The following is a 113,258-nucleotide window of genomic DNA, read 5'->3' on the forward strand; positions in this document are numbered from 1 at the left end:
CAGACCGTGGGAGATTTCGCCCCTCCTCCTTTCACCCAAGCGCCGATAAAGAATGCATCTGGCTATGACCGACGATAGGAACAAGCCTGCGCCTCTGGGTGAGCCCTTCAAGTGCTCAAAACCTTAGCCCGGAGGAAGCCCCATGGCAATGCCAGTTTCTGTCTCAAAGCCAATCGTAGGCGTCGATGTCGCTAAGAATGAACTGGTGATTTATCACGCTGAAGTCGATTTGTTAGAAACAATCCCAAACACCAAAGCCGCTATCAAAAAATGGCTGAAGGCCTTGTCCTGCAAAGTGGCCATCGCAATTGAAGCCACCAATATCTACCACTTGGAGTTTGCTGATCTAGCTCATGAAGCTGGTTGCGTGGTTTACATGGTTGGAGGTTATGAGCTCAAGCATTACCGCGAAAGCGTGAAGATCCGGGCCAAGACCGATGCTTTGGATGCCAAGTTGCTCGTCCGCTATTTGAGAAAGGAGGCAGACGAACTGCGTCCCTGGACACCTCCATCACCGCTGTATCGCCATCTTCTAAGCCTGTTTCGTCGGCGCGCAGCCTTGGTTCAGGCGCGCGTCAGCCTGACGCAAAGCTGGGCGAACGAGCCGCTTCTTAAGGCCTCGTTTGCCGAGCAGGTGAAGTCGATGCAGAGACTGGAAGGGTTAATCGAAAAAATGATCAGTGACTGCCTGAAAGAAGCAGGTTTACTGGGTCAGTTGAAGCGTTGCTTGAAAGTCGAAGGCATCGGTTTTTTGACTGGCGCGCGTTTGATTGCCACCTTCCAACGGGGAGAGTTCAGGAATTCGGACGCGTTTATCGCCTTTCTTGGTATGGATTTGCGCGTCAACAAGTCAGGACAGAAGGATGGTCGTCGTAGTTTAAGTAAGCGCGGCGACTCAGAAGCTCGGCGCCTGCTGCATAACGCAGCGATGGCGGCTAGCCGAACAGAGACATGGAAAGCGTTTTATCAAGCACAGAGGGCGCGAGGCTATAGCACCACACAGGCGCTGGTAATACTGGCCCGCAAGCTTGCTAGGGTGGTGTTCGCTCTGCTGAAAGGGCAAAGCGAATATCAGCCAAAAGTTGGTTGAGGGTTGCCCCTCAACCATAGAATCTCCCACAGTAGGATTGTGGGGTGTCAGGTAGATAGGTGTTGCTTGTCATGCCGTCTTCGCAGGCAAGCCAGCTCCCACATTGGTCATGCATTGCCCACAAAATCAGCGTCCGGCACAGATCCCCTGTGGGAGCGGGCTTGCCCGCGAAGGCGGTGTGTCACTCACTGAATATTCAACTGAACCACCGCTATAGCAGGCAAACCAGCTCCCACATTTTTCCGGTTATTGGCCTAGAACCCGGGAACACCTTGTACGCGCAACTCAGGGGTCAGTTCGTCCACTGGCTCGGTCAGCGGCCGGTCGCTCCCACCCGGTAGCAGGATCACCTTGCGGCATTCCTCTTCGGCTTTATCAAACAGCTCATACCCCCGCGCCGCCTGCTCCAGGGGCAGCCGGTGAGTGATGATCGCCTCCGGGTGCAGATGCCCCAGCTCGATGTGCTCCAACAACTCCGGTAAGAACCGCTGCACATGGGTCTGGCCCATCTTGAAGGTCAGCCCCTTGTCGAAGGCATCGCCGAACATGAAGCCATGGATAAACCCGGCATACACCCCGGCGACGCTGACCACGCCGCCACGGCGTACGGCGGCGATGCACTGGCGCAGAGCCTTGCCGCTGCTGCCTTCGACCTTGAGGGCAGTGAGCAGGGTTTCCGTGGTGCTGCCCTTGGCCTCGAACCCCACCGCGTCCACCACGCCATCGACGCCGCGCATGCCGGCGGTCTGGCGGATGATGGTGTCAGCCGGGTCCTCGTCTTCTTCGAAGTTGATCGGGATCACACCGTACATTTTCTGCGCATAGGCCAAACGATACGGATGGTCGTCGACCATGAAGATCTGCTCGGCGCCCAACATTTGTGCGCAAGCCGCACTGAGCAGGCCCACCGGCCCGGCGCCATAAATCGCCACACTAGAGCCTTTGCCAATGCCGGCATTGGTCACTGCCTGCCAGGCGGTGGGCAGGATATCGGAGAGGAACAGCACCTTCTCATCCGCCAGGGTGCCGGGCACCTTGAACGGCCCGGTGTTGGCCTTGGGCACCCGCACCCACTCCGCCTGGCCGCCGGGAATGCCGCCATACAAACGGCTGTAGCCGAACAGCGCGGCACCCGGCGGGATGGCTTTTTTATTCAGGATCGCACCGCGCCCATCGTTGGTGGTTTCGCAAGCGGCGAATTGCTGGAGCTGGCAGAAAAAGCAATCGCCACAGGCAATCACGAACGGAATCACCACGCGGTCGCCGGGTTGCACGGCGGTGACGGCCGGGCCGGTTTCTTCGACGATACCCATGAACTCATGGCCGAAGATATCGCCGTGCTCCACGGTCGGGATCTTGCCCCGGTACAGATGCAGGTCCGAGCCACAGATCGCGGTGGCGGTGACCCGCAGAATGATGTCGTCGGGTTGTTCAATCATCGGATCGGGCACGGTATCCACCTGCACCTTGTGTGCGCCCTGGTAAGTCATCGCTCGCATGCTCTGCGCTCCTGCCGTTGAGGGGTTATTCATTAAGGGCAGAGCAGCCCCCTCAGTGTTCCATCAACCTCGATCAAGACCCGATCAATGGTCGCCGCGAGTCTGGGCCAACAGCAGGTCGACCACCTGGCGCAAGCTGGCAAGCGCATCGGCGCCGCTGGCCTGGGCCTGGGCCTGCCAGCGCAACTGCTCGGCCGCGCTGTTGCCGCGTCGCAGCAGCGCCTGCAGGGTATCGAACAGCAGCGGCTCGCCCATGACCTCAGCGGTGGCGGCAAAGGTCTGCCTGGCGCCTTGCAGCCATTGCTCAGCGCTGCCCAGGGTGCCTGCGTCGTCCAAAGCGAAGGTGCCAGCGGCCCCATAACGCTTGGCCTGCCAGCGATTCTCCTTGAGCAGCCAGCGCGCCTCGGCACTGAACCTGGCTCCAGGGCGCTGCATCGCGCAGGCATGGGTAACCATCACCCGAAACAGCGTGGCGAGGGCCAAGGCGTCCGCCAGCCGTGGGCAGGCGTCGGTCATGCGCAGTTCCAGGGTGGGGTAACGCGCCGCCGGGCGAATGCCCCACCAGCCATTGCCATCGGCCTTGATCGCGCCGATGCGCTGCAAAAGGGCCAGGTAGCGCAGGTACTCGGCCCAGTCGCTAAAGTGCTCCGGCACGCCCATGCGGGGCCACTCGTCGCACGCGGCCTGGCGGTAGCTCATAAAGCCGCTGGGCGCGCCGTCCCAGAAAGGCGATGAGCAACTGAGCAGCAGCAACAACGGCAGCCACGGCGACACCTGGTTCATCACCGCGATACGGTCCAGCGTTTGCGGCACCTGCACATGCACATGCAGCCCGCACAACACACTGCGCCGCGCTACATATTGAATATCGTCGAACAGTTGCCGGAAATGCGCCTGATCGGTCGGCTGTTGCCCACGCCAATCGGCCAGGGGGTGGCTGCCGGCGCACACCACACCGAGGCCGAACTCAGCCAGGGATTGCGCCAGGTTGCGGCGTACTGCTCGGAAGTAGTCCGCCGCTTCGGCGCTGGAGGTGAACACCGGAGAGGCCGCCTCGATCTGGCCCTGGAACATCTCAAACGAGAAGCCTGCGCCAATCGCTTCGCGGCAGGCTGCCAGCACCGCCGCCGAGGGCTCGCCGACCATCTGGCGGCTGTGCAGGTCGGTGATGAAGTATTCCTCTTCAATGCCAAAGGTGAGCATCGGGTATTCAGCGCAATCGGGTGACAGTCAGTGCGACCACGGCGATGCGCTCCACCTGCTCATAGCCGGGCTTTTCCAGTTCTTCACCGAAAACGTCCGGGTCCAGTTCGCGGTAGGTCCAGCCGTAGGCGTCGCTGCCTAGCAGTGGCTTGACCGCCTCCAGGAAAGGGTCGCTGCCGGCCACCATCGCCACCCCGGTATACAGCAGCAGGCTACCGCCCAGGGCCAGGCGCCCGATGGACTCACTGACGATGCGCAGCGACAACTGCTCCCCCAAGGCGCCGCCGCCATGGCGATAGGCGCGCTGGCGGTCATCTTTCATGTACGGCGGGTTGGCGACGATCAGGTCGAATTCGCCCTCCACACTGGCCAGCACGTCACTGTGGTACACGCTGACGTTATTCAGCGCGGCCAGCTCGGCATTCACCGCGGTCATGCGCAGGGCACGGGGGTTGATATCCACCGCCAGCACCTGGGCGTCATGCCGGGCTTTAGCAATCACCAGCGCGCCGACGCCGGCGCCACAGCCGATGTCCACGGCGCGCTTGAGCGGCTCGAAACGTTGTTGCAGGTAAGCTTCGATTACCTGGGCAAAGCGATAGCTATCGGGGCCGAAAAACACCGCGTCCGCCTGGTCGGTGGGATAAGGCGAATGGGCGAACAGCAGCTCGTCGAGGCTCGACCATCGCACTGCGCTGCGCCATAGCGCGCCGTGCTTTTCGATCACATCCGCTTGCTGCAATTCTCCACGCAGGGCCTCGGGCAACAGGCCTTGATCGAACGGCATCGACCAACCGAACACATCGCGCAGCGTCATTGCCAGGGGCGTCGCCAGCCGCCGATAGACACGCTCATGGGTCAAGGGCGTTGGCGTGATAAAGCGATAACCACCCTCCTTCAACCCGCGGCCCAATTTCAACAAGGCACGATCAGCCAGTTGTTGCGCAGACATAGGCACATTCCTTAGCGCAGGCGCGCACGCAGTTGGATAAAGCGGCGAGTGGCATACAGCCCGGCAGGCGTGCAGTGACGGCGGGCCGACAGCCACGGGATCAGCGCATTGAGCTGTTGCTCATCGGGCAAGTTGCACAATGACTCCGCCAGGGCCTGGGTATCAGGATCCGCGGGACGATGCTGCTCGCGGGAAAACCGGCTGCCGCGTCCCGGCCGCACGGGCGGCACGCGTTCGCTGGCAACCCATTCACCCGCAATCCAGTCATGGATCAGTTGTTTTTCATAACCGCTGAACACCCCGAACATCGCGGCGCCAGCGCCCTCGATCAATTGCCAGAAGCGACTGTTGGTGGGGTCCTGGTTGTGCTTGATCCAGCCTTTGTCTTCGAGGGCCTTGAGGAAAGCGCCGATCTGCCCAGGCCGGGCCAGCCATTGGTTGACGGTCTGCCCTTCAAAGCGGCAATAGTCCGAATGCATGTGCTGGCCGAAGGCGCGCTTGCGCTCAAGCATCGCCACCACCTCGTCCTGCAAGTTGAATTGTTTGATGATAGACGTGGTACCCAGGCCCAAATCATTCAGACGGTAGCCTGCCGCCACACGGCGATAGAAGTCTGCCCTGCCCTCGCCCAGCGGCAACAGGTTCAGCACCGATTGTGCAGCTTTGCACGCGTGGCCACTGCTGGCGTTGTCGATGGTGACATGCAGCGTGAAGTAATAAGGGTCGATGCCTAGCTCACTGAGTTCATAGGCGGTGATCAACAGGTGCAGCGGCAGTTGCTCGTAACCCAGGTTGAAGCCAATGACCTCCGGCAGGAACTCGTCGGCGCAAACGCCCAGCGCCAGTTGCAGCGCGCCTTGCAGGTAATGGTCATCCTCAAGGCCGGCGTCGCTGTCGGCATCGTGCTCGCTGAGCAACTTGCGGTAGATCACCACATGGTTCTGCGCAGCTTCACCGTCGCCCAATTCTTCCAGGTAAGTGGTGAGCAGGCCGTCGAAGCGCTGGTCTTGCCAATAGCGCAGCAAGCCGTATAGCCAGGCGCCGTCGACCTGTTTGGTCGGCGCCACACACTGCAGGAAATACAACGCATGGGCCTTGTTCTGGAAATACCGCCGTGGCCCACCGTTTCGACGCTGTTCCAGATAGTCGGCATAGGCCTGGGCCACCTCGGCGCAGCGCTGCTCGACCCAGGCCAGCAGCTGTTCGGGGGCCTCTGGCAAGTCGCAGTCGGTGGCCTCTACCAGGGCCAATTGATCGGCCAGGTATTCACGCGCCAGTTCGGTGGCGTCTTGGGTTTCGCCATGCAGCTGTTGGTAGACCCGTTGATGGCGGCCCTGGGCCGAGTCGGTGAGAGAGGCCGGCTGGCCAGACAGCGCTGTAAGGAGTGTCATGATGGCAGTTTCCGCAAAGTCCGTTACAACGGGCCTCCCACAAGGTGGCCCCGCAAGAGCGCTCAACATCACGCGCTTCTAAAATGCAGAGCCTCGGGGCGTGCGGAAAATTCAAATGAGGTTGGGTTGGGAGGGATAAGCGGTCGTTTGTCAGGGCTCACAAAACCAAAAAATGCCTGTAGGAGCGAGCTTGCTCGCGAAAAACGTCAACGATAACGCGTGCTTCCTGAATAAACGCGGCGTCGGTGAGTTCTTCGCGAGCAAGCTCGCTCCTACAGGGGTTGAGATGGCGCTGTTACTTACGCGCCGCCTCCCACTGCTTGAGCAGGTCGTTGTAGTTCACGGTTTCGCCCTTGGGCTTCTCGTTGGCCAGTTTCGGCTTCGGCGCGCCCGGCTGGTCAAACCAGTATTGCGCGTCACGCTCGGGGTTCATTTTCGGGCCGCACACCGGTTGCACCTTGGAGCGTTCCAGGCGCGTCATGATCGCATCCTGCTCCTTGGCCAGGTTGTCCAGCGCCTGTTGCGGGGTTTTCTCGCCGCTGGCCGCTGCGGCGATGTTGCTCCACCACAGTTGCGCCAGGCGCGGGTAGTCCGGCACGTTGGTGCCCGTCGGGGACCACTCGGTGCGGGCCGGGCTGCGGTAGAACTCCACCAGGCCACCGAGTTTGGGCGCCATGTCGGTCATGGCCTGGGAGTTGATATCGGACTCACGAATCGGCGTCAGGCCAACGATGGTTTTCTTCAGCGACACGGTTTTTGAGGTCACGAATTGCGCGTAGAGCCAGGCCGCGAGTTTCTGCTTTTCGGGCGTGGACTTGAGGAAGGTCCAGGAACCTACGTCCTGATAGCCCTTCTTCATGCCCTTTTCCCAATACGGCCCGACTGGGGACGGTGCCATGCGCCATTTCGGCGTACCATCGGCATTCACCACCGGCAGGCCCGGTTTGACCATGTCGGCGGTAAACGCGGTGTACCAGAAGATCTGCTGGGCGATGTTGCCCTGGGACGGCACCGGGCCGGATTCGGAGAAGGTCATGCCCGCCGCTTCCGGTGGCGCGTAGGCTTTCATCCAGTCCACGTATTTCTGCGTGGCGAATACCGCCGCCGGGCCGTTGGTGTCGCCGCCGCGGGTGACGCTGGAGCCCACCGGGTGGCAATCCTCTACACGGATGCCCCACTCGTCCACCGGCAAGCCGTTGGGCAAGCCTTTGTCGCCGCCGCCGGCCATGGAGAACCAGGCATCGGTGAAACGCCATCCCAGGGACGGGTCTTTCTTGCCGTAGTCCATGTGCCCATAAATGCGCTTGCCGTCGATTTCCTTGACGTCTTCGCTGAAGAACTTGGCGATGTCTTCATAAGCCGACCAGTTCACCGGCACGCCCAGGTCGTAGCCGTATTTCTCCTTGAACTTGGCCTTCAGCTCCGGCCGCTCGAACCAGTCGGCGCGGAACCAGTAGAGGTTGGCGAACTGCTGGTCGGGCAACTGGTAGATCTTGCCGTCCGGCGCGGTGGTGAAAGACAGGCCGATAAAGTCCTTGAGGTCCAGAGTGGGCGAGGTGAAATCCTTACCTTCGTTGGCCATCAGGTCGGTGATGGACTCGGTCTTGCCGTAGCGAAAGTGCGTACCGATCAAGTCGGAATCGTTGACCCAGCCGTCATAGATATTCTTGTCGGATTGCATCTGGGTTTGCAGCTTCTCCACCACGTCGCCTTCCTGCAGCAGGTCGTGGGTCAGCTTGATGCCGGTGATTTCACTGAAGGCCTTGGCCAGCACCTTGGATTCGTACTCGTGGGTGGTGAGGGTTTCCGACACCACGTTGATCTTCATCCCACGGAACGGCTCCGACGCCTTGATAAACCACTTCAACTCCTCCAACTGCTGGGCTTCGGTAAGGGTCGAGGGTTTGAACTCGCTGCCGATCCATTTTTTCGCGGCATCTTCATACGCATCAGCCCAGGCCGAAGCGCTCAAACCACTGAGGGCCAGTACGGCGGCCAATGAAATGCTATGTCGCAGCTTATTGTTTTTATTCAACATAGAGACCTCCAGGTTAGTTTCAAACGGGGCTTGCAGGAGCGAGCTTGCTAGCCCCAACGCATCACACTCAACAGCCAAACAAGGGAGAGCGCGGACGCCACCCAGATACTCCAGTCGGTAACGCCAATGACCAGCAAATGCAGGTAGGCACTACCGAGAAGACCGATAAACAAGCGATCCCCACGGGTGGTGCTGATCGGCAGCAAACCGCGCCGCGGGATACTCGGCGAACGTAATTCCCAAGTGGTCATGCCCGCCAGAATCAGGGCAATGCCGCCAAAGAACAGCGCAGTGGGGGTGGTCCAGGCCATCCATTCCATCATCGACTCCTCTAGACCCGGCCCAGGGCAAAGCCCTTGGCCACGTGGTTGCGTACAAACCAGATCACCAGCATGCCCGGCAGGATGGTCAACACCCCCGCCGCTGCCAGCACGCCCCAATCAATGCCGGACGCCGACACCGTGCGGGTCATCACCGCTGCGATGGGCTTGGCGTTGACCGAGGTGAGCGTGCGCGCCAGCAGCAGTTCGACCCAGGAAAACATGAAACAGAAAAACGCCGTGACGCCGATACCGGAGCCAATCAGCGGGATAAAAATCTTCACGAAGAACTTGGGAAAACTATAGCCATCGATGTAGGCGGTTTCGTCGATTTCCTTGGGTACGCCGGACATGAAGCCTTCCAGGATCCATACCGCCAACGGCACGTTGAACAGGCAATGGGCCAGGGCCACGGCGATGTGCGTGTCGAACAGGCCAATGGATGAATACAGCTGGAAGAACGGCAGCAGGAACACTGCCGGCGGCGCCATGCGGTTGGTCAGCAGCCAGAAGAACAGGTGCTTGTCACCCAGGAAGCGATAGCGCGAGAACGCATACGCCGCTGGTAACGCCACGCTCAGGGAGATCACGGTGTTCAGGCTCACGTAGTACAGCGAGTTGAGGTAGCCGGTGTACCAGCTTGGGTCGGTGAAAATCACCTTGTAGTTGGCCAGGGTGAAATCCTGCGGAAACAGGGTCAGGCCGCCGAGGATTTCGGTGTTGCTCTTAAAGGACATGTTCAGCAGCCAGTAGATCGGCACCAGCAGGAACAGGATGTAAACGAGTAGTGGAATCAGCTTGCGCTTGCTCATGTTGGCGGCCTCAGCGGTTGGCGTCGGAATGGGTCATGGCGGTGTAGAACAGCCAGGACACCAACAGGATGATCAGGAAGTACACCAGGGAAAACGCCGCCGCCGGGCCCAGGTCGAATTGGCCGACGGCCATCTGGGTAAGCGTCTGGCTCAGGAAAGTGGTGGCATTACCCGGCCCGCCGCCGGTGAGCACGAAGGGTTCGGTGTAGATCATGAAGCTGTCCATGAAGCGCAGCATCACCGCGATCAGCAGCACGCTTTTCATCTTCGGCAACTGGATATGTCGGAACACCGCCCAGGCCGATGCACGATCAATCCGCGCAGCCTGGTAGTACACGTCCGGAATGGCCCTTAAACCTGAGTAGCACAGCAGCGCTACCAGCGAGGTCCAATGCCACACATCCATCACCAGTACGGTGACCCAGGCGTCCATGGTGTTGGCAGCGTAGTTGTAGCTGATGCCCAGGGCGTTGAGGGTCGAGCCCAGCAGGCCGATGTCGGCACGGCCAAAAATCTGCCAGATAGTGCCGACCACGTTCCACGGAATCAGCAAGGGAATGGCGAGGATGATCAGCACCAGCGAGGACCAGCGGCCCTTGGTGGGCATGGTCAGGGCGATGGCGATGCCCAGTGGGATCTCGATCAACAGCACGCAGGCCGAGTAGATGAACTGGCGCAGCAGCGAGTCGTGCAGGCGCGGGTCGAGTAGCACCTGCTTGTACCAGTCGGCTCCGACGAAATAGCGGCTGGATTGGTCGAAAATGTCCTGCACCGAATAGTTGACCACGGTCATCATCGGGATCACCGCACTGAACGCCACCAGCAGGAACACCGGCAACACCAGCCACCAGGCCTTGTTGTTCTGCACTTTGTTCATGGCGCCACCTCCAGCAGGTAATCGTCGGCGTAGAGCATCAGCCATTGCGTCGGGAAGCTGATGGAAGCCTTGCCTTCCGGCACCGGCTTGTCCTCGGCCAGGCGCACCTTGAGGGTGGCGCCGTCGAGGTTGAGGGTCATGATCTTGTAGGTGCCCAGGTCTTCCACATGTACGACGTCGGCTTGCAGGGCGTCAGGGTTGTACTCGTCCCATACGTGGATAAATTCCGGACGAATGCCGACCTGGAGCTTTTTGTAGTCGGTGGTGTTGAGACGTTGCTGCATCGCTTCGGACAGCGGCAACAGGGTATTGGCGAACCCTACACCGCCAGCCTTGGCCTGCACCTCGATCAGATTCATCCCAGGGCTACCGATGAAATAACCGACGAAGGTGTGGCTGGGCCGCTCGAACAATTCACGCGGCGTACCGAACTGCACGATTTGCCCGCCGTACATCACCGCGATCTTGTCGGCGAACGTGGAGGCTTCCAGTTGATCGTGGGTAACGTAGACCATGGTGATATTGAACTGCTCGTGAATCTGCTTGAGCTTGCGCCGCAGTTTCCACTTCAGGTGCGGGTCGATCACCGTCAGCGGCTCGTCGAACAGGATCGCCGACACGTCATCGCGCACCAGGCCACGGCCCATGGAGACTTTCTGTTTTTCGTCGGCGGTGAGGTTGCGGGCTTTTTTGCTCAGCAGGTTTTGCAGGTCGAGGACTTCGGCGATTTCCTGCACCTTGCTGTGAATTTTCGCTTCGGCCATGCCCTGGTTGCGCAGCGGGAACGCCAGGTTGTCGAACACCGTCATGGTGTCGTACACCACCGGGAACTGGAACACCTGGGCGATATTGCGTTTCTCTGGAGTGAGATCGTTGACCACTTGGGTATCGAACAGCACCTGGCCTTCGGACGGGCTGAGCAGGCCGGAAATGATATTGAGCAGCGTGGACTTGCCGCAGCCCGACGGCCCGAGCAAGGCGTAGGCACCGCCCTGCTCCCACACATGATTCATTTCCCGAATGGCGTAGTCTTCTGGCCCTGTGGGTGTAGGACTATAGCTATGGGCCAGGTTACGCAAATGGATCTCGGCCATCAGGCAACCCTCGCGACACGGCGTCCGGGGGCCTGGACCAAGCGGCCCTGACCATCGAACACAAACAGTTTATGGGTGGGGATATACACACGGATCGGCGCGTCGACATCGTATTCATGCACCCCCGGCAGGTGCAGCACCAGCAGGAAGTGCTCACTGCGCACATGCAGGAAGGTTTCCGAGCCGCTGATCTCGGCGACTTCCACGGTCACCGCCAGCTCCAGGTCATCATCATTACTGGGTACCAGGCTGATATGGCTGGGGCGCACGCCAAAGCGGAATTCGCCTTCGCCGATAGGACGCAGGTCAACATTGAGTGGGAAATGCACGAAGTTGGCGAAACTCACTTCGTTGCCGCTGATGCGCCCTGGCATCAGGTTGATCGGCGGCTCGGAGAACAGCTCAGCGGCGAGGACGGTTTGCGGCTGGTGGTAGACCTCGGCGGCCTTGCCGCTTTGGATCACCCGCCCCTCATGAAGAATGGTGGTGGTGCCACCCAAGGCCAGGGCCTCGTTGGGCTCGGTGGTGGCATATATCGCGATGGTGTGGCGCGCCTTGAACAGTTCGCGCATTTCCTGACGCAGCTCTTCGCGCAGTTTGTAGTCCAGGTTGACCAGCGGCTCATCGAACAGAATCAGTTCAGCGTCTTTCACCAGGGCGCGGGCCATGGCGGTGCGTTGCTGCTGGCCACCGGACAATTCCAGGGGGTGACGCTGCAGGAATTTCTCGATGCGCAGCATCTTGGCGGTTTCCAGCACCTTGCTCTGGATCACCTCCTGGGACACACCGGCCTGGCGCAACGGCGAGGCGATGTTCTCGAACACGGTCATGGTCGGGTAGTTGATGAACTGCTGGTAGACCATCGACACATTGCGCAGGCGCACCGGCTTTTGCGTGACATCCACGCCGTTCATCAGGATGCAGCCGCTGTCGGGCTTGTCCAGGCCGGCCATCAGGCGCATCAGGCTGGTCTTGCCGGATAGGGTGCGACCGAGCAGGACGTTGAAAGAACCGGCTTCGAACCGCAGGTTGGCGTCGTCGATCCAGGTTTGGCCGTCGACAACGCGGGAGACATGTTCCAGGGTCAATGACATGACACGACCTTTTTATTATTGGAATGAATCTGGTCCGTTGTCAGAGCGAGTTTCGTGCCAATACCGCAAGCGCTTGATGTGTAAGGAGATGGGTGAATCATGATGTTCAGGAGTGAACAATCCGGCTGAACAACTGAACACTGCCGGGGTTGACAATGAACAGTTGTGAACAACACTTTATGCGCGACGAAGATCAAATGTGGGAGCGGGCTTGCCCGCGATGGCGGCGCATCAGTTTGTAGAGGCTGTGCCTGACCCATTGCCATCGCGGGCAAGCCCGCTCCCACATTGTTCGATGTCTGACGTTAGATGGCGCAAGACCCGACAACAATAATAAAGAAGGTCGCACGATGGCCGAACCCTTGACCCACGACACCCTTATCCAGGAATCCTGGCGCCGTTGCCGCGCCTACGGCCTGGACCACCAGAGCGCCCCCAGCTTTGACCAACTGCCCGCCGAAGGCATACGCCAACTCCTGGAAAGCCAGCATTCCCTGGTGCAGACCACCCACCAGGAAGTGTTGCCCTACTACGAGAACATCCTCAGCAATTCCAATTGCCTGATCATGCTGGCCGACAACCAGGGCCAGGTGCTGACCTCGTGGGGTACCCAGCGGTTTATCGAACCCACGCTGGCCCGTGGCTTCAGCCCCGGCGCCAGTTGGATGGAACGCGCCAGTGGCACCAATGCCATCGGCACCGCACTGGCCTGCGCCCAGGCCGTGCATATTGAACACGATGAACACTTCCTGAAGGCCAACCGCTTCATGACCGGCTCCGCGGCGCCGATTTTCGATGCCCAGCGCGAAATCATCGCCGTGCTGGATGTGTCCAGCGACAGTTACCTGCCGCCCTCCCACACCCTGGGCATGGTCAAGATGATGAGCCAGACCGTGGAGAATCGGCTGATCCTCAACCTGTTTCGCGGCGAACACTTCCAACTGACCTTCAACACCGGCTTGAGCAACCTCGACAGCCAATGGGCCGGCCTGCTGATCTTTGATGAAAGCGGCCAGGTGCTGTCGGCCAATCGGCGCGCAGATAATCTGCTGGGCATCAGCCTGTCGCGGGTGATGATCGACAGCCTGTTCAAGGTCTCGCTGCTGGAGTTGCTCAACCAACCGGAAGGGCTGCCCTTCGCCTTGCAGGCGGCGGGACGCAATCGGTTCCAGTGCCTGTTGAAGCGGCCCAAACAGATGCCGGTGCAGGCCCGGCTGTTCAGCCAACCGCCGCCAGCACCGACGTCGATCAACCTTCAGACCCTACATTTTGGCGATGTGCGCGTGGAAAAAGCCGTGCGCCAGGCCGAGCGCCTGTTGGAGAAGGACATTCCGCTGTTGATCCATGGCGAGACCGGCGTAGGCAAAGAGGTGTTCGTCAAAGCCCTGCACCAGGCCAGTTCCCGCAGCCGACAGGCGTTGATCGCGGTGAACTGTGCAGCGATCCCCGCAGAGCTGGTGGAATCGGAACTGTTCGGCTACGAAAAAGGCGCCTTCACCGGCGCCAACCAGAAAGGCAGCATCGGCCTGATCCGCAAGGCGGACAAGGGCACGCTGTTTCTCGACGAGATTGGCGATATGCCGCTGCCCACCCAGGCCCGCCTGTTACGAGTATTGCAGGAGCGCTGTGTGCAACCGGTGGGCAGCAGCGAGGTGTTCCCGGTGGACTTGCGCATCATCTCGGCGACCAACCGCGCTCTGCGCGAACTGGTACAGGCCGGACGCTTTCGCGAGGACTTGTACTACCGCATCGGCGGCCTGACCCTGGAATTGCCGCCGTTGCGCGAGCGTACCGACAAGCAGGCGCTGTTCCAGCAACTGTGGCAGCAACACCGCGAGCCGAACCAGTGGGCCGGGCTGAGTGCCGAGGTGCTGAGGTTATTTGAGCAGCATCCGTGGCCGGGCAATTTGCGTCAGGTGAGCAGCGTGTTGCAGGTGGCGCTGGCAATGGCCGAGGAGCAGCCGATCCGCGCAGAACATTTGCCCGATGATTTTTTTACCGATTTGAAGCAAGCGGCGCCGCCGCCCACCCGCGAGCGCCTGGATGAAAACCTTGACCTCAAACAACGCCTGCAAGCCATGGGTGGGAATATTTCCCACCTGGCGCGGGAGTTGGGCGTAAGCCGCAACACCCTGTACAAGCGCCTGCGCGAACACGAGGGTTGATTTAGCGCCAGCTCCACGACACGCCGGTGTAAATTCCACGGCCATCGGCAGGGGTTGAACGTGCTACGTCCATGCCTTTGTCGTCGTAAGCCGGCGTAACGGTGTTGGCATAACGGCGGTTGGTCAGGTTGCGCAGGTCGACCCAGGCTTGCCAGTCTCGCTGGGGTGCGTCATAGCCGAACGTGGCACCGAGGGTGGTGTAAGCCGCGGCGTAGTAGGAATTGGCGTAGTCCACCGCTACCCGCGAGGCGTGCTCGGTGTTGAGGCTGGTGTAGAAACCCGTCGGGTGGCTGTAGCGCACCTGGGCCTGATAGTAATGCTTGGGGATGCCGGGCAAGGTGTTGTCGCCGAAACGGTCATCGTCGCGGTAGTGGAAGTCGCTGTAGGTATAGGCTTGGCGCAGGTCGAGCCTGCCGTTGCGGCCACCGTCCCATAGCGGGCTGAGCAGGCTCAGCTCCACGCCCTGGTGCACGGTGGGGCTGGCGTTGGATTCGGCAATAATCGCGCTACTGTTGGCGGTTTGGGCCTGGGTTTCGACGGAGAGCAATTCGTGGCGTACTTCGGAGCGGTAGAGGGCCAGGTCCCATTGGCCGAGCCAGGCTTCACCGCGACCGCCGACTTCCAGAGTGGTGGCGGTCTGGTTCTTCAGGCTGACACCTTCGCGTGCCAACCCATTGGCAGGGCCGGCGTCGAAATATTTGTTGGAACCCCAGATCATCGACCAGGCGTGCGGCGGCTCTACCGACCGGCTCAAGTTGGCGTATACCTGCAATTGCGGGGTGAAGTCGTAACGCAGGCCGATGCGCGGTGCGTAGTCCCAGTCATGCTGACTGAGCGGCGCCTGGCCGTCGGGGTAAGTCACCTGGGTTTCGCGGCGGGTGTAGATCGCGGCGAGGCCAGTGGTCAGCCACAGATCCTCCAGCAGTTCCAACTCGTTGCCGACATGCAGCACGGTGTCGGAGCCCAGGTAGCTGTAATCGCGGGTTTTGGTGCCGGGGGCGTAGATTGCGGTCTTGCCCGCCGGGATGCGCACATATTCCGAAGCGCCATTATTGGGCATCGCCTGGGTGGTGCGCAGACCGACGGTGGTTTTGCTGGCATGGCCGAACAGGTTGTCCTGACGGATGTAGTTCAGGGTGCCGCTGATATCGGTGTAGGCGACCTTGAGGCGGTTGGTGCCCTCGCGCAGATCCATCGGGTAATCGTGATAGGCCAGCCCGACTTCGATTCTTGATGCGTCATCGAGTTGCAAGGTGGTCTTGTTGGCGATCCAGGAGGAGCCCGGTTGCAGGCGTTTTGAGTCGCGGGCGGCATTGAGGCTGCTGGCGGCACGCGGATCATGGCTGATCTGGTCACGCGTGAGCCTGCCGGGAGAATCGTTGGTGGTTTCGCGATAACGCAAGTAGAAGCGCGTTTCCAGGTCCGGGTTAAAGCGATAGCCAAAGTTGGCGGCGATGCCCTTGCCGGTACCAGCGCTCTGGTGCTGATAACCGTCGGACTCCGAATCGGTGAGGCTGATGTAATAGTCGGCGTCCCCCAGCACCTGCCCGGAACTGACTTCGCGTTGGGCATAGCCGCGACTGCCGACCTCATAGCGCACTTGCAGCTTGGGCGCGTCCAAGCCGGTGCGGGTAACGTAGTTGACCGCACCGCCCAAGGCCAATGCACCCTGATCGAACCCGTTGGCGCCACGCAGCACCTCTACCCGGCTTTGCCACAGCGGGTCCTTGAGCTCATAGGGCGTGCCGCCTGGGCCGGTAAGCGGCAGGCCGTCGAACATTTCATACAGGCCGGAGGCATGGGCACCGGGGGCGCGGTTCAGGCCCGAGCCACGAATGGACACCTTCACCCCTTCGTTATTGGCCGCCTTGGCGTAAACACCAGCCTGGTACTTGAAGACATCCTCGTTGGTGCTGACCCGTCCCTGTTGCACGCTGTCCATATCGATGTAATTGGTGCCGCCGGGCACGCTTTTGAGCTGCGCCTGGGCGATTTCTGCGGCACTGGCCTCAGCCGTAGTGACTTCAACCGGCGCCAATTGCAGGCCTTCGGCCTGTACCAGCGAACTGAGGGTCAAGGCGGCAAAAATAAACGGGGGGTGGCGCAGCAGCATTGGGAGCAGGTCCTTGGAATCCGGGAACGTGCCGGGCCGAGCCCACCACGCGAACAGTGATGGGAAGGCAGGTACGCCCCTCAAGTCACTCCTTAATGACGGACAGGGGCGTATCAAAAACAGGGGTGAATCAGTTTAACCATCGGCAGTTGCCAATGTCCGCATCAGATCATCTGCATCCGACCCCGGCGGAAAGCGAAAGCCATACATTTCGTCAGTGGCGAGAATCGCCCCCAAGGTGTCGCGCAACTGGTCTTCCGTGGGCGAGTCACGCAATAACTTATGCGCCGGCAGCAATAACTCGGCAGACACGCCCTGGGCGGTCGCGGCGTCAATTACCGCATAGAGGATAAACCGCAAGCGTATTTCGCGATCCGTGGGCCAAACCGTTTTTCGTTTACCCAAGGGAGGGCCTCGTGTTTAAGAAAAATCCGAGGCTATTGCCCGCAGGCCAGCCTTTCAAGCCGCCGGAGACAAGATAGGCCGCTTCCTACAGCGGAAAGGGAAACACCGCACCGATTGGTCGATGCGATGGGCCTTACTGCACCGGCAGGAAATTCATCAGCAACAGGCTTTGTGCGTAATTGAGGCCAATGCGCCGGTAGCGCTCATCGAGGATTTGGGTCAGCAGGTCCAACCGCGCGACGATCTTGCCGAACTCAACGGCAAAACTGAGGTTACTGCCCTCCTCCGATATTTCATTGGAAAACAACAGCAACACGCCATTGGCATCCTGACGCTGGCTGAGCAGCCAGGTGGCCTTTTCGATATTGCGCGCGGCATTGCTGACAAACTGCGGGTTGATCGAGTCGGTCACATAGAACTGCGTGCGCCCGCCGTGAGCGGTCACGAGCATGCTGCCAATCGCATAGATGAACGCGCCGACGCGGTCGCCGCGAAAGTCGGGGCTCAAGGAATAGCTCAGGGCAGCCAGGTCACGCCGGTCACCCAGTGCGGGCAAGGGTTGGCGATTTTCGATGGCCTGGCGGATTTTCCGGGCGGCGGTCACCGCATCCGGATACCCCGATTGACGCCACTGGTTGGGGTTGCGCAGGTAGAGCTTGCTCATCAGCAGGTAGAGGCTTTGCAGGTTGTCACGCATCCCCAGGGTGGCCATGCGGTCGACGCTGGTCTGGAAGAACTCATCGGGCTTGCCGTCGCTGAACTGCCTGGCGATATCGCGGCCCTGTTGTTGGCTGCAACCCACTGCACACAGCGCGAACATCGCAGCCAGCAACAGCGGCCATCGGGTGGTAAAAATCGTAAACGTTCGATCCATCGGCACCGGGTCTGATTCTGTGGGCCGCACGCGGGAGTCGGGTGGCCGGGACAGAGGTAGATCAGCAAAATGGAAAAAAGTGCAGCGGTGCGGGTCGGATCAGCATCGGCTTACAGCCACAAGGAGGTGAACGAGACCAAGGGGACCAGCAGACGAAGCCCGGCACAGGGCCGGGCTCTTTGGCCTGAACGCCTTCAGGTCTTGGGATGCTCAGTAGCTACTGAATCGGCCGCATCTACATCCGACATATCTTCTTCAAGAGGCGCCTCGTCCTCCGGCGGCAGCGGGATATTGTCCTCGTCACGCCGCGGGTCATGGCCGGTCTCGTTATCGGTGCCCCGGGTAACCGCTTGCTGGGAAATGTTGCCTGGGGCTTTCTCGTTGATTTCCATGCTGGCACTCCGTTTATAGGCTCGGGATATCCGCGCTTAGGATTGAGAGGCTGCATCGGGAGTGAGAGTGCCGGGCGTTAGACGAATGGCGTTTAGTAGGCAGTCGGGGTGAAAGAAAAACTGCTGCCGTGCTGAGAAATTCTGCGGCGAACAAGGTCTCCCGGCTTCATATCAATTTCTGATTCGATGATTCTTGAGGTGCCGAAAAGCATGTATTTCGAGACACCAAGAATATGCTTGCCAGGGGCCAGCCCAAACCTGGCAACCTCCCCAGGGTGAAACTCGGCAGCCGGTTTTCCATCAATATGCAAAATAAAACGGACTTCAGCTCCGTAGATGCCCGAGTCTCTAGTCACCACCAACTGAGCCGCGTTCTTTTCCGTAAAGGCATACATTCTTGTGGATGGCACAGGGTCTGCGATGTCGGCAGATATAGGCGATGTGGAGCACCCACCAAGAGCAGCAAGCAGTAATGCTCCGATTAAGCCTCGCATATCGTTCCCTCAAAAAATTTGTGCGACTTTAACATCCACGATAACCATAACAAGCGGTCTGTTCGCTATGTCTTATCTGATGGTCGTTCTCCCCACCCACCGTTTGCCGCAGCAGAGCGACACCGGTCATCAATCTTCGGGATTGTTGTCAGCAAACGACTTATTCAGTAGGCCCTGAACGACACTGTCGGGATCACCCAGCAATTGCTTACTGAATGCCTCTCCCTCGGCTGGACGCGTCGCGAGTAGCCCCCAGGACTTTGTTCCATCTGCGTTAAAGACCACGATTAGCTGATTGTCTGCACAATCATGTGGCTTGCACATGTGGCCTACCGTAAAGCGCTTACCATCCGCCGAAACCGTCTCGACTGGCGACGCTGTGCCCTGAGCTTTACTGACCCAGTCCGGATAACTGAGCATCTCTGCGTAGGCTTTTTTGTAAGGCGCTTTGCTGGCAATCTCGGGCAGATATTGCTCAGCCCAAACGCCTTCAGAGACTAGCATCATGGAGGCACCCGCCAGCATCGAAAGGCTCAGTATTTTCATTCGAATGACTCCATCTCGCTGACTTTTCAGCCGCTTTCGCAGGTTGCACTTAAACATCGGTATGAAAGCTGGGACAGGGCACTGTTTTAGAAGTTTCGACGTTCACCTAACAAACAAGCTTGAAATCATGGGGCAGGCCATGGCTGCCGTGGAGAGAAGTAAATCAGTCAAGCTAAAAGCTCCGTACTGTGCTTAGTAATGAATACGCAGTGCGAGGGCACGTGCACGATGACAGCTCCATACGGATCCAGTAAGACAGCATAGTCTTGTAGAAAACGTGCTGTGATGACGGCGGTCATTTGCTTCGTGTACTTTCGACCCTCGACTTCACTTACGGATGAGTATCATGAATGACGATTTGAAGCAGTCAGGCTCTACGACTACATCACAAGCCACCACCTCTCTAGAGCAGGTCAAAACCGGCAGGGTCCTGGATTTTACCTGGGCGCCAAACGCCAACACCACGACCACCATCGTCTCGGCAGACTTTGTCGACTACAAGGTCGATACTGCCCAGGGCAGCCCCACTGGCGACAGCCATTCCATTGCACGATTTACCTATGTCCAGGGCAAAGGCGGTGGCCAGATCAGCCAGCTCTTTCTGGAAGAAATGCGTGCCGGTGTACGTGCCAATACCCAGATCGGGTTGATGGTAGGACGCAAATGGGTTCTGGACCCCAATGGGGAAGTTTCCGGCAGCATTGGTACATACGTGGTTGAGCAATTCGACGACATGCGCGCCAGTGTGAATTATGTCGGCTCCTTCGCCCGGGTCTTCGCGGATCCGAGAATGGTCAGTTACCACGCTGGCGGACATGTGCACACCAATGTTTCTATCACCGGCAGCAGGCCCTTGACCATGTCGGATTCAGGCAAGTCGATACTGGTCATCAGCGATACAGATGTCACGCTGACAATCGGTGATGATGTGATTGAAGGGTTCAAGGTGAATCTAATCCAGGCGGCCGCCGGCAAGATCAACATTGCCGTATCCAGCAGCCACGTGATCTACAGCAACGCTGGAAGCCGCACGCACACGCTCAATCCACTGGATGAGCTGGAAGTCAGTACCTTCCCATTCGGGCCGGTGTTCCTGGCCTTTCGAGTTAGACCAACTGCCTAAATAGCCCGGTATAACCAAACCCCAGAAACGCAAAAGCCCCGCTTTCGCGAGGCTTTCGTGTAAATCTTGGCGGGAAACCAGGGATTCGAACCCTGGAGACGCTATTAACGTCCGCCGGTTTTCAAGACCGGTGCATTCAACCACTCTGCCAATTTCCCTTGTGCATCACGGGATTATAGTAGTCCATCCCGTGTCAGCGGGCGCCATAATACCCGAATGAAACACACTGTCAAACTCTCTGCATCGCTTGTTACAAGGCGTCTGTTATGATCTTTGCGACTGAACGTTTCAAAACTGAAGGAGTGTCGCCATGCGCGAACAGAATTACGCAGTGAATGGCAACGCGCAGGCTGAGCAGCTTGAAGTCAGCCGCGTGTTGCGCAACACCTACGGCTTGCTCGCCCTTACCCTCGCATTCAGCGGCGTGATGGCTTACGTGGCCCAGCAGATGCGCGTCGGCTACCCGAATATCTTTGTCGTGTTGATCGGCTTCTACGGTCTGTTCTTCCTGACCAACAAGCTGCGTGACTCGGCCTGGGGCCTGGTGTCGGCGTTTGCCTTGACCGGTTTCATGGGTTTCATCCTCGGCCCGATCCTCAACCGTTACCTGGGCATGGCCGGCGGTGCTGAAGTGGTCAGTTCGGCGTTTGCCATGACCGCCCTGGTGTTTGGTGGTCTGTCGGCCTACGTGCTGATCAGCCGTAAGGACATGAGCTTCCTGGGTGGTTTCATCACCGCAGGCTTCTTCGTGCTGCTGGCGGCGGTGGTGGCCAGCATGTTCTTCCAGATCAGCGGCCTGCAATTGGCGATCAGCGCGGGTTTTGTGCTGTTTTCCTCGGTGTGCATCCTGTTCCAGACCAGCGCCATCATCCACGGCGGTGAGCGTAACTACATCATGGCGACCATCAGCCTGTATGTGTCGATCTACAACCTGTTCATCAGCCTGTTGCAGATCTTCGGCATCATGAGCCGCGACGACTGATCAGCCAACGCAATAAAAAATGCCCCGTATCGCGAGATACGGGGCATTTTCATTTTCAGGCCCGATAGCTCAGTACTGATTGGGTTCCATTTCCAGCTCGACCTTGAAGCGCTTGAAGATATCTTGCTGGATGCGTAGCGCCAGCTGGGCAATCTCCTGCCCGGTGGCGGTGCCGTAGTTGACCAGTACCAACGCTTGCAGCTTGTGCACGCCCGCATCGCCCTCCCGGAACCCCTTCCAACCGGCTTTGTCGATCAGCCAGCCGGCGGCGAGCTTCATTTGGCCGTCGGCCTGAGGGTAGGCCACCAGGTCCGGATACTGGCGTTGCAGCTCAACAGCCAAGGCTTGGGGTACCAGCGGATTCTTGAAGAAGCTGCCCGCATTGCCCAGCTCTGCCGGGTCTGGCAGTTTCTCGCGGCGAATGCTGCAGATCGCGCGGCTCACATCGCTTGGCGTGGCGTGGATGATGCCCTGCGCGGTCAGGCGCTGTTGCACCGGGCCGTAGTCGAGTGTCAGGTGACTGGCGCGGCTAAGGGCAAAGCGTACCCGCAGGATCAGCCAGCGCCCGACTTCGTGCTTGAACAGGCTGTCACGGTAGGCAAAGTTGCATTCGTCCAGGCTGAAGTCCCGCAGTTCGCCCGTCTGGCGATCCAGGGCGGTGAGGCCGGCAAACACATCCTTGATCTCTACGCCATAGGCACCGATGTTCTGCATCGGCGCGGCGCCGACAGTGCCCGGGATCAGGCTGAGGTTTTCCAGGCCGCAGAAGCCGTGCTCAAGCGTCCACAGCACAAACGGATGCCAGGCTTCGCCCGCTTCGGCTTCGACCACCACGCGCGTGCCATCGTCGCTCAGCACGCGAATGCCTTGTGTCGCCATACGCAACACCAGCGCCGGAACATCCTGGGTCAACAGCAAATTGCTGCCGCCTCCAATCACCAGCAACGGCACCGCCTGTGCGGCGGCATAGGCGATGGCCGCGCGCACGTCAGCATCACTGTGGGCCTCGGCAAATAATTGCGCGCTCACATCGATGCCAAAGCTGTTGAATGGCTTGAGCGATACCTGCGCACGCACTTGCAAGGTCATAACCGCCCCTTCAATTCGATCACCAATAAGTCACAGGCGCGTTCGATCAGGTCCAGGACCCGTTCGAAACCTTGCTCACCTTCATAGTAAGGGTCTGGCACCTCGTCCACTTCGCCATCAAAGCGACGCAGGAACAAATCCAGCTCCGCCTTGCCCTGCCCCGGCTGCATGGCCTTGAGGTTGCGCAGGTTGCTGCTGTCCATGGCCAGGATCAGGTCATAGCGGGCAAAGTCCGCGCGGGAAACCTGCTGGGCACGCTGGCTCGACAGGTCATAGCCGCGCGCCAGCGCCGCCCGTTGGCTGCGCTGGTCCGGCGGGTTGCCGACATGCCATTCCCCGGTGCCAGCAGACGCCACCTCAATCTGGCCAGCCAAGCCTGCTTCACGCAACTTATGGCGCAAGATGCCCTCAGCGGTTGGCGAGCGGCAGATATTGCCCAGGCATACAAACAGAACTTCCATCAGGCGCCCAGCAGGCGACGGACGCGTTCGAGGTCTTCCTGGGTGTCGACACCGGCTGGCGGTGCTTCCAACGCATCGCCCACGTGGATACGCACGCCGTGCCAGAGGGCACGCAGTTGCTCCAGGGACTCGGTGTTTTCCAGCCAGCACGGGCCCCAGCTGACGAAGTCGTGCAGGAAACCGGCGCGGTAGGCATAGATGCCGATATGGCGGCGATATGGCACGCCCTCCGGCAACACGTCGCGATTCTTGGCAAAGGCATCCCGCGCCCACGGCAAGGTGGAGCGACTGAACGTCAGTGCCAGGCCGTTGATGTCGCTGACCACTTTCACCACATTCGGGTTGAACAGCGTCTCGATGTCTTCGATCGGTTCGGCCAGGGTCGCCATACGCGCCTCGCCATGGGCCGCGAGGTTGGCAGCGACCTGATCGATGACACTCGGCGGTATCAATGGCTCGTCACCCTGCACATTCACTACGATCGCGTCGGGTGCCAGACTCAGCTGAGTGGCGACTTCGGCCAGGCGATCAGTACCGGAGTTATGGTCTTCGCGGGTCAGGACCGCTTCGGCACCAAAACCTTTGCACGCCTCGATGATGCGCGGGTCGTCGGTGGCCACCACCACCCGTTCGGCGCTGCTCTTGCACGCTTGTTCCCACACCAGCTGGATCATCGGCTTGGTGCCGATCATTTGCAGCGGCTTGCCCGGCAGGCGCGTCGAGGCATAGCGCGAGGGAATGACAACGGTAAAGGCGGTGGTCATTTATCCAGGCGCTCATCGGTGGTCAGAGTACGGGCTTCGCTTTCGAGCATGACCGGGATGCCGTCACGGATAGGGTAAGCCAGGCCGGCACCTTTGCTGATCAGCTCGGTTTTGTCGGCGCTGAGCTTGAGCGGGCCTTTGCAGATCGGGCAAGCGAGGATATCGAGCAGTTTGGTGTCCATGAGTGTTTCCTGGAAAGAAGCGTTTTAAGGCAAGAGACGGTTGGGCAGCAGACGCATCAGCTGCATGTCGAACCAGGCGACGAACGCCGGCGACGGTACCGCATCCACCGCAAGGTACCACCAGTCGGGCTGGGCAAAGGCGCGGCACTTCACCGCGTCCTTTTCGGTCATGACCAGCGGCAATGACGGGGTAAAATTCAAGACCTCGGCGCTGTAGGGCGCGTGGTCGGCAAAAGCATGGGGTAGCGGCTGCCAGTGTAGCGTTTCAAGGGTATTGAAGAAACGTTGCGGGTTACCTATGCCGGCCACCGCATGCACCTGCTGGCCCTGCGCAAAGTAGGTGACCGGCTGGCGCTCGCCGCTGTGCAGGTTGACCAGCGCTGTGGGCAGCAGGCGAAAGGCAAAGCCATCTTCACGGTCCGAAACGGCACCGTTATAAAGTACCCCGTCCACACTCTTCAGGCGATCCACCGGTTCACGCAACGGCCCGGCTGGTAGGCACCGGCGGTTGCCGAGGCCGCGAGCGGCATCGATCAGCACCAGTTCAAGATCGCGAGCCAGGCGGTAATGCTGCAGGCCGTCATCGGAGAGAATCAGGTCCAGGGGCTCACTGGCCAGCAGTGCCTTTACCGCACGACTGCGATCAGGATCGATCATCAGCGGTACACCGCTGCGCTGCACGATCAGCAAGGGTTCATCACCGGCCACCTCGGCACTGTGGCCGGCCTCCACACGCCACGGCAGCTGCGGCGGCCTGGCACCGTAGCCTCGACTGACCACTCCTACGCGCAAACCGCTGCGGCGGCAGTGCTCGATCAACCACAAGATCAACGGCGTCTTGCCGGTGCCCCCCACCGTAATATTGCCCACCACGATCACTGGCACAGACGACTGATAAATCTCGCCCTCGCCCGCCACGAAGCGCGCACGCTTACGTTGAACCACACGGCGATACAACGATTCCAGCGGTCGCAGCAACATTAGTGCTGGATGACCTTCGTACCATGCCTTGAGTAAACGGTCGGAGATGGCCATCAGGGCGGGCTCGCCGCCTCGACAGTGGTCATGCGCAAATGGCTGAAACCGAGCTTGCCGGCAGCGTCCATGGCGGTGATCACGGCCTGGTGTGGGGTTTTGCCATCGGCGCTGATGGACAGCGGCAACTGGGTGTCGCCACCAGACTCCTTCTGCAACGCCTCCATCAGGCTGGCAAGGTCATTTTTCTCCAGCAACTGGTTATTCACCGAAAACACCCCTTCGGCGCTGATAGCGATGTCCAGCTGCTTGACTTGCTGGTCTTCGGCAGGCGAGCCACTCACCGCTTCAGGCAGGTCGACACGCAACTGGGTTTCCCGGGTGAAGGTGGTGGTCACGACAAAGAACAGCAGCAGGATAAACACCACGTCGATCAACGACGCGAGATTGATATCAACATTTTCCCGTTGCTTACGGCGAAATTTCACGCTTTGCCCTCGACCAGGTCTACATCACGGTCGCCCTGCACCACTTCTACCAGCTTGATGGCTTCCTGTTCCATACCGACCACCAGCTCATCAATGCGCCGCTGCAGGAAACGGTGGAAAAACACCGAAGGGATACCCACCATCAAGCCCGCAGCAGTGGTGATCAGGGCCTTGGAAATGCCCCCGGCCAATACCGACGCGTTGGTGGTCATGCCCGAGCCCGTGAACGCGCTGAAGATATCGATCATGCCCAGGACCGTGCCGAGCAAACCGAGCAACGGCGCCATGGCGGCGATAGTGCCGAGGGCGTTGATGTAGCGCTCCAGTTCATGAATAACCCGGGCGGCCGCCTCTTCGATGCACTCCTTCATGATCTCGCGACCATGCTTGGAATTGGCCAGGCCGGCGGCGAGGATTTCACCCAGTGGCGAATTGGCACGCAGCTCTTTGAGCTTTTGCTTGTCGAGCTGCTTGTTCTTGATCCAGCCCCAGACCTGCCCCAGCAAGTGCTCGGGGGTGACGCGACTGGCGCGCAGGGTCCACAGGCGTTCGGCGACGATGCCGAGTGCGACGATGGAGCTCAGAATGATCGGCAACATCATCCAGCCGCCGGATTTGACCAATTCCCACACAGTGAATGTCCCCTCGAAAAAGTGCGCCACTTTACCATATAGGGTCAACAGAAGGGTTCACCGGCTACAGGTCCGTCTGTCGCGGTTCGAGACCTTGGCAACGCCTGATTACGGTAACGGTTCGCGCCAGAAACGACGTTCGCTGCGCGCAACCGTCGCAGGCACAAACGCCCCCAGGCGCAGGCGCACAGCGCCCTGTTCGGCGCTGTCATACACCCGGCTGCCCAGTGCTTGGTAGCGGTCGAGGACCTGCGGATGAGGATGGCCAAACGTATTGCTGCGACCGCGGGAAATCAGCACAGAGGTGGGCGCCAACCGTTGTACGAAAGGCCAGGACGAAGAACTTCGGCTGCCATGGTGCGGGGCCTGCAGCCAGTCGGTCGGAACCGCCAGCGGGGATGCCAGAAACGCCTGTTCGGCAGCGCGATCAATGTCGCCGGTGAGCAGCAGGCGTTCGCCATTGGCCTGGACGTGCAGCACGCACGACCTCGGATTGCCCTCAAGCCCACCCGCCCACTGCCACAGTTCAAACGACACACCATCCCATTCCCATCGTTCGCCGCTGGTACAGGGCTGGGTGGCGAGAAAGGCTGGCAAGCCCTCGGTTTCGCCGCCCACCACGCGTTTGACGGGCAGCCCCCGAGCCACTGCTGCCGCACCACCGGCGTGATCGGCGTCGGCATGGCTGAGCAGCATCATGTCCAACTGCCCTACCCCGAGTTTTTTCAACGACGGCAACACGACGCGCGCGCCGAGGTCGACAGGCCCCGAGCGCGGCCCGGCATCGTAGAGCAAGGTGTGATGGCGGGTGCGCAGGATCAGTGCCTGCCCCTGGCCGACATCCAGTTGCACCACATCGACCTGTCCGTGGGGCACCCACTCCCGGGGCGGGAAAACGGCCATCAACAACAGGGGCCAGCCCAACACCCGGAACGGCACCCCTTTGGGCAGCAGTAACACCACTGCGCCCATCAGGCTGACCAGCCAATACGCCAGCGGCACCTCGGGCGGCACCCGGGCCGGCAATTGCCCGGCCAGCAGCGCCAGGCCCTTGAACAATCCGTCCAGCGCGCCGCCGGCCAGCCACAGCACAGCTTCCCCCGCCAGCGGCACCCACAACAACGCCGTGCCCAGCAGCGCCAGGGGCAGCACCACCAGGCTGATCCACGGCACGGCAAACAGATTGGCCACCGGTGCGCTGAGGCTGATGGGCAAACCCAACACCAGCAACACCGGAAACAAGCCAATGGCAATCAACCACTGAGGCCGGGTCCACGCCTGCCAGACGCTCCACGGCCCCAAGCGCCCGCCGAACGCCAGCAACAATACCGCGACCGCCGCAAACGATAACCAGAACCCTACCTGCAGGCTGGCCAAGGGCTCCAGCACCAGCACGCCGTTCAGCGCCAGCAGCAACGGCCACCACAGCCCCAAATGGCGGAAACGCAGACGCCACAGCAACACCAGGCCGACCATCATACAAGCCCGCTGCACCGGCACGCCAAACCCCGCCAGCAGGCCATAACCCAACGCTGCGCCAAAAGCCAGGCCGCACGCCCACGGCAGCCACGGCCAGGTTCGTGGCCAGCAACCATAGCGCGCCAATACCGCGACAAAGCCGTAGATCAAGCCCGCCAACAAGCCGATATGCTGCCCGGAAATCACCAGCAGATGCACCGTGCCCGTGTCCTGCAACACCTGCCAATCCTCAGGCGCCAAGCCGGAACCGTCGCCCAATACCAACGCCGCCAAGCCCGCCTCGCGGCCTTGGGCATCCACCGCCATCACGCGCTGGCGAACAGCATCGCGCCAGGCATTGCGGGCCGGTGCGAGGCGTTCACCATCTTTTACCGTTGCAGTGGCACCGATACGCTGGGCCAGCAGCCAGGCTTCGTGGTCAACTCCATGAAAATTGAGCAGGCCCGCAGGCCGCTTGAGTGTCAGCGCCAGGCGCCAGCGTTCGCCGCTGTTCACCACTGGCCCGCCGTGCCAGGACACGCGGATACGTTTGGGCAGCCGCCCCTTGCGCAACCGGCCGTCGGCCAGTTCAAAGCGCACGCCCGTAACCGTCTGCTGGGGCAAGCCGACCACGCGCCCCTCCACCCAACGAGTCTGCCCATCCAGGGCCGGCTGCAGTCGATCATCCAACGCCCGCTGCGCGCTGAAGCAAGCCCAGCTCAAGCCCACCAGAAAAAAGGCCAAGGGATAGGACCGAAAAGGCAACAGCATCAAGGCCAACACCAGCATGCCCAATAACGCGGCGCCGGGCGGCAGGGCCGGCAACCAACGCAACATCAGCAACCCCAGCGCCAACGCCAACATCCCTGTCTTCATGGATCATCCTTTTCCCGTGATCCACTCAGTCTTAGTCGGCTGAACGACAGCGCCTATGATGTTTTGTCACAAAGTCTGAATTTTCTGTTTATAGAATCCGGGCATACTTGCCCCTCGAATTGACCTGGACCCCTTATGCCCCGGCGCTTATTCAAACGGTACATGCCAGACCCCAGCAGTATCAGGGAACACAAGTCATTACAGTTTCTTGGCACGCTGCTGCATGACCCCAACCTCTGGCACCTGAACCGGCACTCCGTGGCGCGCGCCATGGCGGTGGGTTTATTTGCGGCGTTTATCCCGATTCCGTTGCAGATGTTGCTCGCCGCAGTGCTCGCGATCTCGGTGCGCGGCAATATGCCCATCGCCATCAGCCTGGTGTGGTTGACCAACCCCATCACCATGCCGGTGGTGTTCATCTGCACCTATATGACCGGCGCCTGGCTGATGAATGTGCCGCCACGCAGCTTGCCCGACAACCTGACGTGGGAATGGATCAGCGGCCAGTTGAGCACACTCTGGCAGCCGTTCCTGCTGGGTTCGGTGGTATTGGGGGTAGTATTGGGCGCCCTGGCCTATTGCCTGACCATGGCGTACTGGCGCTGGTGGGTGGCGCACCAGTGGAAAAAACGCAAACTGCGTAGGCGCTGAGCGCTAACGGGCCAGCAAGTGCAAATGCACCCGCAGGCCCTGCCCGGTATTTTCCGCCCATAAGCGACCGCCCTGGCGCTGCACGGCGTTGCGGGCAATGCTCAGGCCCAGGCCGAAACCACCATCGCCGGGCCGCGAGCCGTCCAGGCGGGTAAAGGGCGCGAAGATGCGCTCCAGATCATCCTCAGCAATCCCAGCGCCCTGATCCTGCAGCCAGATATGCCAATAGTCCCCCTCCCGACAGCCGTCGAGTTGCACCCAGCCGCCCTGGGGCGAGTGGCGTACGGCGTTGCGCAGGATATTTTCCAAGGCCTGGGCCAGTGCATTGAGGTTGCCACGCACCCAACTGTCCGCGGGTAACAGGCACGGCAAGCGCGATGCGGGCCAACCGCTTTCAAAACACGCGTTCTCGCGCAAGATGTCCCATAACGCCTGGAGCTGAATGTCTTCCTGGGGCAGCGGCGTTGTTTCGCTGTCGAGCCACGCCAGTTGCAGGCTGTCTTCCACCAGGCGCTGCATGGCGTCGATTTCCCGGCCCAGGCGCTCGCGCAGCTTGGCCGGGTCTTGCTCGCTGTCGCAGGCCACCCGCAGGCGGCTCAAGGGTGTGCGCAGTTCATGGGACATATCGCGCAGCAACTGCTGCTGCAAACGCACGGTGCCCTGCAAGCGTTCGGACATATGGTCAAAGGCGCGGCCCAACTCGCCCAGTTCATCCTGGCGGCTGGTGGCATCGCGAGACATCCGCGTATTGAGTTGGTCCGCACGCCAGGCATTGGCCTGCTCGCGCAATTGATTGAGGGGCATGATCAACAGCCGGTAGAGGCCGATGCACAGCAACAGGGTAAACAGGCCGGGAATCACACCATTGGTGACCACCCGCCAGAACAGTTGATAGCGCCCTGGCATAAAACGCTGCGGCAGCTCGATCACCAGCGACCCCGCGCCAGGGTCGACCGGAAACGGCACCTTCATCCAGGGCAGGCCAATGACATGCCGGCTGACCGGCCAATCCAATCCGCGCAAAAACGTCAGGCGCTGGCTTTCCTTGTCACTCAAGGGCGTGCTGCCCAGGGACTGTAGGTCGTTACCGATCACCCCCACCCAAGTGCTTTCGCGCTCGGCCATCCGCCGCAGCCAGGCGTCCACGCCGGCGCTGCCTTGAGTGCTCCACGCCAGCTCGGCACCCGCGGCATAGCCAGTGAGAATCTCCCGCGACTTGTCCGACAGGTAAGCGCTCTGCTGCTCCATGTAGCGGCCCCAGGACCAACTGAGCCAGATCATCAGCAAACAGAAGGCGATCAACAGACAGGCCAGCTTCCAGAACAACGAGTGCCTGCCGGGCAATCGCTCAAAGCCCTTCATCGTGACCGCTCAGCACGTAGCCCTTGCCCCATACGGTGCGTACTTCACGCTCGATGTAACCGATGGCCTTGAGCTTGCGGCGGATCTGGCTGACATGCATGTCGAGGCTGCGGTCATGGGGCGCATACCCGCGCTGCAACACCTGCTGATACAGGAAGGCTTTGCTGAGGACTTCTTCGGCATTGCGGTGCAGGGTTTCCAGCAGGCGGTATTCGCTGCGCGTGAGCCCGGCCCACTGGTCCTGGCAGGACACATCGCAGCGTTCATCATCAAAGTGCAGCACCCGGGCATGTTCAGGGACCGAGGCGCGCGGCGGCTCGGGCCGGCGATCCAGGGCAACGCGGCGCAGGATCGCTTCAATTCGCACGCACAGTTCAACCATGCTGAACGGCTTGGGCAAATAGTCGTCCGCGCCCAGGCGAAAACCGCTGATACGGTCGGCTTCAGCGCCCAGGGCCGACATCAGGATCACGGGCATGGCGTGGCTCTGGCGCAAATGGGTGAGGATCGACAAACCGTCCAGCCCCGGCAGCAGAATGTCCATCAGCACCAGGTCGAAGGCCTGGGCGCGGGCCAGTTGCAGGCCCTGCTGGCCGTTCTGGCACCAGGTCACCTGGAAGCCGCTGCGGCCAAGCTGCTCGTGCACGTAGGCGCCCAACACCGGGTCGTCTTCGATGGTCAGGATACTGGGTAGGCCAACTGCTGCGGGAGTCATTAGCGTCTGCAAGTCATTCTCAATCACTGATTATTCAAGATTAAACGTTCACAGGCAATCGCCACCCGGCGCCGAATGGCCCGAAGATTGCCGCATGTCATTAATTTGCAAGATTCCAGACCGTGCAAATGGCTACACTGCGCAGGTGGCGCGGGCCGGATGCCGGCGTGGATCATTGATAACAACGTGGTAGCAGGAGAGTGGCGTGCTTAGAAGAATGGGGATAAAAGGCCGCGTACTGTTGCTGACCTTATTACCGACCAGCCTGATGGCGCTGTTGTTGGGCGGCTATTTCACCTGGATGCAACTCTCGGAGTTGCAGACCCAACTGCTGCAACGCGGCGAAATGATCGCCGAGCAATTGGCACCCTTGGTGGCACCCGCGCTGGGCCATAAGAACACCGACCTGCTGGAGCGCATCGCGACCCAGTCCCTGGAGCAGCCGGATGTGCGCGCCGTGTCGTTCCTGGCGCCCGACCGTTCGTCCCTGGCCCATGCCGGTCCGACCATGCTCAACCAGCCGCCCACCGGCAACAGTTCGCACCTGTTGCAGCGCACCGGCAATGACGCCACTCGCTATCTACTGCCGGTGTTTGGCCGCCATCGCAACCTGGCGGGCGAGTTGATTCCCGATGAGGCCGACCGTCTACTGGGTTGGGTCGAAGTGGAGCTGTCCCACAATGGCATGTTGCTGCGCGGCTATCGCAGCCTGTTCGCCAGCCTGCTGCTGATCGCCATCGGCCTGATGTGCACCGCCGCCCTCGCCCTGCGTATCAGCCGCACCATCAATTCGCCGATTGGCCAGATCAAGCAAGCCGTGACCCAGCTCAAGGACGGCAACCTGGAGACACGCCTGCCACCCTTGGGCAGCCAGGAACTGGACCAACTCGCGTCGGGCATCAACCGCATGGCCGAAACCCTGCAAAATGCCCAGGAAGAGCTGCAACACAGCATCGACCAGGCCACCGAAGACGTGCGCCAGAACCTGGAAACCATCGAGATCCAAAACATCGAGCTGGACCTGGCGCGCAAGGAAGCCCTGGAGGCCAGCCGTATCAAGTCGGAGTTCCTGGCCAACATGAGCCATGAAATCCGCACGCCGCTCAACGGCATCCTCGGCTTTACTCACCTGTTGCAAAAAAGCGAGCTGTCGCCGCGCCAGTTGGACTACCTGGGCACTATCGAAAAGTCTGCGGATAACTTGCTGGGCATCATTAACGAGATCCTCGATTTCTCGAAGATTGAAGCCGGCAAGCTGGTGCTCGACAGCGTGCCTTTCAACCTGCGCGACTTGCTGCAAGACACCTTGACCATCCTCGCTCCCGCCGCCCATGCCAAGCAGCTCGAATTGGTGAGCCTGGTGTACCGCGACACGCCCCTGGCGTTGGTGGGCGACCCGCTGCGGCTCAAGCAGATCCTGACCAACCTGATCAGTAATGCGATCAAGTTCACCCGCGAAGGCACCATTGTGGCCCGGGCCATGATCGAGGACGAGCAGGAAGACAGCGTGCAATTGCGCATCAGTGTGCAAGACACCGGCATTGGCCTGTCGAACCAGGATGTGCGCGCCCTGTTCCAGGCATTCAGCCAGGCCGACAACTCGCTGTCGCGCCAGCCCGGCGGCACCGGTTTGGGCCTGGTGATTTCCAAGCGGTTGATCGAGCAGATGGGCGGCGAAATCGGCGTCGACAGCACGCCGGGTGAAGGTTCGGAATTCTGGATCAGCCTGAACCTGCCCAAGACCCGTGACGACGTCGAAGACCTGCCCGCCGCGCCGCTATTGGGGCGTCGTGTGGCCGTGCTGGAAAACCACGAACTGGCGCGCCAGGCCCTGCAACATCAGTTGGAAGACTGCGGCCTGGAAGTCACGCCGTTCAATACCCTGGAAAGCCTGACCAACGGCATCACCAGTGCGCACCAGACCGAACAGGCCATCAGCCTGGCGGTGCTCGGCGTCACGGCCAACGACATTCCGCCCGAGCGCCTCAACCAACACCTGTGGGACCTTGAACACCTGGGCTGCAAGGTGCTGGTGCTGTGCCCGACCACCGAGCAGATGCTGTTCAACCAATCGGTGCCCAACCCCAACAGCCAATTGCAGGCCAAGCCCGCCTGTACGCGCAAGTTGCGCCGTTCCCTGGCCGACCTGATCAGCCCGCGCCCTTCGCGCAGCGAACCCGGTGAGCCGTTGTCCAGCCGTGCGCCACGGGTGCTGTGCGTGGACGACAACCCGGCCAACCTGTTGCTGGTGCAAACCCTGTTGGAAGACATGGGCGCCAAGGTGCAGGCGGTGGAAAGCGGTTACGCGGCGGTCGACGCCGTGAAGCAGGAAACGTTCGATTTGGTGCTGATGGACGTGCAAATGCCCGGCATGGATGGCCGCCAGAGCACCGAGGCGATCCGCCAGTGGGAAAGCGAGCGCCACGGCACGCCGCTGCCGGTGGTGGCCCTCACGGCCCACGCCATGGCCAACGAAAAACGCGCCCTGCTGCAAAGCGGTATGGACGACTACCTGACCAAACCCATCAGCGAGCGGCAATTGGCCCAGGTGGTATTGAAATGGACCGGCCTGGCGCTGCGTAACCAAGGCCCGGAGCGCACCCATGAAGGTGCGGCCCAGGGCGTGCAGCTCTTGGTACTCGACCACGAAGAAGGCCTGCGCCTGGCCGCCAACAAGGCCGACCTGGCCGCCGATATGCTCGCCATGCTGCTGGCCTCCCTGGAGGCTGATCGCCTGGCAATTACCCACGCCCGCGAAGCCAATGACAACCATGCCTTGATCGAGCGCGTGCACCGTTTGCACGGCGCCACCCGCTACTGTGGCGTGCCGCAATTACGAGCAGCCTGCCAACGCGCCGAAACCCTGCTCAAGCAGGATGACGCCAAGGCCATGGCCGCGCTGGACGAACTGGACATGGCGATTGCGCGGCTGGCCAGTGAAGCCAGAGTCAGCGCCTGACCCTGTTTTCATGGGCAACGAATCAACAATGTGTAAATTGCAGGGAGCCTTCTCAATGCGCGTCATTCTCTTCAGCAGCCAAACCTACGACCGCGAGAGTTTCCTCGGCGAACCGCTGCCGGCTGGCCTGGAACTGCAATTCCAACCCGCCCGGCTCAACCTCGATACCGTGGCCCTGGCCGAACACCACGAGGTGGTCTGTGCCTTTATCAACGACGACCTCAGCGCCCCGGTGCTGGAGCACTTGGCCAAGGGCGGCACACGCCTGATTGCCCTGCGCTCGGCGGGCTACAACCACGTCGACCTCCCCGCCGCCCAGCGCCTGGGCTTGACCATCGTGCGCGTGCCCGCCTATTCGCCCCACGCAGTGGCCGAGCATGCCGTCGCCCTGATCCTGGCCCTCAACCGTCGCCTGCACCGTGCCTACAACCGTACCCGCGACGGTGATTTCAGCCTGCACGGGCTGACCGGTTTTGATCTGGTCGGCAAAACGGTCGGCGTGGTCGGCACCGGTCAGATCGGCGCGACCTTCGCCAAGATCATGGCCGGCTTCGGCTGCCAGTTGCTGGCCTACGATCCCTTCCCCAACCCACAGGTACAGGACCTCGGGGCCCGCTACGTGAGCCTGTCTGAACTGTTGGCCGAGGCGCAAATCATCAGCCTGCACTGCCCGCTGACCGCCGACAGCAAACACCTGATCAATGCCCGCTCACTCGCGCAGATGCAAACCGGTGCGATGCTGATCAACACCGGGCGCGGTGGCCTGGTCGACACGCCAGCACTGATCGAAGCGCTCAAGCTTGGCCAGTTGGGCTACCTGGGGCTGGACGTCTACGAAGAAGAAGCCCAATTGTTTTTCGAGGACCGCTCGGACCTGCCCCTGCAGGATGACGTGCTTGCCCGCCTGCTGACCTTCCCCAACGTCATCATCACCGCGCACCAGGCCTTCCTCACCCGTGAGGCCCTGGCGGCGATTGCCGGTACCACATTGGCCAACATTGCCGCGTGGGCCGATGGCCGGGCGCAGAACCTGGTCAAGGGATGATCAGCGGTCACATACCAGGCTCATGATAGGCCGGCACCCGTGATAGGATGCCGCGCCTATTTGGAGGATCCATGGCCGAACACGATTTCCGCTTCAGCTTGCTGAGCCCGCAACATACCCTGATCGAATGCCGTGCCCTGGTGCCGGGCCGTTACCAGGTCACCGGCAACGGTGGTTCGATCAAACATGGCGACGTCCTGATCGTCAGCCTGCGCGGCAGTAAAACCCTGTCGATGCGACTGACCGTCGAAGGTGACGCACGCTACTCCATCCGCCCAGCGGGCCAGTGGGTCGCCATGGCCCAAGGGCCGAAGTTCGGCGAACTGGAGATTCACACCTGGAAGGTCAATTGCGACAGCTGCGACGCCGTGCTGGAGTTTGAATTCGCGGTAGAAACCAAACTGACCAAGGCACCGCTGCAACCGGCCGCCAACGCGCGTATCAAAGAACTGGGCTGGGCCAGCGAAGGCGATAAGCACCGCTGCCCGAAATGCCAGCAGGCCGCGCAATGAAAGGCCCGCTGCTGCTCGCCGCCATCGGCATGGGCCTGGCAGGCTGCGCTGCCGATGGCGCCAAGCTCGAGCGCGACCACAGCTACGTAGTGGAATGGATCGGTGAGCGGCCGTTGATGGACTACGCGCACCTCACCGTCACCCTGGGCGCCGATGGCCGCGCCTATGGCAATGGCGGCTGTAACCACTGGTTTGCGCCGTACACGGTCGAAGGCGACAAGCTCAGCTTCGGCCCAGTCGGCAGCACCCGAAAAATGTGCGCCGAGGCCCTGATGGAGCAAGAACATCGCTTCTTCCAGGCCCTGCAAGGCGTGCAGCGTTGGGACATCTCGCCTATAGAGCAGACACGGTTCTGGCCGGCCGAAGGCAAGCCGATCCGCTTGTGGCTCGAAGAAGGCTGATCTAGGCGCACTCTCCTGTATTAACGCGGTGTCCTCTGGTTCTGTGGGAGCTGGCTTGCCTGCGATGCGGACGACGCGGTGTATCAGGTACACCGCAGCGATGCCATCGCAGGCAAGCCAGCCCCCACAGTTTTATCCTTTCAGCGCCTTGAGCTTGGCCAACACCCCTTCCGCTGTCTGCTCACCCATCAACTGCTCACGCACCTTGCCCTTGTCGTCGATGATGTAGGTCACCGGCAATGCCTCGCTGCGCGGAATCTCGAAGATCCCGTCCGGGTTCTGGGCCAGTACCGTGAACTTGATCCCCAGCTTGTCGCTGGCGGCCTTCAGTTCTTCACCCTGCACATTGTCGAAGTTGACGCCGAACACCCCGACATTCTGGCCTTTCAACTGTTCTGCCAGGGCATTGAGCTCGGGGATTTCCGTGCGGCACGGCCCACACCATTCGGCCCAGTAGTTGACCACCAGCCACTGTTTGTCCAGGCGTTCGGCCGCCACTTTCTGGCCATATTGGTCAACGCCGTAATCGTTACCGCAGCCGCTGAGCAGCAGGGTTGTGATGATCGCCAATGCACCGATCAGTCGCCTTGTCATGGGGTATTCCTTCGCAAAAATGAACGTTGGCTGCGGCCTATCGCCTCTTACGGTTTAAGGACAGGCGCCAGCGCAGGTAGAATACCCGCCACCTTACGCAAGATGCGACCCGCACATGACCGATCTGACGCTTTATCACAACCCGCGCTGCTCGAAATCCCGCGGTGCGCTGGAACTGCTGGAAGCCCGCGGCCTCACCCCGACCGTCGTGCGCTACCTGGACACCCCGCTGGATGCCGCGCAAATCGAGGCCCTGCTGAAAAAACTGGGGATCAGCGCACGCCAACTGCTGCGCACCGGCGAAGACGAATACAAAACCCTGAACCTGGCAGACGCCAGCCTCAGCGACACCCAACTGATCGCCGCCATCGCAGCCCATCCCAAGCTGATGGAACGCCCGATCCTGGCAACCGCCGACAAAGCCATCATTGGCCGCCCACCCGAGAACGTGCTGGAGATCCTGCCGTGACTACGCCCTATGTGCTGGTGTTGTATTACAGCCGCAACGGCTCGGTGAGCGAGATGGCCCGGCAGATTGCCCGCGGTATCGAGCAAGGCGGCATGGAAGCGCGGTTGCGCACCGTGCCGGCGATCTCCACCGAGTGCGAAGCGGTGGCGCCGAGCATTCCCGACGAAGGCGCGCTGTATGCCAGCCTGGACGACCTGAAGCACTGCTCGGGCCTGGCCCTGGGCAGCCCGACCCGGTTCGGCAACATGGCCGCGCCGCTCAAGTACTTCCTCGATGGCACCAGCAACCTGTGGCTTACCGGCGCTTTGGTCGGCAAGCCGGCCGGCGTGTTCACCTCCACCGCCAGCCTGCATGGCGGACAGGAGACCACGCTGATGTCGATGCTGCTACCGCTGCTGCACCATGGCATGTTGATCACCGGCCTGCCCTACAGCGAGCAGGCACTGCTCGACACCCAGGGCGGCGGCACGCCGTATGGCGCCAGCCACCATTCCGGGCCAGACGGTAAGCGCATGCTCGATCAACATGAAATCACCCTGTGCCGGGCCTTGGGCCTGCGCCTGGCCAAGACCGCCACGCTGTTGGAGAACGGCCGTGGCCAGGAAGCCTAAGGTCCTGCCAACACGGGAATGGCTGGCGCCGCGGGTCAAGGTGGCACGCGCGCTGAGCCTGCTGGCGTTTTTAGGCCTGGTGGGCTTGTTGTGCGCGTACTACCTGTTGGTCGCCGACCTGCATGGGGCGCGCCCGTGGGTCATCCTGCTGATCGAGTTGGTGCCGCTGCTGATACTTGCGCCAGGCATGCTGATGGGCAGCGCACGCGGGCATTCGTGGATGTGCTTTGTGGTGAACCTGTATTTCATCAAGGGCGCGCTGGCGGCGTATGACCCGAACCGCCAGTGGTTCGGTGTGCTGGAAATGCTGGCGAGCCTGGCGGTGTTTTGCACGGCGTTGCTGTATGTGCGTTGGCGGCATCAGCTGAACCGGCGACTGGCCGATTGACTGATCATTCCCACGCTCCGCGTGGGAATGCTGCCCAGGACGCTCTGCGTCCCGGGCCTAGTGCAAGGGTGACGCGGAGCGTCACAGGATGCATTCCCACGCGGAGCGTGGGAACGATCAGGTGATCAATGATTCACCGTGTAAGCCAACATCATCGACAACTGACACATCGGCCGCCCACTCTCGGCGTGCCACTGGTTGAAGGCGCCCTGCACCGTCGCCAGGTCGCGCAGGCTGGTCGGGGCCTTGTCGACAATCTTCTGCGCATTCAGCGCCGCCACCACGTCATCGCTCGGCACAAAGGTGTCCTTGCCGACCATGCGCAGAAAGCGCGGCGCCGACAGCCCGCCCAGTTGATGGCCATGCTTGCTCAGGTACTTCCAGAGCCCAATGATGTCAGTCACCGGCCAATCGGCGATAAACGCACCGAAGCTGCCTTTTTCCTGCTCGATATCCAGGATCATCTGCGCATTGCGCGGCACACTCTTGAGCTTGCCCAGGTGGCGGATGATGCGGGCGTCCTGCATCAACCGTTCCAGGTGCTCGGCGCCCATCAGCACAACTTTTTCCGGGTCGAAACCGAAGAACACCTGCTCGAACGCCGGCCATTTGGCATCAACCACGCTGTGCTTCAAACCGGCGCGGAACACCCGCAGCGCCAAGGTCGACAGGTAACGGTCATCGGTGATCTTGCGCAATTGCGCCGGGGTCTTGGGCACCGGCAGATGGGCTTCCAACTTGGCCGCCGAACCGAAGCGGTTCAGACAATATTCGTGCAGCCACTTGTAATCGCGCATGCCCTCTCCTGTCAGTCGAATTGAAAACGGCGCCCGCAAGCGCCGTGTACTAGAGCCTCGGGAAGACTCAGAGGTTCACTACATTGACGAAACGCGATGCGGCGGTCTCATCGATTTTCAAGCTGGTGAAGTCAAACAGGTTGCGGTCGGCCAATTGCGACGGGATCACGTTTTGCAGGCTGCGGAAGATACTTTCGGTACGCCCCGGGGTCTTGCGCTCCCAGTCCACCAGCATCTCCTTGACCACCTGGCGCTGCAGGTTTTCCTGGGAGCCGCACAGGTTGCACGGGATGATCGGGAATTGCTTGAAGTCGGAATAAGCCTGGATGTCCTTCTCGTTGCAATACGCCAGCGGGCGGATCACCACGTTGCGCCCATCATCGGCACGCAGCTTGGGCGGCATGGCCTTGAGCGAGCCGTTGAAGAACATATTGAGGAAGAAGGTTTCGACGATGTCATCGCGGTGATGACCCAAGGCCATCTTGGTCGCGCCGATCTCATCGGCAAAGGTATAGAGCGTGCCACGGCGCAGGCGCGAGCACAGCGAGCAGGTGGTCTTGCCTTCCGGGATCAATTCCTTGACCACCGAGTAGGTGTCTTTCTCGACGATGTGGTACTCGACGCCCAGTTCTTTCAAATAGGCCGGCAGCACATGCTCAGGGAAACCGGGTTGTTTCTGGTCCATGTTGACCGCCACGATCTCGAACTTGATCGGCGCGACCTTTTGCAGGTGCAGCAACACGTCGAGCATGGTGTAGCTGTCTTTGCCGCCGGAGAGGCAGACCATGACCTTGTCGCCGTCCTCGATCATATTGAAATCGGCGACCGCTTCACCGGCCAGGCGACGCAGGCGTTTTTGCAGTTTGTTCTGGTTGACTGTAAGAGTGCCCATGGCGCTTGGATCCGCAAAGGTGTGTGACGAAAAGCGCAGCATTTTACCGGTAAGACTCGCCGAGTTCCAATGTGGGAGCTGGCTTGCCTGCGATAGCGGTGTGCCAGTCAACATCTCTGGTCCGGACAGGCCGCCATCGCAGGCAAGCCAGCTCCCACACTGGATCCCATGAATCCTGACAGACCGCACCGCGATTAGCGTGAGTGTTTACAGCGCAATTTGCTCTAAAGGCCCTACAGTTATTCCGGTCATCCCTTTCTATACTGCGACTTGAGGTCGCACATCTATCCAGACCTTTCAGGCCATTTGGCCCGTGGGCGCTCCGATGGGGGGCGATGGTAATAACGACAGGAGTGACTGGCATGATCCATCACGTCGTGGGGCTGTTTACCCATCCCGACCAGGAATGGCGGGAAATCCGTGGCGATAAAGAAGAAAGCATCAGCCACATGTACCTCACTCATACCCTGATTCTCGCGGCGATCCCCGCCATTTCCGCCTTTATTGGCACCACTCAGGTCGGCTGGGTCATCGGCAACCGCGCCCCGGTGATGCTGACCCAGGAAAGCGCGCTGTGGATGACCCTTATGTCCTACGCGGCCATGCTGTGCGGCGTGGCGGTGATGGGTGCATTCATTCACTGGATGGCCCGCACCTACGACGCCAGCCCAAGCATGGCCCGCTGCGTGGCGTTTGCCACTTATACCGCCACACCCTTGTTTATCGGCGGGCTGGCGGCGCTCTACCCGCATATGTGGCTGGGCATGGTCGTGGGCACAGCGGCGATCTGCTACACGGTGTACCTGCTGTATGTGGGGCTGCCGACCTTCATGAGTATCGACCCGGATGAAGGCTTCCTGTTTTCCAGCTCGGTATTGGCCGTCGGCCTGGTGGTGCTGGTGGCGATCATGGCCTTTACCGTGATCGTCTGGGGCCTGGGCGTCGGGCCGATCTACACCAGTTGAACGAAAAACCCCGCAGGCACGGCCACCGCAAGGTGGCTTTGTGCGTTATGCATGACCATTCGGCGCCTGACAGATTCGGAAACACCCAGCTTTGCGGCATACTGGGTGTCTCTGGAGATATGTACAGCATGCCCGAGCAACTCAATACCCGCGTCGAAGATTGTTTCCTGCAAGCCGAATCCTTTTTCAAACGAAGCTTCAAACGCCCCCAGGTCAGCCTCAAGCTGCGGGGCCAGAAGGCCGGTGTCGCGCATTTGCACGAGAACCTGCTGCGCTTCAACCCTCAGTTGTACCGTGAAAACAGCCAACACTTTCTCAAGCAAACCGTGGCCCATGAAGTGGCGCACCTGATTGCCCACCAATTGTTTGGCGAGCGTATCCAGCCCCATGGCGAGGAATGGCAGTTGATCATGCGCGGGGTTTACGAGCTGCCGCCCGACCGTTGCCACACCTACGAGGTCAAGCGTCGGCAAGTGACTCGCTATATTTACCGCTGCCCGTGTGCGGACAGTGATTTTCCGTTTTCACCGCAGCGCCATGGGCTGGTGAACCAGGGGCGGCGGTATTTGTGTCGGCGGTGTCGGCAGACTCTGGTGTTCACTGGAGAAACTCGGGTGGAATGAGGGCCTCTTCGCAGGCAAGCCAGCTCCCACATTTTGATTGCGTTCACAGATCCAGATGTGGGAGCTGGCTTGCCTGCGAAAGCGCCCGCTCAGTCAACCTACAACCTTGGCCTGCCGCAATTGCTCTATCCGCTCAATACCGAACCCCAACTCCGCCAGCACCTCATCACTGTGCGCCCCCACCGCCACCCCAATATGCCTAGGCGCCGGCAACCCCTCGGAGAATTTCAGCGGGCAGGCCAATTGCGCTTGTGTCGAGCCGTCACCCCGGGGCACCTGGCTGACTAGCTCCCGCGCCTTCAACTGGGGATGCTCCGCCGCTTCGCTCAAACTCAACACTGGCTCAACACAGGCATCCACCCCAGCAAACAACTCACACAACTGGTCAAAACTGCGCTTCTCGAACTCCACCTGCAACGCCTGTTTGAGCACGGCCTGGCGTTCGGGCGTCACGCTGTGTGCCGCCAGTTCCGGGCGCCCCAAGGCCGCGCACAGCTGCTGCATAAACCCCGGTTCCAAACTGCCCACCGACATCCAGCGCCCATCGCGTGTGCGGTAGTAGTCATAGAAACTCCCGCCATTGAGCACATGGTTCTCCCACCCAGGCTCGACCCCGCAAGCCAGGTAACCGGCCCCCGCCATGGCGTTAAGGCTGAACGAGCAGTCGGTCATGCTCACATCCAGGTATTGCCCCACCCCGCTTTGCTGCCTGGCAATCACCGCCGCCAGCAAGCCCACCACGGCATGCAGTGAACCGCCCGCCACATCCGCCAGCTGTACGCCCAGGGGCAACGGGCCGGTGTCCTGGCGCCCGGTATGGCTGGCCACGCCGGCCAACGCCAGGTAGTTGATATCGTGCCCGGCGCGGTCCTTATAGGGGCCGGTCTGGCCGTAACCGGTGATCGACACATAGATCAGCCGCGGGTTGATCGCCTTCAGCGCCTCATAGCCCAGGCCCAGGCGCTCCATGACACCGGGGCGGAACTGCTCGAGCAGGATGTCATGGCCCTTGACCAACTCACGCACAATCTCCAGCGCCTCGGCCTGCTTGAGGTCCAGGGCCAGGCTGCGCTTGTTGCGATTGAGGTAGGCGTGGCTGGCCGAGGTACCACGATCATGGGGCGGCAATACACGCAACAGGTCCATCCGTGTGGGCGATTCGATACGCAGCACCTCGGCGCCCATGTCCGCCAGCATCAGGGAGGCAAACGGGCCGGGCAGCAAGGTGGAAAAATCCAACACTTTAAGGGACGCCAAGGGACCTGACATGGGGACTCCAGTTGGGTTGCGAATACTCACAGACTAGGCAGCCGGGCAGCTGCCGGCAATCGTCAGAACGATCAACCACAGTGACCGTTTTGATCACGGCGGGCTTTTTCGCGGCGGCGGCTTTATCATTGGCCGACGTTTGTTGGCAGAGTCTTCCATGAAGTTCGCGATTGCACTGTATAGCGCCGCCCACGCGCCCTCCTCGCGCCGCGCCCTGTTGTTCGCCCAGGCGGCGCTGGCCGGCGGGCATGAGATCGTGCGGCTGTTTTTCTACCAGGACGGCGTGTACAGCGCGTCCAATAACATCGTCGCGCCCCAGGATGAGCAAGACATTGCGCGCCAATGGCGCGAGTTTGTCAGCCAGCACCAACTCGACGGCGTGGTGTGCATCGCCGCAGCCCTGCGCCGGGGTGTGCTTAATGCCGAGGAAGCTGCGCGTTACCAACGCAGCGCGGTCAACCTGGAAGCACCCTGGGCGTTGTCGGGCCTGGGGCAATTGCATGACGCTATCCAGGACGCCGACCGCCTGATCTGTTTTGGAGGGCCGTGACATGTCCAGATCCTTATTGGTGATCAGCCGCCAGGCCCCGTGGTCCGGGCCGAGTGCGCGGGAAGCACTGGATATCGTGCTGGCCGGCGGCGCGTTCGATCTGCCCATTGGCCTGCTGTTCCTGGATGACGGTGTGTTCCAACTGGCGCCGAACCAAGCGGCCAAGGCCGTGCAACAGAAAGACCTGAGTGCCAACCTGCAGGCCCTGGGCCTGTTCGGCATTGATGACGTGTTCGCGTGCAGCCATAGCCTGACCGCACGCGGGTTGCCGCCGCCTGCCCACGCGCAGGCGCTCGACAGCCAAGCCATTTCCCAGCTGATTGACCGTTACGACCAGGTGATTACCCTCTGATGTCGACTCTACATGTGGTGTCTCATTCCCCGTTTACCGACAGCCGCCTCGACAGCTGCCTGCGCATCTGTGGCACCGAGGACGCTATCCTCCTATGTGGTGACGGAGCCTACGGCCTGCACACGCCCGCCCTGCATACCAAAGGCGTAAAGGTGTTTGTGCTGGCCGAAGACATGCAGGCGCGCAACCTGCCGCTGCCCGACTGGGCTGACAGCGTCGATTACCCAGGCTTCGTGCAACTGTCGATCGACTACGACAAGGTCAACACCTGGCTATGAACACCCTGACCGTCGGCGCACGCACCCTGGAACTGGATAAGGACGGCTACCTCGTCGACCTCAACGACTGGTCCGATGAAGTGGCGAATGCCCTGGCCGCTGCCGAAGCCTTGGAGCTGACGCCGGCACACTGGGAAATCCTCACCCTGCTGCGCCAGTTCTACACCGAATTCCAGCTATCCCCCGCCACGCGCCCGCTGATCAAGTACACCGCCTTGAAGCTGGGCCCGGAAAAGGGCAACAGCCTGCACCTCAACAAACTGTTCAACGGCACTCCCGCCAAACTCGCCGCCAAGCTGGCGGGCCTGCCCAGGCCGACGAATTGCTTATGACCGACTTTGCCCCCCTGACTCTCGTAACGCCCCAAGAGCATCCCTTTGCGCAGTTCGTGCGCATCCTCGGCAAAGGCAAGCGTGGCGCGCGCAACCTCACCCGCGAGGAAGCGCGGGAAGCCATGGGCATGCTGCTCGACGAAAAGGTCGAGGACACCCAGCTCGGCGCCTTCCTGATGCTGCTGCGCCACAAGGAAGAAAGCCCGGAAGAACTCGCCGGTTTCACCGAAGCCGTACGTGAGCGCCTGCACGCGCCAGCGCTGAACGTCGATATCGACTGGCCGACCTACGCCGGTAAAAAGCGCCACCTGCCGTGGTTCCTGCTGGCAGCCAAATGCCTGGCGCAGAACGGCGTGCGCATCCTGATGCACGGCGGCGGCGCCCACACTGCGGGGCGCTTGTACACCGAGCAATTGCTGGACGGCTTGCAGATCCCGCTGTGCCGCGACTGGCAACAGGTCCAGAGCACCTTCGCCCACGGCAACCTGGCATTTATCCCGCTGGGTGATTGGGCCCCACAGCTGCAACGCATGATCGACCTGCGCAACACCCTGGGCCTGCGCTCGCCTATCCACTCTCTGGCGCGCCTGCTCAACCCGCTGAATGCGCGTTGTGGCCTGCAAAGCATTTTCCACCCCGGTTACCAGGGCGTGCATCGCGATGCCAGTGGCTTGCTGGGTGACAACGTGATTGTGGTCAAGGGCGACGGCGGCGAGATCGAGATCAACCCCGACACCCTCAGTCACCTGTACGGCACCACCGGCGGCCAGAGCTGGGACGAAGAGTGGCCCGCCCTCTCAGACCAGCGCCACGTCAAGCCAGCAACGCTTGAGCCCGAGCACCTCAAAGCGCTGTGGCGCGGCGATGTTGAAGACAGCTACCCGCAACTGGCGTTGATCGCCACCATGGCGTTGGCCCTGCGCGGCCTTGGCCACCCACGGCAACAGGCGTTCGAGTTGGCCCAGCAGTACTGGGACGCACGGGATAAATCGATTTAATCGATCATTCACGCCGGTTCTTTGCGCTTTTAGTTCGAACTCATCCCTTTAGACTGGGCTCCAACGCTTATCAGCCAAGGAGCCAGTCATGGGTTTATTGATCGACGGACAGTGGAAAGACCAGTGGTACGAAAGTAGCGCCGATGGCGCTTTCCAACGGGAGCAGGCACAACGCCGCAACTGGGTGACCGCCGATGGCGCGCCAGGCCCGAGTGGTGAAGGCGGCTTCAAGGCCGAGGCCGGTCGCTATCACCTCTATGTATCCCTCGCCTGCCCGTGGGCGCACCGCACCTTGATTCTGCGCAAGCTCAAGGGCCTGGAAAGCCTGATCGACGTCTCGGTGGTCAGTTGGCTGATGCTGGAAAACGGCTGGACCTTCGACAAGGCCCACGGCTCCAGCGGCGACAACCTCGACGGTTTCAACTTCATGCACCAACGCTACACCGCCGATACCGCCGACTATACCGGGCGCGTGACCGTGCCGGTGCTGTGGGACAAAAAGCTCAAGCGCATCGTCAGCAATGAATCGGCGGAGATCATCCGCATGTTCAACAGTGCGTTCAATGCGCTGACCGGCAATACCCTGGATTTCTACCCCCAAGCCCTGCATTCGACCATCGACAGCCTCAACGAACGCATCTACCCCGCCGTGAACAACGGTGTGTACCGCGCAGGTTTCGCCACCTCACAACAGGCGTATGAAAGTGCGTTTGATGATGTGTTTGCCGAGCTGGATCATTTGGAACAGCACCTGGGCAGCCATCGTTATCTGGCCGGCGAGTACCTGACCGAAGCCGATGTACGGCTGTTCACTACGCTGATTCGTTTTGATGCGGTGTACTACAGCCACTTCAAATGCAACCTGCGGCGAATTGCCGACTATGGGAATTTGTCGAACTGGCTGCGGGAGATGTATCAGTGGCCGGGGGTGGCCGAGACGGTGGATTTCGAGCATATCAAGGGGCATTACTATGCCAGCCATCGCACGATCAACCCGACGGGGATTGTGCCGAAGGGGCCGTTGCAGAGGTTTGATACGGAGCATGATCGGGTGCGGCTGCCGGGTAAAGGTGTCTTTGGCTGATCCGGATCATCGGTTGTAATGAGATGGCCTCATCGGGGGCAAGCCCCCTCCCACACTTGGAATGCATTCCAATGTGGGAGGGGGCTTGCCCCCGATGCTTTTGAGGTCAGACTTGGGACTGGGCGCCCTCGAACCACTTGAGCTTTTCACGCAGTACCACCACCTCACCCACGATCACCAGTGTCGGCGCATGCACTTCATGCTCCGCCACCATGCGCGGCAGGTCGGCCAGGGTGCCGGTGAACACGCGCTGGTTGGACGTGGTGCCCTGCTGGATCAGCGCCGCTGGGGTATCTGCGGAGCGCCCGTGCTTGATCAACTGCTCGCAAATGATCGGCAAGCCAATCAAGCCCATGTAGAACACCAGGGTCTGTGAGGGGCCGACCAGGTCTTGCCAAGGCAAGTCCGAGGTACCGTTCTTCAAGTGCCCGGTAATAAACCGTACCGACTGGGCATAATCGCGGTGAGTCAGCGGAATCCCGGCATAAGCCGCACAACCACTGGCTGCCGTGATACCCGGCACCACCTGGAAGGGGATGCCATGGGCCGCCAATTCCTCGATCTCTTCGCCACCACGACCAAAGATGAACGGGTCACCCCCTTTAAGGCGCAGCACGCGCTTGCCTTGCTTGGCCAGGTCGACCAGTTGCTGGTTGATCTGGTCCTGAGGCACCGCGTGATCGGCACGACGCTTGCCGACGTACACGCGCTCGGCATCACGACGGCACAGTTCCAAAATCGCCGGCGCAACCAAACGGTCGTACAGCACCACGTCGGCTTGCTGCATCAGGCGCAATGCGCGGAAGGTCAGCAAATCCGGGTCACCTGGGCCCGCACCCACCAGGTACACCTCACCGGGCGCGTAAGGCGGCGCGCCATTGACCTTTTCGATCAACAGGCGCTCGGCCTCCTCGCCCTGCCCGGCCAACTGGCGGTCGGCAATCGGGCCCTGGAACACTTCTTCCCAGAACGCCCGGCGTTGCTGCACATCCGGGTACAAACCTTTGACCTGAGCCCGAAAACGCGCGGCCAGCCCAGCCAATTGCCCGTAGGTGGAGGGAATCCAGGTTTCCAGCTTGGCGCGGATCAGCCGTGCCAATACCGGCGCGTCACCGCCGCTGGAGACGGCAATCACCAAGGGTGAACGGTCGACAATCGCCGGGAATATCACACTGCACAACGCTGGCGCGTCCACCACATTGACCGGCACGCAGCGACGCTTGGCATCACTGGACACTTGCGCATTCAGTGGCTCATCGTCGGTAGCCGCGATAATCAGGGTGCAACCGTCCAGGTCGGCCTCCTGATAACCGCGCAACATCAGTTCCCCGCCACTGCCCAGCACCAGCTCACGCAGCTGGCTTTCGATCTGGGGAGCAACCACCCGCAACACCGCGCCGGCATCGGCCAGCAGCCGGGATTTGCGCAAGGCAATCTCCCCACCACCGACGACCAACACACGACTGCCGCGCAGGTTATGAAACAGCGGCAGAAATTCCATTTAGCGGATGACCTCAACGCCCGCCATGTAAGGCTTGAGCACCTCAGGTACACGGATCGAACCGTCCGCCTGCTGGTAGTTTTCCAGCACGGCCACCAGGGTACGGCCTACGGCCAGGCCCGAACCGTTGAGGGTATGCACCAGTTCCGGCTTGCCGGTTTCCGGGTTGCGGAAACGCGCCTGCATGCGACGGGCCTGGAAGTCACCGCAGTTGGAGCACGACGAAATCTCGCGGTATTTGTCCTGGCTCGGCACCCACACTTCCAGGTCGTAGGTTTTCACGGCGCTGAAGCCCATGTCGCCCGTGCACAGGGCCAGTACGCGGTACGGCAGCTCCAGCAGCTGCAACACGCGCTCGGCGTTGGCAGTCAGGCCTTCCAGGGCTTGCATGGAGGTCGACGGTTCTACTACCTGGACCATTTCAACCTTGTCGAACTGATGCTGGCGGATCATGCCGCGGGTATCGCGACCCGATGCGCCGGCTTCGCTACGGAAGCACGGGCTGTGGGCAACCAGCTTCAACGGCAGTTGCTTGGCGTCGAGGATTTCGCCGGCGACGATATTGGTCAGCGACACTTCGGCCGTCGGGATCAGATACAGGTCGGCTTCGCCGTCGCGGCTGATCTTGAACAGGTCTTCTTCGAATTTCGGCAGTTGGCTGGTGCCCATCAACGCCGGCGCCTGAACCAGGTACGGGGTGTAGGCCTCTTCGTAACCGTGTTCGCCGGTGTGCAGGTTGATCATGAACTGCGCCAGTGCACGGTGCATGCGCGCAATCGGGCCGCGCAGCAAGGCAAAGCGTGCGCCGGACATTTTTGCCGCGGTTTCAAAATCCAGGCCACCGGTCAATTCGCCCAGGGCGACGTGGTCCTTGATCTCGAAATCGAAGGCTTTCGGCGTGCCCCAGCGGCGCACTTCGACGTTGCCGTCTTCATCTTCGCCGACCGGTACGGATTCGTGGGGCAGGTTCGGAATGCCCAGCAGGATCGAATCCAACTGGGTCTGAATGCCTTCCAGCTCGATTTTGCCGTCGGACAGCTCAGTGCCCATGCGCTCGACATCCGCCATCAACGGCGCGATATCTTCGCCGCGCTGCTTGGCCTGGCCGATGGACTTGGAGCGCGCATTACGTTCAGCCTGCAGTGCTTCGGTGCGGGTCTGGACGGTCTTGCGCTGTTCTTCCAGCGCTTCGATGCGCGCAACATCCAAGGCAAAGCCACGGGATGCCAGGCGGTCCGCTACGTCCTGAAGGTTGCTACGTAACAGTTTGGAATCGAGCATGTCGGTCTCTCGTTATCAAAGTTTGGTCAAGGACAGGCCAGCCCAGGTGGCGAGCAGCCCGCCGAATACGCTGATGGCCGCATAGCCAATCGCCAGCGGCACTTGCCCGCTTTCCAGCAGGCGCACGGTATCCAGTGAAAAGGATGAAAAAGTCGTCAGGCCGCCAAGAAAGCCAACCATCAGGCCGGCACGTACCTCGACAGGCACTTCCGGGCGTAACAAAAACAGGCCGTATAACACGCCGATCAACAGGCAGCCCACGATATTAACGGCGAGCGTCGCCGTATAGAAGTGTTTCGGCCAATTGGCGTTGATCCAATTGCCGGTGGCGAAGCGCAACAGCGTCCCGGCAATCCCCCCCACCGAGACGGCGACCACCAAAGGAATCATGATTTTCTCCGCTGCCGGGGGCTCAGACGGTCGAGGGTGGCCAGGTGATTGAGCTTCTCACCGATCTTCAGCTCCAGGCCACGGGGCACGGGCTGGTAGAACGGCTGCGGCTCCAGCTCATCGGGGAAGTAGTCTTCGCCGGCCGCATAGGCGTCCGGCTCATCGTGGGCATAACGGTATTCGTCGCCATACCCCAGTTGCTTCATCAGCTTGGTCGGTGCGTTGCGCAGGTGCAGCGGCACTTCGAGGGAGCCGTGCTCGGCGGCCGCACGCAGGGCCGACTTGAAGCCCATATACACCGCGTTGCTTTTCGGCGCGCAGGCCAGGTAGGTGATGGCCTGGGCCACCGCCAGCTCGCCTTCCGGGCTGCCGAGGCGCTCCTGCACCTCCCAGGCGGCCAGGCACAGGCTCAGGGCCCGCGGGTCGGCGTTGCCGATGTCTTCGCTGGCCATGCGCACTACGCGGCGCGCCAGGTACAGCGGGTCGCAACCGCCATCGATCATGCGCGCAAACCAATACAGCGCGCCGTCAGGGTTGGAACCGCGTACGGATTTGTGCAGCGCGGAAATCTGGTCGTAGAAGGCTTCGCCGCCCTTGTCGAAACGTCGGCGCGTGTCACCCAGCAGGCTTTGCAACAGATCAACGCCAATCTCGCCGCCGTCTTCGGCCAGGTCGGAAGCATTCTCCAGCAGGTTGAGAAAGCGACGCCCGTCACCATCGGCGGCGGTCAGCAAAATCTTGAAGCCTTCATCGCTGAGGCTCAGCTGACGCTTGCCCAGGCCCTTGTCTTCGCTCAAGGCACGGTGCAGCAGCTTTTGCATCGCCGCTTCATCCAGGCTCTTGAGCACATAGACCCGCGCCCGTGACAACAAGGCGTTGTTCAATTCAAAGGAAGGGTTTTCGGTGGTGGCGCCGATAAAGATCAGCGTACCGTCCTCGACATAAGGCAGGAACGCATCCTGCTGCGACTTGTTGAAGCGATGCACTTCGTCGACGAACAGGATAGTGCGCTTGCCGTATTGCCCGGCCTGCTGCTTGGCCACTTCCACCGCCTGGCGGATCTCCTTCACCCCGGCGAGCACCGCCGAGACCGTTTCAAAGTGCGCGTCCGAGACTTTCGCCAACAACCGCGCCAGGGTGGTCTTGCCCACGCCCGGCGGCCCCCAGAAAATCATCGAATGCAGCGCACCCTGCTCCAAGGCTTCGCGCAAGGGTTTGCCGCGAGCGAGCAGGTGTTCCTGACCGACGTACTCATCCAGGTTGGTCGAACGCAAGCGCGCGGCCAGTGGCTGGGCAATCGGGTCACTTCGAAACAGATCCATGGGCAGCGTTTGAAACCTCTAGATTATTCCTGGATCACGTCGGCACCCTTGGGGATGTCGAACTTGAACTTGGACGCGGGCACCGGCTGGTTGGCCTTGACTCCGGAGAACAGGATATCGGTGCGCTGGCCGACGCTGTCGACCAGGCGCATGTTGTTGATCACGCCGTTGCCGAACGACAAGGACAGCGTGTCAAACAGCGTGTCCTTGGATTTTGGCTTGAGGGTGAATTCGATGACGTTGCTGGTCTGCTTGGAGGTGATGTCGAAGCTGTCGTTGATTTTCGACACATCACCCGACAGCAGCAGTGCCGGGGTCTGGTTCAGGCGTGGATCGAGCTTCTTGATGGTGGCTTGTTCCAGGTCCGGGTCCCACAGCGTGACTTTCTGGCCGTCGGAAACGATGGTCTGCTCCGCCTTGCCTTCGGTATGCCAGTAGAACAGCCCTGGGCGCTGCACGGCCATTTCACCGGCTGTTTCCTGCAACTGGGTGCCGCCGGCATCCAGGGTCAGCTGGGAGAAGCGCGCGGTGAGGGTCTGGGATTTGTCCAACAGGTTCTTCAGGCTGGCGACGGAAGCCGGGTCAGCGTGAGCCGAAACAGCGGTCAAGGCCAGGGCCGGCAACAACAGCATGCGGATAAAGCGCATGGGAGTCCTCATTGAGTAGTCAGGGCACGCCGCGTGTTGCCACGCGGCGCGGAATCAGTCGCGCATCTGCCCAGGGGCGATGACTTCACGCGAGCCATTGGTGTTCATTGCGGTCACGACGCCGGCCATTTCCATGGCTTCGATCATGCGGGCGGCGCGGTTGTAGCCGATTTTAAGCTTGCGCTGCACCGCCGAAATCGAGGCACGGCGGCTTTCCAGTACGAAGGCCACGGCCTCGTCGTAGAGCGCGTCGGTTTCAGCATCATCGTCGCCACCGCTGCTGCCACCGTCGAAGCCGCTGCCGGCCTCTTCCACGCCAGCGAGAATGTCGTCGTTATATTCCGGCGCGCCGCGCAGTTTCCAGGCTTCGACCACACGGTGGACTTCGTCATCGGAAACAAAGGCGCCGTGAACGCGAATCGGCAGGCTGGTCCCGGGCGGCATGTACAGCATGTCACCGTGGCCCAGCAGTTGCTCGGCGCCACCCTGGTCGATGATGGTACGCGAGTCGATCTTGCTGGAGACCTGGAACGCCATGCGCGTCGGAATGTTGGCCTTGATCAGGCCGGTGATCACGTCCACCGACGGCCGCTGGGTCGCGAGAATCAAGTGGATGCCCGCCGCCCGCGCCTTCTGGGCGATACGGGCGATCAGCTCTTCAACCTTCTTGCCGACGATCATCATCATGTCGGCAAATTCATCGACCACCACCACGATGGTCGGCAACTTGGTCAGCAGTGGTGCTTCATCGTGAATGCTTTCGCGCTTGTACAGCGGGTCGGTCAGCGGTGTGCCGGCGTCCTGGGCTTCTTTGACCTTGGCATTGAAGCCCGACAGGTTACGCACGCCCATCTTCGCCATCAGCTTGTAGCGGCGCTCCATCTCGGCAACGCTCCAACGCAGGGCGTTGGCGGCGTCCTTCATGTCGGTAACCACCGGGCACAGCAGGTGCGGGATGCCTTCATAGATCGACAGTTCCAGCATCTTCGGGTCGATCATGATCAGCTTGGCGTCATCCGGCCCGGACTTGAACAGGATCGACAGGATCATGGCGTTCACACCCACCGACTTACCGGAACCGGTGGTACCGGCTACCAGCAGGTGCGGCATTTTCGCCAGGTCGGTAATCACCGGCTTACCGCCGATGTCATGGCCCAGCGCCAGGGTGACCGGCGATTTGAAGTTGTCGTATTCCGGGGTCGACAGCACTTCGGAGAAGCGCACGATCTGCCGGTCTTCGTTGGGGATCTCGATACCCACGGTGGTCTTGCCCGGGATCACTTCCACCACGCGCACGCTGGTGACGGCCAGGGAACGTGCCAAATCTTTGGCCAGGTTGGAAATACGGCTGACTTTTACCCCGGCGGCCGGTTGGATTTCGTAACGGGTGATCACCGGGCCCGGATGGATCGAGTCCACCGACACTTCGACGCCGAATTCCTTGAGCTTGATTTCCAGCAGGTGGCCGACGGCCGCCAGGGATTCGGGGGAATAGTTGAGTTGTTTCTTTTCGGCCGGGTCCAGAATCGAGATCGGCGGCAAGGTGCCTTCGACAGCGCTGTCGATAAACAACGGTGCCTGCTTCTCTTTTTGCACGCGATGGCTGGGCTCCGGCGCCTTGGGCGGTGCCGGGGCGATCACGGGCGGCACCTGCTTTTCACGGTCCGACATGTGCTTGCTCAGGGCCTGCTCGCGCTCGATCAAGCGCTCCTTGACCTTGGCTTGCTCGCGTCGATCCGGCGTGCTTGGAGCCACCACCTCGTTGACACGGGTGTCAACCTCACGCAGCTGCGCCACCATTTGCTTGCGCTCGACACGGGCGGCCCACCAGCGGTTGGCGGCGCCTTGGAACAATTCGAACAGGTCGAGGGTGATCTTGCCGGTCACGTCCATCACCTTGAACCATGACAGGTCGGTGAATACCGTCAGGCCGAACAGGAACAGCGCGATGAACATCAGGGTGCTGCCCTGGATATTCAGGGTACGGCGTGCCAGGTCGCCAAGGCTTTCGCCCAGAGCCCCGCCCGCGCCCGCCGGCAAGCCGGTCGGTGCATGGAAGTGGATATGCGCCAGCGCAGCGCCCGACAGCACCAGGAACACCAGGCCGATCAGGCGCCAGGAGAACAGCCAGCCGCTCCACTGCCACGGTTCGTGACGCTGGCGGAAGATCTGCCAGGTCTTGATCGCCAGCAACAGCGGGAAAATGTAGGCGAAGTAACCCAGGATCATGAAGAGGATATCGGCGCTGTAAGAACCTACAGGGCCGCCGAAATTCTGCACGTCATCGATCTTGCTGTTATGACTCCAGCCCGGATCGTCCTTGCCATAGGTGAGCAAGGCCATCATCAGGAACAGACACAGCGCACCGATGGCAATCAGTGCGCCTTCCTTGAGTCGGTAATGCAGGTGCTGGCGCCAGGCCGGTACGACTGCTGCTTTAGGTGCTGCGGCGGATTTCTTCAAAACGGGTCTATTCCTGCGCCTTTAGCGCGTCCATCTGTTAAATGACTACACGACTGCTCTATCCGGAGCAGCTGAAAAATGAACGAATGTTGCTGAATCTACTTTTAACATCCGGTGACGGATAGGTGAAATGGCGATAACGCCACAATGGCCGCATTGTACGGGTTTGCGTGCGCGATGCCACGCACTTGCCCTTCACCTGACTGCACGGACAATTTGAGCATGCATTGCCTTTGCTGACAAAGGCTTATGAGCTGTATTTAGCAATCCAGGCAAGCTTGGCAAATGGCCGGCATGCGCCAGACCCGATTACGACCACACCCTGTGTGCAGAGTTGCAGAAACACCCGCTCATGCTAATCCTCGTTAATAGCCTATTCGGGCTGGCCCCGTGGCGCCGGGTCGTCAATAATCAACACTTGCGGTGCAGGTGCATGACCTGCCACTCCCCTCCCCTTCCGTAAGCCTGGATGCCATGCTGACCTGGTTACAACGCGACACCCTGACGTTCCCACCTTTGGCCAAGGCCATGCGCGAACCCAACGGCCTGCTCGCCGCCGGTGGCGACCTGTCGGCCGAACGACTGATCCAGGCCTACCGTCATGGCTGTTTTCCCTGGTTCTCCGAAGGCCAGCCTATCCTCTGGTGGTCACCCGACCCTCGCACAGTGATATTCCCCGACGAGCTGCATGTTTCCCGCAGCCTGGGCAAATTATTGCGCCAGCAGCGCTATACCGTGACCTTCGACCAGGATTTCGCCGCCGTCATACACGCCTGCGCCGCGCCCCGTGCCTATGCCGATGGCACTTGGATCACCGAAAGCATCCAGCAGGCCTATCTGGAGCTGCACCAGCGTGGCTACGCGCATTCCGTCGAGGTCTGGGACCAGGGCGAACTGGTGGGCGGCCTGTACGGTCTGGCGATGGGCCAGTTGTTTTTTGGCGAGTCCATGTTCAGCCGCGCCGACAACGCCTCCAAATTCGGTTTCGCCACATTGACCCGGCAACTGCAAGCCTGGGGATTTGTGCTGATCGATTGCCAGATGCCCAATGATCACCTGCACAGCCTGGGTGCCCGCGGCATACCGCGCAGCGTCTTCGCTGACTTCCTGGACAAACATCTGGACCAACCCAACGCCGGGCCGTGGGTTTCCTAGGCGACTTTCGCGCACGTGGCTTACACTTATTTCAAAGCTTATCCCGAGGGTTGATCATGACCGAGCTGGCGCGCTTGAAGTTCTATGCCACTCAAGCCCACTCATGCAGCTATCTGCCCGACGAGCAGGCCACCACGCTGTTCCTCGATCCCAGCCAGCCCATGGACGTGCATGTGTATGCCGACCTGTCCGAGATGGGCTTCCGGCGCAGCGGCGATCACCTGTATCGCCCCCATTGCCAGAACTGTAATGCCTGCGTGCCCGCACGCATCCCGGTTGTGCAGTTTTCGCCCGACCGTAACCAGAAACGCATTCTCAAGCGCAACGCCGACCTGACCGTACACGCCACCAAACCCCAATACAGCGAAGAATATTTCGATCTCTACCAACGCTATATCGAGCAGCGTCATGCCGACGGCGATATGTATCCGCCCAGCCGCGACCAGTTTTCCACATTCCTGGTGCGTGACCTGCCCTTTTCGCGGTTCTACGAATTCCGCCTCGACGGCCGCCTGTTGGCCGTGGCGGTCACCGACCTACTGCCCAACGGCCTCTCGGCGGTGTACACCTTCTATGAACCGACCGAAGAACGCCGCAGCCTCGGGCGCTTCGCCATCCTGTGGCAGATAGGCGAAGCGCTGCGCCTGGAACTGGAAGCGGTGTACCTCGGATACTGGATCAAGAACTGCAAAAAGATGAACTACAAGACCCAATATCGGCCCATTGAGCTGCTGATTAATCAAAGATGGGTCACGCTTAACTAGAACCCCTTGGCTTGAACACCCTTTTTCGGGCACAATGCACGCCGCTTTTGCCTGGCGCAGTTGCACCGGGCCATTCACTGGATACCGAGGGCTTTACTGCATGTCGAAAGAAGACAGCTTCGAAATGGAAGGCACTGTCGTCGACACCCTGCCCAACACCATGTTTCGTGTGGAGTTGGAAAATGGGCACGTCGTAACCGCGCATATCTCCGGCAAGATGCGCAAGAACTACATTCGTATTCTTACCGGTGACAAAGTGCGCGTCGAGCTGACGCCCTATGACTTGAGCAAAGGGCGCATCACTTACCGCGCTCGCTAAGCAAGTCAATACAAAACGCCCGGTTATGCCGGGCGTTTTTGTGTGCGCAGGATTTAACAGTCGCCACTCGACCCTGTGGGAGCTGGCTTGCCTGCGATAGCGGTGGGCCAGTTAACGATGTGCGACCGAAGGACCGCCATCGCAGGCAACCCAGCTCCCACAGTTGATGGTCACAGTCTCGTAAATCGTATTTCAGGCAGCAAAAAGGCGCCTTTCGGCGCCTTTTGCAATGTTGCAGCTAACGATCAGGCCATTTCCGCCGTGGTCTCGAACTCGAAGGTCAGCTCGCCGTCCTTCAGGTCGATGTGCACCACGCCACCATGGTCGGAGAGTTCGCCGAACAGGATCTCTTCGGCCAGTGGCCGCTTGATCTTGTCCTGGATCAGACGCGCCATCGGGCGTGCGCCCATTGCCGCATCGTAGCCGCCCTCTGCGATCCAACTGCGGGCCGCTTCCGTCACATCCAGCTGCACGCGCTTGTCTTCCAACTGCGCTTGAAGCTCGGTGAGGAACTTGTCCACCACGCTTTTGATGACCTCATGGCTGAGGCGACCAAACTGGATAATGGTGTCCAGGCGGTTGCGGAACTCCGGCGTGAAGCTCTTCTTGATCACTTCCATGGCATCGGAGGAGTGATCCTGATGCGTAAAGCCGATCGAAGCCCGCGCCGCGGTTTCGGCACCGGCGTTGGTGGTCATGATCACGATCACATTGCGGAAGTCCGCCTTGCGCCCGTTATTATCGGTCAGGGTCCCGTGGTCCATGACCTGCAACAACAGGTTGAAGACTTCCGGGTGAGCCTTTTCGATTTCATCGAGCAGCAATACGCAATGTGGCTGCTTGGTGATCGCCTCGGTCAACAGGCCGCCCTGGTCGAAGCCGACATAGCCCGGAGGCGCACCGATCAAGCGCGACACAGTGTGGCGCTCCATGTACTCGGACATGTCGAAACGGACCAGCTCGATGCCCATGGCCTTGGCCAACTGGCGAGCCGCCTCGGTCTTGCCGACACCGGTCGGGCCTGCGAACAGGAACGAACCGACTGGCTTGTCCGGCGACTTGAGGCCCGCACGGGACAACTTGATCGCCGTGGACAGCGAGTCGATGGCCGCATCCTGGCCAAACACAGTGAGCTTGAGGTCGCGCTCCAGGTTACGCAGCAGCTCCTTGTCGGAACTGGTGACGTGTTTTGGCGGAATCCGCGCGATCTTGGCCACGATGTCCTCGACCTGAGGCACGTCGATGCGCTTCACGCGCTTCTCGACCGGCTGCAGGCGCTGGTAGGCACCCGCTTCGTCGATCACATCGATGGCCTTGTCAGGCATATGCCGGTCATTGATGTAGCGCGACGCCAGCTCAGCCGCCGCACGCAAGGCCTCATCGGTGTACTCGATGCCATGGTGCGCTTCAAAACGCCCCTTGAGCCCACGCAGGATGCCGATGGTATCTTCAACCGACGGCTCGGACACGTCGACTTTCTGGAAGCGACGCGCCAGGGCACGGTCTTTTTCGAAGATGCCGCGAAATTCCTGGAACGTGGTCGAACCAATGCAGCGGATATCACCGGAGGACAGCAGCGGCTTGAGCAGGTTGGAAGCGTCCATCACCCCACCGGAAGCCGCACCGGCGCCAATGATGGTATGGATCTCGTCGATAAACAGGATGGCCTGCGGGCGTTTTTTCAGCTCGCCGAGCAACGCCTTGAAGCGTTTCTCGAAATCGCCACGGTACTTGGTCCCGGCGAGCAACGCGCCCAGGTCAAGGGAATAGACGACACTGCTGGCCAGCAGGTCTGGCACCTGGTTATCGACAATGCGCTTGGCCAGGCCTTCGGCAATTGCGGTTTTACCCACGCCCGCCTCACCCACCAGCAACGGGTTGTTCTTGCGACGACGCGCAAGTATCTGCGCTACACGCTCTACCTCGTGCTCACGCCCCACCAGCGGATCGATCCGCCCTTGGCGCGCCATTTCATTGAGGTTGCTGGCATAGGCATCCAGCGGGTTGCTGGAAGAAGAAGATTCACCGCCCTCCTCGTCCTGCATATCCTGCTCGCCCTCGGAATGATCGCCGTGCCCAGGCACCTTGGAGATACCGTGGGCGATGTAATTGACTACATCAATACGGGCAACGCTCTGCTGCTTGAGCAGGAACACGGCCTGGCTTTCCTGTTCGCTGAAAATTGCCACCAGCACATTCGCGCCCGTGACTTCACGCTTACCGGAGCTCTGTACGTGGAACACAGCACGCTGCAATACCCGCTGGAACCCCAGGGTTGGCTGGGTTTCGCGGTCCTCGTCATGCACGGGGATCAGTGGCGTGGTGGAGTCGATAAACTCCTGCAGGTCATGCTTGAGCTTGTCGAGGTTGGCGCCGCACGCACGTAGAACGGTGGCGGCAGCTTCGTTATCCAAAAGTGCCAGCAAAAGGTGTTCGACGGTCATGAATTCATGACGCTTCGAACGAGCCTCTTTGAAGGCAAGATTGAGGGTGACTTCGAGCTCGCGGTTTAACATAGCTTCACCTCATACCCAAGTGGTCGGCGTTAACCGTCCTTCTCGATTTCACAGAGTAGCGGATGCTGGCTTTCCCTGGCGTACTGGTTGACCTGCATGGCCTTTGTCTCGGCGATGTCGCGGGTAAACACTCCACATACTGCCCGTCCTTCTGTGTGAACGGCCAGCATTACCTTGGTCGCCAACTCGCGGTTCAGGTTGAAAAACACCTCGAGCACTTCGACGACGAAATCCATCGGTGTGTAGTCATCATTAAACAAAACCACCTTGTACATCGGCGGCGCCTGTAAAGCAGGCTTGGCCTCCTGAACAGCAATGCCTGCAGAACCGTCGTCGTCATGTTCCTGATCCGGGCGATCCTGATTGAATGTTAGTCGAATCTGGCTGTTTGCATGCATGGGAAAGAAAGGTTCGTCAGTGGTTCAATTACAGTGGTGGGGGCGGCCTGTCAGAATTTCAACTCTGACCCTTTGGTCACCTTGACTATCGGCGAAACGGTGTTACAACGAATAGAGCCCACAGTGGGTAAAAAAGGTCCGCGCAGTCAACCTTATTTATTCGGGTTAGGACGGATAGACAGGATGATACTCCAGTGATGGAGTCTGGTGCAGAGGGATAAGGGAATGGCTAGTGGTAAGGTCAAGTGGTTCAACAATGTCAAGGGTTACGGCTTCGTCATTGAAGACGGCAAGACCGAGGACCTTTTTGCGCATTTCTCAGCGATCCAGATGGAAGGTTACAAAACGCTGAAAGCGGGTCAGCGTGTCAACTTTGAAATCATTCAAGGGCCAAAAGGCATGCATGCCGTAAATATTGTTGATGCGCCTGCCACTGCAGGCGTGAAAGAAACAAAGGTAGAAAAATCAGAGAAGCAGCGGGCCTGACCAGCCACTGAAATCAAGCACTCAAAGCAAACCGGCCGCCCCGACTCATCAGGGCGGCCGGTTTTCTCTGCCTGTTTACATATGCTTGATCAACGCATCACCAAACCCCGACGACGACACCAACGTAGCGCCATCCATCAGACGCTCGAAGTCATAGGTCACGGTCTTGGCCGAAATCGCGCCGTTGGTGCCCTTGATGATCAGATCCGCCGCCTCGACCCAGCCCATATGCCGCAGCATCATTTCCGCCGACAGGATCAATGAACCAGGGTTGACCTGATCCTTGCCCGCATATTTAGGCGCAGTACCGTGGGTGGCTTCAAACATTGCCACGGTGTCCGACAGGTTGGCCCCCGGCGCAATACCAATGCCGCCCACTTCCGCCGCCAGGGCGTCGGACAGGTAATCACCATTGAGGTTGAGGGTCGCGATCACGTCATATTCAGCCGGACGCAGCAGGATCTGCTGGAGCATGGCGTCGGCAATAGCATCTTTGACCACTACATTCTTGCCGGTCTTGGGGTTCTTGAACTGCATCCACGGCCCGCCATCGAGCAAGGTCGCACCGAACTCTTCAGCCGCCACTTCGTAGGCCCATTCCTTGAAGGCCCCTTCGGTGAATTTCATGATGTTGCCTTTGTGCACGATGGTCAGCGAGTCGCGGTCGTTATCCACCACATACTGCAAGGCCTTGCGCGCCAGGCGCTTGGTACCCTCTTTGGAGACCGGCTTGACGCCAATTCCGCAATCCTGGTCGAAACGGATCTTGGTAACACCCATTTCTTCCTTGAGGAACTTGATCACTTTGATCGCTTCCGGCGAACCGGCCTTCCACTCGATGCCCGCGTAAATATCCTCGGAGTTCTCACGGAAAATAGTCATGTCCACGTCGCCAGGCTTTTTCACCGGGCTGGGCACGCCTTCGAACCAGCGCACCGGGCGCAGGCACACGTACAGGTCAAGTTGCTGGCGAAGCGCTACGTTCAGCGAGCGGATACCGCCACCCACCGGCGTTGTCAGCGGGCCCTTGATGGACACCACGTAATCCTTGACCGCGTCCAGGGTTTCCTGGGGCAGCCAGGTGTCCTGGTCGTAGACTTGAGTGGCTTTTTCGCCAGCGTACACCTCCATCCAGGAGATTTTGCGCTTGCCGCCGTAAGCCTTTTCAACAGCGGCGTCGACCACCTTGATCATCACCGGGCTGATGTCGACGCCAATACCGTCACCTTCGATGTAGGGGATGATCGGTTGGTCAGGAACATTGAGAGAATGGTCTGCATTGACGGTGATTTTGTCGCCGACTGCCGGAACCTGAATCTTCTTGTATCCCATGCTGAACTCCATCTATGGATTGAACATCTGGCTGCGTTCGAGCCTACTCCAGATAAATGGCGACTGAAACCTCACGCCATGCTCATTTGCATCGAAAACAGCATATTTGGTGGCCTACAAGCCTGAAAGCAAAGGGAAAAGCGCCAATCTTGAGCACATCCCACTACCCCACGCACCTGCGACCTTTAGACCAATGGACGAGCCCCCTTTTGTATGAAGGCTCAGCGTAAGCATAGCGACCTATGTATAATGCCGCCGCTGACCAAAGAGTCACGACGGCGGACCGCTCTAGAACGTAGCCTTTCGCCAGAAAGCCGGACTATTACCATAGCCCACCCGCTTGACGCTCGACTGATGCAAACCAACATCACCGCGAAGAAACCTCGACATTTCGCTCATGGATGACTTTGAACGAACGCGCTCTACCCGGCGCATCTCGAGTTTCTGCGCACGCTTTCAGCAAAGAAGAGAGTTAATCCGAATATGCCCACCCGCTCGAAGATCATCTACACCTTCACCGACGAAGCCCCAGCCCTCGCCACCTATTCACTGCTGCCTATCGTAGAGGCCTTCACCGCTTCCGCTGATATTGCCGTGGAAACCCGCGACATTTCCCTCGCCGGGCGCATCCTCGCAAGCTTCCCCGAGCAACTGGGCACCAAGGCCATCCCGGACCACCTCGCCGAACTGGGCGACCTGGCCGTTACGCCTGAAGCCAACATCATCAAGCTTCCCAACATCAGCGCCTCGACCCCGCAGCTGCAAGCCGCGATCAAGGAACTGCAGGCCCAGGGCTACGCCCTGCCGGACTACCCTGAAACCGTAACCACCGACGCGGAAAAAGAAACCCGTGCACGTTACGACAAGGTCAAGGGCAGCGCCGTGAACCCGGTACTGCGCGAAGGCAACTCCGACCGTCGCGCACCGCTGTCGGTCAAGAACTACGCACGCAAGCACCCGCACAAGATGGGCGCCTGGGCTGCCGACTCCAAGTCGCACATTGCCCACATGAACAACGGCGACTTCTACGGCAGCGAAAAAGCCGTGCAGATCGAAACCGCTGACGCGGTCAAAATTGCGCTGGTTGCGAAGGACGGCACCACCACCGTCCTGAAGGAAAAGACCAGCGTTCAGGCCGGCGAAATCATCGACACCGCCGTGCTGAGCAAGAAAGCCCTGCGCAGCTTCATCGCCGCTGAAATCGAAGACGCCAAGAAGCAAGGCGTGCTGCTGTCGGTTCACTTGAAAGCCACCATGATGAAGGTCTCCGACCCGATCATGTTCGGCCAGATCGTTGCCGAGTTCTATAAAGACGCCCTGGCCAAGCACGCGACCGTGCTGGAACAGATCGGCTTCAACCTGAACAACGGCATCGGCGACCTGTACGCCCGCATCAAGGCCCTGCCGGCCGACCAGCAGGCGCAGATCGAAGCCGATATCCAGGCGGTCTACGCCGTTCGCCCTGCCCTGGCGATGGTCAACTCCGACAAAGGCATCACCAACCTGCACGTGCCGAGCGACGTCATCGTCGACGCCTCGATGCCAGCGATGATCCGTGACTCCGGCAAGATGTGGGGCACCGACGGCCAGTTGCACGACACCAAGGCTGTGATCCCGGATCGCTGCTACGCCACCATCTACCAGGCGGTCATCGAAGACTGCAAGGCCAATGGCGCCTTCGACCCCACCACCATGGGCAGCGTGCCAAACGTTGGCCTGATGGCGAAGAAAGCCGAAGAGTACGGCTCCCACGACAAGACCTTCCAGATCAAGGCTGACGGCGTTGTCCGCGTCACCGACAGCCAGGGCAACCTGCTGATGGAACAGAACGTCGAAGCTGGCGACATCTTCCGCATGTGCCAGACCAAAGACGCGCCGATCCAGGACTGGGTCAAGCTCGCCGTCAACCGTGCCCGCGCCAGCAACACCCCGGCCATTTTCTGGCTGGACCCTAAGCGCGCGCACGATGGCGTGGTGGTCGAGAAAGTTCAGACCTACCTGAAAGATCACAACACCGAAGGCCTGGACATCCGCATCATGGCCCCGGTCGATGCGATGAAGTTCACCCTGGAGCGCACCCGCAAGGGCCTGGACACCATCTCGGTGACCGGCAACGTACTGCGCGACTACCTGACCGACCTGTTCCCGATCATGGAACTGGGCACCAGCGCCAAGATGCTGTCGATCGTGCCGCTGATGAATGGCGGTGGCCTGTTCGAAACCGGTGCTGGCGGTTCGGCTCCAAAGCACGTGCAGCAACTGCTGGAAGAAAACTTCCTGCGCTGGGATTCCCTGGGCGAGTTCCTGGCCCTGGCCGCGTCCCTCGAGCATTTGGGTGTGACGTACAACAACCCGAAAGCGCTGGTACTGTCCAAGACCCTGGACCAGGCCACCGGCCAGTTCCTGGACAATAACAAGTCGCCATCGCGCAAGGTCGGCAACATCGACAACCGCGGCAGCCACTTCTACCTGGCGCTGTACTGGGCACAAGCCCTGGCCGCCCAGACCGACGACACTGCACTGCAAGCGCAATTTGGCGAACTGGCCAAAACCCTGGCCGAGAACGAAGCAACCATCGTTGCCGAACTCAACGCCGTACAGGGCAAGCCAGTGGACATCGGCGGCTACTACGCGCCGAACCCAGAGCTGACCAGCAAAGCGATGCGCCCGAGCAACACCCTCAATGCGGCGATTGCCAAGTTGAAGTAAGGTTGTAAGGATGCGAAGAAGCCCCGGCCCAGTGCCGGGGTTTCTGCTTGTAGGGACTTCATTGAAGAAACCCAATCCAATGTGGGAGCTGGCTTGCCTGCGATTGCAGTCTGTCAGTTCATACAGGCGTAGCTGACCCACCGCCATCGCAGGCAAGCCAGCTCCCACATTGAGCATGCCACCTTCCAGATACCGAGGTTCGCAATGACCTGGCTCCCCCACATCACCGTCGCCACCATCGTCGAAGACAACGGCCGCTTCCTGATGGTCGAAGAACTCAAGGGCGGCCGCGCCGTGCTCAACCAGCCCGCCGGCCATCTGGACCCGAACGAAACCCTGACCGAAGCTGCCGTGCGCGAAACGCTGGAAGAAACCGGCTGGGACGTGGAAGCTACCGGCATCGTCGGCATCTACCTGTACACCGCACCCAGCAATGGCGTCACCTATCAACGGGTCTGCTTTATCGCCAAGGCCCTGAGACACCGCCCGGACTATCAACTCGACGAAGGCATCCTGCGCGCCCGCTGGCTGACCCGTGACGAACTGATGGCCGTGCGCGACGACTGGCGCAGCGAGCTGATTATCCGCTGCATCGATGATTATCTGGCCGGCCAATGCCACAGTCTCGAATTGATCCGCCCTTCTCTTTAGCCTTGCGGGCCCAGGCCTGCTAGAATCGCGTCCTTTTTCAAGACACCCGTTGAAACCCTATGCGTGATTCAGCCCCTTCTGACACACAAAAGAAGCGCGTCATCGTCGGCATGTCCGGCGGCGTGGACTCTTCCGTTTCCGCCGTTCTGCTCATGGAGCAGGGTTATGAGGTGGAAGGCCTGTTCATGAAGAACTGGGAAGAAGACGATGGAACCGAATACTGCACCGCCATGGACGACCTCGCCGACGCCCAGGCCGTATGCGACAAGATCGGCATCAAGCTGCACACCGCCAACTTCGCCGCCGAGTACTGGGACAACGTGTTCGAGCACTTCCTGGCCGAATACAAGGCCGGCCGCACGCCGAACCCGGACATCCTGTGTAACCGCGAAATCAAGTTCAAGGCCTTCCTCGACTACGCCATGATGCTCGGCGCCGACCTGATAGCTACCGGCCACTACGTGCGCCGTCGCGATATCGATGGCCGCACCGAATTGCTCAAGGGCCTGGACCCGAACAAGGACCAGAGCTACTTCCTGCACGCCGTCGGTGGTGAGCAGATCGCCAAGACCCTGTTTCCGGTCGGCGAGCTGGAAAAGCCCGAAGTGCGCAAAATTGCCGAGAAACACGGCCTGGCCACCGCCAAGAAGAAAGATTCCACCGGTATCTGCTTTATCGGCGAGCGGCGCTTCAGTGATTTCCTCAAGCAATACCTGCCGGCGCAACCGGGCGAGATCAAGACCACCGAGGGTGAAGTGATCGGCCGCCACCACGGCCTGATGTACCACACCATCGGCCAGCGCCAGGGCCTGGGTATTGGCGGTTTGAAGGACGCCGGTGAAGAGCCGTGGTACGTGCTGGTCAAAGACCTGGAAAACAACGTGCTGGTGGTCGGCCAAGGCAACGAGCACCCGCTGCTGTTCTCCGGCGCCCTGCTCGCTTCCGAGATCTATTGGGTCAACCCTATCGACTTGAGCACCCCGCGCCGCCTGACCGCCAAAGTGCGTTATCGCCAGAGCGACCAGCCCTGCACCCTGGAAAAGACCGCCACCGGCTACCGTGCCACCTTCGATGACCCGCAGCGCGCGGTCACCCCTGGCCAGTCCGTGGTGTTCTATGACGGCGAAATCTGCCTGGGCGGCGGCGTGATTGAAGTCGCGCAAGCCTGGAGCAACCCGGCATGAGCCCGACCAAGGAGCAATTGACGGCCCTTGGCGGTGTCTTTCTCGCTGCGGTACTGGTGGACAAGATCGCCAAGACCGGCCAGGTCACTGAGGCCGGCCTGACCTGCATGCTCGGCAGCCTGCTGATCCGCGATCCCAAGGACACCCTTGAGGTTTACGGCGGTGACGACCTGGCCCTGCGTGAAGGCTATCGCGCCCTGATCGGCGCCCTGGAGCGCGACCCCAGCACTCTGCAGCGCGAACCGTTGCGCTATGCCCTGTCGATGCTCGGCCTTGAGCGCCAACTAGCCAAGCGTGACGACCTGCTGGACACCATCGGCAAGCGCCTGCCGCAGATCCAGTCCCAGGTAGAACACTTCGGCCCGGCCCACGAAAACGTGATCGCAGCCGTAGGTGCGCTGTACCAGGACACCTTGAGCACCCTGCGCCAGCGCATCCAGGTGCACGGCGACATGCGCAACCTGCAGCAACCCAACAACGCGTCGAAAATCCGCGCCCTGCTCCTGGCCGGTATTCGTTCGGCACGCTTGTGGCGCCAACTGGGCGGTCATCGCTGGCAGTTGGTGATCAGCCGACGCAAATTGCTCAAAGAGCTTTACCCGTTGATGCGCAACGAATAAGTCGCACCAGCAGGCTGTTTTCAAGCCATTACGCGTAATACGCCGGTCAGTTGGCGACGGACCGGCGGATTTTTTCATGTATGATACGCGCCCCATTTCGTTGCCCGACTGTCCGAGAACACCCCATGCAGCTCTCTTCGCTCACTGCGGTTTCCCCTGTTGACGGCCGCTACGCCGGCAAAACCCAGGCCCTGCGCCCTATTTTCAGCGAGTACGGCCTGATCCGTGCCCGTGTCCTGGTTGAAGTGCGCTGGCTCCAGCGCCTGGCCGCTCACCCCGCCATCAGCGAAGTGCCGGCGTTTTCCGCCGAAGCCAACGCTGTATTGAACACCCTGGCGGAAAACTTCTCCCTGGAGCACGCCGAGCGTGTCAAAGAGATCGAGCGCACCACCAACCACGACGTCAAAGCCATCGAATACCTGCTCAAAGAGCAAGCGGCCCAACTGCCGGAACTGGCCCAGGTCAGCGAGTTCATCCACTTTGCCTGCACCAGCGAGGACATCAACAACCTGTCCCACGCCCTGATGCTGCGCGAAGGCCGTGATGACGTGATGCTGCCGCTGATGCGCCAGACCGCCGAAGCCATCCGCGAGCTGGCGATCCGTTTCGCTGCCGTGCCGATGCTGTCGCGCACCCACGGCCAGCCGGCCTCGCCGACCACCCTGGGCAAAGAATTGGCCAACGTGGTGTACCGCCTGGAGCGCCAGATCGCCCAAGTCGCCGCCGTGCCATTGCTGGGCAAGATCAACGGCGCCGTAGGCAACTACAACGCCCACCTGTCGGCCTACCCTGAGATCGACTGGGAAGCCAACGCCCGCGCCTTCATCGAAGACGAATTGGGCCTGGGCTTCAACCCCTACACCACGCAGATCGAGCCCCACGACTACATCGCCGAGCTGTTCGACGCGATTGCACGCTTCAACACCATCCTGATCGATTTCGATCGCGATATCTGGGGCTACATCTCCCTGGGCTACTTCAAGCAGCGCACTATTGCAGGCGAAATCGGTTCGTCGACCATGCCGCACAAGGTCAACCCGATCGACTTCGAAAACTCCGAAGGCAACCTGGGTATCGCCAACGCCCTGTTCCAGCACCTGGCCAGCAAGTTGCCGATCTCCCGCTGGCAGCGCGACCTGACCGACTCCACCGTACTGCGCAACCTCGGTGTCGGCTTTGCCCACAGCGTGATCGCATACGAAGCCAGCCTCAAAGGCATCAGCAAGCTGGAGCTCAACGAGCAGAAAATTGCCGCTGACCTGGACGCGTGCTGGGAAGTATTGGCCGAGCCGATCCAGACCGTAATGCGCCGCTACAACATCGAAAACCCCTACGAGAAGCTGAAAGAATTGACGCGCGGCAAGGGCATCAGCCCCGAAGCACTGCAAACTTTCATCGACGGCCTGGACATGCCAGCCGCGGCCAAGGCCGAGCTGAAGCTGCTCACCCCGGCCAACTACATCGGCAACGCTGTAGAGCAAGCCAAGCGCATCTGATCCAAGCAAGCTTCTTTGAGACGCCCGGCCGCGCCGGGCGTTTTTATTCCTGTCTTAAAAGTGCTTTTTTTCAATAGGTTACACATGAATCCTGATATCCCTCTTCAACTTCTGGGCGGCATCACGGCACGGGAATTCCTGCGCGACTACTGGCAGAAAAAACCGCTGCTGATCCGCCAGGCCATCCCTGACTTCGAAAGCCCGATCGACGCCGACGAACTGGCAGGCCTGGCCCTGGAAGAAGAAGTCGAGTCGCGCCTGGTGATCGAACACGGCGAGCGCCCGTGGGAACTGCGTCGCGGCCCGTTCGCCGAAGACGCTTTCAGCACCCTGCCCGAGCGCGAGTGGACCCTGCTGGTGCAGGCGGTCGACCAGTTCGTGCCGGAAGTGGCTGAGCTGCTGGAGCACTTCCGCTTCCTGCCGAGCTGGCGTATCGATGATGTGATGATCAGCTTCGCCGCGCCGGGTGGCAGCGTCGGTCCGCATTTCGATAACTACGATGTGTTCCTGCTGCAAGCCCAGGGCAAGCGCAACTGGAAGATCGGCCAGATGTGCAATTCCGAAAGCCCGTTGCTGCAACACGCCGACCTGCGCATCCTCGCAGAATTCGAAGAAAGCGCCGAATGGGTGCTGGAACCGGGCGACATGCTCTACCTGCCGCCGCGCCTGGCCCATTTCGGTATTGCTGAAGACGACTGCATGACCTATTCCGTGGGTTTCCGTGCACCGAGCGCCGCTGAAGTGCTGACCCACTTCACCGACTTCCTCAGCCAGTACCTGACCGACGAAGAGCGCTACACCGACGCAGACGCCCAGCCGGTCAGCGACCCGCACCAGATCCAGGGCGACGCACTGGACCGCCTCAAGGGCTTGCTCGCCGAGCACATGAGCGATGAGCGCATGCTGCTGACCTGGTTCGGCCAGTTCATGACCGAGCCACGCTACCCGGAACTGGTGGCCGGCGAAGAGTTGGGCGAAGAAGACTTCATCAACAGCCTGCAAGACGGCGCGATCCTGGTACGCAACCCGAGCGCACGCCTGGCCTGGTCCGAAGTGGACGACGACGTACTGCTGTTCGCCAGCGGCCAGAGCCGTTACCTGCCGGGCAAACTGCGTGAACTGTTGAAGCTGGTGTGCTCGGCCGATGCACTGCACAGCGAAAACCTGGGCGAGTGGCTGGCCGACGAAGACGGTCGCGACCTGCTGTGCGAACTGGTCAAGCAAGGCAGCCTGGGGTTCGCGGATGAATAGAATTCACGTAAGTGTCGCGGACTGGCGAAAGGATATCGACGAGATTCGGCGCATTCGTGAAGCGGTATTCATCGCTGAACAATCGGTCCCGCCTGAATTGGAGTGGGACGCGGACGATGCCGGCGCCATGCATTTTCTTGCATACGAAGGTGATTTCCCGATTGGCACCGCTCGATTGCTGCCCAGCGGCGAGATCGGTCGGGTATCAGTGCTCAAGGACTGGCGTGGGCTGAAAGTCGGCGACAAGCTGATGGAAGCGGTGATCGGCGAGGCGGTGAAACGCGGCCAGACCCGGCAATTCCTGAGTGCGCAGGTGTATGCGGCGCCGTTCTATGAGCGGCTGGGCTTCAAGATCGTCAGCGATGAGTTTCTTGAGGTCGGGATTCCGCATGTGGATATGGTGCGCGGGGACTGACCCGAGTCCGCGTCGCCTGCATCGCAGGCAAGCCAGCTCCCACACTGACCGCATTCCAAAGGTTGTACTCGGTCAAGTGTGGGAGCTGGCTTGCCTGCGATAGCGATTTCAGCAACACCACAAATGCCCTGCCTGCCAGGGCATTTTGCCGTCTACGATTCAACTTGCGCCCTGCCAGGCCGACAAACTGGCACTATCAAGCAAATGACTCGCAGAGATAACGGACATGTCCCTACGCACCCTGCTCACCGCCCTCGTGATGACCGTCAGCGCTTGCGCCATGGCCGCCACTGAAGTCGTCAACCTGAACAACCGCACCAGCGCCGACCTGCTGCCCGTGGCGCAGAACTTCATTGGCAAGGACGGCACCGTCAGCGCCTACGGCAACCAGCTTATCGTTAACGCTGAGCCCGCCAGGATCGAGGGCTTGCGCGCACTGCTCGGCCAATTGGATACACCGGCCAAACGTCTGCTGATCACCGTCGATACCAACGAGAACAACCAACAGAACAGTGGTGACAGCCAGACCCGCATCATCAGCTACGGCACTGCCAGCCGCGACGGTGGCGTGCAGCAGATCCAGGCCAGCGAAGGCGTGCCTGCGCTGATCCAGGTCGGCCAGAGCGTACCGCTGACCACCACGCAACAGGACAGCTACGGCCGTCTGCAAAACCAGACCCAGTATCGCAACGTCACCCAGGGCTTTTACGTGACCGCCAGCGTCACCGGCGAGACCGTACACCTGGCCATCAGTACCAACCGTGACCGCATGAGCCAGGAACGTCCCGATGTAGTGAACGTGCAAAGCACCGACACAACTGTCAGCGGCCGCCTGGGCGAATGGATTCCCCTGGCCGGCATCAATCGTGAAACCCAGGCGGACAAATCCTCTACAACCCGCAGCTACTCTACTCAGGGCCGCGATGACCTGACTTTACGGGTCAAGGTCGACACCCTGAACTGAAGCACCGAAAACTGACTGGCAAGTCGCATTAGACTAAAGATGTAGTGCCATAAAAAAAGCACTACAAAACATTTGACGAGCCAAAAAAGCATGGGCATGATGGCCTCGCTCCCGCTAATCAGGGGCCCTGGCAAGGGCCTTCGGATCGCCGCTCTAAGCTACCCACCTGAGCCGATTCGTGTCTGTACCGCCCACAAGGTGTGTTTGACGTTGGTTGCGACTGGAACGAAGTTGTCCCGAGGGACGGAAGCTAACCAGGTAACCCGGCTACACACTGATGGATCGTACAAAGGCCCACGACGCCCGAAGACCGTTCGCAGTTTGCCCTTACCTGCTCAACTCCCCCTTGAGCCCCATCGTTCATCCCGTCGCCTACCTCCGTCAGATTTGACTTGAACACCAAAGCTTCTGGTCAGCGAGCAATCCTACCCAGGCAACGAATGCCGGGCTGGCAAACGGATACTTCAAACAAGACGCGACGAGGTTTTTCCCCATGGCACTGACACGCGAACAGCAAATTGCAGCCCTTGAAAAAGACTGGGCTGAAAACCCACGCTGGAAAGGCGTGACCCGCGCTTATTCCGCTGCTGACGTCGTCCGCCTGCGTGGCTCGGTCCAACCTGAGCACACCTTTGCAAAACTCGGCGCCGAGAAGCTGTGGAACCTGGTCACTCAGGGTGCCAAGCCTTCTTTCCGTCCCGACAAAGATTTCGTCAACTGCATGGGCGCCCTCACTGGCGGCCAGGCAGTCCAGCAGGTAAAAGCCGGTATCCAGGCGATCTACCTGTCCGGTTGGCAAGTGGCAGCGGACAACAACTCCGCTGAATCCATGTACCCCGACCAATCGCTGTACCCGGTGGACTCGGTGCCAACCGTGGTCAAGCGCATCAACAACTCGTTCCGTCGTGCCGACCAGATCCAGTGGAAAGCCGGCAAGAACCCAGGCGATGAAGGCTACATCGACTACTTCGCGCCAATCGTGGCAGACGCCGAAGCCGGTTTCGGTGGCGTACTCAACGCCTACGAGCTGATGAAGAGCATGATCGAGGCAGGCGCTGCCGGCGTGCACTTCGAAGACCAGCTGGCTTCGGTGAAAAAATGCGGCCACATGGGTGGCAAGGTACTGGTACCGACACAGGAAGCTGTACAGAAGCTGACCGCCGCTCGCCTGGCCGCTGACGTTGCCGGTACACCGACCATCATCCTGGCCCGTACCGACGCCAACGCGGCAGACTTGCTGACCTCGGACTGCGACCCGTACGACCAACCATTCGTTACCGGCGAGCGCACCCAGGAAGGCTTCTATAAAGTGCGCGCCGGCCTCGACCAGGCAATCGCCCGTGGCCTGGCCTACGCGCCGTACGCCGATCTGATCTGGTGCGAAACCGCCAAGCCAGACCTGGACGAAGCACGCCGCTTTGCCGAAGCGATCAAGAAGGAATACCCGGACCAACTGCTGTCCTACAACTGCTCGCCTTCCTTCAACTGGAAGAAGAACCTGGACGACGCGACCATCGCCAAGTTCCAGCGTGAGCTGTCGGCCATGGGCTACAAGCACCAGTTCATCACCCTGGCCGGTATCCACAACATGTGGCACAGCATGTTCAACCTGGCGCACGACTACGCCCGCAACGACATGACCGCCTACGTGAAGCTGCAGGAGCAGGAATTCGCAGACGCCGCCAAAGGCTACACCTTCGTGGCGCACCAGCAGGAAGTGGGCACCGGCTACTTCGACGACATGACCACCGTGATCCAGGGCGGCACCTCGTCCGTGACCGCGCTGACCGGTTCGACCGAAGAAGAGCAGTTCCACTAAGTACCGCGTACACGGCCACTGCGGCCCCACGGAAGACCTAACCGCAGTGCCGCGCAACAATCACGCCCCGACTGGTTCGGGGCGTTTTTTTGCCTAGGAATCACCGAAAATCAAGGGTGGGAGCTGGCTTGCCTGCGATGGCGGTGGGTCAGAGGCAGGTGTTTCAGCTGATCCGCCGCCACCGCAGGCAAGCCAGCTCCTACATTGACCGCGCCCTATCCATAGTTTTTTGCTAAAAACATTGATCCAGAGCGGTATCCGCGCACATCCGATCGGTTAAAAGAACCGTTGCGACAACTAAGCGACACTCAAGCAAGTAACGGTAACTTCCCGCGCCACATGAGAAACACTCGCTTACACCCCGCGCAAACAATATTCATTATCATTTAGCGCCTGAAAACTTCGTTACCGCTTAAACAAAACATAATTGATGAAAAGCCCGCTAATGCCCACGCCACAAGGGCTACAGCCCCAAGAAGGTGCACTATGTGCTTATTCCACCGAATAATTTCGCCCTGGGAATTTTACTTGCCCGGTGTTTAGCCATAAAATCACCGCGATTGATTGCAGTGCGACATATCGTCACTGCATCGTTACTTTTTCGAGCTCAGAGACCTTTGCTCTCTGTTAAGGATTTCCAGCATGACCGACGCGACAGGACTCATGGCCCACAACTGGGGCTTTGCCATTTTCCTTCTCGGTGTTGTAGGCCTCTGCGCCTTCATGCTTGGCGTCTCCAGCCTCCTCGGGTCAAAAGCCTGGGGCCGCAGCAAAAACGAACCGTTCGAATCCGGCATGCTACCTACAGGTGGCGCCCGCTTGCGGCTCTCCGCCAAATTCTATCTGGTCGCGATGCTCTTCGTGATCTTCGATATCGAAGCCCTCTTTCTCTTTGCATGGTCTGTGTCCGTCCGCGAAAGCGGCTGGACCGGATTCGTCGAAGCTCTCGTTTTCATAGCAATTCTGTTGGCAGGTCTTGTCTACCTGTTCCGAGTGGGCGCCCTTGACTGGGCTCCGGAAGCTCGTCGCAAGCGGCAAGCGAAGCTGAAACAATGAGGCTTTGGCAATGCAATACAATCTCACCAGGATCGACCCGGATGCTCCTAACGAGCAGTACCCCATCGGCGAACGGGAAACCGTCTCCGACCCGTTAGAAGACCAAGTCCACAAAAACATCTACATGGGCAAGCTGGAAGACGTGCTGAGTGGCGCGGTCAACTGGGGGCGTAAAAACTCCCTGTGGCCGTACAACTTCGGTCTTTCGTGCTGCTACGTGGAAATGACCACCGCCTTCACGGCGCCCCACGACATCGCGCGCTTTGGCGCCGAAGTGATCCGGGCCTCGCCGCGCCAGGCGGATTTCATGGTTATCGCCGGTACCTGCTTCATCAAGATGGCGCCGATCATCCAGCGCCTCTATGAGCAAATGCTCGAACCAAAGTGGGTTATCTCCATGGGTTCGTGCGCCAACTCCGGTGGCATGTACGACATCTACTCCGTCGTTCAAGGGGTGGACAAGTTCCTGCCCGTGGACGTCTACGTGCCTGGCTGCCCGCCCCGTCCCGAAGCGTTCCTGCAAGGCTTGATGCTGTTGCAGGAATCGATTGGCAAGGAGCGTCGCCCACTGTCCTGGGTGGTCGGTGATCAAGGCGTTTATCGCGCCGAGATGCCGTCTCAAAAGGAACAGCGCCGCGAACAGCGAATCGCAGTCACCAACCTGCGCAGCCCCGACGAAGTCTGATCCAGCCCGCTTCTTTTATAGAACGAAAACCTGGCTTCATTCTTTACGTTGACCGAAAGCGATAAAAAACCATGACTACAGGCAGTGCTCTGTACATCCCGCCTTATAAGGCAGACGACCAGGATGTGGTTGTCGAACTCAATAACCGTTTCGGCCCTGACGCCTTCACCGCCCAGGCCACACGCACCGGTATGCCGGTGCTGTGGGTGGCGCGTGCCAGGCTCGTCGAAGTCCTGACCTTCCTGCGCAACCTGCCCAAGCCGTACGTCATGCTCTATGACCTGCATGGTGTGGACGAGCGTCTGCGCACCAAGCGCCAGGGCCTGCCGAGCGGCGCCGATTTCACCGTGTTCTACCACCTGATGTCGCTGGAACGTAACAGCGACGTGATGATCAAGGTCGCCCTGAGCGAGAGCGACCTGAGCATCCCGACCGTGACCGGTATCTGGCCGAACGCCAGCTGGTACGAGCGTGAAGTCTGGGACATGTTCGGCATCGACTTCCCTGGCCACCCGCACCTGACGCGCATCATGATGCCGCCGACCTGGGAAGGTCACCCGCTGCGCAAGGACTTCCCTGCCCGCGCCACCGAATTCGACCCGTACAGCCTCAACCTCGCCAAGCAACAGCTTGAAGAAGAGGCGGCGCGCTTCCGCCCCGAAGACTGGGGCATGAAGCGCTCCGGCACCAACGAGGACTACATGTTCCTCAACCTGGGCCCGAACCACCCTTCGGCCCACGGTGCCTTCCGTATCATCCTGCAACTGGACGGCGAAGAAATCGTCGACTGCGTCCCGGACATCGGCTACCACCACCGTGGCGCCGAGAAGATGGCCGAGCGTCAGTCCTGGCACAGCTTCATCCCGTACACCGACCGTATCGACTACCTCGGCGGCGTGATGAACAACCTGCCGTACGTGCTCTCGGTCGAGAAGCTGGCCGGTATCAAGGTACCGGACCGCGTCGACACCATCCGCATCATGATGGCCGAGTTCTTCCGCATCACCAGCCACCTGCTGTTCCTGGGTACCTATATCCAGGACGTCGGCGCCATGACGCCGGTGTTCTTCACCTTCACCGACCGTCAGCGTGCCTACAAGGTCATCGAAGCCATCACCGGTTTCCGTCTGCACCCGGCCTGGTACCGCATCGGCGGAGTGGCCCACGACCTGCCGAACGGCTGGGAACGCCTGGTCAAGGAATTCATCGACTGGATGCCCAAGCGCCTGGACGAGTACCAGAAAGCCGCGCTGGACAACAGCATCCTCAAGGGCCGCACCATCGGCGTCGCGCAGTACAACACCAAAGAGGCCCTGGAATGGGGCGTCACCGGTGCCGGCCTGCGTTCCACCGGTTGCGACTTCGACCTGCGTAAAGCACGCCCGTACTCCGGCTACGAGAACTTCGAGTTCGAAGTACCGCTGGCGGCCAATGGCGATGCCTACGACCGTTGCATCGTGCGCGTCGAAGAAATGCGCCAGAGCCTGAAGATCATCGAGCAGTGCATGCGCAACATGCCGGCCGGCCCGTACAAGGCGGATCACCCGCTGACCACGCCGCCGCCCAAAGAGCGCACGCTGCAGCACATCGAAACCCTGATCACGCACTTCCTGCAGGTTTCGTGGGGCCCGGTGATGCCGGCCAACGAATCCTTCCAGATGATCGAAGCGACCAAGGGTATCAACAGTTATTATCTGACGAGCGATGGCGGCACCATGAGCTACCGCACCCGGATTCGTACCCCAAGTTTTGCCCACTTGCAGCAGATCCCTTCGGTGATCAAAGGCGAGATGGTCGCGGACTTGATTGCGTACCTGGGTAGTATCGATTTCGTTATGGCCGACGTGGACCGCTAAGCATGAACAGCACGCTTATCCAGACAGACCGTTTCACCTTGAGTGAAACCGAGCGCTCGGCCATCGAGCACGAGCTGCATCACTACGAAGACCCGCGCGCGGCGTCGATCGAAGCCTTGAAGATCGTCCAGAAGGAACGTGGCTGGGTGCCCGACGGCGCCCTCTACGCCATCGGCGAGATCCTCGGCATCCCCGCCAGCGACGTTGAAGGCGTGGCGACGTTCTACAGCCAGATCTTCCGCCAACCGGTGGGCCGCCACATCATTCGTGTGTGCGACAGCATGGTCTGCTACATCGGTGGCCATGAGTCCGTGGTCAGCGAAATCCAGGCCAAGCTGGGCATCGGCCTCGGCCAGACCACCGCCGACGGCCGCTTCACGCTGCTGCCGGTGTGCTGCCTGGGCAACTGCGACAAGGCGCCGGCGTTGATGATCGACGACGACACATTCGGTGACGTACAGCCTGCTGGCGTGACCCAATTGCTCGAGGGCTACCCATGACCCTGACCTCTTTCGGCCCGGCCAACCTGATCAAGCGTTCGGCCGAGACCCACCCGCTGACCTGGCGCTTGCGTGACGACGGCGAGCCGGTATGGCTCGACGAATACCAGGCCAAGAACGGCTACGCCGCTGCGCGCAAAGCTTTCGCCGACATGGCCCAGGACGATATCGTCCAGACCGTGAAAGACGCCGGTCTCAAGGGCCGCGGCGGCGCAGGCTTCCCCACTGGCGTGAAGTGGGGCCTGATGCCCAAGGACGAATCCATCAACATCCGCTACCTGCTGTGCAACGCGGATGAAATGGAGCCCAACACCTGGAAAGACCGCATGCTGATGGAGCAACTGCCCCATCTGCTGATCGAAGGCATGTTGATCAGTGCCCGTGCGCTCAAGACCTACCGTGGCTATATCTTCCTGCGTGGCGAGTACACCACCGCCGCCAAGCACCTCAACCGTGCAGTGGCAGAAGCCAAGGCCGCTGGCCTGTTGGGCAAGAATATCCTCGGTTCCGGTTTTGACTTCGAACTGTTCGTGCACACCGGCGCCGGGCGTTATATCTGCGGTGAAGAAACCGCACTGATCAACTCCCTCGAAGGCCGCCGCGCCAACCCGCGTTCCAAGCCGCCCTTCCCCGCCGCCGTGGGCGTGTGGGGCAAGCCGACGTGCGTGAACAACGTCGAGACCCTGTGCAACGTGCCGGCGATCATCGCCGACGGCGTGGACTGGTACAAATCCCTGGCCCGCGAAGGCAGCGAAGACATGGGCACCAAGCTCATGGGCTTCTCCGGCAAGGTCAAGAACCCTGGCCTGTGGGAACTGCCATTCGGCGTGACCGCACGCGAGCTGTTCGAGGACTACGCCGGCGGTATGCGCGACGGCTACACCTTGAAAGCCTGGCAGCCAGGCGGCGCCGGCACCGGTTTCCTGCTGCCCGAGCACCTCGATGCACAGATGTATGCCGGCGGTATCGGCAAGGTGGGCACCCGGATGGGTACCGGCCTGGCGATGGCGGTCGACAACACCGTGAACATGGTCTCGTTGCTGCGCAACATGGAGCAGTTTTTTGCCCGCGAATCCTGCGGCTTCTGCACCCCATGCCGCGACGGCCTGCCTTGGAGCGTCAAGCTGCTGATGGCCCTGGAAAATGGCGAAGGCCGCGAGGGCGACATCGAAACCCTGCTGGGTCTGGTCGGTTTCCTCGGCCCAGGCAAGACTTTCTGTGCTCACGCACCGGGTGCCGTGGAGCCATTGGGCAGCGCAATCAAATACTTCCGCTCGGAGTTCGAAGCCGGCATCGCGCCCACCAGCGCCGCCGTCCCGCCTCTGGCGAAGCCGATCGTAGTCGGCGCGTAACGCTTAAACAGGCGAAGGGTCCGTGCCCTTCGCCTGCTCATGTGCTGACGCCGTAAAGGCTGTGTAGATGCACATGAATAACAAGATTCCATTAGCCACGCCCGCTGACAACGGGCCAACGAAGAACTTTGAACCATGGCCACTATCCACGTAGACGGCAAAGCGCTCGAAGTCGATGGGGCGGACAACCTGTTACAGGCGTGTCTGTCACTCGGCCTCGACATCCCGTATTTCTGCTGGCACCCCGCGCTTGGTAGCGTCGGTGCCTGTCGCCAGTGTGCGGTCAAGCAATACACCGACGAGAACGACACCCGTGGTCGTATCGTCATGTCCTGCATGACCCCAGCCACCGACAACACCTGGATCTCCATCGACGATGAAGAATCCAAGGCGTTCCGCGCCAGCGTTGTCGAATGGCTGATGACCAACCACCCCCCACGACTGCCCGGTCTGTGAGGAAGGCGGTCACTGCCACCTGCAAGACATGACGGTGATGACCGGCCACAACGAGCGCCGTTATCGCTTCACCAAGCGTACCCACCAGAACCAGGACCTCGGCCCGTTCATTTCCCACGAAATGAACCGCTGCATCGCCTGCTACCGCTGCGTGCGCTTCTATAAAGACTACGCCGGCGGCACCGACCTCGGCGTGTTCGGCGCCCACGACAACGTGTACTTCGGTCGCGTTGAAGACGGCGTGCTGGAGAGCGAGTTCTCCGGCAACCTCACCGAGGTCTGCCCGACCGGTGTGTTCACCGACAAGACCCACTCCGAGCGCTACAACCGTAAGTGGGACATGCAATTTGCGCCGAGCATCTGCCATGGCTGCTCCAGCGGTTGCAACATCTCCCCGGGCGAGCGCTACGGTGAGCTGCGTCGTATCGAAAACCGCTTCAACGGTTCGGTCAACCAGTACTTCCTGTGCGACCGTGGCCGTTTCGGCTATGGCTACGTCAACCGCGAAGACCGCCCACGCCAGCCCCTGCTGGCCGATGGCGCCAAGCTGAGCCTGGACGCAGCGCTGGATAAGGCTGCCGACCTGTTGCGCGGGCGCAATATCGTGGGTATCGGTTCGCCACGCGCCAGCCTCGAAAGCAACTTCGCGTTGCGCGAGCTGGTAGGTGCCGAACACTTCTACTGCGGTATCGAAGCCGACGAGCTGGAGCGCATCCGCCTGGTCCTGCAAGTGCTGAACGACAGCCCGCTGCCGGTTCCGAACATGCGCGACATCGAAGACCACGATGCGATCTTCGTACTCGGTGAAGACCTGACCCAGACCGCTGCACGCATCGCGCTGTCGCTGCGTCAGTCGGTCAAAGGCAAGGCCGAAGAAATGGCCGACGCCATGCGCGTACAGCCTTGGCTCGACGCCGCCGTGAAGAACATCGGCCAGCACGCGCTGAACCCGCTGTTTATCGCCTCCCTGGCTGAAACCAAGCTCGACGACATCGCCGAAGAGTGCGTGCACGCCGCGCCGGACGACCTGGCCCGCCTCGGTTTCGCCGTGGCCCACGCCCTCGACGCCAGCGCACCCGCCGTTGAAGGCCTGGACGCTGAAGCTGCCGAGTTGGCCCAGCGCATTGCCGACGCCCTGCTGGCGGCCAAGCGTCCGCTGATCATTGCCGGTACCTCGTTGGGTTCCAAAGCGCTGATCGAAGCCGCCGCCAACATCGCCAAGGCCCTGAAGCTGCGCGACAAAAATGGCTCCATCAGCCTGGTGGTGCCGGAAGCCAACAGCCTGGGCCTGGCCATGCTCGGTGGCGAGTCCGTGGACACAGCGCTGCAAGCCGTGACCGACGGCCGTGCCGACGCCATCGTGGTGCTGGAAAACGACCTGTACACCCGCACCGCTGCGGCCAAGGTTGACGCGGCACTGGATGCGGCCAAGGTGCTGATCGTCGCCGACCACCAGAAGACCGCCACCAGCGACCGCGCCGATCTGGTGCTGCCAGCCGCCACCTTCGCCGAAGGCGACGGTACCCTGGTCAGCCAGGAAGGCCGCGCCCAGCGCTTCTTCCAGGTGTTCGATCCGAAGTACATGGACGCCAGCATCCTGGTGCACGAAGGCTGGCGCTGGCTGCATGCCCTGCGCGCCACCCTGCTGAACCAGCCGATCGACTGGACTCAGCTCGACCACGTGACCGCTGCCACCGCCGCCAGCGCGCCGCAGCTTGCTCGTATCGTCGATGCCGCGCCGTCCGCCGCGTTCCGCATCAAGGGCCTGAAACTGGCACGTGAGCCGCTGCGCTACTCCGGCCGCACCGCCATGCGTGCTGACATCAGCGTGCACGAGCCGCGTACCCCGCAAGACAACGACACCGCGTTTGCCTTCTCCATGGAAGGTTACTCGGGTTCGGCCGAACCGCGTCAGCAGGTGCCATTTGCCTGGTCGCCGGGCTGGAACTCGCCGCAGGCCTGGAACAAGTTCCAGGACGAAGTCGGTGGTCATATCCGCGCTGGCGACCCAGGCACTCGCCTGATCGAAAGCAGCGGTGACTCGCTGAACTGGTTCGCTGCGGTACCGCGTCCGTTCAACCCGGCGCCGGGCACCTGGCAGGTCGTGCCGTTCTTCCACCTGTTCGGCAGCGAAGAGACCTCTTCCAAGGCCGCGCCGGTTCAAGAGCGCATTCCTGCCGCCTATGTGTCCGTGGCCAAGTCCGAAGCCGACCGCCTGGGCGTCAACGACGGTGCCCTGCTCAGCCTCAACGTGGCCGGCCAGACCCTGCGTCTGCCGCTGCGTATCAATGACGAGCTGGGTGCCGGCCTGGTTGCACTGCCTAAAGGCATCGCCGGTATTCCGCCTGCCATTTTCGGCAAAACCGTTGACGGTCTGCAGGAGGCAGCGCAATGACTTGGTTCACGCCGGAAGTAATTGACGTGATCATCTCGGTGGTCAAGGCCATCGTGATCCTGTTGGCCGTGGTCGTCGCGGGCGCCCTGCTCAGCTTCGTCGAACGTCGCCTGCTGGGCTGGTGGCAGGACCGTTACGGTCCGAACCGCGTTGGCCCGTTCGGCATGTTCCAGATCGCTGCCGACATGCTGAAAATGTTCTTCAAGGAAGACTGGACCCCGCCGTTTGCCGACAAGGTGATCTTCACCCTGGCACCGGTGGTCGCCATGAGCGCCTTGCTGATTGCGTTTGCGATCATCCCGATCACCCCGACCTGGGGCGTGGCGGACCTGAACATCGGCTTGCTGTTCTTCTTCGCCATGGCCGGTTTGTCGGTATACGCGGTGCTGTTCGCCGGTTGGTCGAGCAACAACAAGTTCGCCCTGCTGGGCAGCTTGCGTGCCTCGGCGCAAACCGTATCCTATGAAGTGTTCATGGGGTTGGCACTGATGGGCATCGTGGTGCAGGTTGGCTCGTTCAACATGCGCGACATCGTCGAGTACCAGGCACAGAACCTGTGGTTCATCATTCCGCAGTTCTTCGGCTTCTGCACCTTCTTCATCGCTGGCGTGGCCGTGACTCACCGTCACCCGTTCGACCAGCCGGAAGCGGAACAGGAACTGGCCGACGGTTACCACATTGAATATGCCGGCATGAAGTGGGGCATGTTCTTCGTCGGTGAGTACATCGGCATCATCTTGATCTCGGCCCTGCTGGTCACGCTGTTCTTCGGCGGCTGGCACGGTCCGTTTGGCATCCTGCCGCAGTTGGCCTTCTTCTGGTTCTTCCTGAAGACCGCGTTCTTCATCATGCTGTTCATCCTGCTGCGCGCCTCGATTCCGCGCCCGCGTTATGACCAGGTGATGGATTTCAGCTGGAGATTCTGCCTGCCGCTGACCCTGATCAATTTGCTGGTGACGGCTGCCGTCGTGTTGTTGAACACGCCCGCTGCCGCGGTTCAGTGAGGATTTGACCCATGTTCAAATATATTGGCGACATCGTTAAGGGTACCGGTACCCAGTTGCGAAGCCTGGTGATGGTGTTCGGTCACGGCTTTCGCAAACGCGACACCCTGCAATACCCCGAAGAAGCGGTGTACCTGCCGCCGCGCTATCGCGGCCGCATCGTACTGACCCGCGACCCCGACGGCGAAGAGCGTTGCGTAGCCTGCAACCTGTGCGCCGTGGCGTGCCCGGTGGGTTGCATCTCCCTGCAGAAAGCTGAAACCGAAGACGGTCGCTGGTACCCGGACTTCTTCCGCATCAACTTCTCGCGCTGCATTTTCTGCGGCCTCTGCGAGGAAGCTTGCCCGACCACCGCGATCCAGCTCACACCGGATTTCGAGATGGCCGAGTTCAAACGTCAGGACCTGGTGTACGAGAAAGAAGATCTTTTGATCGCAGGTACCGGTAAAAACCCTGATTACAACTTCTATCGTGTTGCAGGTATGGCCGTTGCCGGTAAGCCAAAAGGCGCCGCACAAAACGAAGCCGAGCCGATCAACGTGAAGAGCTTGCTGCCTTAAGGAAGAAAGATGGAATTCGCTTTCTATTTCGCATCGGGTATTGCAGTGGTGTCCACGCTTCGCGTGATCACCAACACTAACCCCGTGCACGCCCTGCTCTACCTGATCATTTCACTGATCGCCGTGGCCATGACCTTTTTCAGCCTCGGCGCACCGTTCGCCGGTGTGCTGGAAGTGATCGCCTACGCCGGCGCCATCATGGTGCTGTTCGTGTTTGTGGTGATGATGCTCAACCTGGGGCCGGCTTCGGTCGCCCAGGAGCGCGTCTGGCTCAAGCCCGGCATCTGGCTCGGCCCGGTTGTCCTCGCCGCCTTGCTGCTGGGTGAACTGCTGTATGTGCTGTTCGCTCACCAGAGCGGCCAGGCCATCGGCCACACCACCGTAGACGCGAAAGCCGTGGGCATCAGCCTGTTCGGCCCGTACCTGCTGGTGGTCGAACTGGCTTCGATGCTGCTGCTCGCCGCAGCCATCACTGCCTTCCACTTGGGCCGCAACGAAGCCAAGGAGCAATGACGATGCCTGCTATCCCTTTGGAGCATGGTCTGGCGGTCGCCGGCATCCTGTTCTGCCTTGGCCTGGTCGGCCTGATGGTTCGCCGTAACATTCTGTTCGTGTTGATGAGCCTGGAAATCATGATGAACGCCGCGGCACTGGCGTTCATTGTGGCAGGCGCACGTTGGGGCCAGCCGGATGGGCAAGTGATGTTCATCCTGGTGATCAGTCTGGCAGCCGCCGAAGCCAGTATTGGCCTGGCGATCCTGCTGCAGCTGTATCGTCGCTTCCACACGCTTGATATCGACGCTGCCAGTGAGATGCGCGGATGAACATGATCTTTCTGACTTTCGTATTCCCCCTGATCGGTTTCCTGCTGCTGTCGTTCTCTCGCGGGCGCTGGTCGGAAAACCTCTCGGCCCTGATCGGCGTGGGCTCCATCGGCCTGTCGGCCATCGTGGCCGCCTACGTCATCTGGCAATTCAACGTGGCACCGCCTGAAGGCGGTCACTACACCCTGGTGCTGTGGCAGTGGATGGCGGTCGAGGGCTTCAAGCCCAACTTCGCCCTCTACATCGACGGCCTGTCGATCACCATGCTCGGCGTGGTGGTGGGTGTGGGCTTCCTGATCCACCTGTTCGCATCCTGGTACATGCGCGGTGAAGCGGGTTACTCGCGCTTCTTCTCGTACACCAACCTGTTTATCGCCAGCATGCTGTTCCTGGTGCTGGGCGATAACCTGTTGTTCCTGTACTTCGGCTGGGAAGGCGTGGGCCTGTGCTCGTACCTGTTGATCGGTTTCTACTACAGCAACCGCAACAACGGTAACGCGGCACTCAAGGCGTTTATCGTCACCCGCATCGGCGACGTGTTCATGGCCATCGGCCTGTTCATCCTGTTCCAACAGGTGGGCACGCTGAACATCCAGGAACTGCTGGTGCTGGCACCGCAGAAATTCCAGGTCGGCGACTTCTGGATCACCCTGGCTACCCTGATGCTGCTGGGTGGCGCCGTGGGTAAATCTGCGCAACTGCCGCTGCAAACCTGGCTGGCGGATGCAATGGCCGGTCCCACCCCGGTATCGGCACTGATCCACGCCGCCACCATGGTGACCGCCGGTGTCTACCTGATCGCCCGTACCCACGGCCTGTTCACCCTGGCGCCGGACATCCTGCACCTGGTGGGCATCGTGGGCGGCGTGACCCTGGTACTGGCCGGCTTCGCCGCGCTGGTGCAGACCGACATCAAACGTATCCTCGCCTACTCGACCATGAGCCAGATCGGCTACATGTTCCTGGCCCTGGGCGTTGGCGCCTGGGACGCGGCGATCTTCCACCTGATGACCCACGCGTTCTTCAAGGCCCTGCTGTTCCTCGCCTCCGGCGCCGTGATCGTGGCCTGCCACCACGAGCAGAACATCTTCAAGATGGGCGGCCTGTGGAAGAAACTGCCACTGGCGTACGCCAGCTTCATCGTCGGTGGTGCCGCCCTGGCCGCCCTGCCGTTGGTGACCGCCGGTTTCTACTCCAAGGACGAGATCCTCTGGGAAGCCTTTGCCAGCGGTAACCAGAACCTGCTGTACGCAGGCCTGGTGGGTGCGTTCATGACCTCGCTGTACACCTTCCGCCTGATCTTCATCACCTTCCACGGTGAAGCCAAGACCGAAGCGCACGCAGGCCACGGCATCTCCCACTGGTTGCCACTGTCGGTGCTGATCATCCTGTCGACCTTCGTCGGTGCGATGATCACCCCGCCACTGCACGGTGTATTGCCACAAAGCGTCGGCCATGCCGGCGGCGAAGCCCAGCACAGCCTGGAAATCGCCTCGGGCGCCATCGCCATCGCCGGTATCCTGCTGGCGGCCCTGCTGTTCCTCGGCAAGCGTCGCTTCGTGACTGCCGTGGCCAACAGTGGCATTGGTCGCTTCCTGTCGGCCTGGTGGTTCGCCGCCTGGGGCTTCGACTGGATCTACGACAAACTGTTCGTCAAACCTTACCTTGCGATCAGCCACGTGCTGCGCAAAGACCCGCTCGACCAGACCATCGGTTTGATCCCGCGTGCCGCTAAGGCCGGTCACACCGCCCTGAGCCGCAGCGAGACCGGCCAATTGCGTTGGTATGCAGCGTCCATGGCGGCCGGTGCCGTGCTGGTGATCGGCGCCATCGTCGTGGTAGCGGTCTGACTATGTTTAAGTGCACTGCGTACTTTGCAAACTTGCGAAAGGAAACGAGCCCGTCATGATTCTGCCCTGGCTAATCCTGATCCCCTTTATCGGCGGCCTGCTCTGCTGGATGGGTGAACGCTTCGGCGCCACCCTCCCCCGCTGGATTGCGTTGCTGACCATGTCCCTGGAACTCGCGCTCGGCCTCTGGCTGTGGGCCCACGGTGACTATTCATTCGCTCCGGCACCGGGTGTCGATCCCACCTTCGCGCTTGAATTCAAGCACGTGTGGATCCAGCGCTTCGGCATCAACGTGCACCTGGCCCTCGACGGCCTGTCGCTGTTGATGATCCTGCTGACCGGCCTGCTGGGTATCCTCTCGGTACTCTGCTCCTGGAAAGAGATCCAGCGTCACGTGGGCTTCTTCCACCTGAACCTGATGTGGATCCTGGGCGGCGTTGTCGGCGTGTTCCTCGCCCTCGACCTGTTCATGTTCTTCTTCTTCTGGGAAATGATGCTGGTGCCGATGTACTTCCTCATCGCGCTCTGGGGTCACAGTTCTTCGGACGGCAAGAAAACCCGGATCTACGCAGCGACCAAGTTCTTCATCTTTACCCAGGCTTCCGGCCTGATCATGTTGGTGGCGATCCTGGGTCTGGTCCTGGTCAACTTCAACAACACCGGCGTGATTACCTTCAACTACGCCGACCTGTTGAAAACCAAGATGTCGCTGACCACCGAGTACGTGCTGATGCTGGGCTTCTTCATCGCCTTCGCGGTGAAGCTGCCGGTGGTGCCGTTCCACTCCTGGTTGCCTGACGCCCACGCCCAGGCGCCGACTGCCGGTTCCGTGGACCTGGCCGGTATCCTGTTGAAGACCGCTGCCTACGGCCTGCTGCGTTTCGCCCTGCCGCTGTTCCCGAATGCCTCGGCCGAGTTCGCGCCGATTGCCATGACCCTGGGTCTGATCGGGATCTTCTACGGTGCGTTCCTGGCCTTCGCCCAAACCGACATCAAGCGCCTGATTGCCTTCTCGTCCGTTTCCCACATGGGTTTCGTACTGATCGGCATCTACTCCGGCAGCCAGCTGGCGTTGCAAGGCGCAGTGATCCAGATGTTGGCCCACGGTGTTTCGGCCGCTGCCCTCTTTATCCTCAGTGGCCAGCTGTACGAACGCCTGCACACCCGTGACATGCGTGAGATGGGTGGCGTGTGGTCGCGCATCGCATACCTGCCGGCGATCAGCCTGTTCTTCGCCGCCGCATCCCTCGGCTTGCCGGGTACCGGTAACTTCATCGGCGAGTTCCTGATCCTGATGGGTGCCTTTGTGCAGACGCCGTGGATCAGTGCCATTGCTACCTCCGGCCTGGTGTTCGGTTCGGTCTACTCGCTGATCATGATCCACCGCGCCTACTTCGGCCCGGCCAAGTCCGACACCGTCCTGCAAGGCATGGACGCGCGCGAACTGATCATGGTGCTCGGCCTTGCGGTACTGCTGATCTTCATCGGCGTGTACCCGCAACCGTTCCTGGACACTTCTGCCGCAACGATGCATGGCGTGCAGCAGTGGTTCGGCACCGCCTTCTCCCAACTCGCTTCGGCCCGGTAAGAGCGCTATGGAATTCACGATCCAACACTTTATCGCGCTTGCGCCGCTGCTGATTACCAGCCTCACCATCGTGGTGGTGATGCTGGCAATCGCCTGGCGCCGCAATCACTCGCAAACGTTCCTGCTGTCCTGCGCCGGGTTGAACCTGGCCCTGCTGTCGATCATCCCGGCCCTCAAGGTCGCGCCACTGGCAGTCACGCCATTGATGATGGTCGATGACTTCGCGCTGCTGTACATCGCCCTGATCCTGGTGGCGACCCTGGCCTGCGTCACCCTCGCCCACGCCTACCTCGGCGAAGGCGGCACCGGCTACCCGGGGAACCGCGAAGAGCTGTACCTGCTGATCCTGCTGGCTGCGGCCGGCGGTATCGTGCTGGTCAGCGCGCAGCACCTGGCTGGCTTGTTCATCGGCCTGGAACTGCTGTCGATCCCGACCTACGGCCTGGTGGCCTATGCCTTCTTCAACAAACGCTCCCTGGAAGCCGGCATCAAGTACATGGTGCTGTCGGCCGCCGGTTCCGCGTTCCTGTTGTTCGGTATGGCCCTGCTCTACGCCGAAGCCGGCAGCCTGAGCTTCACCGGTATCGGCCACGCGCTGGCCGCCACCAACAGCCCGGCGCCGATTGCCCAGCTGGGCCTGGCGATGATGCTGATCGGCCTGGCGTTCAAGCTGTCGCTGGTGCCGTTCCACCTGTGGACCCCGGACGTGTACGAAGGCGCCCCGGCGCCGGTGGCGGCGTTCCTGGCCACTGCGTCGAAAGTGGCGGTGTTTGCGGTGATGGTGCGTCTGTTCCAGATCTCCCCCGCCGCCAACACCGGCGTGCTGAGCAACGTGCTGACGGTGATCGCCATCGCGTCGATCCTGTTCGGTAACCTGCTGGCGCTGACCCAGAACAACCTCAAGCGTCTGCTGGGTTATTCGTCCATCGCCCACTTCGGCTACCTGCTGATCGCCCTGGTGGCAAGCAAAGGCCTGGCTGTAGAAGCCATCGGCGTGTACCTGGTCACCTACGTGATCACCAGCCTCGGTGCGTTCGGCGTCATCACCTTGATGTCGTCGCCGTACAAAGGCCGTGACGCCGACGCCCTGTACGAATACCGCGGCCTGTTCTGGCGCCGTCCGTACCTGACCGCCGTGCTCACCGTGATGATGCTGTCGTTGGCCGGTATTCCGCTGACGGCGGGCTTTATCGGCAAGTTCTACATTGTCGCGACCGGTGTCGAAGCCCACGAATGGTGGCTGGTTGCCTCGCTGGTACTGGGCAGCGCCATCGGCGTGTTCTACTACCTGCGCGTGATGGTCACCCTGTACCTGATCGAGCCAAACCTGCGCCGTGTGGATGCCGAGCTGCATTGGGAACAGAAGGCGGGTGGCGTCATGCTGCTGGCTATCGCCCTGCTCGCGTTCTTCCTGGGCGTGTACCCACAACCGTTGCTCACCCTGGTGCAGCACGCGGTGCTGGGCGTTTGATCGCTTAGATTGATGCAGTAAACAGAACGGCGCCTTTGGGCGCCGTTTTGCATTTCCCAGAAACTTGCTTTTCCCTCCTCGACTCGCTGAATTGTCCTCCTCGATCTACCTCTTCATCTGGCATCTACCCGCTGAAGCCGGCCGTATGGTGTCTGCGTTTTAAGAAAGTTCCCACAGCAAGGTCACTTGACCCAACGCGGGTGGGCCACCAAACTCTACGCAGGCAACGTACAGAACATGGATGCTCTATTTATCGAACTGCCGGCATTCGAGCGGTATCGCAAAGACTATCTGAGTGACGAGCTTTTCCAGGGTTTTCAACAGGAGTTAATGAAAAACCCCGAAGCAGGAGACGTGATCGAAGGGACGGGCGGGTTGAGGAAGGTTCGCTTCATCGATGAACGACGAAACAAAGGCAAGCGCGGTGGCCTGCGGGTCATTTATTACTGGTGGTCAGGCGGTACGCAATTCTGGTTATTCACCTTGTACGGCAAACACGAACAAAACGACCTGGCACCGCAACACAAGAAAGCCCTTAAACACATGCTGGTCAGGGAAATCAAAGCGAGAATGCACAATGAAACGTGACATCTTTTCCGAACTGGTCGAAGGCTTCGACGCTTTGGCCGATGAACGCCAGGGTAAAATCACCCTGCGCAACCACAAAGTGCACCTCAACAAGCTGGCGCCGCTTACCGCAGACGAGGTGATCGCTGTGCGCCAGCAACTCAACCTCTCCCGGTCGGTATTCGCCATGTATCTGCGTACCAACACCCGCACCCTGGAGAACTGGGAACAAGGCCGGGCCAAACCCAACGCCCAGGCCGTCACCCTGATCCGCCTGGTGGCGCGCTTTCCGGAAACCGTGGCGCAACTGGCCGCACTGGGCTGACCTGCAAGCCGAAAAAAAACGCCCCGGCAGTTCGGGGCGTTTTTTCAGTGCAACAGCGTCAGAACGCGATACCCACCTTGAAACCATACTCATCACGCTTGAGCTTGGTGTTATCGGCCACATAGGAGTCGTCGTCGAGCTTGTACTCGGTACGCGTGTAGTACAAGCCCGCCATCACCGGCAGGTCGCCCTTCTGGTTCATCAGCAGGCTGACTTCGGCATAAGGGTTGGTGCGGTCCTTGAGGTCCACGCTGTCGCTGCCAACGCCGTCCACCTTGAGCTTGGCGCGACCGTCGATGGTGCGGCGGGCGCCGGCTTCAACGCGCAGGGTCATGTCATCGAACTGGTGGTTGTAGCCCAGAGCGGCCTTGGCAAACGGCGACTTGTTGGTGAGCTTCATGTCGTAGCCATTGGTGTCCGGCTCGTAGCGGGTCCAGGTGTAACCACCACCCACGATCACGTCGACGAAGTTGCGCGCATCCAGCGCGGCACGCCAGCCGAGGTCGAGGTCAGCCTGGCCTTCCTTGAGCTTGTTATCGCTCTTCTCGCCGTACTTGGCTTCGATACCGGCCTGGTAGATAAAGCCCGACTCGGCGGTGAGCTTGTTGCCGAAGTTGTAGAACAGGCCGGCTTCGGGCATGTGCTCCTTGTCGCTTTCGCTACCGCCTTCAAGTTTGAAGTCGTTGTAGCTGCCCATGATCCCGAACGTGGAAATCGGGTCGGTGGAGGGTGCAGCAAACACCACGCCGGGCGCAGCTACCAGGGCCAGCAGCGAGGTGCTCTTGATGAATTTTCCGAATAGTTTGGACATCGTTTTACATCTCCATTTTAAGGTGGGCAAAGTATTCAGGAATCGGTTCGAACCCTCGCGTTTGCGAAAAGTTCGAACTGATTTGCACCAAAATGGAGAAAAAACGGTTCAGCGAAGGCTCTATCTCAATATTCTTCAGGATTCATGCGAATAAGGCGTTCGACGGCTTCGCGCAGTTGAGGCTGATCCGGCAGCCGAATGCCGAAGGTGTCGCGCAAGAGCCCCAGCAGTTCATCGGCACTCTCAAGCGTGCGCTTTTCGCTGGGTCGATCCAGGTAATGAAGCGCATAGCGGGCGTTGGCCAAAGTATGACGTTGGCCGGGAGCCAGTAGCGCCGCTTTCAACTGCCCCACGAACGGTGACCCCGGGTGCGTTGAGACATACCAGTTGCCGATTTCGTAGTCGATATCGGCCTGCACTTGCAGGTCGAACACATACAAGCCACGCCACTCCTCACCGACCTGGGCCCACAACGTGTAGCTGCCCTGATGGTGTGTCAGGCGAAAAGGCTCATGGGCCGTGGTCTGGGGCGCTTCGTTGTCCAGTTGCAACGGGCTGCTGGGGACCATGCCACCGAAGCCCACATCGGTGATATAGCGCACGCCATCAACGGTCACCAGGCTCAGACGGTGAGTACGCCCGGTGTGGGCGTCCGGTGGCCCGCCAATCACCACACGACCGGTGATGCCACGGGCGTCAAAACCGAGCGCCTGCAACAGCGCCAGGAACAGCTGGTTCAACTCATAGCAATAGCCGCCGCGTCCCTGGTGCAACACCTTCTGCGCGACGCTTGGCAGGTCAATCGGCACCGGCACCTGCATCAGGGTCGACAGGCTTTCAAAGGCGAAGGTGCACACATGGCGCAGTTGCAAGTCCCGCAGGGTCTGCAAGGTCGGCGCCGGTGGCGAGGCATAGCCCAGGCGTTGCAGGTACAGGCGGCTATCCGTGGGTGTGAGCATGGCGCGATCCTCGGGCGCAGGGCAAGAGCGTCACTATGCCGCGCCTCTGCGTACGTTGTCATTTTGAATGAACCTTTTAGAACGACGGCCTATCCATCTATAACAAGACAGGGAGGCAACATGAGTACCGCAAAAATCTACACCATCCACTATCAGCTACACGGTAAACCCAAGTCTTTCGTGGTGCGCGCCGAGGTGATGAACAACGCTGAAGCTTGGCACTGGGCGGCCGTTGATGCCGACATTGCGCATGTCAGCCGCATCGGTCGCGTTGGTCACGAGCAAGTGAAAAAAACTACCCGGCCCTGGGCGGAAAAATACGGTATCAGCGACGTCAGCTGGAACCCGCCCAAATAAACAAAGCCCCGCACAACGGCGGGGCTCGGTTCACTTCTTCAAGTCGCCCAACGGATCGTAGGGCGGCTTTTTCTCAGATGACTTTTTCTCATCCAGCGGTGCAATAGCCGGGCCTACCGGATCAACCTGCGGGTCGGCCACATCGGGCGAGTCCGGGTCAAAACCCAGCTCATCCTTACCACTGGCGTGCTCGTTGGAGTGGGGACCATCGGTACGTTTGTTCATCACATGCTCCTGCTAAAGCGGGCGCGCTTTGTCGTGGAGGTTTTCCAGGTCTTCTTCGACGCGCTCCACATCGTTGTCGGGGCCACGCTCTTTGGGATCGTTGGGACGCAGTGCATCGTTGTCGCGCTCCTCTTCACCCGGCGTGCGGTTAGGATCCGGTGTACCCGGCGGTGGCTGCTTGTGTTCAGACATGACGGCATACCTCATGGGGGCTTCACAGGTTTAGAGAAACCGTGCGCAGCCATCGTTCAACTTCATTGTTGCAAGCATGAGAAGATAAGCGCCCTTTCTGGAGACCTGAACCGGATGTTCGAGCTCAAACCCTGCGACCCCGTCACCTACCGTCAACAAACCCGCCGCAGCACGCTGATCGTGGCCGTGCTATTCCTGGCCCTGGCCATGCTGCTGTCGAGCCTGGCGGTGATGCTGTTCGGCGAACCTGGCGGTGACAACTTTCGCTTCAATGTCGGCGGTGTATTTGCCGCTGTGTTGATCGTCTTGGCGCTGGTGCGTGGTCCGTTCTGGAGCCAGGCCTGGTTGGCGCCAGCGGTGTATGGCTGGCAGCTCAAGCGCAGCCTGATGAGCGTGACCAACGTGATGCACAAGGTCACCGAGCGGGTACAAGCTAACGACCCCACCGCCATCAAGCTGTTGCGTTTCTATCACTTGGGGCTGACGCAGATGCATGAGCTGGACGCCAACTCCAGCGCCCAGGCGCAACTGGTCAGCGAGATTGACGCACACAAGGCGAAGATGCACGCGATGGGGATCGATACCGAACAAACCCGGCTCGATCCCGCGTGGCTGGAAACGCTCAAAAGCGCTTGAGGCGTACCTCAGGACGCAGGCAAAAAGCAGTTAAAAAACCAGACTCAGGTCCAGGCGCCCTTCCCTCACCGGCGGGCACCAGTAATAGCCACCGGTCAGCGGCTTGCTGATGCGATACAGGCCATCGACGATCCCGTCCTCCAACCCGCTCATACGCCGAAGCTGGGCCTCAAACGCATCGAAGGAATGCCCGAAGGCGAGAAACATCAACCCCGCTTGGCCATTCTCGGCCCAGGGCATCGAACGACGTACCACGAAGGCTTCCGGGGTAAAGCTCTCCTGAGCCGTGCGTTTGGTATGGGCCGATTCCGGGGCGTCTTCAAGTTCTTCGTTGTCGCCATGGCGACGGCCGATAATGTGATCACGCTCCTGGGCAGGCAATGCGGCGAAACCGTCGAGATCGTGCTGCCATTGCTGGATCGCGGCAAAGCTGGCGCCGCTGTCGGTCAACGCCGCTTCCACGGCGGCATCGTCGTGAGGGTTCTCTGTGCCGTCTTCGTAGTCGGTCAGGTCAAAACCGGTCTTGTAGCGGAAGCCTTCAATCGATTGCACCAGGCGAAACGCCGGGGCCAGGGCTTTTTCGACGGATCGGCTGCGCAGCAACAATTCCCCTCGATCCGCTCCATGCAGCCATACCCACAACGCCTGCTGGGTGGACGGGTTGTGCGCGCCTGGGGCGCTTACTGAGGGAAATGGGCGCAGCCCTTCAATCTCGGCGCCCAGTGCCTTTACCAGCGGCTCACCGAAACCGACCACCGCCTGCGCATCCGTCAGTTGCACCAGCGCGTCCAATGCTGCGGGCACGGCTTGCAGGGAATCGAGGGCGAAAAACAGATGGCGGGCCTGCAAAGGCACCGGTGCGGCAAGAATGCCCGGCTGGTACTGACTCATGTGAACTCCTTCTGAAAAGCCGCGCAGTTTACCCGGCGCGCACCGCGCTGCGAACAACAATGCGCGTAAGCCTTGCCTTAGAGCCGTCAGTTGGGTGACTCTCTAGTCATGTTTTGCAACTATTCCAGGGGTAGCGACATGACCACCAGCAACCTGCTCGCCCAGCTGTTTCCCACTTCCGGCTCCCAGATTCCCGAGCAATTTCGCCTGGCGGCGCCCATTGAACAGCGCGACTACCTGGTCGATGGCCAGCTGCGGGTGTGGAACGGCCCGCTTGCGCGCGTGCAAAGCCCGGTGCAGTTGGGCGATGAACGCGTGCATATCGGCAGCACGCCGCTGCTGGACGCCGAGACCGCCCTAACCGCGCTGGATGCGGCGGTGCGTGCTTATGACCGTGGCCAGGGTGAGTGGCCGACGATGCGCGTTGTTGAGCGCATCCAGCACGTCGAAGCGTTTTTGCGGCGCATGCGCGAACAGCGCGATGCGGTGGTCAAACTGCTGATGTGGGAGATCGGCAAGAACCTCAAAGACTCGCAGAAAGAATTCGACCGCACCTGCGACTACATCACCGACACCATCAATGCCCTCAAGGAGCTTGACCGCCGCAGTAGCCGCTTCGAATTGGAGCAGGACACCCTCGGGCAAATCCGTCGCGTGCCCCTGGGCGTGGCGCTGTGCATGGGGCCTTACAACTACCCCTTGAACGAGACCTTCACCACGCTGATCCCAGCCTTGATCATGGGCAATACCGTGGTGTTCAAGCCGGCCAAGCTCGGTGTGCTGTTGATCCGCCCGTTGCTGGAGGCGTTCCGCGACAGCTTCCCGGCCGGGGTGATCAACGTGATCTACGGCAGCGGCCGCGAGACCGTGAGCGCGCTGATGGCCAGCGGCAAGATCGATATCTTTGCATTTATCGGCACCAACAAGGCCGCCAGTGATTTGAAAAAACTGCACCCCAAGCCACACCGTTTGCGTGCTGCGCTGGGCCTGGATGCCAAAAACCCGGGGATCGTGCTGCCCGAAGTGGACTTGGACAACGCGGTGAACGAAGCCGTCACCGGCTCGCTGTCGTTCAACGGCCAGCGTTGCACCGCGCTGAAGATCCTGTTCGTGCATGAAGACGTGGTCGAGCGCTTTATCGAGAAATTCAACGCCAAGCTGGCGACGCTCAAGCCCGGCATGCCGTGGGAGGATGGCGTGGCGCTGACGCCACTGCCGGAAGTGGGCAAGGTCGATTACCTCAGCGAACTGGTGGCCGATGCGGCGCGCCATGGCGCCAAGGTCATGAACCCCGAGGGCGGCAGCAGCCGTGGTTCGTTCTTCTACCCGGCAGTGCTGTACCCGGTGAACCCGCAGATGCGCGTCTACCACGAAGAGCAATTCGGCCCCGTGGTGCCGATCGTGCCCTATCGCGACCTGGAGACCGTGATCGACTACGTGCTGGACTCGGACTTCGGCCAGCAGTTGAGCCTCTTCGGCACCGACCCCGTGGCAGTCGGACGCCTGGTGGACACCTTCGCCAACCAGGTGGGCCGTATCAATATCAACGCCCAATGCCAGCGCGGTCCGGACACATTCCCCTTCAACGGGCGCAAGAACTCGGCCGAGGGCACGTTGTCGGTGCACGACGCCTTGCGCGTGTTCTCGATCCGAACTTTGGTGGCGACCAAGTTCCAGGAGAGTAACAAGGCGTTGGTCAGCGATATTTTGCGCAACCGCGATTCGAGCTTCCTGACCACCGACTACATCTTCTGAAGCCAACCCCGTTCCAATGTGCAGACAGGTCAGTGTGGGAGCTGGCTTGCCTGCGATGCCAGCTCCTCGGTCTTTCAGTCAGGTCGCGGTGATGCTATCGCAGGCAAGCCAGCTCCCACATTTGATCAAGCACATTCATACATTTGAGGCCATTTTAAGACTGATGAACCTGCCCTTCTTTGCCCGGCGCCTGCTGCGCCCCTTGCTCGACCCCTACCGCCGCTTTCGCCATGCCAAGCTGATCCACGCCGCGCGCGTGTCGGTGGGGTTGCTGGCAACCATCCTGCTGACCACCGGCCTCAACCTGCCCCACGGTGAATGGGCGTCGGTGACCATGCTGATCGTGATCGGCGGGTTGCAGCACCACGGCAATATCGGCAAAAAAGCCGTCGAGCGCGCCTACGGCACCTTGATCGGCGCCAGCGTCGGCTTGCTGCTGGTGGTGCAGCAGGCTTACTTCGGCCTGCCGTTGCTCACCTACCTGTTGATGTCGGTGGTGTGCGGGTTCTTTTCCTATCACGCCATCGGCAAAGGCGGCTATATCGCACTGCTGTCGGCGATCACGGTGTTTATCGTCGCCGGCCACGGCGATAACCCTATCTCCGATGGATTGTGGCGCACCGTCGATATCCTGATCGGCATTGTGCTGGCCCTGGCGTTTTCCTTTGCCTTGCCGTTGTACGCCGTGTATTCGTGGCGCTACAACCTGGCCAGCGCCCTGCGTGACTGCGCGCAGATTTATAGCCGGATCATCAATGGCCAATCGGTAACTGACGATGAACACCTCAAGCTGCTCAACCGCTTGAACGGGGCGATGGTGCAACTGCGCTCGTTGATGCCGTCGGTGTCCAAGGAAGTGCGGATTTCCATGACTGAACTGGATGCGATCCAGCGGCACCTGCGCCTGTGCATCAGCACCCTGGAGATTCTGGGCAATACCCGGCCGGACCCGCGTGATGAGCAGGCCACGGCTCGGATGCGGGTGATGCTGAAGGCCGAGCATCGGCAGATTCGGGTGCAGTTGGTGGGGATGGCGCGGGCATTGAAGTCGGGGGTGACGGAGCGGTTGGAGCGCAGCGGCTACGCAACCGGCAGTGAGTCTGCGCTGGATGCGCCGGTTTACAGTGCGCTGGATGGGTATCGGTTGTTGACGTTGCAGTTGGCGGCGAATGTGGATGCGATGCGCGGGCGGCTGTCCAAGCATTCGTCGCACTGGAAGATTTGAATTCATGAGCAATTGGGACGGATCAATAGATGACATCGATCCGTCCCTTTTTATTCACCTTTTCAATAAACTCCGTTTCAACTAAAAAATACCATACCCATAGGCGTTTCCAGACCACTGATCACGGTTGAATCCGAGACCATTCGATACCTGGACACTGTAATGAGCGTTGGGGGACTCAGGTGGAATACCTTCATCAACCCAAGCAACATCATGGTTAGGGAACGCGCGTCCAAATGCGCTGTAGAGACTTCGAGCAGTATCATATTTAAGCATGATTGCACCCGAGCTTCTGATTTGGTTGTAGACCGTTTGCCACGGCGCTAACCCGCCGTAGTAGCGACATATCCTACCGCCTCCTGACGTCTGGACGATGTAGCTTTTCGTCTGGCTCGCGGTGTCTGAGACGGTAATTGTTGCACTACCTACCCCTGTGAATGTAAGTCGTCCGCTGTACAAGTCGACGGTAACTACCGATGCATTACTTGAACGGTATGTCAGGGTTCCCGACCCGCCAGTGGCGGTACGGCCAACTGCGCCTGTATATGCCACATCAGTGAACCCGAAGTTCTGTAACACCCATCCACGCAAATTAACGTACAGAGTACTTTCATTCATGGTTATCCCACGCAGGGTCTTGACGGTGTAAATCGTTGGAAGGAACTGGACGGCATTTGCCTTGCTCTCTTTCCCGTTAAACTCCACCTCGATAATTGACGTTAATTCCGAGTTATGAGCCAGCCTTGTCAGCCAGCTACGCAGCACAGCTTTGTCCACGAGCCCATTGGCGGCTTCTGTTTGGGTAATCAAAGCTCCATCGACGGTGAGTACATGCAGAGGTTCCACACCCGAACTGCTGCAGGTGATCCATGCACGTTGCAGGCCCGCACTCAGGGCCCACTTAATGACTGACAGCAACCCATCGCCGGTAAAGGTAGTCAGGTCCAGCGTGCCCCTATTAATAACACCGTTGATGAGTGGCTGCGGTAAGTCCGTGGCCGCAATCGTATCGACTTTCACCGTCTGCACCTGCGACGGGATTGGGTCGGCTACGCCCGTGCGCACCACCGAATACTTCAAGCACACGGTACTGTTCACACTGCGGTGCAAGACCTTGACCGAGGTCAGGTTGAACACCACCGTGCCCCCATCCAACCCATTTTCGACCGCCGTATGGTGGGTACCATCGGCAAAAATCCATTCAAACGTTATGCGATCCCGATTGCTCATACCGGTGTAGCGAACAGTGACCGTCGTATTGTGCTCAATCGGCAGCGGGTCCACCGTCACGTTCGGCCCGGTGTCGGTGGTGCCATTGATAAACGGGTGGGGCAATACGCCCGGCAGGGACTGGATGGTGTAGTGGCGCTCGCGGAACAACACCGCATTGGCCTTGTTGAAACTGCGGTCAAAGCAGACCCAGAAACGGATGGTTAATAGCGTTCCATCCTTGAGCTTGCGCAGTTCGTCCACGGGGGTCGGTGGCAGGATCCCAGTGCGTTCGCCTTCTTCGGTCACGAGGTTGTTGGTGTAGGTGGCCTCGAAGTACGGCGTCTCTGGAACGGTGTCATAGATGCCGCTGTACTCCATCCAGATGCGCTGAGCCCGATGAATGAAGTGCCAGATATTGATCATCGTGCGCTCGGTTCCATTCAACTTGGAGGTCTCGAGCACCGGGGCGTCTCCAATCCCTTCGATGGTCGGGATCGGCAAGGTGGTCAGGTTGAGCAGCAGCAGGTCGAGGATTGGAGAAGGTGTTTCTCGTCCGTTACGTATGAGGAAGTATTGCACGTTGATCCGTTGGCCAAATGGCGCAATATTGGCGCCCACGACTTCAGGCGGGACGGTGAAGTCCACGGTTTTACGGGGGTTGCCGTCTTGGGTTTCACAGTGGCTGCCGATGTCGGGAATGCCGGTCCAGCACGCTCGGATACGGTCGGTCGGTAGCATCTGCGCGAAGGTGACCCGAATGGTCGCACCGGCGGTAACCGCTTCCGGTGCCAATTGGTCGGGGGCTTTGGATGCTTCGAGGACTTCCGGGCAAGGCAGGTCACCCAGCGCCTTACCGACAGTCACTTCGAGTATTTCAGAGCGCAGGGTGCGCCCACCATTCGCGGGGATCATTGAATAGCTCAAGCGAATCACGCCGCCCAGGTTGGTGTCGGCGTAGTGCCGATCCAGCGAAAAGTGCACTGGACTTCCTGCGGTGGCGGGATTCAGGCGGATGTCACCCTGGGTGCTGCCGTCCACAGCCGTCCCTGTCAGGCGCCATGTAAAGACATCGCCATCGTAAGTTTCAGCGTAGGGCAGCGTGATGTCGAGCTGGCCAAACAAGTCATCTGGGTCTAGGTTGTCGTCCTCATCGACCCGGTCGATTTCCGGCCTTGGCATTTCGGCAATACGCTCGCCGAACCGCACATACGTCGACTCCGACTCGCGGATGGCCTGCGTCCCTGTACCCAATGCCCGCATGAGGCCGTCGTCTACCGTGTAGAAAACCCGCACATCGCCCAGCCCGATAAATCGAGCGAAGTTGGCTTGGGTTACGGTACGAAAACGGGTGGGCGGTGGTGGAGCGCCTGCGTTATGGCGTTGTTCGTATTCAACGAGCCCGCCACCCGGTAGAACAGCCTCCAGCCGCAGCCTGACCAGATTATCCGGATCGTAGGGCGTATAGGCCGGGTTCGGATAATTAATGGTGATGTAAGGCTCTTCGGGGTCAATCAAGCCGGCATCGGCCTGCACCACCGTGACTGCCGGCATGTCCGCAATCGTGCCAGAGATCAGGATCGTCAGGGATTGGGACTTGGCCAGTAAGGTGCCCAGCGGGAACTCAAGCCGCCAGGTGATCTTCATCGAGCCTTGGATCAATTGTTTGATGGTGTCGTCATCGACAGGAAACGAAGTCGGCCAACCCGGGTCCGCGCGCTGATCGGTCAGATCGAGTTCAAACGTTGACTCATCGGCGTGAGTACCACTCAAGGTTGCAATGACGCGAGTATTCGCCGGGACAAAACGGCCATCCGGAAGCTGAAAAGGCGTGACTACCTGAACAGCAAAGAATTTCCCTGCATCCTGATCATAATTGACCGAGGTGACCGAGGTGGAGCCGACGAGGAAGCGCGCCCGCCTGAGCAGGCTGGGGTCAAGCTCGGCCTGTACATGCACGGCCTGAGAAAAGTGCTCGACATGCCCGGAGCGGTTTTCCACTTCATCGAGCACCTGATAACGTATCGGTAGGAGGCCGCTGCCGGTGCCGATGACGCTTGCCGGAACTTCCACTTCAATCGGCTTTGCCCCGCTGGCGTGGTCGTCATCGAGTTGGAAAACCACCACCTGCGCGATCGTGTCCCAATACAAAAGAATCTTGTCTCGCACACGTTTACCGGGGTAATCGAGCGTGAACACTACGCCTTGGGCGGCGCGCTCCGGAGTCAAGACTGCGCCGGGCGCTGCGAGGTCGTCCGGCAAGCTGAGCAGCAATTTGTCGTGGTACCCCAGCCCGGGCTGTTCATCCAGGCCAGGTCGCGTGTCCTTGACGAAGACAGTCAGGTCATCTGAGGTACTTGGCGTGCCAGAGCCATTACGGACAACGCGTACAAACACAGGAAAGGATAGCCCCCGCGGTATACTTTCCTCGTTGATGGCCAGTTGAAAAAAGTTTTTGCCTGTTTCCTCTGGTTTGACGGTGTGAAAGCCCAGGCGCAACGTACGGCTGCCGTGGAAGTACTCGCAGGTATCACCCGCTTGCAAATTAATCCAGCGCAAAATGGTTACATATAGGTAAGTATCGAGATGCCGCACGCCTAGGCCCCTGTCAGCCCCAACCACGTTGAGCACCGGGTTCGAGTAGGCCGGCGGGTCGAGATCATTGCGGGGAGTGGATGAGCTTCGCGCTACCGGAAAGCGCTCTTCGGGGGCATGTAATTTGGACATGGCTGAACTCCTTGGCTGGGGCCTTGACGGCTATGGGACAAGGAAATCAGACGCTTGAAAGGGATAGGCGTCTAGCTGTCAAAGATGACAGTGGCGACGAGAGGTAATACAGCGAGCAAAAGCGCCGTTAATACAATGTCCGCACATTCACATTTCTTCTTACATATTTTTCACGTTTTATTCACAAGCCGAGACGTAGTGTGAAGCCTCATCCGTTACAAACGTTGCATATCAAGCCCGCCGCCCCAGCGGGCTTTTTTTTGCCTGCCTTTTGGTGCTGGAAAACGCCCCGCTTTTGTAGGAGCGAGCTTGCTCGCGAAGAACGTAATGACGGCGCGGTTAACCAGAATGCCCGCGTTATCGTTGACGTTATTCGCGAGCAAGCTCGTTCCTACAGGGGTTTGAGGATTGGCTTCAGCGTGTGGCTTGTTCGCGAATGGCGCGCTGGGTATCCAGCACCTTCGCCAACGCCGTTTCAGCCTCTGCACTCTGCTGCGGCACTCGGATCGCTGCCGACACCAAGGTAATCAGCTTGGCCATCACCTCGGCATCCGTGGCGGGGCGGCCCAGGCTCATGGAGTTCATCAGCAAGCGCAGTTCGGTGCCGGCCATGACGCCGGAGATGGCCTTGAGTGCAAATTGCAGGCGCACCCCCAGTTCATTACGTGGCAAATCCGGCAAGGCCAGGGCGAAGGCTTCGAAGAACCGCTGGAACACCGGCTGGTAATGGACCTTGAGGTATTCCTGAATGAACGGCGACGTGTCGCTGTAGACCCGGCCCAGGAAGCGGATGAACGAACGCCCTTCCCCGCTGGCTGGGTCGCTGCGCTCCAGGCCCATGGCCGGGGCAAACAGCACGCCCAGTAGCGTGTCGCAGTCCAGTGGGCCATCGGATTCGGCTTCACAGCGCGCAAGCAATTCCAGGCGCTGCTCGTTGAGCGGCTCCAGGCGCTGCATCAGCAGGGTTTTCATCAGGGAGTCCTTGTCCCCGAAGTGGTAGTTCACCGCCGCCAGGTTGACCTGGGCGCGTTCGGTTATCTGCCGTAGCAACACGGCGTCATAGCCGTACTTGATAAAAAGAGCCTCTGTCGCATCCAGCAGTCGAGTCTTGGTAACGTTTGGAGCGCTGAGTTTCTTCGCGACCATATGGATTCCACGGCGGAAATATTGTTTTAAAAAATAATTTGATTTTTTATACCGGGGCGGCCCGTCGAAAGCAAGTAGTGACACTCCGCCATATCTTGCAAAGCCTGTATAACCGGGCTTTTGAGACCAGGCATGGGATTTTTGTGAGCCACACACAGGTGACGGCGAAATCGCTTCGAGAGAGAAAACCGCTCTACCTCCGTGGCTGGCGAAGCGTCAGGAAGGCAGTTACTATTCAAACAATATTTTAAAAACAAGAAATAAAACCAGTCCGTGACGCGTACAGGCAGCTTCCGAACTTGTTACAAGGGTTTTCGGGGAGCAAGTCGGCACCGTCGAGACTGCAGGCGTAGTCATGATGACACAGACCCCCGCGCAACCCGGCTTGATTTCCCTGCAAGGCATCGGCAAGCGCTATCAGCTCGCCGGGCAAGAGTTGAACATTCTCAATGACGTGTGCCTGTCCATCGCCAGCGGTGACAGCTGCGGTATCCTCGGTGCCTCCGGCTCCGGCAAAAGCACCCTGCTCAACATCCTCGGCCTGCTGGACCTGCCCAACTGCGGCCAATACCACTTTGCCGGCCACGATATTTTCAACGCCACCCCCGATGAGCTGGCGGCGATCCGCAACCAGCAGATCGGCTTCGTGTTCCAGAGCTTCAACCTGCTGCCCCGCCTAAGTGCCCTGGACAACGTCGCACTGCCCTTGAGTTATCGCGGCGTGTCGCGGCATGAATCGGTGGAACACGCCCAGCGCATGCTCGCACAAGTCGGCCTCGCCGAACGCGCCCACCACCGCCCCGCCGACCTCTCCGGCGGCCAGCGCCAGCGCGTGGCCATTGCTCGCGCCCTGGTAGGCAATCCCTCGGTGATTTTGGCCGACGAACCCACCGGCAACCTCGACAGCACCACCGCCCAGGAGATCATGGACCTGCTGTTGAACCTCAATCGTGACCAACAGGTGACGCTGATCATCGTCACCCACGACCCCCACATTGCCGACCGCCTGGAGCGCAAGATCCTGGTGCGCAACGGCGTGGTGCATGAGGCCGGGCGCCCATGAGCCTGCGGGTCGAGCAGAGCCTCAGCCAACTGCTGCATGAAGCGTTTATCAGCCTGCGTACCTTGGGCAAGCGCTCGATTCTGGCGCTCCTGGGGATCGTCATCGGCAGTTCCTCGGTGGTGGCGCTGATCAATATCGGCCACAACGCGGCGGTGGATGCGGCGATGATTTTCAAGGACATGGGTACCGACACCCTCATCGCCCAGTTCCCGCCCAAGGGCAGCAGCAACGTGCCGATGCGCACCCAGCTCGACCTCGACGCGGTGCGCCAGGCAGTGCCAGGCATTGCCCATATCGGCGCGCTCAGCCTGTTCAGCGGGCCCATTGTGTTTCATGGGCGGACCGCCAATGCCAACTTTGTCGGCAGTACTGCGGGCATCCAGGACGCCATGCGCCTGGCGCTGCGTGAGGGGCGCTTCCTGTCACCCTTCGATGCCAACGAAACCTACGGAGTGATCGGCGACCAACTCGCCCAGGCCCTTGGCGCGCCAGGTGACCCGCTGCAACTGGGCGACCGTGTGCGTATCAACGATTATCTGTTTCTGGTGGTGGGCATCCTGCGCAACCAGCCCAGGGCCATGCTGATGCCGGTGCAAGCCAACGAATCGTTGTTTATTCCCGCCGAGGGCATGCGCCGCATCTACGCCAACCCGCAGATCAACAACCTGATCATTCGCGCAGCGCCGGGACAGGACATGGAACGTATCGCCAAGGATGCCGCCGCCGCGCTGCAACCCCAGCTCACCGACCATAGCGTCGACATCACAGTGCCCCAGCAAATGATCGATGGCATGACCCGCCAAAGCCGCACCTTCGCCTACCTGCTGCTGGCCCTCGGCGCAATCTCACTGGTGGGCGGCGGTGTCGGGGTGATGAACGTGATGCTGATGAACGTCTCGGAACGCCGCCGTGAGATCGGCATCCGCATGGCCTTGGGCGCACGCCAGCGGGACATCCGTAATCTGTTTTTGCTCGAAGCGGTCACCCTCACCGCCGTGGGGGCCCTGTGCGGCGCAGTTCTGGGCATGACTGCCGCCTGGGTGTATGCGTGGCTGTCGGGCTGGGCGTTTTCCCTGGCGGTGGCCGCGCTGCCCCTGGGCGTGGGCAGCACGTTGCTGGTGGGGTTGTTCTTTGGCATTTATCCGGCGGTGTCGGCCTCACGCTTGCAGCCGGTTGAGGCCCTGCGCGATGAATAAGTACCTGGCACTGCTCATGCTGATCAGCCTGCCGGGCATGGCCGCCGATGTGGTGATCACCCCTCAGGCACCCAGCACTACCCGCAGCGGCTACGAGCGTAGCGTCTCGCTGAATGCCCAAGCCACCACCATGACCCTGGGGGACGCGGTGTACCTGGGCCTGCGTAATAACCCGGCGATCCGCAGCGCCTACTTGCAACGGGTGGCACAGAAGTTCGACCTGCGCGTGGCCGAAGACGTGTTCAACCCCAAACTCACCCTCAACAGCTATTACCGCAGCACCCGCGGCTCCCAAGACAATGCGCGCAACGCCAACCTCGCGCCCACCAGCAGCCTGCTCGGCGAATACGGCACGCGCTTGAGCATGGCCTGGACCCAGCAGTTGAACAACGCCAACCGCGCCGGCCGCTACCGCAGCGACGGCCTGGACCTGGCGATCATCCAACCGCTGATGCGCGGGGCCGGTTGGGATGCCACCACCGCACCGCTGCGCCTGTCGCGCCTGGCCGAGCAGGCCAACCGCCTGAACCTCAAAGCCACCGTGGCGCAGACCATCAGCCAGATCATCGCCACCTACCGCGAATTGTTGCGCGCCCAGGAACAGTTGGTGATCGTCCAGGAAGCGCTCAAACGCTCCACTACTTTACTGGAGGTGAACAAAGCGCTGATCAGCGCCGGGCGCATGGCCGAGTTCGAGATCGTCCAGACCGAAGCCGATATCGCCACCCAGCAATTAGGCGTGGAAGAAGCGCGCAACCAACTCGACACCAGCCGCCTGGCGTTGCTGCGCCTGCTGGCCCTGGACCTGTCGACACCGGTGCGTGCCACCGAGGCGCTGGAAGCCACCCCCCTGGAGATCGACAAACGCCAGGCCTTCAACCTCGCGCAAAACCAGCAACCGGAATACCTCGCCGCCCTGCTCGGCAGCCAGCAGGCCGACCTCAACCTGGTGATCGCCAAGGACTCCGGGCGCTGGCAAGTGGACCTGGTCGCCGGCGCCAACCAGGTGCGCGCCGCCACCGACAACGACAACGGCCATGACAATAACCGTACCTGGGACAGCTACGCCGGGGTGCAGGTGCAGATCCCCATCGGCGATATCAGCACGCGCCAGGCCGAAGTGCGTGCGCGGGTGAATGTGGAGGATCAGGAAATCCGCATTACCGACGCTCGTCAGGAACTGGAGCGTAACGTCAACAATGTGGTGCGTGACCTCGGCACCCGCTGGCGCCAATATGAAATCTCCAAGCGCGCCGTGGAGTTGTCCAGACGCAAGATCGAGATCGAGCGGGAAAAGCTCAGCGCCGGGCGCTCCACCAACTTTCAGGTGCTGAGCTTCGAGACCGACCTGCGCAACGCCGAAAATGCCCAGCTCAATGCGCTGATCGCTTATTTGAACGCCCAGACCCAGCTCGATCTGACCCTGGGCATGACGCTGGAAAGTTGGGAAATTGCCCTCAATGACTACTAACAGAAAATCCCTGCTGGCCGTTGCCTTGATCCTGCTGTTGGCCGGCGCGGCCGCCGGCCTGCTCATTCAACGCAGCGGGGCTGAGCAAGCGGCTACAGGCGAACAGTGGCTGGCCGTAAAGCCCGACCCATTGGTGCACCAGATCGGCCTGGTGGGCAAGATCGAGCCTGACACCACCGTCGTCCTGACAGCACCGTTCGACGGCAATGTGCTGGCCAACCTGGTCGAACAAGGCCAGCGCGTCGAGGCCGGCCAGGTCCTGTTGCGCATGGACCCGGCGACGCTTGAAATACAGCTGCGCGACGCCCTCTCCGCGCAACTCAAGGCCCGGCGTACCGTGCAGGAAATGCAGGACTGGGGCAGCAGCCCCACCGTCAGCCGCGCCCGTCGCAGTTTACGCACCGCTGAAATGACCGCAGGCAACACCCAACGCAAACTCACCGAGAGCGAAAACCTGTTCAAGCGCGGCATCATCCCGCGCAACGAACTGGATGACCTCAAACAGCAAACCCAGCAACAGCAATTGGACTTGGTGGCGGCGCGCAGTGAGCTGCAACAAGCCCTGGACCAAGGCCAGGGCGAATACCGGCAGATCGCCGAGATGGAGCTGACCAATGCCACGGTGAAGTACCAAGCCTTGCAAACACTGCTCGAAGGCAAGGAGGTCAAGGCGCCCTTCTCCGGCATCGTAGTACCGGCGCCCGGCAACACCAATACCGCTCAAGGTGGCGGCAATAACAACGCGCCGGTGCAGGCCGGCAGCAAGGTCAGCCAGGGCCAGGTGCTGTTCGGCCTGGCCAATATCGAACGCTTGAAAATCGTCGCCAAAGTCTCAGAGCTGGATATCAACCAGTTGCGTCAGGGTCAGGCCGTTGAAGTCATGGGCGATGGCTTTGATGGCGAGCGGCTGTCGGGTTCAGTCAGTGTGGTCAGCGGCCTGGCCATCGCCAGCGACAGCCAGGGCAGCGCGCAGTTTCCGGTGACCTTGTCGATCCCCACCCTGACGCCCCAGCAGTTGCAGCGGGTGCGTCTGGGCATGAGTGCGCGGTTGACGATTGTCACTTATAACAATGACCAGGCGATCGTGATTCCCAGCCAGGCGATCCAGGCGGACATGACGGTGGAGTATCGGGCGGCGATGGATAAACCGGTGCAGCGGGTGAAAGTGACCCCTGGGCAATCGACGCCCCAGGGGGTTGAGGTGTTTGGGCTGACATCCGGGTTTGTGAAAATCTCAAGATAAAAGGAGAACACAATGTGGGAGCGGGCTTGCCCGCGAAAGCGGTGTGTCAGTCACTGCATCTGTTACTGCACTAGCGCTTTCGCCGGCAAGCCAGCTCCCACAGTCAAACCTGTACCAGCCTGGCGGCCAGCGCCTTGGCCTGCAGGGCCACATCGGTCACCGCCGTGCTCTCCCACCACATGCCCCGCAACGGCGGCCCCATGGCGAACAGTCGCTGGCTGACCTGGCCGCGAGCATCCAGCACCGCCCCCGTTGCATCCGCCGCAATCCCCAGCGCCAGCGGCCCAGGCTGGACCAACCCACGCTTGAGCAATTGCTGCGGTAAAGGCCGGGCCACTCGGCGCCAGTCGTATTCGATGCCGCTGGAATTGATCAGCGCAGCGCCCAACACCTGGGTGATCACATCCTCGCCACGGTAGCGCACCGCAATGGCAACTCCCTCTTGCGACGGCACCAAGCCCTTGAACGACGCCGCCTGAATCCGCAATCGCCCTTGCTCCTGCAACCGCGCCACCAACTGCGCGCTCAAGGGCGGCGAACGGTGGTGATGGCTTTCCCACCAAGGCCGTACATGCCGCACGAACTGGCGCTTGTGAGCCTCACTGGCCTGGCTCCACAGGCGTGCTATGTGCACGCGCACCGTGTCCAGCGGTGCCTGCCAGTCAATACCTTGCCTCAGCGCGAGCTGGCATTGGCGTCGCACCTCACGCAGCAATTGTCGGGGGCTGCTCAGGCTGTGGTCAGCGGCGAGGAAGTCGTCCCAGCTCGGCGGTTGCCGGCGTACATGGGGCAACAGGCCGTGCCGCGAAAAAACCTCGATAGGTCCGCGATGCCCGGCTTGTTCCAGGGAGACTACTGCATCGACCATGGTCAGTCCGGAGCCGATGATCAGTACGGTCGATTGTGGGTCGAGACGAGCCATCGCGGGGACATCCCAAGGGTCCAACGCGGCGGCATTCAATCCTGTGGACTCGGTCTGCGGAGTGCGCGCCGCCGCAAACATGCCGGTGGCCAATACCGCACAGGCGCCGCGCAGTTGCTCGCCAGTATCGAGGGTCAACAACGCCGAGGTGGGGTCGACTTGCAGGTCTACCCCTTCGGCGCGGATGTGCTCGACGATCGAGGTGGACACTGCCTTGGCTTGCGCCAGACGCTTCTGGGCGTACAGGCCGAAAAGCCCCCGCGGCGGGAACAGTTCGCTGATGGGCACATGCTGTTGGTACGACTCGGGCCATCCGCCGGCGCTGATGTAGTCGGTGAGCCATTGGGTCAGGTCGTCGGCGTTGTCCGGGTCAACGCTCATGCGCGCCGCATTGCCGTTTAGCGTATGGCCCAATTCGACCGCGCTGTAGGCTTCGCCGCGCCCCAGTTCCGCACGGGGTTCGACTATCAGGATGCGCCGCGTGCCCGGCAGGCGCAGCAGTTGCACGGCCAGCATCGTGCCGCTCAGGCCACCACCGATGATCAGTACGTCTGCAACGCGGGTGGATTCACTCATGCCAGTTCGCCCTTATTGTTGCTCAAATCACCACATTTCGAACAAACCGTACCGCCGCGCTCCCATCATTGCGATAAGCATGGGGCTGGTGGCTGGCGAACATAAAGAACTCTCCAGCCTCGATGACAGTTTCCTGATCACCTATCACCAGCGTCAGGCTGCCCTCGAACACAAACAGTTGTTCGCTCCACCCTTCCAAATCAGGGTCCGGGCAATAACGATCACCAGGCTCAAGCCGCCACTCCCACAATTCGACTTCACGCCGTGCCGTGGCCTTGGCCAGCAACACTGCCTTACTGCCGACAATCTCGCCCGCCCAGGCCAGCTCGTTGATACGGCTGTGGTCCCGCACATCCGGCGCCTGGATCAGGTCACTGAACGCCACGCCCAACGCTTCGGCGACACGGTCCAGGGTCGACAGGCTGACGTTCTTCTCCCCCGCCTCAATCGCCACCAGCATACGCCGGCTGACTCCGGACTTTTCCGAGAGCGCGGTCTGGCTCAAGTCGGCGGCATGGCGCAGGCGACGAACGTTCTGGCTGACGTGCTGCAGGACCGAAGCCCGTTGCGGATTTTCTTTGTGCACTATATTGCTCAATAGGTGGGTGTGCGCAGTATACTGCCCAGCGTGCGGCGCATTGTGCGGTCCGTGCGTTCCCCTTGCAAGACCGAGCCGCCATGACCGCCCCGAACTCCCCTTCGCGTTTCAACCGTTTCAGTAAAGCCGAATGCATCCTGGTGGTGATCACCATGATCTGGGGCGGCACCTTTTTACTGGTGCAGCACGCCATGACCGTCAGCGGGCCGATGTTCTTTGTCGGCCTGCGCTTCGCAGCCGCGACGATTGTGGTGGGGTTCTTTTCCTTGCGCACCCTGCGCGACCTGACCCTGTTCGAATTGAAGGCCGGAGTGTTTATCGGGGTGGCGATCATGTTCGGCTACGGTTTGCAGACCATTGGCCTGCAAACCATCTTGAGCAGCCAATCGGCGTTTATCACCGCCTTGTATGTGCCGTTCGTGCCGCTGTTGCAGTGGCTGGTGCTGGGCCGTCGCCCCGGCTTGATGCCCAGCATCGGCATCATGTTGGCGTTTGCCGGGTTGATGCTGTTGACCGGCCCGGCGGGGGCTTCGTTGAACTTCAGCCCAGGTGAAATCGCCACGCTGATCGGTGCAGTGGCAATAGCGGCCGAGATCATCTTGATCAGTGCATTTGCCGGTCAGGTGGATATTCGTCGGGTGACCGTGGTGCAACTGGCCACCGCTTCGGTGCTGTCGTTCATGATGGTGGTGCCCATGGGCGAGGCGTTGCCGGGCTTTTCCTGGCTGCTGCTGTTCAGTGCAGTGGGCCTGGGCTTGACCAGTGCGGTGATCCAGGTGGCGATGAACTGGGCCCAGCAAAGTGTGTCGCCAACCCGGGCGACGTTGATTTATGCCGGTGAGCCGGTGTGGGCAGGCGTTGTGGGGCGAATCGCCGGGGAGCGGTTCCCGCCAATCGCGATGCTGGGTGCGGTGTTGATTGTGCTGGCGGTGATTGTGAGTGAGTTGAAGACCAAGGGGCAAAAGGCCGTTGAGCTGGCAGATGCCTTGGAACAGGAGCGTCAGGGCTAACCTGGGAACGCTGGAGTGCCAGGTCTATGGTCATCGCGGGCAAGCCCGGCTCCCAGAGGGTCGGCATTTCAGTTCAGAGGGAGGTTGAAACAGTGCCAAATGGGACGTTTCAGCCTACTTTGTAGGATCCTGCCACATCTTGCCGTTTGGTGATCATGAAAGCGGCACGTATGATGCATCCCAAACTCCCGCAGATTAGAAGCCTATGTCCCTGATAGTTCTACTGCTTCTGCCTTTTATCGGCAGCTGTCTGGCGGCCTTGCTGCCGCATAACGCACGTAACACCGAATCCCTGTTGGCCGGCCTTGTGGCGCTGGTCGGTACTATTCAAGTCGCCCTGCTCTACCCCCAGATCGCCCACGGTGGCGTGATCCGCGAAGAATTCATGTGGTTGCCCAGCCTGGGGCTGAACTTCGTGTTGCGCATGGATGGGTTTGCCTGGCTGTTCTCGATGCTGGTGCTGGGCATCGGCACGCTGGTGTCGCTGTATGCGCGCTACTACATGTCGCCGGACGACCCGGTGCCGCGTTTCTTTGCGTTTTTCCTGGCGTTCATGGGCGCCATGCTGGGTTTGGTGATCTCCGGCAACCTGATCCAGATCGTATTCTTCTGGGAACTGACCAGCCTGTTCTCGTTCCTGCTGATCGGCTATTGGCACCACCGTGCCGATGCGCGACGCGGGGCGTATATGGCGCTGATGGTCACCGGCGCCGGCGGGCTGTGCCTGTTGGCGGGGGTGATGCTGCTGGGGCATATCGTCGGCAGCTATGATCTGGACCAGGTGCTGGCGGCGGGCGATCAGATTCGCGCGCATTCGCTGTACCCGGTCATGCTCGCCCTGGTGCTGATCGGCGCCTTGAGCAAAAGCGCGCAGTTCCCCTTCCATTTCTGGCTGCCCCACGCCATGGCGGCGCCAACGCCGGTTTCGGCCTACCTGCACTCGGCGACGATGGTGAAGGCCGGCGTGTTCCTGCTGGCCCGCCTGTGGCCATCGCTGTCCGGCAGCGAAGAATGGTTCTGGATCGTCGGCGGTGCCGGCGCCCTCACGCTCCTCCTCGGCGCTTACTGCGCCATGTTTCAAAACGATCTCAAGGGCCTGCTGGCCTATTCCACCATCAGCCATCTCGGGCTGATCACCCTGCTGCTGGGCCTTAACAGCCCGCTGGCCGCTGTTGCCGCGGTATTCCATATTCTCAACCACGCCACCTTCAAGGCTTCGCTGTTCATGGCCGCGGGCATCATCGACCACGAAAGCGGCACGCGGGATATCCGCAAGCTCAGCGGGCTGGTGCGCCTGATCCCGTTTACCGCGACCCTGGCGATGGTCGCCAGCGCGTCCATGGCCGGGGTGCCGTTGCTCAATGGCTTCCTGTCCAAAGAGATGTTCTTTGCCGAAACCGTGTTTATCTCGTCGACTCAGTGGGTGGAAATCGCCCTGCCGCTGATCGCGACCATTGCCGGTACATTCAGCGTGGCCTATGCCCTGCGTTTTACCGTGGATGTGTTCTTCGGCCCGCCCGCCACCGACTTGCCACACACGCCCCACGAGCCGCCGCGCTGGATGCGGGCACCGGTCGAGTTGTTGGTGTTCACCTGCCTGCTGGTGGGGATTTTCCCGGCCCAGGTGGTCGGCTCGATCCTCGCCGCTGCCGCCCTGCCGGTGGTGGGCGGTACGTTGCCGGAATATAGCCTGGCGATCTGGCACGGCTGGAACGCGCCGATGATCATGAGCCTGGTGGCGATGACCGGCGGCGTGGTGCTGTACCTGATGCTGCGCAAACAACTCAAGCGTGGCCGCTTCGAATACCCGCCGCTGATCGGCTACTTCAACGGCAAGCGCGGTTTCGAGCGCTGCCTGGTGGTGATGATGCGCGGTGTGCGCCGGATCGAGAAACGCATCAGCACCAAGCGCCTGCAAACCCAGTTGTTCCTGTTGGTGCTACTGGCAGTGATCGGCGCGATGATCCCGATGATCAACAGTGGCCTCAGCTGGGGCGACCGCCCGAAAATCCCGGGGTCCATCGTCTTCGTCACCCTGTGGTTGCTGGCGATTGCCTGCGCCCTCGGCGCCGCCTGGCAAGCCAAGTACCACCGGCTGGCGGCCCTGACCATGGTCAGCGTGTGCGGCCTGATGACCTGCGTCACCTTCGTGTGGTTCTCAGCGCCGGACCTGGCCCTCACCCAATTGGTGGTGGAAGTAGTCACTACCGTGTTGATCCTGCTTGGCCTGCGCTGGCTGCCACGGCGGATCGAAGAGGTCTCACCCCTGCCCAGCTCGCTGCGCAAGGCGCGTATCCGCCGCCTGCGTGACTTGCTGCTGTCCACCGTAGTCGGCGGCGGCATGGCGCTGTTGTCCTATGCGATGCTGACCCGCCAGACGCCCAACGATATTTCCTCGTTCTACTTAAGCCGTGCCCTGCCCGAAGGCGGCGGCAGCAATGTGGTGAACGTGATGCTGGTGGACTTCCGTGGCTTCGACACCCTGGGCGAAATCACCGTACTGGGCGCTGTGGCCTTGACCGTGTACGCCTTGCTGCGCCGCTTCCGCCCGTCCAAGGAAAGCATGGAGTTGCCGCCCCAACAGCGCCAACTGGCGCCAGACGTGGCCACCGACCTGGTCAACCCGCGCCAGGCCAGCGACACCGCCCTGGGCTTTATGATGGTGCCGGCGGTGCTGGTGCGCCTGCTGCTGCCGATTGCGCTGGTGGTGTCGTTCTACCTGTTCATGCGTGGCCACAACCAACCGGGTGGTGGTTTCGTCGCCGGGCTGGTGATGTCGGTGGCGTTTATCCTGCAATACATGGTTGCCGGCACCCAGTGGGTCGAGGCGCAGATGAGCCTGCGGCCCATGCGCTGGATGGGCTTCGGCCTGCTGTCGGCCACCTTGACCGGGCTGGGTGCGCTGTTCGCCGGGTACCCGTTCCTCACTACGCATACCTGGCATTTCAGCCTGCCGCTACTGGGCGATATTCATATCGCCAGTGCGCTGTTCTTTGACGTCGGCGTGTACGCCATGGTCGTGGGCTCGACCCTGTTGATGCTCACCGCCCTCGGCCACCAGTCGGTGCGCGCGCATAAACCGAGCAACCAGCCCAAAGTGGTTGCTGCAACCGAAGGAGCCGCCTGATGGAAGAAGTCATCGCAATAGCCATTGGGGTCCTGGCTGCCTCCGGCGTCTGGTTGATCCTGCGGCCACGGACGTTCCAGGTGGTCATGGGTTTGTGCCTGCTGTCCTACGGGGTCAACCTGTTCATCTTCAGCATGGGCAGCCTGTTTATCGGCAAGGAGCCGATCATCAAGGACGGCGTGCCCCAAGACCTGCTCAACTACACCGACCCACTGCCCCAGGCCCTGGTGCTCACGGCCATTGTGATCAGCTTCGCCATGACCGCGTTGTTCCTGGTGGTGCTGCTGGCCTCCCGGGGCCTCACCGGCACTGACCATGTAGACGGCCGGGAGCCCAAGGAATGACGTGGATGAATCAACTGATCGTCGCGCCGATCCTGCTGCCGCTGCTCACCGCCGGGCTGATGCTGATGCTGGGCGAGAAACGCCGCCCGCTCAAAGCCCAGATCAATCTGTGCTCCAGCATCGTCGGCCTGGGCGTGGCCATCCTGCTCTTGTACTGGACGCAACAAGGCGGCCCCGGCTCCATTGGCGTGTACCTGCCGGGCAACTGGCAGGTTCCGTTCGGCATCGTGTTGGTGGTGGACCAACTGTCGGCGATGATGCTGGTGCTGACCGGAGTTATCGGCGTCAGCGCGCTGCTGTTCGCCATGGCCCGCTGGGACCGTGCGGGCACCAGCTTCCATGCCCTGTTCCAGATCCAACTGATGGGGCTGTATGGCGCCTTCCTCACCGCCGACCTGTTCAACCTGTTCGTGTTCTTCGAAGTGCTGCTGGCCGCCTCCTACGGCCTGATGCTGCACGGTTCCGGCCGCGCGCGGGTATCGTCGGGGCTGCATTACATTGCGATCAACCTGCTGGCGTCGTCGCTGTTCCTGATTGGCGCGGCGATGATCTACGGCGTCACCGGCACGCTGAACTTTGCCGACCTGGCGTTGAAGATCCCGCTGGTGCCGGAGGCGGATCGCGGCCTGTTGCATGCCGGTGCGGCGATCCTGGCTACGGCGTTCCTGGCCAAGGCCGGCATGTGGCCGCTGAACTTCTGGCTGGCGCCCGCCTATTCCTCGGCCAGCGCGCCGGTGGCGGCAATGTTCGCGATCATGACCAAGGTCGGCGTGTACACCGTGCTGCGCCTGTGGACCCTGCTGTTCTCCGGCCAGGCCGGCGCCTCGGCGCTGTTTGGCGGGGATTGGCTGGTGTATGGCGGCATGGCGACCATCATTTGCGCGGCACTGGCGATGGTGGCGGCGCAGCGCCTGGAGCGCATGGCCAGCCTGAGTATCCTGGTGTCGGCCGGGATCCTGCTGTCAGCGGTAGGGTTTGCCCAGCCAAGCCTGACCGCGGGGGCGCTGTTCTATCTGGTCAGCTCAACCCTCGCACTGAGTGCATTGTTTTTGCTGGCGGAGTTGATCGAGCGTTCGCGTTCGGCCAACGACCTGCCGCTGGATGAGGAGATTGATGCGCTGCCCAAAGCCATGGAATCGCTGCATCCGCGCCCGGGTGTGAACCTGG

At 60.6% G+C, this 113,258-nt stretch carries 108 protein-coding genes, 1 tRNA gene and 1 pseudogene (1 of these 110 running past the window's edge); 60 read left to right on the plus strand and 50 right to left on the minus strand.

Annotation, left to right across the window (positions count from 1 at the left end; all coding sequences use genetic code 11):
• Positions 1–148: 148 nt before the first annotated feature.
• A complete protein-coding gene (locus tag AB9N64_RS05800) occupies positions 149–1,090 on the plus strand; it encodes a transposase (protein ID WP_172832683.1) in 942 nt (313 codons plus the stop codon).
• A 254-nt stretch (positions 1,091–1,344) separates the two neighbouring features.
• On the opposite strand, the gene AB9N64_RS05805 is transcribed toward AB9N64_RS05800, so the two are convergent.
• The 10 genes from AB9N64_RS05805 to AB9N64_RS05850 form a co-directional block, all read right to left on the minus strand.
• Positions 1,345–2,589, minus strand: a complete 1,245-nt coding sequence (locus AB9N64_RS05805; RefSeq protein WP_060766987.1) for a zinc-dependent alcohol dehydrogenase — start codon at positions 2,587–2,589, stop codon at positions 1,345–1,347.
• Between the two features lie 84 nt (positions 2,590–2,673).
• Positions 2,674–3,792, minus strand: a complete 1,119-nt coding sequence (locus AB9N64_RS05810; RefSeq protein WP_371360047.1) for a carboxylate-amine ligase — start codon at positions 3,790–3,792, stop codon at positions 2,674–2,676.
• Between the two features lie 7 nt (positions 3,793–3,799).
• Positions 3,800–4,744, minus strand: coding sequence for a methyltransferase (locus tag AB9N64_RS05815; protein WP_371360048.1), 945 nt, complete (start codon positions 4,742–4,744; stop codon positions 3,800–3,802).
• A gap of 11 nt (positions 4,745–4,755) precedes the next feature.
• Positions 4,756–6,135 (minus strand): iron-containing redox enzyme family protein, encoded by a 1,380-nt coding sequence (locus AB9N64_RS05820; RefSeq protein ID WP_371360049.1) that lies wholly within the window; start codon positions 6,133–6,135, stop codon positions 4,756–4,758.
• Between the two features lie 295 nt (positions 6,136–6,430).
• The gene (locus AB9N64_RS05825) at positions 6,431–8,173 is read right to left on the minus strand and encodes an ABC transporter substrate-binding protein (RefSeq protein ID WP_003192009.1); all 1,743 of its coding nucleotides are present in this window, start codon (positions 8,171–8,173) and stop codon (positions 6,431–6,433) included.
• A gap of 47 nt (positions 8,174–8,220) precedes the next feature.
• Positions 8,221–8,493 (minus strand): DUF2160 domain-containing protein, encoded by a 273-nt coding sequence (locus AB9N64_RS05830; protein WP_014718862.1) that lies wholly within the window; start codon positions 8,491–8,493, stop codon positions 8,221–8,223.
• Positions 8,494–8,504: 11 nt separating this feature from the next.
• Positions 8,505–9,305, minus strand: a complete 801-nt coding sequence (locus tag AB9N64_RS05835) for a carbohydrate ABC transporter permease (protein ID WP_003192012.1) — start codon at positions 9,303–9,305, stop codon at positions 8,505–8,507.
• A gap of 10 nt (positions 9,306–9,315) precedes the next feature.
• On the minus strand, positions 9,316–10,182 hold the full coding sequence (locus AB9N64_RS05840) for a carbohydrate ABC transporter permease (RefSeq protein ID WP_003192014.1): 867 nt from the start codon (positions 10,180–10,182) through the stop codon (positions 9,316–9,318).
• On the minus strand, positions 10,179–11,276 hold the full coding sequence (locus AB9N64_RS05845; RefSeq protein WP_032902868.1) for an ABC transporter ATP-binding protein: 1,098 nt from the start codon (positions 11,274–11,276) through the stop codon (positions 10,179–10,181). The genes AB9N64_RS05840 and AB9N64_RS05845 overlap by 4 nt, the downstream gene beginning before the upstream one ends.
• Positions 11,276–12,370: an ABC transporter ATP-binding protein gene (locus AB9N64_RS05850; protein ID WP_105227134.1), complete on the minus strand. Its 1,095-nt coding sequence runs from the start codon at positions 12,368–12,370 to the stop codon at positions 11,276–11,278. Before AB9N64_RS05850 ends, AB9N64_RS05845 begins: the two co-directional genes overlap by 1 nt.
• A 350-nt stretch (positions 12,371–12,720) precedes the next feature.
• On the opposite strand from AB9N64_RS05850, the gene AB9N64_RS05855 reads away from it, so the two are divergent.
• The gene (locus AB9N64_RS05855; protein ID WP_106111273.1) at positions 12,721–14,535 is read left to right on the plus strand and encodes a sigma-54-dependent Fis family transcriptional regulator; all 1,815 of its coding nucleotides are present in this window, start codon (positions 12,721–12,723) and stop codon (positions 14,533–14,535) included.
• Position 14,536: 1 nt separating this feature from the next.
• Here the strand turns inward: AB9N64_RS05855 and AB9N64_RS05860 are convergent, their stop codons facing one another.
• The 6 genes from AB9N64_RS05860 to AB9N64_RS05885 all read right to left on the minus strand — a co-directional run bounded on the left by AB9N64_RS05860 (position 14,537) and on the right by AB9N64_RS05885 (position 19,359).
• A complete protein-coding gene (locus tag AB9N64_RS05860; RefSeq protein ID WP_106111272.1) occupies positions 14,537–16,648 on the minus strand; it encodes a TonB-dependent receptor domain-containing protein in 2,112 nt (703 codons plus the stop codon).
• Between the two features lie 135 nt (positions 16,649–16,783).
• Positions 16,784–17,053 (minus strand): hypothetical protein, encoded by a 270-nt coding sequence (locus tag AB9N64_RS05865; protein ID WP_019816804.1) that lies wholly within the window; start codon positions 17,051–17,053, stop codon positions 16,784–16,786.
• Positions 17,054–17,186: 133 nt separating this feature from the next.
• Complete coding sequence (locus tag AB9N64_RS05870) at positions 17,187–17,927, minus strand: hypothetical protein (protein WP_032902865.1); 741 nt, start codon at positions 17,925–17,927, stop codon at positions 17,187–17,189.
• A 194-nt stretch (positions 17,928–18,121) separates the two neighbouring features.
• A complete protein-coding gene (locus tag AB9N64_RS05875) occupies positions 18,122–18,319 on the minus strand; it encodes a hypothetical protein (RefSeq protein ID WP_106111271.1) in 198 nt (65 codons plus the stop codon).
• A gap of 92 nt (positions 18,320–18,411) precedes the next feature.
• Positions 18,412–18,813: a hypothetical protein gene (locus AB9N64_RS05880; RefSeq protein ID WP_014718871.1), complete on the minus strand. Its 402-nt coding sequence runs from the start codon at positions 18,811–18,813 to the stop codon at positions 18,412–18,414.
• 129 nt (positions 18,814–18,942) lie between these two features.
• Entirely contained in the window at positions 18,943–19,359 is a 417-nt protein-coding gene (locus AB9N64_RS05885) for an Ivy family c-type lysozyme inhibitor (RefSeq protein ID WP_032902864.1), read from the minus strand.
• A 346-nt stretch (positions 19,360–19,705) separates the two neighbouring features.
• On the opposite strand from AB9N64_RS05885, the gene AB9N64_RS05890 reads away from it, so the two are divergent.
• Positions 19,706–20,482 (plus strand): hypothetical protein, encoded by a 777-nt coding sequence (locus AB9N64_RS05890; RefSeq protein ID WP_103452078.1) that lies wholly within the window; start codon positions 19,706–19,708, stop codon positions 20,480–20,482.
• 67 nt (positions 20,483–20,549) lie between these two features.
• Here the strand turns inward: AB9N64_RS05890 and AB9N64_RS05895 are convergent.
• Positions 20,550–20,640: transfer RNA gene (locus AB9N64_RS05895), tRNA-Ser, on the minus strand.
• A 152-nt stretch (positions 20,641–20,792) separates the two neighbouring features.
• Here AB9N64_RS05895 and AB9N64_RS05900 point away from each other — a divergent pair.
• Positions 20,793–21,464, plus strand: coding sequence for a Bax inhibitor-1/YccA family protein (locus tag AB9N64_RS05900; protein WP_003192030.1), 672 nt, complete (start codon positions 20,793–20,795; stop codon positions 21,462–21,464).
• 69 nt (positions 21,465–21,533) lie between these two features.
• On the opposite strand, the gene murB is transcribed toward AB9N64_RS05900, so the two are convergent.
• From murB to AB9N64_RS05940, 8 genes are all read right to left on the minus strand, one after another.
• The gene (murB, locus tag AB9N64_RS05905) at positions 21,534–22,553 is read right to left on the minus strand and encodes a UDP-N-acetylmuramate dehydrogenase (protein WP_020303087.1); all 1,020 of its coding nucleotides are present in this window, start codon (positions 22,551–22,553) and stop codon (positions 21,534–21,536) included.
• Positions 22,550–23,014 carry a low molecular weight protein-tyrosine-phosphatase gene (locus tag AB9N64_RS05910; protein WP_014718874.1) on the minus strand — a complete coding sequence of 155 codons (465 nt, stop codon included), beginning with the start codon at positions 23,012–23,014 and terminating at the stop codon, positions 22,550–22,552. Before AB9N64_RS05910 ends, murB begins: the two co-directional genes overlap by 4 nt.
• Positions 23,014–23,778 carry a 3-deoxy-manno-octulosonate cytidylyltransferase gene (gene kdsB / locus AB9N64_RS05915; RefSeq protein ID WP_038450504.1) on the minus strand — a complete coding sequence of 255 codons (765 nt, stop codon included), beginning with the start codon at positions 23,776–23,778 and terminating at the stop codon, positions 23,014–23,016. The genes AB9N64_RS05910 and kdsB overlap by 1 nt, the downstream gene beginning before the upstream one ends.
• Positions 23,775–23,960 carry a Trm112 family protein gene (locus AB9N64_RS05920; RefSeq protein ID WP_003174668.1) on the minus strand — a complete coding sequence of 62 codons (186 nt, stop codon included), beginning with the start codon at positions 23,958–23,960 and terminating at the stop codon, positions 23,775–23,777. The genes kdsB and AB9N64_RS05920 overlap by 4 nt, the downstream gene beginning before the upstream one ends.
• Positions 23,961–23,984: 24 nt before the next feature.
• Positions 23,985–24,995, minus strand: coding sequence for a tetraacyldisaccharide 4'-kinase (gene lpxK / locus AB9N64_RS05925; protein WP_122301406.1), 1,011 nt, complete (start codon positions 24,993–24,995; stop codon positions 23,985–23,987).
• Positions 24,995–25,423 carry a biopolymer transporter ExbD gene (locus tag AB9N64_RS05930; RefSeq protein ID WP_014718877.1) on the minus strand — a complete coding sequence of 143 codons (429 nt, stop codon included), beginning with the start codon at positions 25,421–25,423 and terminating at the stop codon, positions 24,995–24,997. Before AB9N64_RS05930 ends, lpxK begins: the two co-directional genes overlap by 1 nt.
• Positions 25,420–26,055, minus strand: coding sequence for a MotA/TolQ/ExbB proton channel family protein (locus AB9N64_RS05935; protein WP_003192043.1), 636 nt, complete (start codon positions 26,053–26,055; stop codon positions 25,420–25,422). Before AB9N64_RS05935 ends, AB9N64_RS05930 begins: the two co-directional genes overlap by 4 nt.
• Positions 26,056–26,163: 108 nt before the next feature.
• A complete protein-coding gene (locus AB9N64_RS05940) occupies positions 26,164–28,389 on the minus strand; it encodes a DNA internalization-related competence protein ComEC/Rec2 (RefSeq protein ID WP_371360050.1) in 2,226 nt (741 codons plus the stop codon).
• Positions 28,390–28,524: 135 nt separating this feature from the next.
• On the opposite strand from AB9N64_RS05940, the gene AB9N64_RS05945 reads away from it, so the two are divergent.
• Positions 28,525–29,040, plus strand: coding sequence for a DUF2062 domain-containing protein (locus AB9N64_RS05945; protein WP_003192045.1), 516 nt, complete (start codon positions 28,525–28,527; stop codon positions 29,038–29,040).
• 3 nt (positions 29,041–29,043) lie between these two features.
• Here AB9N64_RS05945 and AB9N64_RS05950 read toward each other — a convergent pair whose 3' ends face one another.
• A complete protein-coding gene (locus AB9N64_RS05950; protein WP_014718879.1) occupies positions 29,044–30,402 on the minus strand; it encodes a sensor histidine kinase in 1,359 nt (452 codons plus the stop codon).
• Positions 30,389–31,117 carry a response regulator transcription factor gene (locus AB9N64_RS05955; RefSeq protein WP_014718880.1) on the minus strand — a complete coding sequence of 243 codons (729 nt, stop codon included), beginning with the start codon at positions 31,115–31,117 and terminating at the stop codon, positions 30,389–30,391. Before AB9N64_RS05955 ends, AB9N64_RS05950 begins: the two co-directional genes overlap by 14 nt.
• A gap of 205 nt (positions 31,118–31,322) precedes the next feature.
• On the opposite strand from AB9N64_RS05955, the gene AB9N64_RS05960 reads away from it, so the two are divergent.
• From AB9N64_RS05960 to AB9N64_RS05975, 4 genes are all read left to right on the plus strand, one after another.
• The gene (locus AB9N64_RS05960; protein ID WP_019816717.1) at positions 31,323–34,076 is read left to right on the plus strand and encodes a response regulator; all 2,754 of its coding nucleotides are present in this window, start codon (positions 31,323–31,325) and stop codon (positions 34,074–34,076) included.
• Between the two features lie 55 nt (positions 34,077–34,131).
• Complete coding sequence (locus AB9N64_RS05965; RefSeq protein ID WP_371360051.1) at positions 34,132–35,121, plus strand: 2-hydroxyacid dehydrogenase; 990 nt, start codon at positions 34,132–34,134, stop codon at positions 35,119–35,121.
• A gap of 71 nt (positions 35,122–35,192) precedes the next feature.
• Positions 35,193–35,633 (plus strand): hypothetical protein, encoded by a 441-nt coding sequence (locus AB9N64_RS05970; protein WP_003192054.1) that lies wholly within the window; start codon positions 35,193–35,195, stop codon positions 35,631–35,633.
• The gene (locus tag AB9N64_RS05975; protein WP_014718883.1) at positions 35,630–36,034 is read left to right on the plus strand and encodes an META domain-containing protein; all 405 of its coding nucleotides are present in this window, start codon (positions 35,630–35,632) and stop codon (positions 36,032–36,034) included. The genes AB9N64_RS05970 and AB9N64_RS05975 overlap by 4 nt, the downstream gene beginning before the upstream one ends.
• 132 nt (positions 36,035–36,166) lie before the next feature.
• Here the strand turns inward: AB9N64_RS05975 and AB9N64_RS05980 are convergent, their stop codons facing one another.
• A complete protein-coding gene (locus AB9N64_RS05980) occupies positions 36,167–36,628 on the minus strand; it encodes a TlpA disulfide reductase family protein (RefSeq protein WP_003192057.1) in 462 nt (153 codons plus the stop codon).
• 115 nt (positions 36,629–36,743) lie between these two features.
• Here AB9N64_RS05980 and arsC point away from each other — a divergent pair, with 115 nt between their 5' ends.
• From arsC to AB9N64_RS05995, 3 genes are read left to right on the plus strand one after another with little or no spacing between them, the layout of a single operon-like run.
• On the plus strand, positions 36,744–37,097 hold the full coding sequence (gene arsC, locus AB9N64_RS05985; RefSeq protein ID WP_014718884.1) for an arsenate reductase (glutaredoxin): 354 nt from the start codon (positions 36,744–36,746) through the stop codon (positions 37,095–37,097).
• Complete coding sequence (gene wrbA / locus AB9N64_RS05990) at positions 37,094–37,708, plus strand: NAD(P)H:quinone oxidoreductase (protein WP_014718885.1); 615 nt, start codon at positions 37,094–37,096, stop codon at positions 37,706–37,708. The genes arsC and wrbA overlap by 4 nt, the downstream gene beginning before the upstream one ends.
• Positions 37,692–38,096 carry a DUF2069 domain-containing protein gene (locus AB9N64_RS05995; protein WP_032902853.1) on the plus strand — a complete coding sequence of 135 codons (405 nt, stop codon included), beginning with the start codon at positions 37,692–37,694 and terminating at the stop codon, positions 38,094–38,096. Before wrbA ends, AB9N64_RS05995 begins: the two co-directional genes overlap by 17 nt.
• 125 nt (positions 38,097–38,221) lie before the next feature.
• On the opposite strand, the gene AB9N64_RS06000 is transcribed toward AB9N64_RS05995, so the two are convergent.
• Positions 38,222–38,893 (minus strand): DNA-3-methyladenine glycosylase I, encoded by a 672-nt coding sequence (locus AB9N64_RS06000; RefSeq protein ID WP_371360052.1) that lies wholly within the window; start codon positions 38,891–38,893, stop codon positions 38,222–38,224.
• Between the two features lie 67 nt (positions 38,894–38,960).
• A complete protein-coding gene (gene ttcA, locus AB9N64_RS06005; RefSeq protein WP_014718888.1) occupies positions 38,961–39,785 on the minus strand; it encodes a tRNA 2-thiocytidine(32) synthetase TtcA in 825 nt (274 codons plus the stop codon).
• Positions 39,786–40,147: 362 nt separating this feature from the next.
• Between ttcA and AB9N64_RS06010 the strand changes: the two genes are divergently transcribed.
• On the plus strand, positions 40,148–40,750 hold the full coding sequence (locus AB9N64_RS06010) for a Yip1 family protein (protein WP_014718889.1): 603 nt from the start codon (positions 40,148–40,150) through the stop codon (positions 40,748–40,750).
• Positions 40,751–40,878: 128 nt separating this feature from the next.
• On the plus strand, positions 40,879–41,373 hold the full coding sequence (locus tag AB9N64_RS06015; RefSeq protein WP_003192067.1) for a SprT family zinc-dependent metalloprotease: 495 nt from the start codon (positions 40,879–40,881) through the stop codon (positions 41,371–41,373).
• 93 nt (positions 41,374–41,466) lie between these two features.
• Here AB9N64_RS06015 and AB9N64_RS06020 read toward each other — a convergent pair whose 3' ends face one another.
• Positions 41,467–42,642, minus strand: coding sequence for a CaiB/BaiF CoA-transferase family protein (locus tag AB9N64_RS06020; RefSeq protein WP_032902852.1), 1,176 nt, complete (start codon positions 42,640–42,642; stop codon positions 41,467–41,469).
• Positions 42,643–42,799: 157 nt separating this feature from the next.
• Between AB9N64_RS06020 and tusD the strand changes: the two genes are divergently transcribed.
• From tusD to AB9N64_RS06050, 6 genes are all read left to right on the plus strand, one after another.
• Entirely contained in the window at positions 42,800–43,192 is a 393-nt protein-coding gene (gene tusD, locus AB9N64_RS06025; protein ID WP_003192069.1) for a sulfurtransferase complex subunit TusD, read from the plus strand.
• Between the two features lies 1 nt (position 43,193).
• The gene (tusC, locus tag AB9N64_RS06030; RefSeq protein WP_014718891.1) at positions 43,194–43,544 is read left to right on the plus strand and encodes a sulfurtransferase complex subunit TusC; all 351 of its coding nucleotides are present in this window, start codon (positions 43,194–43,196) and stop codon (positions 43,542–43,544) included.
• Positions 43,544–43,822 carry a sulfurtransferase complex subunit TusB gene (gene tusB / locus AB9N64_RS06035; protein ID WP_020302956.1) on the plus strand — a complete coding sequence of 93 codons (279 nt, stop codon included), beginning with the start codon at positions 43,544–43,546 and terminating at the stop codon, positions 43,820–43,822. Before tusC ends, tusB begins: the two co-directional genes overlap by 1 nt.
• Positions 43,819–44,154 (plus strand): TusE/DsrC/DsvC family sulfur relay protein, encoded by a 336-nt coding sequence (locus AB9N64_RS06040; RefSeq protein WP_014718893.1) that lies wholly within the window; start codon positions 43,819–43,821, stop codon positions 44,152–44,154. Before tusB ends, AB9N64_RS06040 begins: the two co-directional genes overlap by 4 nt.
• On the plus strand, positions 44,151–45,152 hold the full coding sequence (locus AB9N64_RS06045) for a glycosyl transferase family protein (protein ID WP_014718894.1): 1,002 nt from the start codon (positions 44,151–44,153) through the stop codon (positions 45,150–45,152). Before AB9N64_RS06040 ends, AB9N64_RS06045 begins: the two co-directional genes overlap by 4 nt.
• 88 nt (positions 45,153–45,240) lie before the next feature.
• Positions 45,241–46,236: a glutathione S-transferase family protein gene (locus tag AB9N64_RS06050; RefSeq protein ID WP_060767000.1), complete on the plus strand. Its 996-nt coding sequence runs from the start codon at positions 45,241–45,243 to the stop codon at positions 46,234–46,236.
• Between the two features lie 106 nt (positions 46,237–46,342).
• Here the strand turns inward: AB9N64_RS06050 and cysG are convergent, their stop codons facing one another.
• The 6 genes from cysG to ftsK are packed head-to-tail and all read right to left on the minus strand — an operon-like array spanning position 46,343 to position 53,840.
• Positions 46,343–47,737, minus strand: a complete 1,395-nt coding sequence (gene cysG / locus AB9N64_RS06055) for a siroheme synthase CysG (RefSeq protein WP_014718896.1) — start codon at positions 47,735–47,737, stop codon at positions 46,343–46,345.
• On the minus strand, positions 47,738–49,018 hold the full coding sequence (gene serS, locus AB9N64_RS06060; RefSeq protein ID WP_019816715.1) for a serine--tRNA ligase: 1,281 nt from the start codon (positions 49,016–49,018) through the stop codon (positions 47,738–47,740). It abuts the gene before it with no gap.
• A gap of 15 nt (positions 49,019–49,033) precedes the next feature.
• Positions 49,034–49,408, minus strand: a complete 375-nt coding sequence (crcB, locus tag AB9N64_RS06065; protein ID WP_014718898.1) for a fluoride efflux transporter CrcB — start codon at positions 49,406–49,408, stop codon at positions 49,034–49,036.
• Complete coding sequence (locus tag AB9N64_RS06070) at positions 49,405–50,730, minus strand: replication-associated recombination protein A (protein ID WP_014718899.1); 1,326 nt, start codon at positions 50,728–50,730, stop codon at positions 49,405–49,407. Before AB9N64_RS06070 ends, crcB begins: the two co-directional genes overlap by 4 nt.
• A gap of 23 nt (positions 50,731–50,753) precedes the next feature.
• On the minus strand, positions 50,754–51,377 hold the full coding sequence (lolA, locus tag AB9N64_RS06075; RefSeq protein ID WP_003174700.1) for an outer membrane lipoprotein chaperone LolA: 624 nt from the start codon (positions 51,375–51,377) through the stop codon (positions 50,754–50,756).
• Between the two features lie 54 nt (positions 51,378–51,431).
• Positions 51,432–53,840, minus strand: coding sequence for a DNA translocase FtsK (ftsK, locus tag AB9N64_RS06080; RefSeq protein ID WP_003192084.1), 2,409 nt, complete (start codon positions 53,838–53,840; stop codon positions 51,432–51,434).
• Between the two features lie 474 nt (positions 53,841–54,314).
• Between ftsK and aat the strand changes: the two genes are divergently transcribed.
• From aat to infA, 3 genes are all read left to right on the plus strand, one after another.
• Positions 54,315–54,995: a leucyl/phenylalanyl-tRNA--protein transferase gene (aat, locus tag AB9N64_RS06085; RefSeq protein ID WP_014718900.1), complete on the plus strand. Its 681-nt coding sequence runs from the start codon at positions 54,315–54,317 to the stop codon at positions 54,993–54,995.
• Between the two features lie 56 nt (positions 54,996–55,051).
• Positions 55,052–55,759 carry an arginyltransferase gene (locus AB9N64_RS06090; protein ID WP_371360053.1) on the plus strand — a complete coding sequence of 236 codons (708 nt, stop codon included), beginning with the start codon at positions 55,052–55,054 and terminating at the stop codon, positions 55,757–55,759.
• A gap of 100 nt (positions 55,760–55,859) precedes the next feature.
• Positions 55,860–56,078 carry a translation initiation factor IF-1 gene (infA, locus tag AB9N64_RS06095; RefSeq protein WP_002553999.1) on the plus strand — a complete coding sequence of 73 codons (219 nt, stop codon included), beginning with the start codon at positions 55,860–55,862 and terminating at the stop codon, positions 56,076–56,078.
• 245 nt (positions 56,079–56,323) lie between these two features.
• On the opposite strand, the gene clpA is transcribed toward infA, so the two are convergent.
• Both clpA and clpS read right to left on the minus strand, forming a co-directional pair.
• A complete protein-coding gene (clpA, locus tag AB9N64_RS06100) occupies positions 56,324–58,594 on the minus strand; it encodes an ATP-dependent Clp protease ATP-binding subunit ClpA (protein ID WP_003192090.1) in 2,271 nt (756 codons plus the stop codon).
• 29 nt (positions 58,595–58,623) lie between these two features.
• Positions 58,624–58,992 carry an ATP-dependent Clp protease adapter ClpS gene (clpS, locus tag AB9N64_RS06105; protein ID WP_005789091.1) on the minus strand — a complete coding sequence of 123 codons (369 nt, stop codon included), beginning with the start codon at positions 58,990–58,992 and terminating at the stop codon, positions 58,624–58,626.
• Between the two features lie 225 nt (positions 58,993–59,217).
• Here clpS and cspD point away from each other — a divergent pair, with 225 nt between their 5' ends.
• Positions 59,218–59,478 (plus strand): cold shock domain-containing protein CspD, encoded by a 261-nt coding sequence (gene cspD / locus AB9N64_RS06110; protein WP_014718902.1) that lies wholly within the window; start codon positions 59,218–59,220, stop codon positions 59,476–59,478.
• Positions 59,479–59,553: 75 nt separating this feature from the next.
• Here cspD and icd read toward each other — a convergent pair whose 3' ends face one another.
• Positions 59,554–60,810, minus strand: a complete 1,257-nt coding sequence (gene icd, locus AB9N64_RS06115; protein ID WP_005789095.1) for an NADP-dependent isocitrate dehydrogenase — start codon at positions 60,808–60,810, stop codon at positions 59,554–59,556.
• Positions 60,811–61,293: 483 nt separating this feature from the next.
• Between icd and AB9N64_RS06120 the strand changes: the two genes are divergently transcribed.
• From AB9N64_RS06120 to AB9N64_RS06235, 24 genes and pseudogenes are all read left to right on the plus strand, one after another.
• Positions 61,294–63,519 (plus strand): NADP-dependent isocitrate dehydrogenase, encoded by a 2,226-nt coding sequence (locus AB9N64_RS06120; protein ID WP_130175066.1) that lies wholly within the window; start codon positions 61,294–61,296, stop codon positions 63,517–63,519.
• A gap of 204 nt (positions 63,520–63,723) precedes the next feature.
• Positions 63,724–64,170 carry an NUDIX hydrolase gene (locus AB9N64_RS06125; protein ID WP_014718904.1) on the plus strand — a complete coding sequence of 149 codons (447 nt, stop codon included), beginning with the start codon at positions 63,724–63,726 and terminating at the stop codon, positions 64,168–64,170.
• A 59-nt stretch (positions 64,171–64,229) separates the two neighbouring features.
• Positions 64,230–65,354, plus strand: coding sequence for a tRNA 2-thiouridine(34) synthase MnmA (mnmA, locus tag AB9N64_RS06130; RefSeq protein WP_014718905.1), 1,125 nt, complete (start codon positions 64,230–64,232; stop codon positions 65,352–65,354).
• Positions 65,351–65,974: a high frequency lysogenization protein HflD gene (hflD, locus tag AB9N64_RS06135; protein ID WP_371360054.1), complete on the plus strand. Its 624-nt coding sequence runs from the start codon at positions 65,351–65,353 to the stop codon at positions 65,972–65,974. The genes mnmA and hflD overlap by 4 nt, the downstream gene beginning before the upstream one ends.
• A 125-nt stretch (positions 65,975–66,099) precedes the next feature.
• On the plus strand, positions 66,100–67,470 hold the full coding sequence (purB, locus tag AB9N64_RS06140; protein WP_014718906.1) for an adenylosuccinate lyase: 1,371 nt from the start codon (positions 66,100–66,102) through the stop codon (positions 67,468–67,470).
• 84 nt (positions 67,471–67,554) lie between these two features.
• The gene (locus AB9N64_RS06145; RefSeq protein ID WP_014718907.1) at positions 67,555–68,721 is read left to right on the plus strand and encodes a cupin domain-containing protein; all 1,167 of its coding nucleotides are present in this window, start codon (positions 67,555–67,557) and stop codon (positions 68,719–68,721) included.
• Entirely contained in the window at positions 68,714–69,136 is a 423-nt protein-coding gene (locus AB9N64_RS06150; protein ID WP_014718908.1) for a GNAT family N-acetyltransferase, read from the plus strand. Before AB9N64_RS06145 ends, AB9N64_RS06150 begins: the two co-directional genes overlap by 8 nt.
• 226 nt (positions 69,137–69,362) lie before the next feature.
• The gene (locus tag AB9N64_RS06155; protein ID WP_014718909.1) at positions 69,363–70,100 is read left to right on the plus strand and encodes a secretin N-terminal domain-containing protein; all 738 of its coding nucleotides are present in this window, start codon (positions 69,363–69,365) and stop codon (positions 70,098–70,100) included.
• A gap of 493 nt (positions 70,101–70,593) precedes the next feature.
• Positions 70,594–71,919: an isocitrate lyase gene (aceA, locus tag AB9N64_RS06160; protein WP_003174717.1), complete on the plus strand. Its 1,326-nt coding sequence runs from the start codon at positions 70,594–70,596 to the stop codon at positions 71,917–71,919.
• 642 nt (positions 71,920–72,561) lie between these two features.
• Positions 72,562–72,975, plus strand: a complete 414-nt coding sequence (locus AB9N64_RS06165) for an NADH-quinone oxidoreductase subunit A (protein ID WP_003192109.1) — start codon at positions 72,562–72,564, stop codon at positions 72,973–72,975.
• A 10-nt stretch (positions 72,976–72,985) separates the two neighbouring features.
• Positions 72,986–73,660 (plus strand): NADH-quinone oxidoreductase subunit B family protein, encoded by a 675-nt coding sequence (locus tag AB9N64_RS06170; RefSeq protein ID WP_003174719.1) that lies wholly within the window; start codon positions 72,986–72,988, stop codon positions 73,658–73,660.
• A 71-nt stretch (positions 73,661–73,731) separates the two neighbouring features.
• Positions 73,732–75,516, plus strand: a complete 1,785-nt coding sequence (nuoC, locus tag AB9N64_RS06175; RefSeq protein ID WP_005789116.1) for an NADH-quinone oxidoreductase subunit C/D — start codon at positions 73,732–73,734, stop codon at positions 75,514–75,516.
• Positions 75,517–75,518: 2 nt separating this feature from the next.
• Positions 75,519–76,016: an NADH-quinone oxidoreductase subunit NuoE gene (nuoE, locus tag AB9N64_RS06180; RefSeq protein ID WP_003232080.1), complete on the plus strand. Its 498-nt coding sequence runs from the start codon at positions 75,519–75,521 to the stop codon at positions 76,014–76,016.
• Positions 76,013–77,368, plus strand: a complete 1,356-nt coding sequence (nuoF, locus tag AB9N64_RS06185) for an NADH-quinone oxidoreductase subunit NuoF (protein ID WP_005789119.1) — start codon at positions 76,013–76,015, stop codon at positions 77,366–77,368. Before nuoE ends, nuoF begins: the two co-directional genes overlap by 4 nt.
• Before the next feature lie 135 nt (positions 77,369–77,503).
• A pseudogene (gene nuoG / locus AB9N64_RS06190) lies at positions 77,504–80,219 on the plus strand (NADH-quinone oxidoreductase subunit NuoG).
• Positions 80,216–81,223, plus strand: coding sequence for an NADH-quinone oxidoreductase subunit NuoH (gene nuoH / locus AB9N64_RS06195; RefSeq protein WP_003174724.1), 1,008 nt, complete (start codon positions 80,216–80,218; stop codon positions 81,221–81,223). Before nuoG ends, nuoH begins: the two are co-directional and overlap by 4 nt.
• Before the next feature lie 11 nt (positions 81,224–81,234).
• Positions 81,235–81,783 (plus strand): NADH-quinone oxidoreductase subunit NuoI, encoded by a 549-nt coding sequence (gene nuoI, locus AB9N64_RS06200; protein WP_014718911.1) that lies wholly within the window; start codon positions 81,235–81,237, stop codon positions 81,781–81,783.
• Between the two features lie 9 nt (positions 81,784–81,792).
• Positions 81,793–82,296, plus strand: coding sequence for an NADH-quinone oxidoreductase subunit J (nuoJ, locus tag AB9N64_RS06205; RefSeq protein WP_003174726.1), 504 nt, complete (start codon positions 81,793–81,795; stop codon positions 82,294–82,296).
• A gap of 2 nt (positions 82,297–82,298) precedes the next feature.
• Positions 82,299–82,607, plus strand: a complete 309-nt coding sequence (nuoK, locus tag AB9N64_RS06210; RefSeq protein ID WP_003174727.1) for an NADH-quinone oxidoreductase subunit NuoK — start codon at positions 82,299–82,301, stop codon at positions 82,605–82,607.
• Complete coding sequence (gene nuoL, locus AB9N64_RS06215; protein WP_014718912.1) at positions 82,604–84,457, plus strand: NADH-quinone oxidoreductase subunit L; 1,854 nt, start codon at positions 82,604–82,606, stop codon at positions 84,455–84,457. The genes nuoK and nuoL overlap by 4 nt, the downstream gene beginning before the upstream one ends.
• A gap of 55 nt (positions 84,458–84,512) precedes the next feature.
• Positions 84,513–86,045 carry an NADH-quinone oxidoreductase subunit M gene (gene nuoM, locus AB9N64_RS06220; RefSeq protein WP_014718913.1) on the plus strand — a complete coding sequence of 511 codons (1,533 nt, stop codon included), beginning with the start codon at positions 84,513–84,515 and terminating at the stop codon, positions 86,043–86,045.
• A gap of 7 nt (positions 86,046–86,052) precedes the next feature.
• Positions 86,053–87,516, plus strand: coding sequence for an NADH-quinone oxidoreductase subunit NuoN (gene nuoN, locus AB9N64_RS06225; RefSeq protein WP_003174731.1), 1,464 nt, complete (start codon positions 86,053–86,055; stop codon positions 87,514–87,516).
• A gap of 237 nt (positions 87,517–87,753) precedes the next feature.
• Positions 87,754–88,104 carry a hypothetical protein gene (locus AB9N64_RS06230; RefSeq protein ID WP_038450524.1) on the plus strand — a complete coding sequence of 117 codons (351 nt, stop codon included), beginning with the start codon at positions 87,754–87,756 and terminating at the stop codon, positions 88,102–88,104.
• Positions 88,094–88,408, plus strand: a complete 315-nt coding sequence (locus AB9N64_RS06235; RefSeq protein ID WP_014718915.1) for a DNA-binding transcriptional regulator — start codon at positions 88,094–88,096, stop codon at positions 88,406–88,408. Before AB9N64_RS06230 ends, AB9N64_RS06235 begins: the two co-directional genes overlap by 11 nt.
• A gap of 58 nt (positions 88,409–88,466) precedes the next feature.
• Here the strand turns inward: AB9N64_RS06235 and AB9N64_RS06240 are convergent, their stop codons facing one another.
• Together AB9N64_RS06240 and AB9N64_RS06245 are read right to left on the minus strand one after the other, a co-directional pair.
• Positions 88,467–89,219, minus strand: coding sequence for an outer membrane beta-barrel protein (locus AB9N64_RS06240; RefSeq protein WP_014718916.1), 753 nt, complete (start codon positions 89,217–89,219; stop codon positions 88,467–88,469).
• Positions 89,220–89,344: 125 nt separating this feature from the next.
• Positions 89,345–90,178, minus strand: a complete 834-nt coding sequence (locus AB9N64_RS06245; RefSeq protein WP_038450528.1) for an arylamine N-acetyltransferase — start codon at positions 90,176–90,178, stop codon at positions 89,345–89,347.
• A gap of 120 nt (positions 90,179–90,298) precedes the next feature.
• On the opposite strand from AB9N64_RS06245, the gene AB9N64_RS06250 reads away from it, so the two are divergent.
• Positions 90,299–90,535, plus strand: coding sequence for a DUF6555 family protein (locus AB9N64_RS06250; RefSeq protein ID WP_014718918.1), 237 nt, complete (start codon positions 90,299–90,301; stop codon positions 90,533–90,535).
• 30 nt (positions 90,536–90,565) lie between these two features.
• Here AB9N64_RS06250 and AB9N64_RS06255 read toward each other — a convergent pair whose 3' ends face one another.
• Together AB9N64_RS06255 and AB9N64_RS06260 are read right to left on the minus strand one after the other, a co-directional pair.
• Complete coding sequence (locus AB9N64_RS06255) at positions 90,566–90,760, minus strand: DUF6021 family protein (protein ID WP_005789138.1); 195 nt, start codon at positions 90,758–90,760, stop codon at positions 90,566–90,568.
• A 12-nt stretch (positions 90,761–90,772) separates the two neighbouring features.
• Complete coding sequence (locus tag AB9N64_RS06260; RefSeq protein WP_014718919.1) at positions 90,773–90,952, minus strand: hypothetical protein; 180 nt, start codon at positions 90,950–90,952, stop codon at positions 90,773–90,775.
• Positions 90,953–91,066: 114 nt separating this feature from the next.
• Here AB9N64_RS06260 and AB9N64_RS06265 point away from each other — a divergent pair, with 114 nt between their 5' ends.
• A complete protein-coding gene (locus AB9N64_RS06265) occupies positions 91,067–91,588 on the plus strand; it encodes a DUF3087 family protein (protein ID WP_201914779.1) in 522 nt (173 codons plus the stop codon).
• A 30-nt stretch (positions 91,589–91,618) separates the two neighbouring features.
• Here AB9N64_RS06265 and AB9N64_RS06270 read toward each other — a convergent pair whose 3' ends face one another.
• Positions 91,619–92,479: a Dyp-type peroxidase gene (locus AB9N64_RS06270; protein ID WP_168224259.1), complete on the minus strand. Its 861-nt coding sequence runs from the start codon at positions 92,477–92,479 to the stop codon at positions 91,619–91,621.
• Positions 92,480–92,617: 138 nt separating this feature from the next.
• On the opposite strand from AB9N64_RS06270, the gene AB9N64_RS06275 reads away from it, so the two are divergent.
• On the plus strand, positions 92,618–94,234 hold the full coding sequence (locus AB9N64_RS06275; protein WP_032902833.1) for an NADP-dependent glyceraldehyde-3-phosphate dehydrogenase: 1,617 nt from the start codon (positions 92,618–92,620) through the stop codon (positions 94,232–94,234).
• A 163-nt stretch (positions 94,235–94,397) separates the two neighbouring features.
• Positions 94,398–95,459, plus strand: coding sequence for an FUSC family protein (locus AB9N64_RS06280; protein ID WP_032902832.1), 1,062 nt, complete (start codon positions 94,398–94,400; stop codon positions 95,457–95,459).
• A gap of 81 nt (positions 95,460–95,540) precedes the next feature.
• On the opposite strand, the gene AB9N64_RS06285 is transcribed toward AB9N64_RS06280, so the two are convergent.
• The 3 genes from AB9N64_RS06285 to AB9N64_RS06295 form a co-directional block, all read right to left on the minus strand.
• The gene (locus tag AB9N64_RS06285) at positions 95,541–99,395 is read right to left on the minus strand and encodes an Ig-like domain-containing protein (RefSeq protein ID WP_371360055.1); all 3,855 of its coding nucleotides are present in this window, start codon (positions 99,393–99,395) and stop codon (positions 95,541–95,543) included.
• Positions 99,396–99,610: 215 nt separating this feature from the next.
• The gene (locus AB9N64_RS06290; protein ID WP_155717093.1) at positions 99,611–99,778 is read right to left on the minus strand and encodes a hypothetical protein; all 168 of its coding nucleotides are present in this window, start codon (positions 99,776–99,778) and stop codon (positions 99,611–99,613) included.
• A 31-nt stretch (positions 99,779–99,809) separates the two neighbouring features.
• On the minus strand, positions 99,810–100,541 hold the full coding sequence (locus AB9N64_RS06295; RefSeq protein WP_014718925.1) for a TetR/AcrR family transcriptional regulator: 732 nt from the start codon (positions 100,539–100,541) through the stop codon (positions 99,810–99,812).
• Between the two features lie 355 nt (positions 100,542–100,896).
• On the opposite strand from AB9N64_RS06295, the gene AB9N64_RS06300 reads away from it, so the two are divergent.
• The 4 genes from AB9N64_RS06300 to AB9N64_RS06315 are packed head-to-tail and all read left to right on the plus strand — an operon-like array spanning position 100,897 to position 105,514.
• Positions 100,897–101,604 (plus strand): ABC transporter ATP-binding protein, encoded by a 708-nt coding sequence (locus tag AB9N64_RS06300; RefSeq protein WP_038450534.1) that lies wholly within the window; start codon positions 100,897–100,899, stop codon positions 101,602–101,604.
• Entirely contained in the window at positions 101,601–102,800 is a 1,200-nt protein-coding gene (locus tag AB9N64_RS06305; RefSeq protein ID WP_014718927.1) for an ABC transporter permease, read from the plus strand. Before AB9N64_RS06300 ends, AB9N64_RS06305 begins: the two co-directional genes overlap by 4 nt.
• A complete protein-coding gene (locus AB9N64_RS06310; protein ID WP_371360056.1) occupies positions 102,793–104,271 on the plus strand; it encodes a TolC family protein in 1,479 nt (492 codons plus the stop codon). The genes AB9N64_RS06305 and AB9N64_RS06310 overlap by 8 nt, the downstream gene beginning before the upstream one ends.
• Positions 104,261–105,514, plus strand: coding sequence for an efflux RND transporter periplasmic adaptor subunit (locus AB9N64_RS06315; protein ID WP_102666589.1), 1,254 nt, complete (start codon positions 104,261–104,263; stop codon positions 105,512–105,514). Before AB9N64_RS06310 ends, AB9N64_RS06315 begins: the two co-directional genes overlap by 11 nt.
• A 103-nt stretch (positions 105,515–105,617) precedes the next feature.
• Here the strand turns inward: AB9N64_RS06315 and AB9N64_RS06320 are convergent, their stop codons facing one another.
• A complete protein-coding gene (locus tag AB9N64_RS06320) occupies positions 105,618–107,012 on the minus strand; it encodes an FAD/NAD(P)-binding protein (protein ID WP_200601205.1) in 1,395 nt (464 codons plus the stop codon).
• A 22-nt stretch (positions 107,013–107,034) separates the two neighbouring features.
• Positions 107,035–107,598 carry a helix-turn-helix domain-containing protein gene (locus AB9N64_RS06325; RefSeq protein ID WP_014718931.1) on the minus strand — a complete coding sequence of 188 codons (564 nt, stop codon included), beginning with the start codon at positions 107,596–107,598 and terminating at the stop codon, positions 107,035–107,037.
• Between the two features lie 92 nt (positions 107,599–107,690).
• On the opposite strand from AB9N64_RS06325, the gene AB9N64_RS06330 reads away from it, so the two are divergent.
• The 4 genes from AB9N64_RS06330 to AB9N64_RS06345 all read left to right on the plus strand — a co-directional run.
• On the plus strand, positions 107,691–108,620 hold the full coding sequence (locus tag AB9N64_RS06330) for a DMT family transporter (protein ID WP_371360057.1): 930 nt from the start codon (positions 107,691–107,693) through the stop codon (positions 108,618–108,620).
• A gap of 205 nt (positions 108,621–108,825) precedes the next feature.
• Positions 108,826–111,747, plus strand: a complete 2,922-nt coding sequence (locus AB9N64_RS06335) for a monovalent cation/H+ antiporter subunit A (RefSeq protein WP_137271343.1) — start codon at positions 108,826–108,828, stop codon at positions 111,745–111,747.
• Complete coding sequence (locus AB9N64_RS06340; RefSeq protein WP_003192163.1) at positions 111,747–112,091, plus strand: Na+/H+ antiporter subunit C; 345 nt, start codon at positions 111,747–111,749, stop codon at positions 112,089–112,091. The genes AB9N64_RS06335 and AB9N64_RS06340 overlap by 1 nt, the downstream gene beginning before the upstream one ends.
• Positions 112,088–113,258, plus strand: the 5' portion of a protein-coding gene (locus AB9N64_RS06345) for a monovalent cation/H+ antiporter subunit D (protein WP_014718933.1). 512 nt of this gene lie beyond the right edge of the window; only the first 1,171 of its 1,683 coding nucleotides appear in the window; its start codon is at positions 112,088–112,090; the stop codon falls past the right edge of the window. The genes AB9N64_RS06340 and AB9N64_RS06345 overlap by 4 nt, the downstream gene beginning before the upstream one ends.

Origin of the sequence: Pseudomonas sp. KT_2_4, assembly GCF_041410225.1 — a bacterium.
Classification (GTDB): domain Bacteria; phylum Pseudomonadota; class Gammaproteobacteria; order Pseudomonadales; family Pseudomonadaceae; genus Aquipseudomonas; species Aquipseudomonas paracarnis.

Coding starts and splice junctions, on each gene's coding strand:
- AB9N64_RS05845 (WP_032902868.1), bottom strand. CDS start 11,276: ATGGCCGAGATCCATTTGCGTAACCTGGCCCATAGCTATAGTCCTACA.
- AB9N64_RS05875 (WP_106111271.1), bottom strand. CDS start 18,319: ATGGAAATCAACGAGAAAGCCCCAGGCAACATTTCCCAGCAAGCGGTT.
- AB9N64_RS06250 (WP_014718918.1), top strand. CDS start 90,299: ATGAGTACCGCAAAAATCTACACCATCCACTATCAGCTACACGGTAAA.
- serS (WP_019816715.1), bottom strand. CDS start 49,018: ATGCTCGATTCCAAACTGTTACGTAGCAACCTTCAGGACGTAGCGGAC.
- AB9N64_RS05920 (WP_003174668.1), bottom strand. CDS start 23,960: ATGGACACCAAACTGCTCGATATCCTCGCTTGCCCGATCTGCAAAGGC.
- AB9N64_RS06270 (WP_168224259.1), bottom strand. CDS start 92,479: ATGAGTCAGTACCAGCCGGGCATTCTTGCCGCACCGGTGCCTTTGCAG.
- murB (WP_020303087.1), bottom strand. CDS start 22,553: ATGACCTTGCAAGTGCGTGCGCAGGTATCGCTCAAGCCATTCAACAGC.
- AB9N64_RS06245 (WP_038450528.1), bottom strand. CDS start 90,178: ATGCTCACACCCACGGATAGCCGCCTGTACCTGCAACGCCTGGGCTAT.
- AB9N64_RS06340 (WP_003192163.1), top strand. CDS start 111,747: ATGGAAGAAGTCATCGCAATAGCCATTGGGGTCCTGGCTGCCTCCGGC.
- AB9N64_RS05975 (WP_014718883.1), top strand. CDS start 35,630: ATGAAAGGCCCGCTGCTGCTCGCCGCCATCGGCATGGGCCTGGCAGGC.
- AB9N64_RS05825 (WP_003192009.1), bottom strand. CDS start 8,173: ATGTTGAATAAAAACAATAAGCTGCGACATAGCATTTCATTGGCCGCC.
- lolA (WP_003174700.1), bottom strand. CDS start 51,377: ATGCGCTTTATCCGCATGCTGTTGTTGCCGGCCCTGGCCTTGACCGCT.
- AB9N64_RS06285 (WP_371360055.1), bottom strand. CDS start 99,395: ATGTCCAAATTACATGCCCCCGAAGAGCGCTTTCCGGTAGCGCGAAGC.
- crcB (WP_014718898.1), bottom strand. CDS start 49,408: ATGATTCCTTTGGTGGTCGCCGTCTCGGTGGGGGGGATTGCCGGGACG.
- nuoK (WP_003174727.1), top strand. CDS start 82,299: ATGCCTGCTATCCCTTTGGAGCATGGTCTGGCGGTCGCCGGCATCCTG.
- nuoL (WP_014718912.1), top strand. CDS start 82,604: ATGAACATGATCTTTCTGACTTTCGTATTCCCCCTGATCGGTTTCCTG.
- nuoH (WP_003174724.1), top strand. CDS start 80,216: ATGACTTGGTTCACGCCGGAAGTAATTGACGTGATCATCTCGGTGGTC.
- purB (WP_014718906.1), top strand. CDS start 66,100: ATGCAGCTCTCTTCGCTCACTGCGGTTTCCCCTGTTGACGGCCGCTAC.
- nuoI (WP_014718911.1), top strand. CDS start 81,235: ATGTTCAAATATATTGGCGACATCGTTAAGGGTACCGGTACCCAGTTG.
- AB9N64_RS05810 (WP_371360047.1), bottom strand. CDS start 3,792: ATGCTCACCTTTGGCATTGAAGAGGAATACTTCATCACCGACCTGCAC.
- nuoC (WP_005789116.1), top strand. CDS start 73,732: ATGACTACAGGCAGTGCTCTGTACATCCCGCCTTATAAGGCAGACGAC.
- AB9N64_RS05945 (WP_003192045.1), top strand. CDS start 28,525: ATGCCCCGGCGCTTATTCAAACGGTACATGCCAGACCCCAGCAGTATC.
- cspD (WP_014718902.1), top strand. CDS start 59,218: ATGGCTAGTGGTAAGGTCAAGTGGTTCAACAATGTCAAGGGTTACGGC.
- tusC (WP_014718891.1), top strand. CDS start 43,194: ATGTCCAGATCCTTATTGGTGATCAGCCGCCAGGCCCCGTGGTCCGGG.
- AB9N64_RS06230 (WP_038450524.1), top strand. CDS start 87,754: ATGGATGCTCTATTTATCGAACTGCCGGCATTCGAGCGGTATCGCAAA.
- nuoM (WP_014718913.1), top strand. CDS start 84,513: ATGATTCTGCCCTGGCTAATCCTGATCCCCTTTATCGGCGGCCTGCTC.
- tusD (WP_003192069.1), top strand. CDS start 42,800: ATGAAGTTCGCGATTGCACTGTATAGCGCCGCCCACGCGCCCTCCTCG.
- infA (WP_002553999.1), top strand. CDS start 55,860: ATGTCGAAAGAAGACAGCTTCGAAATGGAAGGCACTGTCGTCGACACC.
- AB9N64_RS06305 (WP_014718927.1), top strand. CDS start 101,601: ATGAGCCTGCGGGTCGAGCAGAGCCTCAGCCAACTGCTGCATGAAGCG.
- AB9N64_RS05800 (WP_172832683.1), top strand. CDS start 149: ATGCCAGTTTCTGTCTCAAAGCCAATCGTAGGCGTCGATGTCGCTAAG.
- AB9N64_RS05885 (WP_032902864.1), bottom strand. CDS start 19,359: ATGAAAATACTGAGCCTTTCGATGCTGGCGGGTGCCTCCATGATGCTA.
- AB9N64_RS06090 (WP_371360053.1), top strand. CDS start 55,052: ATGACCGAGCTGGCGCGCTTGAAGTTCTATGCCACTCAAGCCCACTCA.
- AB9N64_RS06155 (WP_014718909.1), top strand. CDS start 69,363: ATGTCCCTACGCACCCTGCTCACCGCCCTCGTGATGACCGTCAGCGCT.
- AB9N64_RS06125 (WP_014718904.1), top strand. CDS start 63,724: ATGACCTGGCTCCCCCACATCACCGTCGCCACCATCGTCGAAGACAAC.
- AB9N64_RS06295 (WP_014718925.1), bottom strand. CDS start 100,541: ATGGTCGCGAAGAAACTCAGCGCTCCAAACGTTACCAAGACTCGACTG.
- AB9N64_RS06165 (WP_003192109.1), top strand. CDS start 72,562: ATGACCGACGCGACAGGACTCATGGCCCACAACTGGGGCTTTGCCATT.
- tusB (WP_020302956.1), top strand. CDS start 43,544: ATGTCGACTCTACATGTGGTGTCTCATTCCCCGTTTACCGACAGCCGC.
- aat (WP_014718900.1), top strand. CDS start 54,315: ATGCTGACCTGGTTACAACGCGACACCCTGACGTTCCCACCTTTGGCC.
- AB9N64_RS06265 (WP_201914779.1), top strand. CDS start 91,067: ATGTTCGAGCTCAAACCCTGCGACCCCGTCACCTACCGTCAACAAACC.
- AB9N64_RS06330 (WP_371360057.1), top strand. CDS start 107,691: ATGACCGCCCCGAACTCCCCTTCGCGTTTCAACCGTTTCAGTAAAGCC.
- AB9N64_RS05805 (WP_060766987.1), bottom strand. CDS start 2,589: ATGCGAGCGATGACTTACCAGGGCGCACACAAGGTGCAGGTGGATACC.
- lpxK (WP_122301406.1), bottom strand. CDS start 24,995: ATGGCCATCTCCGACCGTTTACTCAAGGCATGGTACGAAGGTCATCCA.
- AB9N64_RS06300 (WP_038450534.1), top strand. CDS start 100,897: ATGATGACACAGACCCCCGCGCAACCCGGCTTGATTTCCCTGCAAGGC.
- AB9N64_RS06335 (WP_137271343.1), top strand. CDS start 108,826: ATGTCCCTGATAGTTCTACTGCTTCTGCCTTTTATCGGCAGCTGTCTG.
- AB9N64_RS06040 (WP_014718893.1), top strand. CDS start 43,819: ATGAACACCCTGACCGTCGGCGCACGCACCCTGGAACTGGATAAGGAC.
- AB9N64_RS06170 (WP_003174719.1), top strand. CDS start 72,986: ATGCAATACAATCTCACCAGGATCGACCCGGATGCTCCTAACGAGCAG.
- AB9N64_RS05890 (WP_103452078.1), top strand. CDS start 19,706: ATGAATGACGATTTGAAGCAGTCAGGCTCTACGACTACATCACAAGCC.
- AB9N64_RS06120 (WP_130175066.1), top strand. CDS start 61,294: ATGCCCACCCGCTCGAAGATCATCTACACCTTCACCGACGAAGCCCCA.
- kdsB (WP_038450504.1), bottom strand. CDS start 23,778: ATGACCACCGCCTTTACCGTTGTCATTCCCTCGCGCTATGCCTCGACG.
- AB9N64_RS06070 (WP_014718899.1), bottom strand. CDS start 50,730: ATGGATCTGTTTCGAAGTGACCCGATTGCCCAGCCACTGGCCGCGCGC.
- cysG (WP_014718896.1), bottom strand. CDS start 47,737: ATGGAATTTCTGCCGCTGTTTCATAACCTGCGCGGCAGTCGTGTGTTG.
- AB9N64_RS06045 (WP_014718894.1), top strand. CDS start 44,151: ATGACCGACTTTGCCCCCCTGACTCTCGTAACGCCCCAAGAGCATCCC.
- nuoJ (WP_003174726.1), top strand. CDS start 81,793: ATGGAATTCGCTTTCTATTTCGCATCGGGTATTGCAGTGGTGTCCACG.
- AB9N64_RS05900 (WP_003192030.1), top strand. CDS start 20,793: ATGCGCGAACAGAATTACGCAGTGAATGGCAACGCGCAGGCTGAGCAG.
- AB9N64_RS05840 (WP_003192014.1), bottom strand. CDS start 10,182: ATGAACAAAGTGCAGAACAACAAGGCCTGGTGGCTGGTGTTGCCGGTG.
- AB9N64_RS06255 (WP_005789138.1), bottom strand. CDS start 90,760: ATGAACAAACGTACCGATGGTCCCCACTCCAACGAGCACGCCAGTGGT.
- AB9N64_RS06240 (WP_014718916.1), bottom strand. CDS start 89,219: ATGTCCAAACTATTCGGAAAATTCATCAAGAGCACCTCGCTGCTGGCC.
- nuoF (WP_005789119.1), top strand. CDS start 76,013: ATGACCCTGACCTCTTTCGGCCCGGCCAACCTGATCAAGCGTTCGGCC.
- AB9N64_RS06050 (WP_060767000.1), top strand. CDS start 45,241: ATGGGTTTATTGATCGACGGACAGTGGAAAGACCAGTGGTACGAAAGT.
- AB9N64_RS05950 (WP_014718879.1), bottom strand. CDS start 30,402: ATGAAGGGCTTTGAGCGATTGCCCGGCAGGCACTCGTTGTTCTGGAAG.
- AB9N64_RS05820 (WP_371360049.1), bottom strand. CDS start 6,135: ATGACACTCCTTACAGCGCTGTCTGGCCAGCCGGCCTCTCTCACCGAC.
- AB9N64_RS05880 (WP_014718871.1), bottom strand. CDS start 18,813: ATGCGAGGCTTAATCGGAGCATTACTGCTTGCTGCTCTTGGTGGGTGC.
- AB9N64_RS06275 (WP_032902833.1), top strand. CDS start 92,618: ATGACCACCAGCAACCTGCTCGCCCAGCTGTTTCCCACTTCCGGCTCC.
- AB9N64_RS06010 (WP_014718889.1), top strand. CDS start 40,148: ATGATCCATCACGTCGTGGGGCTGTTTACCCATCCCGACCAGGAATGG.
- AB9N64_RS06000 (WP_371360052.1), bottom strand. CDS start 38,893: ATGCGCGATTACAAGTGGCTGCACGAATATTGTCTGAACCGCTTCGGT.
- hflD (WP_371360054.1), top strand. CDS start 65,351: ATGAGCCCGACCAAGGAGCAATTGACGGCCCTTGGCGGTGTCTTTCTC.
- AB9N64_RS05830 (WP_014718862.1), bottom strand. CDS start 8,493: ATGGAATGGATGGCCTGGACCACCCCCACTGCGCTGTTCTTTGGCGGC.
- AB9N64_RS05940 (WP_371360050.1), bottom strand. CDS start 28,389: ATGAAGACAGGGATGTTGGCGTTGGCGCTGGGGTTGCTGATGTTGCGT.
- AB9N64_RS05910 (WP_014718874.1), bottom strand. CDS start 23,014: ATGGAAGTTCTGTTTGTATGCCTGGGCAATATCTGCCGCTCGCCAACC.
- AB9N64_RS05980 (WP_003192057.1), bottom strand. CDS start 36,628: ATGACAAGGCGACTGATCGGTGCATTGGCGATCATCACAACCCTGCTG.
- AB9N64_RS06150 (WP_014718908.1), top strand. CDS start 68,714: ATGAATAGAATTCACGTAAGTGTCGCGGACTGGCGAAAGGATATCGAC.
- AB9N64_RS05850 (WP_105227134.1), bottom strand. CDS start 12,370: ATGTCATTGACCCTGGAACATGTCTCCCGCGTTGTCGACGGCCAAACC.
- nuoN (WP_003174731.1), top strand. CDS start 86,053: ATGGAATTCACGATCCAACACTTTATCGCGCTTGCGCCGCTGCTGATT.
- AB9N64_RS05835 (WP_003192012.1), bottom strand. CDS start 9,305: ATGAGCAAGCGCAAGCTGATTCCACTACTCGTTTACATCCTGTTCCTG.
- AB9N64_RS05965 (WP_371360051.1), top strand. CDS start 34,132: ATGCGCGTCATTCTCTTCAGCAGCCAAACCTACGACCGCGAGAGTTTC.
- AB9N64_RS05815 (WP_371360048.1), bottom strand. CDS start 4,744: ATGTCTGCGCAACAACTGGCTGATCGTGCCTTGTTGAAATTGGGCCGC.
- AB9N64_RS06315 (WP_102666589.1), top strand. CDS start 104,261: ATGACTACTAACAGAAAATCCCTGCTGGCCGTTGCCTTGATCCTGCTG.
- AB9N64_RS06020 (WP_032902852.1), bottom strand. CDS start 42,642: ATGTCAGGTCCCTTGGCGTCCCTTAAAGTGTTGGATTTTTCCACCTTG.
- ttcA (WP_014718888.1), bottom strand. CDS start 39,785: ATGGGCACTCTTACAGTCAACCAGAACAAACTGCAAAAACGCCTGCGT.
- AB9N64_RS06320 (WP_200601205.1), bottom strand. CDS start 107,012: ATGAGTGAATCCACCCGCGTTGCAGACGTACTGATCATCGGTGGTGGC.
- nuoE (WP_003232080.1), top strand. CDS start 75,519: ATGAACAGCACGCTTATCCAGACAGACCGTTTCACCTTGAGTGAAACC.
- AB9N64_RS05955 (WP_014718880.1), bottom strand. CDS start 31,117: ATGACTCCCGCAGCAGTTGGCCTACCCAGTATCCTGACCATCGAAGAC.
- arsC (WP_014718884.1), top strand. CDS start 36,744: ATGACCGATCTGACGCTTTATCACAACCCGCGCTGCTCGAAATCCCGC.
- AB9N64_RS05860 (WP_106111272.1), bottom strand. CDS start 16,648: ATGCTGCTGCGCCACCCCCCGTTTATTTTTGCCGCCTTGACCCTCAGT.
- AB9N64_RS06015 (WP_003192067.1), top strand. CDS start 40,879: ATGCCCGAGCAACTCAATACCCGCGTCGAAGATTGTTTCCTGCAAGCC.
- AB9N64_RS06145 (WP_014718907.1), top strand. CDS start 67,555: ATGAATCCTGATATCCCTCTTCAACTTCTGGGCGGCATCACGGCACGG.
- AB9N64_RS05855 (WP_106111273.1), top strand. CDS start 12,721: ATGGCCGAACCCTTGACCCACGACACCCTTATCCAGGAATCCTGGCGC.
- AB9N64_RS06280 (WP_032902832.1), top strand. CDS start 94,398: ATGAACCTGCCCTTCTTTGCCCGGCGCCTGCTGCGCCCCTTGCTCGAC.
- clpS (WP_005789091.1), bottom strand. CDS start 58,992: ATGCATGCAAACAGCCAGATTCGACTAACATTCAATCAGGATCGCCCG.
- clpA (WP_003192090.1), bottom strand. CDS start 58,594: ATGTTAAACCGCGAGCTCGAAGTCACCCTCAATCTTGCCTTCAAAGAG.
- AB9N64_RS06235 (WP_014718915.1), top strand. CDS start 88,094: ATGAAACGTGACATCTTTTCCGAACTGGTCGAAGGCTTCGACGCTTTG.
- AB9N64_RS06260 (WP_014718919.1), bottom strand. CDS start 90,952: ATGTCTGAACACAAGCAGCCACCGCCGGGTACACCGGATCCTAACCGC.
- AB9N64_RS05970 (WP_003192054.1), top strand. CDS start 35,193: ATGGCCGAACACGATTTCCGCTTCAGCTTGCTGAGCCCGCAACATACC.
- AB9N64_RS06310 (WP_371360056.1), top strand. CDS start 102,793: ATGAATAAGTACCTGGCACTGCTCATGCTGATCAGCCTGCCGGGCATG.
- mnmA (WP_014718905.1), top strand. CDS start 64,230: ATGCGTGATTCAGCCCCTTCTGACACACAAAAGAAGCGCGTCATCGTC.
- aceA (WP_003174717.1), top strand. CDS start 70,594: ATGGCACTGACACGCGAACAGCAAATTGCAGCCCTTGAAAAAGACTGG.
- icd (WP_005789095.1), bottom strand. CDS start 60,810: ATGGGATACAAGAAGATTCAGGTTCCGGCAGTCGGCGACAAAATCACC.
- AB9N64_RS05870 (WP_032902865.1), bottom strand. CDS start 17,927: ATGGATCGAACGTTTACGATTTTTACCACCCGATGGCCGCTGTTGCTG.